Annotated in this window: 101 protein-coding genes, 2 tRNA genes and 3 pseudogenes (1 of these 106 cut by a window edge); 55 read left to right on the top strand and 51 right to left on the bottom strand. The window is 64.1% G+C overall.

Translation table 11 applies throughout. From position 1 onward, the window contains the following. Positions 1–282: pseudogene (locus IVB01_RS19515) on the top strand (transposase); the annotation flags it as partial. Between the two features lie 163 nt (positions 283–445). Here the strand turns inward: IVB01_RS19515 and IVB01_RS19520 are convergent. Then, positions 446–862, bottom strand: coding sequence for a hypothetical protein (locus IVB01_RS19520; RefSeq protein ID WP_247415943.1), 417 nt, complete (start codon positions 860–862; stop codon positions 446–448). Positions 863–902: 40 nt separating this feature from the next. After that, entirely contained in the window at positions 903–1193 is a 291-nt protein-coding gene (locus IVB01_RS19525) for a hypothetical protein (RefSeq protein WP_247280769.1), read from the bottom strand. Between the two features lie 1019 nt (positions 1194–2212). Between IVB01_RS19525 and IVB01_RS19530 the strand changes: the two genes are divergently transcribed. The 3 genes from IVB01_RS19530 (at position 2213) to IVB01_RS19540 (ending at position 5332) form a co-directional block, all read left to right on the top strand. Further along, positions 2213–2395 (top strand): hypothetical protein, encoded by a 183-nt coding sequence (locus IVB01_RS19530; protein ID WP_247280862.1) that lies wholly within the window; start codon positions 2213–2215, stop codon positions 2393–2395. Between the two features lie 961 nt (positions 2396–3356). Continuing rightward, positions 3357–4895 (top strand): EAL domain-containing protein, encoded by a 1539-nt coding sequence (locus IVB01_RS19535; protein WP_247280770.1) that lies wholly within the window; start codon positions 3357–3359, stop codon positions 4893–4895. Positions 4896–4966: 71 nt separating this feature from the next. After that, positions 4967–5332 (top strand): VanZ family protein, encoded by a 366-nt coding sequence (locus IVB01_RS19540; RefSeq protein ID WP_247280771.1) that lies wholly within the window; start codon positions 4967–4969, stop codon positions 5330–5332. Between the two features lie 48 nt (positions 5333–5380). Here the strand turns inward: IVB01_RS19540 and IVB01_RS19545 are convergent, their stop codons facing one another. The 3 genes from IVB01_RS19545 to IVB01_RS19555 all read right to left on the bottom strand — a co-directional run bounded on the left by IVB01_RS19545 (position 5381) and on the right by IVB01_RS19555 (position 6854). Continuing rightward, positions 5381–5827 (bottom strand): CHRD domain-containing protein, encoded by a 447-nt coding sequence (locus tag IVB01_RS19545; RefSeq protein ID WP_247280772.1) that lies wholly within the window; start codon positions 5825–5827, stop codon positions 5381–5383. A gap of 135 nt (positions 5828–5962) precedes the next feature. Beyond that, positions 5963–6247 (bottom strand): hypothetical protein, encoded by a 285-nt coding sequence (locus IVB01_RS19550; RefSeq protein WP_247458298.1) that lies wholly within the window; start codon positions 6245–6247, stop codon positions 5963–5965. A 163-nt stretch (positions 6248–6410) separates the two neighbouring features. Next, on the bottom strand, positions 6411–6854 hold the full coding sequence (locus IVB01_RS19555; protein WP_247280774.1) for a hypothetical protein: 444 nt from the start codon (positions 6852–6854) through the stop codon (positions 6411–6413). 332 nt (positions 6855–7186) lie between these two features. Between IVB01_RS19555 and IVB01_RS19560 the strand changes: the two genes are divergently transcribed. The 5 genes from IVB01_RS19560 to IVB01_RS19580 all read left to right on the top strand — a co-directional run bounded on the left by IVB01_RS19560 (position 7187) and on the right by IVB01_RS19580 (position 14112). Then, positions 7187–7855 carry a hypothetical protein gene (locus IVB01_RS19560; protein WP_247280775.1) on the top strand — a complete coding sequence of 223 codons (669 nt, stop codon included), beginning with the start codon at positions 7187–7189 and terminating at the stop codon, positions 7853–7855. Between the two features lie 20 nt (positions 7856–7875). Further along, entirely contained in the window at positions 7876–10026 is a 2151-nt protein-coding gene (locus IVB01_RS19565; RefSeq protein ID WP_247280776.1) for an adenylate/guanylate cyclase domain-containing protein, read from the top strand. A gap of 344 nt (positions 10027–10370) precedes the next feature. Further along, a complete protein-coding gene (locus IVB01_RS19570; protein WP_247280857.1) occupies positions 10371–10976 on the top strand; it encodes an NYN domain-containing protein in 606 nt (201 codons plus the stop codon). Positions 10977–11254: 278 nt separating this feature from the next. Next, entirely contained in the window at positions 11255–12559 is a 1305-nt protein-coding gene (pncB, locus tag IVB01_RS19575) for a nicotinate phosphoribosyltransferase (RefSeq protein ID WP_247280777.1), read from the top strand. Positions 12560–12804: 245 nt separating this feature from the next. Then, positions 12805–14112 carry a GGDEF domain-containing protein gene (locus IVB01_RS19580; RefSeq protein WP_247280778.1) on the top strand — a complete coding sequence of 436 codons (1308 nt, stop codon included), beginning with the start codon at positions 12805–12807 and terminating at the stop codon, positions 14110–14112. 14 nt (positions 14113–14126) lie between these two features. Here IVB01_RS19580 and IVB01_RS19585 read toward each other — a convergent pair whose 3' ends face one another. Further along, positions 14127–14747 (bottom strand): TetR/AcrR family transcriptional regulator, encoded by a 621-nt coding sequence (locus tag IVB01_RS19585; protein WP_247280858.1) that lies wholly within the window; start codon positions 14745–14747, stop codon positions 14127–14129. Positions 14748–14798: 51 nt separating this feature from the next. On the opposite strand from IVB01_RS19585, the gene IVB01_RS35725 reads away from it, so the two are divergent. Both IVB01_RS35725 and IVB01_RS19590 read left to right on the top strand, forming a co-directional pair. Further along, the gene (locus tag IVB01_RS35725) at positions 14799–15065 is read left to right on the top strand and encodes a hypothetical protein (protein ID WP_346015460.1); all 267 of its coding nucleotides are present in this window, start codon (positions 14799–14801) and stop codon (positions 15063–15065) included. 357 nt (positions 15066–15422) lie between these two features. Further along, positions 15423–18828, top strand: a pseudogene (locus IVB01_RS19590) (acyl-[ACP]--phospholipid O-acyltransferase). A gap of 21 nt (positions 18829–18849) precedes the next feature. On the opposite strand, the gene tcuB reads toward IVB01_RS19590, so the two are convergent. Further along, positions 18850–19956: a tricarballylate utilization 4Fe-4S protein TcuB gene (gene tcuB / locus IVB01_RS19595; protein ID WP_247280779.1), complete on the bottom strand. Its 1107-nt coding sequence runs from the start codon at positions 19954–19956 to the stop codon at positions 18850–18852. Continuing rightward, positions 19943–21334 carry an FAD-dependent tricarballylate dehydrogenase TcuA gene (tcuA, locus tag IVB01_RS19600; protein WP_247494764.1) on the bottom strand — a complete coding sequence of 464 codons (1392 nt, stop codon included), beginning with the start codon at positions 21332–21334 and terminating at the stop codon, positions 19943–19945. Before tcuA ends, tcuB begins: the two co-directional genes overlap by 14 nt. Before the next feature lie 151 nt (positions 21335–21485). Between tcuA and IVB01_RS19605 the strand changes: the two genes are divergently transcribed. Then, the gene (locus IVB01_RS19605) at positions 21486–22169 is read left to right on the top strand and encodes a GntR family transcriptional regulator (RefSeq protein WP_247280781.1); all 684 of its coding nucleotides are present in this window, start codon (positions 21486–21488) and stop codon (positions 22167–22169) included. 12 nt (positions 22170–22181) lie between these two features. Here IVB01_RS19605 and ybaK read toward each other — a convergent pair whose 3' ends face one another. The 7 genes from ybaK to mobB form a co-directional block, all read right to left on the bottom strand. Next, a complete protein-coding gene (gene ybaK, locus IVB01_RS19610; protein WP_247280782.1) occupies positions 22182–22655 on the bottom strand; it encodes a Cys-tRNA(Pro) deacylase in 474 nt (157 codons plus the stop codon). A gap of 234 nt (positions 22656–22889) precedes the next feature. Beyond that, on the bottom strand, positions 22890–25658 hold the full coding sequence (fdhF, locus tag IVB01_RS19615) for a formate dehydrogenase subunit alpha (protein WP_247494765.1): 2769 nt from the start codon (positions 25656–25658) through the stop codon (positions 22890–22892). Continuing rightward, entirely contained in the window at positions 25655–27358 is a 1704-nt protein-coding gene (locus tag IVB01_RS19620; RefSeq protein WP_247280784.1) for an NADH-ubiquinone oxidoreductase-F iron-sulfur binding region domain-containing protein, read from the bottom strand. Before IVB01_RS19620 ends, fdhF begins: the two co-directional genes overlap by 4 nt. 149 nt (positions 27359–27507) lie before the next feature. After that, positions 27508–29160: an OFA family MFS transporter gene (locus IVB01_RS19625; RefSeq protein ID WP_247280785.1), complete on the bottom strand. Its 1653-nt coding sequence runs from the start codon at positions 29158–29160 to the stop codon at positions 27508–27510. A gap of 315 nt (positions 29161–29475) precedes the next feature. Further along, positions 29476–29739 (bottom strand): sulfurtransferase TusA family protein, encoded by a 264-nt coding sequence (locus IVB01_RS19630; protein WP_247280786.1) that lies wholly within the window; start codon positions 29737–29739, stop codon positions 29476–29478. Positions 29740–29785: 46 nt separating this feature from the next. Continuing rightward, complete coding sequence (gene glp, locus IVB01_RS19635) at positions 29786–31042, bottom strand: gephyrin-like molybdotransferase Glp (protein ID WP_247494766.1); 1257 nt, start codon at positions 31040–31042, stop codon at positions 29786–29788. A gap of 9 nt (positions 31043–31051) precedes the next feature. Further along, positions 31052–31579, bottom strand: coding sequence for a molybdopterin-guanine dinucleotide biosynthesis protein B (mobB, locus tag IVB01_RS19640; protein WP_247280788.1), 528 nt, complete (start codon positions 31577–31579; stop codon positions 31052–31054). A 104-nt stretch (positions 31580–31683) separates the two neighbouring features. On the opposite strand from mobB, the gene fdhD reads away from it, so the two are divergent. Together fdhD and mobA are read left to right on the top strand one after the other, a co-directional pair. Then, positions 31684–32574: a formate dehydrogenase accessory sulfurtransferase FdhD gene (fdhD, locus tag IVB01_RS19645; RefSeq protein ID WP_247280789.1), complete on the top strand. Its 891-nt coding sequence runs from the start codon at positions 31684–31686 to the stop codon at positions 32572–32574. A gap of 1 nt (position 32575) precedes the next feature. Continuing rightward, positions 32576–33211 carry a molybdenum cofactor guanylyltransferase MobA gene (gene mobA / locus IVB01_RS19650; protein ID WP_346015461.1) on the top strand — a complete coding sequence of 212 codons (636 nt, stop codon included), beginning with the start codon at positions 32576–32578 and terminating at the stop codon, positions 33209–33211. 32 nt (positions 33212–33243) lie between these two features. Here mobA and IVB01_RS19655 read toward each other — a convergent pair whose 3' ends face one another. Genes IVB01_RS19655 through IVB01_RS19665 form a run of 3 tightly spaced genes read right to left on the bottom strand, consistent with a single transcriptional unit; the run spans position 33244 to position 37201 of the window. Then, a complete protein-coding gene (locus IVB01_RS19655; protein WP_247280790.1) occupies positions 33244–35193 on the bottom strand; it encodes a molybdopterin biosynthesis protein in 1950 nt (649 codons plus the stop codon). 13 nt (positions 35194–35206) lie between these two features. Then, entirely contained in the window at positions 35207–36313 is a 1107-nt protein-coding gene (locus IVB01_RS19660) for a molybdopterin-binding protein (RefSeq protein ID WP_247280791.1), read from the bottom strand. A gap of 54 nt (positions 36314–36367) precedes the next feature. Beyond that, positions 36368–37201, bottom strand: a complete 834-nt coding sequence (locus IVB01_RS19665; RefSeq protein WP_247280792.1) for a substrate-binding domain-containing protein — start codon at positions 37199–37201, stop codon at positions 36368–36370. 377 nt (positions 37202–37578) lie between these two features. Between IVB01_RS19665 and IVB01_RS19670 the strand changes: the two genes are divergently transcribed. Next, positions 37579–38808, top strand: a complete 1230-nt coding sequence (locus IVB01_RS19670; RefSeq protein ID WP_247280793.1) for an ABC transporter substrate-binding protein — start codon at positions 37579–37581, stop codon at positions 38806–38808. 19 nt (positions 38809–38827) lie between these two features. On the opposite strand, the gene IVB01_RS19675 is transcribed toward IVB01_RS19670, so the two are convergent. Continuing rightward, positions 38828–39793, bottom strand: a complete 966-nt coding sequence (locus IVB01_RS19675) for a TAXI family TRAP transporter solute-binding subunit (protein WP_247280794.1) — start codon at positions 39791–39793, stop codon at positions 38828–38830. A gap of 106 nt (positions 39794–39899) precedes the next feature. On the opposite strand from IVB01_RS19675, the gene IVB01_RS19680 reads away from it, so the two are divergent. Then, on the top strand, positions 39900–40874 hold the full coding sequence (locus IVB01_RS19680; protein ID WP_247280795.1) for a tripartite tricarboxylate transporter substrate binding protein: 975 nt from the start codon (positions 39900–39902) through the stop codon (positions 40872–40874). Between the two features lie 353 nt (positions 40875–41227). Continuing rightward, positions 41228–41303, top strand: a tRNA-Ile gene (locus tag IVB01_RS19685). Positions 41304–41421: 118 nt separating this feature from the next. Here the strand turns inward: IVB01_RS19685 and IVB01_RS19690 are convergent. Then, complete coding sequence (locus tag IVB01_RS19690; RefSeq protein ID WP_247280796.1) at positions 41422–41973, bottom strand: hypothetical protein; 552 nt, start codon at positions 41971–41973, stop codon at positions 41422–41424. Between the two features lie 614 nt (positions 41974–42587). Between IVB01_RS19690 and IVB01_RS19695 the strand changes: the two genes are divergently transcribed. From IVB01_RS19695 to IVB01_RS19710, 4 genes are all read left to right on the top strand, one after another. Continuing rightward, positions 42588–44024: a hypothetical protein gene (locus IVB01_RS19695; RefSeq protein WP_247280797.1), complete on the top strand. Its 1437-nt coding sequence runs from the start codon at positions 42588–42590 to the stop codon at positions 44022–44024. Positions 44025–44289: 265 nt separating this feature from the next. Next, the gene (locus tag IVB01_RS19700; RefSeq protein ID WP_247280798.1) at positions 44290–44748 is read left to right on the top strand and encodes a hypothetical protein; all 459 of its coding nucleotides are present in this window, start codon (positions 44290–44292) and stop codon (positions 44746–44748) included. Positions 44749–44889: 141 nt separating this feature from the next. Continuing rightward, a complete protein-coding gene (locus tag IVB01_RS19705; RefSeq protein WP_247280799.1) occupies positions 44890–46626 on the top strand; it encodes an ATP-binding cassette domain-containing protein in 1737 nt (578 codons plus the stop codon). Between the two features lie 50 nt (positions 46627–46676). Beyond that, positions 46677–48095 (top strand): HlyD family type I secretion periplasmic adaptor subunit, encoded by a 1419-nt coding sequence (locus IVB01_RS19710; RefSeq protein ID WP_247494767.1) that lies wholly within the window; start codon positions 46677–46679, stop codon positions 48093–48095. On the opposite strand, the gene IVB01_RS19715 is transcribed toward IVB01_RS19710, so the two are convergent. After that, complete coding sequence (locus tag IVB01_RS19715; protein WP_247280801.1) at positions 48092–48874, bottom strand: response regulator transcription factor; 783 nt, start codon at positions 48872–48874, stop codon at positions 48092–48094. The two genes, IVB01_RS19710 and IVB01_RS19715, sit on opposite strands and share 4 nt — an antisense overlap. 211 nt (positions 48875–49085) lie before the next feature. Further along, positions 49086–49670: a hypothetical protein gene (locus IVB01_RS19720; protein WP_247280802.1), complete on the bottom strand. Its 585-nt coding sequence runs from the start codon at positions 49668–49670 to the stop codon at positions 49086–49088. Positions 49671–50006: 336 nt separating this feature from the next. On the opposite strand from IVB01_RS19720, the gene IVB01_RS19725 reads away from it, so the two are divergent. Beyond that, positions 50007–50079 (top strand) — tRNA-Met (locus IVB01_RS19725). Between the two features lie 231 nt (positions 50080–50310). Here the strand turns inward: IVB01_RS19725 and IVB01_RS19730 are convergent. After that, positions 50311–50487, bottom strand: a complete 177-nt coding sequence (locus tag IVB01_RS19730) for a hypothetical protein (RefSeq protein WP_247280803.1) — start codon at positions 50485–50487, stop codon at positions 50311–50313. A gap of 453 nt (positions 50488–50940) precedes the next feature. Here IVB01_RS19730 and IVB01_RS19735 point away from each other — a divergent pair, with 453 nt between their 5' ends. After that, positions 50941–53061, top strand: a complete 2121-nt coding sequence (locus tag IVB01_RS19735; RefSeq protein WP_247280804.1) for an MASE1 domain-containing protein — start codon at positions 50941–50943, stop codon at positions 53059–53061. Here the strand turns inward: IVB01_RS19735 and IVB01_RS19740 are convergent. Continuing rightward, on the bottom strand, positions 53056–53718 hold the full coding sequence (locus tag IVB01_RS19740; protein ID WP_247280805.1) for a response regulator transcription factor: 663 nt from the start codon (positions 53716–53718) through the stop codon (positions 53056–53058). The two genes, IVB01_RS19735 and IVB01_RS19740, sit on opposite strands and share 6 nt — an antisense overlap. Before the next feature lie 339 nt (positions 53719–54057). Here IVB01_RS19740 and IVB01_RS19745 point away from each other — a divergent pair, with 339 nt between their 5' ends. Further along, positions 54058–55680 (top strand): OpgC domain-containing protein, encoded by a 1623-nt coding sequence (locus tag IVB01_RS19745; RefSeq protein WP_247449012.1) that lies wholly within the window; start codon positions 54058–54060, stop codon positions 55678–55680. 352 nt (positions 55681–56032) lie between these two features. Here the strand turns inward: IVB01_RS19745 and IVB01_RS19750 are convergent, their stop codons facing one another. After that, complete coding sequence (locus IVB01_RS19750) at positions 56033–56830, bottom strand: adenylate/guanylate cyclase domain-containing protein (protein ID WP_247280807.1); 798 nt, start codon at positions 56828–56830, stop codon at positions 56033–56035. Positions 56831–57022: 192 nt separating this feature from the next. Between IVB01_RS19750 and IVB01_RS19755 the strand changes: the two genes are divergently transcribed. The 4 genes from IVB01_RS19755 to IVB01_RS19770 all read left to right on the top strand — a co-directional run bounded on the left by IVB01_RS19755 (position 57023) and on the right by IVB01_RS19770 (position 58689). After that, entirely contained in the window at positions 57023–57391 is a 369-nt protein-coding gene (locus tag IVB01_RS19755) for a rhodanese-like domain-containing protein (protein ID WP_247280808.1), read from the top strand. Positions 57392–57764: 373 nt separating this feature from the next. After that, on the top strand, positions 57765–57971 hold the full coding sequence (locus IVB01_RS19760; protein WP_247280809.1) for a hypothetical protein: 207 nt from the start codon (positions 57765–57767) through the stop codon (positions 57969–57971). Positions 57972–58061: 90 nt separating this feature from the next. Beyond that, complete coding sequence (locus IVB01_RS19765; RefSeq protein ID WP_247280810.1) at positions 58062–58241, top strand: hypothetical protein; 180 nt, start codon at positions 58062–58064, stop codon at positions 58239–58241. A 160-nt stretch (positions 58242–58401) separates the two neighbouring features. Continuing rightward, the gene (locus tag IVB01_RS19770) at positions 58402–58689 is read left to right on the top strand and encodes a hypothetical protein (protein WP_247280811.1); all 288 of its coding nucleotides are present in this window, start codon (positions 58402–58404) and stop codon (positions 58687–58689) included. Positions 58690–58727: 38 nt separating this feature from the next. Here IVB01_RS19770 and IVB01_RS19775 read toward each other — a convergent pair whose 3' ends face one another. The 3 genes from IVB01_RS19775 to IVB01_RS19785 form a co-directional block, all read right to left on the bottom strand. Then, the gene (locus IVB01_RS19775) at positions 58728–59921 is read right to left on the bottom strand and encodes an adenylate/guanylate cyclase domain-containing protein (RefSeq protein WP_247280812.1); all 1194 of its coding nucleotides are present in this window, start codon (positions 59919–59921) and stop codon (positions 58728–58730) included. A 60-nt stretch (positions 59922–59981) separates the two neighbouring features. After that, a complete protein-coding gene (locus IVB01_RS19780; RefSeq protein ID WP_247494768.1) occupies positions 59982–60620 on the bottom strand; it encodes a HutD family protein in 639 nt (212 codons plus the stop codon). 67 nt (positions 60621–60687) lie between these two features. Continuing rightward, positions 60688–60870 carry a hypothetical protein gene (locus IVB01_RS19785; protein WP_247416072.1) on the bottom strand — a complete coding sequence of 61 codons (183 nt, stop codon included), beginning with the start codon at positions 60868–60870 and terminating at the stop codon, positions 60688–60690. Positions 60871–61178: 308 nt separating this feature from the next. Between IVB01_RS19785 and IVB01_RS19790 the strand changes: the two genes are divergently transcribed. The 5 genes from IVB01_RS19790 (at position 61179) to IVB01_RS19810 (ending at position 64760) form a co-directional block, all read left to right on the top strand. Continuing rightward, a complete protein-coding gene (locus IVB01_RS19790; RefSeq protein WP_247280814.1) occupies positions 61179–61484 on the top strand; it encodes a DUF2282 domain-containing protein in 306 nt (101 codons plus the stop codon). 45 nt (positions 61485–61529) lie between these two features. Continuing rightward, entirely contained in the window at positions 61530–62444 is a 915-nt protein-coding gene (locus IVB01_RS19795; protein ID WP_247280815.1) for a DUF692 domain-containing protein, read from the top strand. Next, positions 62434–63213, top strand: coding sequence for a DNA-binding domain-containing protein (locus IVB01_RS19800; protein WP_247280816.1), 780 nt, complete (start codon positions 62434–62436; stop codon positions 63211–63213). Before IVB01_RS19795 ends, IVB01_RS19800 begins: the two co-directional genes overlap by 11 nt. Further along, on the top strand, positions 63213–63722 hold the full coding sequence (locus IVB01_RS19805; protein WP_247280860.1) for a DoxX family protein: 510 nt from the start codon (positions 63213–63215) through the stop codon (positions 63720–63722). The genes IVB01_RS19800 and IVB01_RS19805 overlap by 1 nt, the downstream gene beginning before the upstream one ends. Before the next feature lie 225 nt (positions 63723–63947). Next, on the top strand, positions 63948–64760 hold the full coding sequence (locus IVB01_RS19810) for a class I SAM-dependent methyltransferase (protein WP_247280817.1): 813 nt from the start codon (positions 63948–63950) through the stop codon (positions 64758–64760). Positions 64761–64788: 28 nt separating this feature from the next. Here IVB01_RS19810 and IVB01_RS19815 read toward each other — a convergent pair whose 3' ends face one another. Beyond that, positions 64789–66342, bottom strand: a complete 1554-nt coding sequence (locus tag IVB01_RS19815) for a L,D-transpeptidase (protein ID WP_247280818.1) — start codon at positions 66340–66342, stop codon at positions 64789–64791. Between the two features lie 276 nt (positions 66343–66618). After that, complete coding sequence (locus IVB01_RS19820) at positions 66619–68055, bottom strand: oligosaccharide flippase family protein (RefSeq protein WP_247280819.1); 1437 nt, start codon at positions 68053–68055, stop codon at positions 66619–66621. Positions 68056–68317: 262 nt separating this feature from the next. Here IVB01_RS19820 and IVB01_RS19825 point away from each other — a divergent pair, with 262 nt between their 5' ends. Beyond that, entirely contained in the window at positions 68318–69406 is a 1089-nt protein-coding gene (locus IVB01_RS19825; RefSeq protein WP_247280820.1) for a glycosyltransferase family 1 protein, read from the top strand. Next, on the top strand, positions 69403–70470 hold the full coding sequence (locus tag IVB01_RS19830; RefSeq protein WP_247280821.1) for an endo-1,4-beta-xylanase: 1068 nt from the start codon (positions 69403–69405) through the stop codon (positions 70468–70470). Before IVB01_RS19825 ends, IVB01_RS19830 begins: the two co-directional genes overlap by 4 nt. Before the next feature lie 83 nt (positions 70471–70553). Here IVB01_RS19830 and IVB01_RS19835 read toward each other — a convergent pair whose 3' ends face one another. Both IVB01_RS19835 and IVB01_RS19840 read right to left on the bottom strand, forming a co-directional pair. Continuing rightward, complete coding sequence (locus tag IVB01_RS19835) at positions 70554–71504, bottom strand: DUF6492 family protein (protein ID WP_247280822.1); 951 nt, start codon at positions 71502–71504, stop codon at positions 70554–70556. 263 nt (positions 71505–71767) lie between these two features. Further along, positions 71768–75232, bottom strand: a complete 3465-nt coding sequence (locus IVB01_RS19840; protein WP_247494769.1) for an AAA family ATPase — start codon at positions 75230–75232, stop codon at positions 71768–71770. A 208-nt stretch (positions 75233–75440) separates the two neighbouring features. Here IVB01_RS19840 and IVB01_RS19845 point away from each other — a divergent pair. Continuing rightward, positions 75441–75557, top strand: a pseudogene (locus tag IVB01_RS19845) (LLM class flavin-dependent oxidoreductase); the annotation flags it as partial. Positions 75558–75587: 30 nt separating this feature from the next. Here IVB01_RS19845 and IVB01_RS19850 read toward each other — a convergent pair. After that, entirely contained in the window at positions 75588–76613 is a 1026-nt protein-coding gene (locus IVB01_RS19850; RefSeq protein ID WP_247280824.1) for a histone deacetylase family protein, read from the bottom strand. Between the two features lie 377 nt (positions 76614–76990). On the opposite strand from IVB01_RS19850, the gene IVB01_RS19855 reads away from it, so the two are divergent. From IVB01_RS19855 to IVB01_RS19870, 4 genes are all read left to right on the top strand, one after another. Further along, positions 76991–77224: a hypothetical protein gene (locus IVB01_RS19855; protein WP_091884042.1), complete on the top strand. Its 234-nt coding sequence runs from the start codon at positions 76991–76993 to the stop codon at positions 77222–77224. A gap of 10 nt (positions 77225–77234) precedes the next feature. Continuing rightward, positions 77235–77411 carry a hypothetical protein gene (locus IVB01_RS19860; protein ID WP_247280825.1) on the top strand — a complete coding sequence of 59 codons (177 nt, stop codon included), beginning with the start codon at positions 77235–77237 and terminating at the stop codon, positions 77409–77411. A 265-nt stretch (positions 77412–77676) separates the two neighbouring features. Beyond that, the gene (locus IVB01_RS19865; protein ID WP_247280826.1) at positions 77677–79266 is read left to right on the top strand and encodes a gamma-glutamyltransferase; all 1590 of its coding nucleotides are present in this window, start codon (positions 77677–77679) and stop codon (positions 79264–79266) included. Between the two features lie 148 nt (positions 79267–79414). After that, a complete protein-coding gene (locus IVB01_RS19870; RefSeq protein ID WP_247280827.1) occupies positions 79415–79654 on the top strand; it encodes a hypothetical protein in 240 nt (79 codons plus the stop codon). 57 nt (positions 79655–79711) lie between these two features. Here IVB01_RS19870 and IVB01_RS19875 read toward each other — a convergent pair whose 3' ends face one another. The 4 genes from IVB01_RS19875 to IVB01_RS19890 are packed head-to-tail and all read right to left on the bottom strand — an operon-like array spanning position 79712 to position 83168. Further along, positions 79712–80998, bottom strand: coding sequence for an FAD-binding oxidoreductase (locus IVB01_RS19875; RefSeq protein ID WP_247416105.1), 1287 nt, complete (start codon positions 80996–80998; stop codon positions 79712–79714). Positions 80999–81010: 12 nt separating this feature from the next. Further along, on the bottom strand, positions 81011–81742 hold the full coding sequence (locus IVB01_RS19880; RefSeq protein WP_247280829.1) for an amino acid ABC transporter ATP-binding protein: 732 nt from the start codon (positions 81740–81742) through the stop codon (positions 81011–81013). Further along, complete coding sequence (locus IVB01_RS19885; protein ID WP_247280830.1) at positions 81739–82392, bottom strand: amino acid ABC transporter permease; 654 nt, start codon at positions 82390–82392, stop codon at positions 81739–81741. The genes IVB01_RS19880 and IVB01_RS19885 overlap by 4 nt, the downstream gene beginning before the upstream one ends. Before the next feature lie 17 nt (positions 82393–82409). Further along, positions 82410–83168, bottom strand: a complete 759-nt coding sequence (locus IVB01_RS19890) for an ABC transporter substrate-binding protein (protein ID WP_247280831.1) — start codon at positions 83166–83168, stop codon at positions 82410–82412. A gap of 191 nt (positions 83169–83359) precedes the next feature. Here IVB01_RS19890 and IVB01_RS19895 point away from each other — a divergent pair, with 191 nt between their 5' ends. Beyond that, positions 83360–84013, top strand: a complete 654-nt coding sequence (locus IVB01_RS19895) for a cupin domain-containing protein (protein WP_247449016.1) — start codon at positions 83360–83362, stop codon at positions 84011–84013. Positions 84014–84178: 165 nt separating this feature from the next. On the opposite strand, the gene IVB01_RS19900 is transcribed toward IVB01_RS19895, so the two are convergent. Both IVB01_RS19900 and IVB01_RS19905 read right to left on the bottom strand, forming a co-directional pair. Then, positions 84179–85444, bottom strand: a complete 1266-nt coding sequence (locus IVB01_RS19900; protein WP_247280833.1) for a D-amino acid dehydrogenase — start codon at positions 85442–85444, stop codon at positions 84179–84181. Between the two features lie 71 nt (positions 85445–85515). Further along, positions 85516–86844, bottom strand: a complete 1329-nt coding sequence (locus IVB01_RS19905; protein ID WP_247280834.1) for an aspartate aminotransferase family protein — start codon at positions 86842–86844, stop codon at positions 85516–85518. Positions 86845–87003: 159 nt separating this feature from the next. On the opposite strand from IVB01_RS19905, the gene IVB01_RS19910 reads away from it, so the two are divergent. Further along, on the top strand, positions 87004–87552 hold the full coding sequence (locus IVB01_RS19910; protein WP_247280835.1) for a cupin domain-containing protein: 549 nt from the start codon (positions 87004–87006) through the stop codon (positions 87550–87552). A 144-nt stretch (positions 87553–87696) separates the two neighbouring features. On the opposite strand, the gene IVB01_RS19915 is transcribed toward IVB01_RS19910, so the two are convergent. Genes IVB01_RS19915 through IVB01_RS19925 form a run of 3 tightly spaced genes read right to left on the bottom strand, consistent with a single transcriptional unit; the run spans position 87697 to position 91500 of the window. Further along, on the bottom strand, positions 87697–89958 hold the full coding sequence (locus IVB01_RS19915; protein WP_247280836.1) for a xanthine dehydrogenase family protein molybdopterin-binding subunit: 2262 nt from the start codon (positions 89956–89958) through the stop codon (positions 87697–87699). Continuing rightward, complete coding sequence (locus tag IVB01_RS19920) at positions 89951–91006, bottom strand: xanthine dehydrogenase family protein subunit M (protein ID WP_247494770.1); 1056 nt, start codon at positions 91004–91006, stop codon at positions 89951–89953. Before IVB01_RS19920 ends, IVB01_RS19915 begins: the two co-directional genes overlap by 8 nt. Next, positions 91003–91500: a 2Fe-2S iron-sulfur cluster-binding protein gene (locus tag IVB01_RS19925; RefSeq protein ID WP_247280838.1), complete on the bottom strand. Its 498-nt coding sequence runs from the start codon at positions 91498–91500 to the stop codon at positions 91003–91005. The genes IVB01_RS19920 and IVB01_RS19925 overlap by 4 nt, the downstream gene beginning before the upstream one ends. Positions 91501–91738: 238 nt before the next feature. Here IVB01_RS19925 and IVB01_RS19930 point away from each other — a divergent pair, with 238 nt between their 5' ends. Further along, on the top strand, positions 91739–92380 hold the full coding sequence (locus IVB01_RS19930; protein WP_247280861.1) for a TetR/AcrR family transcriptional regulator: 642 nt from the start codon (positions 91739–91741) through the stop codon (positions 92378–92380). Positions 92381–92435: 55 nt separating this feature from the next. On the opposite strand, the gene IVB01_RS19935 is transcribed toward IVB01_RS19930, so the two are convergent. Next, complete coding sequence (locus IVB01_RS19935) at positions 92436–93701, bottom strand: MFS transporter (RefSeq protein WP_247280839.1); 1266 nt, start codon at positions 93699–93701, stop codon at positions 92436–92438. A gap of 176 nt (positions 93702–93877) precedes the next feature. On the opposite strand from IVB01_RS19935, the gene IVB01_RS19940 reads away from it, so the two are divergent. The 8 genes from IVB01_RS19940 to IVB01_RS19975 all read left to right on the top strand — a co-directional run bounded on the left by IVB01_RS19940 (position 93878) and on the right by IVB01_RS19975 (position 101226). Next, complete coding sequence (locus tag IVB01_RS19940; RefSeq protein ID WP_247280840.1) at positions 93878–94297, top strand: hypothetical protein; 420 nt, start codon at positions 93878–93880, stop codon at positions 94295–94297. A gap of 73 nt (positions 94298–94370) precedes the next feature. After that, positions 94371–94667, top strand: a complete 297-nt coding sequence (locus tag IVB01_RS19945; protein ID WP_247280841.1) for a hypothetical protein — start codon at positions 94371–94373, stop codon at positions 94665–94667. A 9-nt stretch (positions 94668–94676) separates the two neighbouring features. Continuing rightward, entirely contained in the window at positions 94677–96116 is a 1440-nt protein-coding gene (locus IVB01_RS19950) for a TolC family protein (RefSeq protein ID WP_247494771.1), read from the top strand. 13 nt (positions 96117–96129) lie between these two features. After that, entirely contained in the window at positions 96130–97464 is a 1335-nt protein-coding gene (locus IVB01_RS19955) for a copper oxidase (protein WP_247280843.1), read from the top strand. 31 nt (positions 97465–97495) lie between these two features. Next, complete coding sequence (locus IVB01_RS19960) at positions 97496–97951, top strand: cupredoxin family protein (RefSeq protein WP_247280844.1); 456 nt, start codon at positions 97496–97498, stop codon at positions 97949–97951. 17 nt (positions 97952–97968) lie between these two features. Beyond that, positions 97969–98268: a copper-binding protein gene (locus tag IVB01_RS19965; protein WP_247280845.1), complete on the top strand. Its 300-nt coding sequence runs from the start codon at positions 97969–97971 to the stop codon at positions 98266–98268. A 322-nt stretch (positions 98269–98590) separates the two neighbouring features. Next, positions 98591–100732, top strand: coding sequence for a flagellar biosynthesis protein FlhA (gene flhA, locus IVB01_RS19970; RefSeq protein ID WP_247280846.1), 2142 nt, complete (start codon positions 98591–98593; stop codon positions 100730–100732). Between the two features lie 293 nt (positions 100733–101025). Continuing rightward, positions 101026–101226 carry a hypothetical protein gene (locus tag IVB01_RS19975; RefSeq protein ID WP_247280847.1) on the top strand — a complete coding sequence of 67 codons (201 nt, stop codon included), beginning with the start codon at positions 101026–101028 and terminating at the stop codon, positions 101224–101226. Between the two features lie 307 nt (positions 101227–101533). On the opposite strand, the gene IVB01_RS19980 is transcribed toward IVB01_RS19975, so the two are convergent. From IVB01_RS19980 to fliI, 6 genes are all read right to left on the bottom strand, one after another. Beyond that, positions 101534–102751, bottom strand: coding sequence for an NAD(P)/FAD-dependent oxidoreductase (locus IVB01_RS19980; protein WP_247280848.1), 1218 nt, complete (start codon positions 102749–102751; stop codon positions 101534–101536). Positions 102752–102895: 144 nt separating this feature from the next. Further along, positions 102896–103855: an AraC family transcriptional regulator gene (locus tag IVB01_RS19985; RefSeq protein ID WP_247494772.1), complete on the bottom strand. Its 960-nt coding sequence runs from the start codon at positions 103853–103855 to the stop codon at positions 102896–102898. Positions 103856–104110: 255 nt separating this feature from the next. Beyond that, on the bottom strand, positions 104111–105151 hold the full coding sequence (locus IVB01_RS19990) for an anti-sigma factor (protein WP_247280850.1): 1041 nt from the start codon (positions 105149–105151) through the stop codon (positions 104111–104113). 77 nt (positions 105152–105228) lie between these two features. Further along, positions 105229–105774 carry a sigma-70 family RNA polymerase sigma factor gene (locus IVB01_RS19995; protein WP_247280851.1) on the bottom strand — a complete coding sequence of 182 codons (546 nt, stop codon included), beginning with the start codon at positions 105772–105774 and terminating at the stop codon, positions 105229–105231. Positions 105775–105949: 175 nt separating this feature from the next. Then, positions 105950–106369 carry a flagellar export protein FliJ gene (gene fliJ, locus IVB01_RS20000; protein WP_247494773.1) on the bottom strand — a complete coding sequence of 140 codons (420 nt, stop codon included), beginning with the start codon at positions 106367–106369 and terminating at the stop codon, positions 105950–105952. A gap of 121 nt (positions 106370–106490) precedes the next feature. Then, positions 106491–107816, bottom strand: a complete 1326-nt coding sequence (fliI, locus tag IVB01_RS20005; protein WP_247280852.1) for a flagellar protein export ATPase FliI — start codon at positions 107814–107816, stop codon at positions 106491–106493. A 415-nt stretch (positions 107817–108231) separates the two neighbouring features. Here fliI and IVB01_RS20010 point away from each other — a divergent pair, with 415 nt between their 5' ends. From IVB01_RS20010 to IVB01_RS20025, 4 genes are all read left to right on the top strand, one after another. Beyond that, positions 108232–108933: a response regulator transcription factor gene (locus IVB01_RS20010; protein ID WP_016848562.1), complete on the top strand. Its 702-nt coding sequence runs from the start codon at positions 108232–108234 to the stop codon at positions 108931–108933. A gap of 166 nt (positions 108934–109099) precedes the next feature. Beyond that, positions 109100–109504 (top strand): DUF350 domain-containing protein, encoded by a 405-nt coding sequence (locus IVB01_RS20015; protein WP_100181150.1) that lies wholly within the window; start codon positions 109100–109102, stop codon positions 109502–109504. 1 nt (position 109505) lies between these two features. Beyond that, on the top strand, positions 109506–109898 hold the full coding sequence (locus IVB01_RS20020) for a hypothetical protein (RefSeq protein WP_247280853.1): 393 nt from the start codon (positions 109506–109508) through the stop codon (positions 109896–109898). 3 nt (positions 109899–109901) lie between these two features. Beyond that, on the top strand, positions 109902–111062 hold the full coding sequence (locus IVB01_RS20025; RefSeq protein WP_247280854.1) for a glutathionylspermidine synthase family protein: 1161 nt from the start codon (positions 109902–109904) through the stop codon (positions 111060–111062). Between the two features lie 18 nt (positions 111063–111080). On the opposite strand, the gene IVB01_RS20030 is transcribed toward IVB01_RS20025, so the two are convergent. Together IVB01_RS20030 and IVB01_RS20035 are read right to left on the bottom strand one after the other, a co-directional pair. Beyond that, positions 111081–111953, bottom strand: a complete 873-nt coding sequence (locus IVB01_RS20030; RefSeq protein ID WP_247280855.1) for a protein-glutamate O-methyltransferase CheR — start codon at positions 111951–111953, stop codon at positions 111081–111083. After that, positions 111950–113029 carry the 3' portion of a chemotaxis response regulator protein-glutamate methylesterase gene (locus tag IVB01_RS20035; protein ID WP_247449017.1) on the bottom strand. Its footprint extends 108 nt past the window's final position, so only the last 1080 of its 1188 coding nucleotides appear in the window; its start codon lies off the right edge, out of view — the gene reads right to left on this strand; it ends in the stop codon at positions 111950–111952. Before IVB01_RS20035 ends, IVB01_RS20030 begins: the two co-directional genes overlap by 4 nt.

Consider the following 113029-nt stretch of genomic DNA (forward strand, 5'->3'; position numbering starts at 1 on the left):
CGCTTTCCGAGGCTTCAGCATGTCTTTGCCGACCGAATCTATCGCGGCAAACAGCTCGTCAACGCACTCTCAGACTGCGGGCCCTGGACAATCGAGATCGTCGAGCGACCGCACGGCGCCAAAGGCTTCCAGCTCCTGCCCAGGCGCTGGGTCGTCGAGCGCACCTTTGCATGGTTCGGAAGATGCCGGCGCCTCTCCAAAGACTTCGAACGCTCTGCCGCTACCGAGCTCGCTTGGCTGCTCGCCGCCCATCTAAGGCTCCTAATTCGCCGTCTAGCCAGAACCTTGATAGCGTCCACGCGCTTTTTGAGTCAGGCTCTCAGGATGAGGACGAAGCGCGCGCAAGCAGTTTCAACGGGCACCGGCGCCGATTATCTGGTTCACCTTTGCCTAGGAGGAGGTGCCCTCCTCGGCTCGCACCGATTCAACCAAAGCTCATCTCGCTTTAGCTGTTGAGCTGCGGCGGCTTGAAATCCGGAAAGCGCGTGAGCATTGCGGTCTTGACGAACTTCAAGTGAGCAATGCTGCTTGCCAATTCCTTGAGCCGTCGCTGGCCATTCGAGATGTCGGCCGCGAAGAGATCCTGATGATAATTGTCGAGCGGCTCTCGCTCGAGATATTCATCGGTGCCATTTCCGAAGGTGACGGACGCACGCGCGAGGGCATCATCAACACGCCGGTTGAGGCCGGCCTGCTCCCTCTCCGCCTCCTGCAATGCTGTTTCAATCGCCGCCAGGACGGCACCGATCCGCACGCGGTCGGTCTCCGCATCACGCTCGACAGAGCGCGCCTTAAAACCCTTGGTCTCGCGGCGGGAGCCGAGAAGATTGTGTGCGCGCGCTCTCAGGAACAGCTGAAACATTTGGGCCATCCCACATTCGAGATCAGGCGGCTACCATCGGTCAGACATAGTTAACAAAGCCTAAATCTTGCGCCCGCTCCGCCTGGCTTTGTTCGATCCATGCCCGCCAGGCTCGTTCGTGCCTGGAATAGAGCTCAAGCCAGCGAAACTCGGTCGCGGCGGCGGCTGCTTCGCTCACGCAAATCTCCGACGCGAATTGCACCTTATTGTTCGGTGAAAGATCCAGCGCTTCGAACTCCGCAGTTTCCTGCAGCGAAAGGCCGATCAGGACACGACGCCCTTGGGCGTCGACGAAATACCTACGGGGCGCATTGCGCCTTTGATCAATCATCTCGAATGGCCCTCATCCATGATCCAAGGCCCTGGAAGATCTTTCAGCCGACGATCAAAGCTACGAACAAACGCGACCAAAATGAGGACGCAAGTCGCGCCCAGCAACACAATCAAATACGCCATCTACGCCTACCCTGCGAGCCGCGAAAAATCGAGATGACTAAACTCTCGCCATGAACTGATCCGTCTTAAGTTGCCTTTCCGAAGCGCTCAAGGACCGCGCCACGTTAACCTAACTGCACATGGTTATTCGACGTTGCCACAACATCAACTCCAACCGAAACGTCGCGCCCCTGGTGTTGCCATCACGATGGACGCTCGCTTTGCCTGACTCTCATCGAGGCCGGCGTGTAGGGCGCATAGAGACGATATCGCGCTGATCGCTTGCGCGAGCGCCACGCCCGCACACCATAGCCGCAGCAAAAGCCAGCTGCAAAAATCGACATCAAAACCAGAATTGCAAGCATGTGGAATGTTCCCAGTTTTCGGAACGCTCCTCCCGGTCCATTTCAACGTGATGTCGTGACGACTTCAAGATCATCGGCGCTGAAACTTTTGTCAGACGAACATGAAGTTTGTGCAACGTGGTGCTCGGAGTTTGGTCGTCGCGGGAAAAGCTAGGCCGGGCGGATGACGAAATCTCTCATTGTTCAAGAGCGACATCCTGCTGGCGATGCTAACCCCTGTTCACCTCGGCAAGCAGCCTGAGCCACGCGCACCGGTGATCGAGCGTGTCTGTACTCTGCGTGATGACGTCGCTTCCGACACATTTTTCGCACGCCGCTGCTGGCGATTGCAGACACCGACGAAACATCCGTGGTTATACGGAGCGTCATGCACCAACTTCATCCCGGTAAGGTTGAGCAGTTAGCTTAATCCGCGTTGGTTGTTGCGAAGTCTCGCATTTCGCTTATCCATCTTCGCACCGGGCTCCCCCAAGCCCGGCCCCACCCAAGCAAAGCCGTCGAGCGAACATGGGTCGCTTGGCGGCTTTGTCCTTATGTCGACGAGAGGATCATGTCGGTTATGGCGCGGAAGCCCTGGTCGTTCAAGGAAGACCGCCGGCTCATGGAGCTGGCCAAGTCTTCGGCTTCGCTGGAAGAGGCCGCGAAAGTTCTCCGACGCTCGCCTGATGCGATCAAGCGCATGGCGTTGCGACTCGGTCTTTCGTTGAAGTCGAAGTCGGACAAGAAGTCCTAGCGCGGAAGCGCGGCAGCGCTCACCTTGCGCCTCGCAGCCGACCTCCCGCGCTGCGGTGCACGCGAACGACGTCACCGACGAGCCCAGCAGGTCATCCCATCCTCTACAGCGCCGCAACACGCCTTCGACGCAGCCACAGCTTCATCCCGGCGGGCGGAACCGAACCAACGCTCGGGTGTTGATGCCCGACTTCACAGCGAGGCCTGGCAGTGCTCAACTTGGCCATTTCCGCGATGTTGATTTGGCTGGCGATCAATATCGCCTTCGTGGTGCTTCGGCTCCGGACCCCCCGCCATCCGGCCACGTCCCACACCCACAGGCCCAGCTCACCTTGTCCCGACGTGATTCCTCTGCGCCATCGCCTCAGGCGGTGAGCGGCGATAGACGCCCGAGGGTCCGTTCGGCTCGTTCAACCTAAAGCGCGATGAGATCAGGATGAATCGTCATCGCGCTTAGGTTTTTGTTTGAGCATGATCTTTTCGGAAACCGCTTCGCACTTTTCCGGATCACGCCTTAGTTGTTGGTCTTCTTCTGGGAGCCCATTCCAGGGCTGGTCCCGTAATTGGGCGTCCCCGTTCCTTTGAACGCGCCACCCATGCTGTCCGAACCGGAATTCGTCCCAGTGCCGCTGCGGGTCGCCGAAGTGGGCTGCGTGCCCGATGGCCTGTCTTTGGTTCCCTGTGCCGAGGCCGCAGAGCTCCCGGCAATTAGCGCCAGGAGAAGGATGCTTAACGTCCTGATCATACTGCTCAACTTTCCATGCTCGTTCTAATGCTTGCGCCGCGAGATCATCGGCCAGCCATCACTCCGGTCGGCCCGACCGCGCCGGTCCGCCCGTTAAACCCTATCTTAGCCCCCGCTGGCTAGGATCAATTCTCCAAGCCTTGCCTCATTTCGCCTGACCCGGATGAAACGACTGCGACCGACCCTCCCGTTTGCGGCGCTCGTGCTTGCGAGCACGATGGCGTTCGCCTTGTCCGGGCATTTCGCTGCGGACGCCGTCATTCGCCACCAGCAGGCGCATCAGCTGAACGAGTTGACCGAGGTCGTTCTGCGCCGCTCCGAATTGGCGGTCGATTTTGCCGCGGCCAGCCTGGACGAGCTCCCAAAACGCAATCTCGCCAGCTGCGAGCCCGCGGCGTTGCAAGCCATCCGCCTCCACGTCTACCAGCGCTCGGCGATCAAGGACGTCCGGCTCGTCAAGCCGGATGGCTCGGTGATCTGCTCGGCCTATTCCGAGACGCTCGAGTTCGACAAGGGATGGGCGGATCGCCATGACATGCTGCCCTCGCGCGACAAGGCGCTGTCGCTGTTCCGCGTGGAGCAGTTCGGCGGGGACGCCCTAGGCGTGCTCAGGGACATCAATGACAGCTCCGCCCTTATCGCCATTGTCGGCATCAATGCCAGCCTGTTCGACATCATGCCCGCCGAGCTGCGCGCGCACAGCGAGGTGATCCTCACCTTGAGCAATGGCGAGAAGCTCGGCGAATTCCTGCTCGATGCCGACAGGCCCCTGGTGAGACCAATCAGCTTCGAGAGGCATTCCACGCGCTTGCCGCTTCATGCCACGATCCGGCTCGAGCACGCGGTGCTCTCGAGCTGGAACAGCGAGGCCTATTGGCCGGCGCTCGCAGTCGCCCTTGGCCTTGGCACACTCTTCGGCATCCTGCTGGCACGCAGCCGCCGGATGGAAGGGCCGGTCGCCGATCTCGATCGCGGACTGGCAGCTGGCGAATTCAAGCCGTACTACCAGCCCATCTTCGACCTCAGGGCGGGCCGGATCACAGGCTGCGAGGTTTTGGCGCGCTGGGTGCGCCGAGACGGCTCGGTCGTCCCGCCGATGAACTTCATTCCGCTCGCCGAATCCAGTGGACGCATCCAGGCGATGACCTGGCAGATCCTGAGATCGGCGCTGTCCGACCTGCAGCCAATGCTGAGGGCGGACAAGACCTTCAAGCTGTCCCTGAATGTCGTGCCCAAGCAGCTGCTGAGTGCCGGCTTCGTCGAAACGCTGCGTCGCACGGTCCTGACGGCCAGGGTCTCTGCGCGCCAAATCGTGGTCGAAGTCACCGAGCGCGACGAGCTCGACGATCTTGCGCGCGCCGCGGCGGTTGTCGCCGAGCTGCGAGACCATGGCTTCCGCGTCGCCATCGACGACGTCGGCGTCGGCCATAGCGGACTGTCCCGATTGAAAGGCCTCGGCGCCGACACGATCAAGATCGACAAGTTCTTCGTGGACACGATCACCGTGGACGCGTCGACGACGATGATCGTGGAGATGCTGGTGGCGCTCGCGAGGGACCTCCATATGAGCGTGGTCGCGGAAGGCATTGAGACGGAGGAGCAGCTCCGCGCGCTGGTCGCATCCGGCGTGGAAGAGGGTCAGGGTTATCTCGTGGCGCCTCCGCTTCCGTTCGCCAAGTTTGGTGAGCTCGTCGAGTGCCGGCGCGCGGCGCAATCAGGCACGGCGGTGTCAGAGGACACGGCTTTGGTGGCGTAACGGCGGCGCGAGCTTTAACGATATTTTCTGCTTTCGAGGCAGACCGGCAACCGACCGGCTATGCTGGCGCCATGCGCAGAACCCATCTCATTGCAGCCGCGAGCATCTGCCTTGCCCTCATCGTCTACGCCACGCTGGCGAAGCTGGCAGGAAGACCCGCGCTCTTGGGCCATCACGAGGCGTACTGGGTCGTCGTGATCGAGCGCTTCAGTGCCTATGGGCTGCTCGGCTTCCTTCTTTCCTTCTTGCTGCCAGGACGGCTCGGTCTGGCTTGCTCGCTCGTGATCGCGGTCGCGATGGGGCTGGAGCTGATGCAAGCGTTCATACCCGATCGGGATCCGGGCTTTCTCGACGTGCTCCAGAAGGCGGCAGGAGGCACCGTCGGCGTCATGCTCGCCCAGATGATCCTGGCGTTCTTGCCCAGACCGCCGTCCTGAAGCCACCGGTATCGCAGCAAGATGACCGTTCGGACGTACAACCGGTCCTTACTTCATCATCTGGCCGCGCAATTCACCGCCCGGGTTCGCGGCCGTATGGATGTTTGCGTACCATTTTCCGGCCAGTAGATCTGCCGCCTGCGCGTCGGTGAGCGTGGCACTGCCTTGGATTGGGCTTTGCACTGTCTTGAACGGCAAGACGATGCCGGCGTTCTTGCCGGCTTCGCCTGGGCCATGGAAATGCGCGCCCATTGCGGGTCCCGTAAGCCCGGCATAGGTGACGCTGTAAGTCAGAACTTTCGTTTCAGTGTCGTAGCTTGCCTCGGCCTTGCCTGACCCGGTTGAGCTGTTCGGGGGCACTTCATTGCTTCCCTTGAGCTCGGCTTGCAGCATCACGACTTCCGCGTTTGCCGTGCCGCTCATCGCAATGACGCTTCCTATGAGCGCGAGCGTCCCCAACAGTGCCACCGACGGCCGACACCCGGCTTTGCTCATGCATCCCTCCTGCGGACTTCGCGACCCATCGGCTGTGAACACCGACGACAGCCGGAAATTCCGCCATAGAGCTTATGCTGATTCGGGACGAACGCGGGAATTGGCCCTTCGGCCTGGGCCGGAACACGCGGAGGCTCAGGCCGCTCCACGCCTGTTGTGGAGCTGGGTGGGAGCCAGCAGTTCGGCCATCTGCCGGTGGGTGTTGTGCAGCGCCTCAACGGCGCAATCCAGATCGAAATCCGCCTCACGAACGGCTGCAAAGAACTTGGCCGTCAGCGCCAGATCGAGTTTGACGCGCGTCGTCCCGTCGCGACTCTTGCGGCGATCGAGCGACAAATGGATGGCACGCTCCCTGGCCTCCATTGCGCCGCAGCCGCAAAGCGCACCGAGCTCGTCGTATGTCATCCAGATTTGAGGCATGTTCTTCCACCACACTTGATCGGCCGCGAGACTAGTTCTCGCGTCTAAAGGCAGGGTTGCTGCAGCGCGGCCGCGGTGTGATTTCGAAGCAATAGTGTCAATGCAATGCTAATCATCGCGGCGGGCACCCGCGGAGCTGCGCGGATGATCGTCGATTTGGCTTTCACCTGGGCGGGCCCGCCGTGAACGGATGCCGCGGCCGGGAACGGCTGTCGGGCCCCTTGGGCAGCTTGTCGGCATTGAGCTTCACGACCGCGCTCCTGATATCGGCAGCCGGGGCATCTTCCTGACTGTAGATCAGCGTCGCCTCGAATTTCACGTCAGGCGCTTGCTTCGCCGTTCCGGAGCAGATCGCCATAGCGCCGCTGAAGACGCCGGAGAGATAGACTTCGACCTCGTCACGCCCGAACACGGTCGGCGGCCCGTCGGCATGCCGGCGCGTGGTCAGAACGGCCGTGAAACGCTGGTCGTCATCGAATTGATAGGTGCCGCCATAGGTGAAGAAGCTGTCACTGCCCGAAATCCGGCCCTGGGCCAGATGCACGATACCGGTGCCTTGCGCTTGTGCGGTTCTGAACCACGCCGCGTATTTGCCTTCTTTCAGCATGGGAACATCCGTCGTGATTTTCACCCGTATTTGCAACGAACCTGTGGGGCGCGACAATGGCTGCCGCAGCGAGCATTCCGCCACGGTTAACACCCTGCCAAGTCAATCGATCAAATTCCTGCGGGCCGGGAGGCGAAGCCGGCAGCGACGTCAAAACAGTTCTAAGCCATCGTGCCCATGGCTTGATACCCGGTCGCCGATTTGAACCTGTTCCTGATAAAGTGCACCAATATCAAAGAGTGATTCTGGTCACACTTGCCTGGGCGCCCCGCTGCTAAGCATCGGACCGGACGGGGACCGGTAGAGCATCGTCGAATTGGATGAGAATTCCCATGAAAAGCCTGATCGGCGCCCTTGTCGGCGCGTTCTGTATTGCGGCCCCCGCTCTGGCGGAGACCCCGGCCGCGATTGTCGAGGATGTGCAAGGCAAGGTCGACGGCGTCGAGTTCATGGATTATGTGGCGCCGGGCAAGATCATCAAGCTCGGGCCCAAGTCCAGCGTTACCCTCAGCTATCTCAAATCCTGCTTGCGCGAAACAATCAGCGAAGGCGTCATCCTGGTCGGCACCGAGCAGAGCACCGTACAGCTTGGCGACGTTCAGCGCGCCAAGGTGCCCTGCGATACCAAGGCGGCGCAGCTCTCCGAACGCGAGGCCAACCAGAGTGCCGCGACCACCTTCCGGACCGTGCGGTCCGATGCCAAGAACGCTCCATCCAAATTGCCAACGCTCTACGGCATCGCGCCGCTGGTCCAGGCCAAGAGCGGCAGCACGCTCGTGATCGAGCGCACCGACGGCAAGGAGCCCACGATCAGCGTGCCGCTCAAGAACGACGTCATGATCCGCGGCAAATTCTATGACTTTGCCAAGGCCGGAAAGTCACTGACCCCGGGCGGCAGCTATCTCGCCATTCTCGGCGCCAAGCGTTACGCCTTCCAAGTCGACGCCGGCGCCACGGCATCGCCTACCCCGGTTATCGGCCGCCTGCTGCGGCTCGAATAGACGGACCTAGCGAGGCCGCGATGCGGCGGATCGGCAGGCGGGACATCGTTGCGGCGATCCTGATTGCGCTCCTCGCGGGCGCGATCGTCATGTCTCCGCCGCTTCAGACGCTGCAGGGCCTGTCGCTCGACATCCTCACCGCGCTGCGCGGCAAGCTGGCCGGTGAGCGCCGCGATCCTGCAATGTCGCCAGTCGTTGTAGTCGCGATCGATGCGGAAACCTACGACACGCCGCCCTTCAAGGGATCGCCGACGCAAACCTGGACGCGTGAGATTGGACGGATGCTCGGCAGCATCACCGAGGGCGGCGCCAAGGTCATCGGCTTCGACGTAATCTTTCCGAGCTCGATCGAGCAGTCCGAGATTCTCTTCGGCGACGCGCCGCTCGGCACCCGCATGAAGGGTTTTGATCGGGATTATCTGATCGCCCTGCGGCAAATCTCCGACGGCGGCAAACTGGTGCTCGGCGAAATCCTGAACAACGACCACCCGGAAGTGCCCTATCGCGCACAGCAAGTGGCCGTGCGCAACACCATCCGCGCGCTCAACGTACACACTGATCCCGACGACGTGATCCGGCGCATGCCATTGAGCTTTGCCATCGAGGGCAAGCCTGTCCCCGCGATGGCGGTCGAGCTGGCTGCGCGTGCGCTTGGCGCAAAGCCTGAGATTGCGCCGTCCGGCGCGACCGAGTTGTCCGGCTATGCGATCCCGAGCGCGATGCCGAATACAATCACACTCAACTTTCGCGGGCTGGGACGCGACGTTCCGACCTTCTCCTTCGCCGACCTGCGCGCCTGTGTCGAGAAGGGCGATCGCGATTTCTTTCGCCGCGCCTTCGACGGCAAGGTCGTGCTGCTCGGCACGGTCCTGAATTTCGAGGACCGTAAGCTCACCTCGATGCGCTTGTCTGGCGGATATGACGGCACGCCGGCGGCGCGATGCGCCCTGCCCGCGCCGGAGCGTGGCGCGCAACGCCCCCGCAGCGATGTCGCCGGCGTCTTCGTGCACGCCACCGTCGTTCGCAACTTGATCGAACGCGACGCCGTGACCGAGCTCGGCTTTCCCGCGCGGAGCATCCTCACAATCCTGTTCGCGCTCGTCATCGCTTGCGCCGCCTGCGTGCTTGCACCGAGCGGCGCCCTGATCGCCTGGCTCGGCCTCACCGCCGTTTACGCCGCCATGGCTGTCGGTGCGTTCGTTCGCGCACTGGCACTGCCGCTGACCGAGCCTGCGCTCGCAAGTCTTGCCGCGCTCGCGATGATGATCGGCTACCGCTTCGTGCTGGCTGATCGCGACGAGCGCTTCCTGCGCAAGAGCTTTGCGTTCTATCTCGCGCCTGAAGTGATCGACACCATGGTTGCATCCGGCAAGATGCCGGCGCTCGGCGGCGAGATGCGCAACGTCACCATGTTCTTCTCCGACCTCAGCGGCTTCTCAGCGATCGCGGAGACGATGACACCTGGCGAGCTTGTGACCCTGATGAACGAATATCTGTCCGCCATGACCGACATCATCGAGGGCCATGGCGGCTACGTCGACAAATATATCGGCGATTCCATCGTCGCCATGTTCGGCGCCCCGGCCGACGACGTCGCACATGCGCGCAATGCGGTGCGTGCCGCGCTGAAATGCCACGAGAAGCTCGCAGAGCTCAACGCCAACAATGCCGCCTTTGCGGGCCACGGCCTGTCGCATCGCATCGGCCTCAACAGCGGCGAAGCCGTGGTCGGCAACATCGGCTCGCGCCGCCGCTTCAACTACACCGTGATGAGCGACACCGTGAACGTTGCCTCGCGGCTCGAGGGCGCCAACAAATATTACGGCACCGCGATCATGGCCTCCGAAACCACGATGGCGCAGACCGGTGACACCTTCGCCTGGCGCGAGCTCGATGCGATCAGGGTGTTGGGACGCGGCGAGGCGGTCAGGGTGTTCGAGCCGCTGGCGGAGAGAGGCGCGGCGAGCGCCGAGCAGGCGAAGGTGGCCGCGGTGTATGCGGAGGGGTTGGCCTGCTGGCGGGCCAGGGATTTTGTGAAGGCGGCCGAAGCGTTCGAGAGCGCGGCGAAGATCGATCCGTCGTCGGCGCTATTCGCCAAACGCGCCAGAATGCTAATCGCGAATCCGCCCGCGTCGGATTGGAGACCGGTCAATATGCTGGAGGGGAAGTAGCAGTTGATCGCCTCCCTCCAGGGCAGGGTAAACGCGTGCCACCCTAAACCGGCAGCTCCGGGAGGCGCGGATGGGGAGGAAGTCTGACGACCTCGGCCTTTGTTGGCCGGCACGGCCACTTACCTTCGTATATGGTGTCCTATCCTTTGGATAGAGGCCGTTTACCTCAGTACAATTGAGTACGGAATGCTCGCGCCTTAGCGTGACTGCATTCGGCGCCCTGGCGCTGGTGGCATGAAACCTCCCTGACCTTGGCGCAAGACGGCCACCCCTGTCCGGTCGTCTGCGCCGCTTTTTTCAGCAAGCCATCGCCAGCTTTTTGCGAAACTGGAGATTTGTGCACAATGTCTTCTCTTGAGAAGATCGCACTCTTTATCGATGGCTCCAATCTGTATGCCACCTCCAAAGCGCTCGGCTTCGACATCGATTTCAGGCGGTTGCTCAGCGAATTTCAAAGCCGAGGTGCACTGTTGCGCGCCTTTTACTACACGACCGTCATCGAGGATCAGGAGTTTTCGTCAATCCGCCCGTTGATCGATTGGCTCGATTATAATGGGTACACCGTCATCACCAAGCTCGCCAAGGAGTTCGTCGACGCCACCACCGGCCGCCGCAAGGTGAAGGGCTGCATGGATGTCGAGCTCGCCGTGAGTGCGATGGAGCTCGCCGAACACGTCGATCAGATCGTATTGTTCTCGGGCGATGGGGACTTTCGTTCCCTCGTGGAAGCCCTGCAACGCGGCGGTGTCCGCGTGACGGTCGTCTCCACGCTCTCCACTCAGCCGCCCATGGTCGCCGACGACCTGCGCCGACAGGCGGACGTATTCCTCGATTTGGCAGACCTGAAACCAAAAGTGGGGCGCGATCCCGCCGACCGGCCCCGCGAGCTTCGGCAGCCACCGCAATTCCTCGCGCGCGGATCGATCGATCGGGGCGACCGGGTGGAATGATCCTGGGACGGCCGCCGGCACCGTCGAGCACCCTGCCTTCCAGCGTGATGCGTTCGCCCTTGGTGCTCGGCGTCACCAGGACGTCCAAAAGTTCTTCTTGAAGACGTCGAAGCCGGCCATCGCCCGCACGCGAAGGTTGGCCGGCTGCCGATGTTCATGGCGAGCCAGCTCCAGACTGTCGCGGCGATGGCTGCCGCTTGAGCCGGCCCCACCCCACGAAAACCTGATTCCCGCCAAACCCACTGGTTGCGCACGGGGAGCCACGCTAAAATCGCGCCATGACAGTGACCGACATTGCGAGCCGAACCTACAATCACAGCTGGCGGCTGGATCCCATCATCCGCAGCCTGCTCGATACCGATTTCTACAAGCTGTTGATGTTACAGATGATTCGGGAGGATTACCCGAATCAGCAGGTGACGTTTTCGGTCATCAACCGCTCGCGCCATGTGCGTCTCGCCGAGATCATCGACGTGGGCGAGCTGCGCGCCCAGCTCGACCATGCCCGCACCATCCGCTTCACCAAGAAGGAGCTGATCTGGCTTGCCGGTAACACCTTCTACGGCAAGACCCACATGTTCTCGGCGGACTTCATCCGCTGGCTGGCCGAATTCCGCCTGCCCGAATACGAGCTGCGCAAGGTCGACGGCCAGTACGAGCTGCATTTCCACGGCCCCTGGACCCACACCACGATGTGGGAGATTCCGGCACTCGCGATCCTCAACGAGCTGCGCTCGCGCGCAGCGATGAAGGGCCGCGGCCGCTTCGAGCTCGACGTGCTCTACGCCCGCGCCAAGGCCAAGCTGTGGACCAAGGTGGAGCGGCTGCGCAAGCTGGAGAACCTCCGGTTGTCCGATTTCGGCACCCGCCGCCGTCACGGCTTCCTCTGGCAGCGCTGGTGTGTGGAGGCGGTGAAGGAAGGCCTCGGCTCGTCCTTCATCGGCACCTCCAACGTGCTGCTCGCGATGGACAACGATCTCGAAGCCATCGGCACCAACGCGCATGAGCTGCCGATGGTCGCGGCCGCGCTCGCCAGGGACGACGAGGAATTGCGCTGGGCGCCCTATCGCATCCTCGACCAGTGGCGCCAGACCTATGGCGGCAACCTCCTGATTGCGCTGCCCGACGCCTTTGGCACGAAAGCTTTCCTGCGCGATGCGCCGGAATGGGTCGCCGACTGGACCGGCTTCCGCCCCGATAGCGCGCCACCGATCCAGGCCGGCGAAGAGATCATCGCGTGGTGGAAGAAGATGGGCCGCAATCCCAAGGACAAGCTGCTCGTCTTCTCCGACGCGATGGACGTCGGCTCGATCGAGGAGACCTATCACCACTTCGCTGGCCGTGTGCGGCTCTCGTTCGGCTGGGGCACTAACCTCACCAACGACTTCGTCGGCTGCACGCCGGACGGCTCGTTCAATCTCGATCCGATCTCGCTGGTCTGCAAGGTTTCGTCCGTCGACGGACATCCGGCCGTCAAGCTCTCCGACAATCCGGAGAAAGCGACCGGCCTGCCCTCGGAGATCGAGCGTTACCTGCGCGTGTTCGGCGATGCCGGACGCGTGCGCAAGCCGGTGCTGGTCTAGCAGCGGACCAGGCTTCTTTCGATCCGGTAAACCGCGCACGATGAATATGAGGCTTTGGTTCGCCGATGCCGCGCCAGTTCCGATTGACCAGTATTTGACGCGATCTGCGCGCATCCACTTCACAGCGCCTTCACCCTGGGTGCAGTCGCTCGCGTTTTCAGGTCGAGTTAAGCAACATTCTGCTCTACTTCGCGTTGCAGGCCCAACGCTCCGCTGGGATCGTTGATCGATTTGGGGAACGCAGGGTGTTTCGTAGAACAGCGACGTCGACGAAGGGACACAGTCTCCTTCACGTCATCAAGCTTGTCTCGCCTTTCGTCATGGTCGTCGTGCTCCAGGCGGCAATCGCAGGATTCAGCCTCGAGGTGATGTCCTCGGTCCGCGCCTATGTCGCCGGCGAAGCGTTGTGGTCGCGCTCGCAGAAGAATGCTGTTTACTTCCTCAATCGCTATCTGCATTCGGGCGAGGCCAGCCAGTTCGCGCAATATCGGGCCGCGCTCGCCGTTCCCATTGGCGACCAATTCGCGCGCTGGGCGCTCGAACGCGATCCGGTCGACGTCGAGGTCGCCCGCATCGGCTTTCTGCAGGGCGGCAACCATCCCGATGACGTTCCGGGACTGATCTGGCTGTATCGCTACTTCAACCGTGTCAGTTTCCTCCATGAAGCGATCCGGGAGTGGGCTGCCACCGATCCCATGCTGCTGGAGCTCAGCGTGTTCGGCGAGGTCATCCGGTCCGAGTTGGAGAACGGCCCCATTCAAAACGACGGTCGCCTGCAATTCCTGTCGTCGCGGCTCTCGGAGCTCAATACCCAATTCACGGTGCATGCCAAGCGGTTCTCCACTGTCCTCGGTGAAGGCTCTCGTGCCATCAAGGTGACGCTGACGTGCATCAACATCGTCACCGCCGCGACGCTGATCCTGCTCCTGATCTGGCATACGCGGCGGCTGGTGCTGCAACGACAGGCATTCGAGGAGGCCTTGCACGCCGAGAAAGAGCGCCTGGCCTGGCAGGCGTCGCACGACTGGCTGACCGGCCTGTCCAACCGCCGCGCCTTCGAGGCGAGCCTGCAGAGCGAGTTGGACAATGCCGCCGCGGGTCCGCTGGGACTGATCCTGCTCGACCTCGACCAGTTCAAGAGTGTCAACGATACCTGCGGTCACCTTGCCGGCGATCGCCTGCTCTGCCAGGTCTCGCGCCTCCTGCAACAGGACCGGCATGCCCATGATCTGGTGGCCCGGCTCGGAGGTGACGAATTCGGCCTGATCCTGCCGCGGTGCCCGCCCTCGAATGCCGTCGATATCGCCGAACGGCTGCGCCGATCGTTCGAGCTGTTCAATTTCGCCTGGGACGACCGTTGCTTTGCGGTGACCGCCAGCATCGGCGTCGCCTGCATCACCGACCGCAACACCACGCTCGAGGATGCGATGCGGCGCGCGGATGCCGCCTGCTACCGTGCCAAAGAGAAGGGACGCAACCGGGTTCAGGTCGACGGCGTAAGGCCGGATGTCGTCGTCGCGGCAGCCCGGCCGCGCGAAGCGGCGCGCGCTTGACGCTGCCCGCGCCGTCACCGTCGAGGCAAAATTCCAAGGCCGGCGAGATGGGCGTCGAGAAACTGCTCGATCTGCTGACGCAGCATCTGCGGCGGCACGGCCACCATGCGCTCCTCGAGGCCGAGCGAGATGATTCCATGCACGGCCGAAAACAGCGTACGCGACAAAAGCGCGATCTCCACGTCATTCGCATCCGGCAATAGCCGCACCAGCGGTGGATGCATCAGCGCGAAGGCGTCCATGACCATCTGAAGGATGTCGTCCGGATAAGGGCGATCGTCCTCCATCCGATGCTCGAACAACGAGCGCAGCAAATTGGCGTGCTCAGCAAAGAAGTCGAGATAGGTCGCGGCAAGGCCATAGAGCTGACGGACGGGATCCTTGGCAGGAACTCCGCGGAGCCGCGCTGTGAGCGCCTGAACCGTCTCCCGATTGACGGTCAGGATCACCCCATCGAAGTCGCCGAACTCGTTATAGACGCTGCCGACCGAGCAACCGGCGGCTTCCGCGACATCACGGACCTTCAATGATTTCAGCCCCTTAGCTGAAATGATGCCCCGGGCGATCTCCACGATCTGGAGCCGTCGCCCACTTTTTTTCTGCCCGCGCAGTGATTTTTCTTGAACATTGTTCATTTTCAGGCTACCCATGTGAACATTGTTCAACTTAGCCCGGAGACCTGCAAAATGCAAACTCTCGCTGTTGATATCGCCGCCACCTTCGTCGATGACGCCGCAGCTCTCGTGACCGGCTTTGGCCGCGCCCTGCTGCGGTTCGCCATGACTCCAATCGATCGCGTCGCAAATGCCTGCGACATCGCCGGCGTGCTTACTGAGCGGCGCGCGACCTTCCGGATGTGGCGGGCCAACCGTGCCCGTGGGCGTCTCGAGGGCCGCCGGTTCAGCCTGCTCGGCCGCCTCTCGCCCTTTCGCCACCTCTCCCATCTCACCTGAGACAGGCACAGCCGGCACGTTCCGATCGGCTCGAATGCAAGATCGGGTTGCAACGAAGGACTCACCATCTCCGGACATTGGCGGTCGATCTGGCGGACTTCGGCGATGCGGTTCAGCTTTTCCTCAGAACCGGCGCGATATCCGGCAAGCGCGGCCATCTCGCCCGAACTGCGGTCGCGCTCAGATATTTGCGAACCTAACGAGACCACTTGGAGACCAACAGGATCGGAAGAATCGAGGCGACGAAGCAGGCCGGCAACCGTCGTCGCCCTGCAATCACTCATCCCATACCCTTCCGGTCGTGACGCTTCACCGACAACGTAAATCTCAGGCTGCCTTTCCAAAACAGGACTAGTCATGATCAGGGAATTGATGTCGTCACGCCGCTTCGCGCCGCTGTTCTGGGCGCAATTTTTCTCGGCGCTCAATGACAACGTGCTCAAGAACGCACTCGTCATCATCCTGCTTTACAGTGCCGCGACCGGCCACGGCGATGCCCTGGTGACGATCGCAGGCGCCGTCTTCATCTTCCCCTATTTCATCCTGTCCGGGCTCGGTGGCCAGCTCGCCGACAAATACGTCAAATCCGTCGTCGCAAGGCGGCTCAAATTCGCCGAGATCTTCGCCGCTTGCTTTGCGGCCGCCGGCTTCTTCCTGCACTCAGTGCCGCTGCTGTTCGCAGCGCTCGCGCTGTTCGGCATCATCGCCGCCATGTTCGGCCCGGTGAAATACGCCATGTTGCCGGACCAGCTCGAGCTCGGCGAGCTCGCGACCGGCAACGCACTGGTCGAAGGCGCAACCTTCATGGCCATCCTGCTCGGCACCGTCGCCGGCGGCCAGTTCGTGGCCGGCTCCGCGCATATGGGCTGGGTCGCATCGGCCGTGGTCGTGCTGGCCCTGTTGTCCTGGGCCTTCGCCTCCCGCATTCCGGCGACCACGCCGTCTGCGCCCGATCTGCCCGTCAGCGCCAATCCCTGGACCTCGACGCTCAGCCTGCTGAGGACCTTGCACGCCGACCATCGGCTGTGGGACCGCACCGTGATCGTCTCCTGGTTCTGGCTCGTCGGCGCCATCGTGCTGTCGCTGCTGCCGGCGCTGGTCAAGGACGTCGTGGGCGGCACCGAGGGCGTGGTGACGCTGTGTCTTGCGATCTTCGCGATCGGCATCGCCGTCGGCTCGCTGTTCGCCGCCAGCCTCAGCCACGTTCGCCCGAACCTCGCTCTCGTGCCGATCGGCGCCATCATCATGGGATGTTCTGGCCTCGATCTCGCCTGGGCCATCGGCGTGACCACCAGGGGTCAGGACATCACCGCGGCCGGTTTCGCAACCTCGTTCGCGGGCTTGCGCATGATGATCGACTTCGTCGCCTTTGCATTCGGCGGTGGCTTGTTTGTCGTTCCCTCATTTGCGGCTGTTCAGGCCTGGTCGGCGCCGTCCGAGCGCGCCCGCATCATCGCCGCCGGCAACGTGCTGCAGGCGGCCTTCATGGTGGTCGGCTCGCTGTTCGTCGCGCTGTTGCAGGCGGCCGGCCTCCATGTCGGCTGGATCTTCTTCGGCCTCGGAGTCGCGAGCTTCGGCGCGGTGTGGTTCGTGCTGACCAAGTGGGGCAAGGAGGGCGTGCGCGACTTCGGCGGACTGCTGTTCCGCGCGCTGTTCCGCACCGAAATTCGCGGGCTCGAAAACCTGCCGCCGTCAGGCACGCGCATGCTGATCGCGCCCAACCATGTCAGTCTGATCGACGGTCCGCTGCTGCACGCGGTGCTGCCGATCGACGCCAGTTTCGCGGTGGATACCGGCATCTCGAAGGCCTGGTGGGCCAAGCCGTTCCTGCGCGTGGTCAAGCACTACACCATGGATCCAACCAAGCCACTGGCTGCGCGCGACCTGATCAAGCTCGTCGCCGCCGGTGAGCCGGTCGTGATCTTTCCCGGAAGGACGCATCACCGTCTCGGGCTCGCTGATGAAGGTCTATGACGGCACCGCGATGATCGCTGACAAGGCCGACGCGGTGGTCGTGCCCGTCCGCATCGAGGGCGCGCAGCGCTCGCATCTCAGCTATCTCAATAGCAGCCAGATCAAGCGCTCCTGGTTTCCGCGGGTGACGGTCACCATCCTGCCGCCGGTCAAGCTTCCGGTCGACCCGTCGCTGAAGGGCAAGGCGCGCCGCAACGCCGCCGGCGGCGCGCTTCAGGACGTGATGATCGATGCTCTCGTGAAGAACGCGATGCTCGATCAGACGCTGTTCGAGGCGCTCGGCCACGCCTATCGCGACCGCGACACCGGCAAGGTCATCGTCGAAGACGCGCTCGGCACCAAGCTGACCTATCGCAAGCTGATTCTCGGCGCGCAGGTCTTGAGCCGCAAGCTCGAGGCAGGCACCGCCGCCGGCGAGAATGTCGGCGTGCTGCTGCCGAACTCGGCAGGCGTCGCCGTTGTCTTCATGGCGTTGCAAAGCATCGGCCGGGTGCCTGCGATGCTCAACTTCTCCGCCGGCCCGGTCAATGTGCTCGCCGCCATGAAGGCGGCGCAGGTCAAGACCGTGCTGACGTCGAAAGCCTTCATCGACAAGGGCAAGCTCGACAAACTGATGGCGGCGGTCTCCGCAGAGGCGCGAATCATCTATCTCGAGGATGTCCGCGCCTCGATTGGCGTGGCCGACAAGATCAAGGGCCTGCTCGCAAGCACCGCGCCGCGCGTCACCCGCCAGGCCAACGATCCGGCCGTCGTGCTGTTCACGTCGGGCTCGGAAGGAACGCCCAAGGGCGTGGTGCTGTCCCATCGCAACATCCTCGCCAACGCGGCGCAGGCGCTGGCGCGGGTCGACGCCAACGCCAACGACAAGGTGTTCAACGTGCTGCCGGTGTTCCACTCCTTCGGGTTGACTGGCGGAATGATGATGCCGTTGCTGGCGGGCATTCCGATCTACATGTACCCCTCGCCGCTGCATTACCGGATCGTGCCCGAGCTGATCTACCAGACCGGCGCCACCATCCTGTTCGGCACCGACACGTTCCTCACCGGCTATGCACGCTCGGCGCACGCCTACGACTTCCGCACCCTGCGCCTCGTGATCGCCGGCGCCGAAGCGGTCAAGGACCGGACGCGTCAGGTGTTCATGGAGCGCTACGGCATCCGCATCCTCGAAGGCTATGGCGTCACCGAGACTGCGCCGGTGCTGGCGATGAACACGCCGATGGCCAACCGTCCGGGCACCGTCGGCCGCCTGTCGCCGCTAATGGAAAGCCGGCTGGATCCGGTCCCCGGCATCGAGGACGGCGGTCGCCTCTCGGTGCGCGGACCGAACGTGATGCTCGGATATCTGCGGGCTGAAAATCCCGGCGTGCTCGAGCCGCTGGCAGAAGGCTGGCACGACACCGGCGACATCGTTTCGATCGACGCGGCCGGCTTCATCACCATCAAAGGCCGCGCCAAGCGCTTTGCCAAGATCGCGGGCGAAATGGTCTCGCTGTCGGCGGTCGAGAGCATCGCGACGACGCTGTGGCCGCAGGCCGCATCGGTCGCCGTCTCGATCCCGGACCAGCGCAAAGGCGAGCGCATCGTGCTGCTGACGACGGAGAAGAACGCCGAGCGCAGCGCGATGCAGGCCCAGGCCAAGGCGCTCGGAGCGTCCGAGCTGACCGTTCCCGCGGCGATCATGGTGGTCGACAAGGTGCCGCTGCTCGGCACCGGCAAGACCGACTATGTCACGGCAACAACAATGGCCCGCGAGCAAGCGTCGGCACCGGAGCGCGAGGTGGCGTGACGACCGATCGGGGCAAGCCTCTCAAGCGCTGGCTTCGCTACGCCGCTCCTGTGCGTAACGCACCAGCGCCGCGAAGCGATAGATGCCGTGCACGAACTTGCCATAGGGCATGGTGATGAACAGCGCGAACACCGCGCCGAGATGCAGCGCCAGCAGCGGCCCCATCGCAGAGGTCTCGCGCAGGAGCAGGAGGGCCATGCCCGTAAGACCCGTCAGGAACAGCATGGCGATGAAGCCCACGTCCATGCCGTAGCGGCTCTCGTCGAGCAACGCTGGATCGCGGCGCATCTTGGCGGCGAAGAGCCCGATCGGCCCAATGATCAGGCCGATGCCGCCGAGCGTGCCGAGCACGACAGGCAGGTCCCACCACGGATAAGGCGCCTCCCGGCCGAGCACATAATGATACAGCGTGGCGACGGACGTCGCCGCAAAGCACAGCAGGAAGCCGTAGAAGGTCAGGTGGTGATAGAGCTTGCGCCGATCGGTCGGCTTGTCGTCTTCGTTGTAGCAGCCGACGCCGCCGCCATGGAGGTAACGCAGCTCGCCGGCATCGCGGATCGCTTGAAAAATCGAACCGCCGTCGGCGCGGCCGCCAATCGGCGGACCGATGTCACGCCAGAAGGCGCGCACGCTCAATACGAGCGCGAGGATCGCATAAAGCAAGGCAGCGCTGAACAGCGCGGCCATCGCGTTATGGGGCATCAGCCTGTAGAACGCGCCGGGTCCGGTGTGCACGCCGAACAGCACGCTGCGGTCGTTCCAAATGGCGAAGCCGAGGATGAAGACGGCCATGCTGAGCGCGGCGATGATGCTGATGACCAGCCCGTTGCGGGCAAATGTGCCTGATAGCGCCTGCGGCCAGGCATAGGCTGCGTAGGACTCGGCGCGCACAATTGCCAGCGTCTTCGGAACGTTGACGTTGAATTCGTGCGGCGGCGAGAACTGGCAGTCGACATAGCAGGCGCCGCAGCCATGGCAGAGATTGGCGAGATAATTGAGATCGCCGTCGGAGAAGGCGCGGCGCATCTCCATGGCCGGAAACACCGCGCACAGACCCTCGCAATAGCGGCAGGAATTGCAGACCGTCATCAGACGGTCGGCTTCGTCCAAAATCCTAGTTGCGTGCATGCTTTGCCGCTTCCCGTCCTGCGATCCGCCCGAACACGCTGCCGATGGTCATGCCCATGCCGGCGGCATAACCCTTGCCGAGCACGTTGCCGGCCATGATCTCGCCGGCCGCGAACATGTTGGCCGACGGCCTGCCGTCAGCCATCAGCATCCGCGCCTCCTTGTTCACGCGCGTGCCGAGATAGGTGAAGGTGATGCCGGGCCGCACCGGATAGGCCAGATAAGGCGGCGTCGCGATCCGGCGCGCCCAATGGGTTTTCTGCGGCGTGATGCCTTCGGTGCGGCAGTCATCGAGGATGGTGTGATCGAAGGTGCCGGGCCGCACCGCAGCGTTGAATTCGGTGATCGTCTTCTCCAGCGCGGCCGGATCGAGATCTAACTTGGCGGCGAGCTCGGTCACCGTCTGCCCGGCGATCGGCGGAAACAGCGTGGGCATGAAGCTCGTGACCACTGTCGAGTCGAAGATGATGTAGGCGATTTGGTCGGGCTGCGCCGCGACCAGCCGGCCCCAGATCGCGTAGCGCTTCGGCCAGATGTCCTCGCCTTCATCGTAAAAGCGTTGCGCATGCTTGTTGACGACGATACCGAACACGACGGAGTCATGGCGGGTGATGATGCCGCCGTCGAATTTCGGCGCACGGGCGTCGATCGCGACCGCATGGCACTGTGTGGGATCGCCGACTTCCTGCACACCCTTATCGAGCAGCATCTTCAGGATCCAGCCGCGGTTATAGGGCGTGCCCCGGATCAGGAAATTGTCGGCGGCCTCGCCCCAATATTGCTTCAGCCATTCGATGTTGGCCTCGAACCCGCCGGCCGCCGCCACCAGCGAGGTCGCGCGGATCTCGATCTCGCCGTTGACCGGCCGCTTAAGGCGGGCGGCGAGGAACATGCCATGCTCGATAACTAGGTCGATGACTTCGGCATCGTACTCGACCTCGACGCCGAGCTGCTCGGCGGTGAGATAGAGCGCATTCAGCATCGCTCGCCCGCCGCCGAGGAAGAACGAGTTGGTGCGGCCGAGGCTCAGCGTGCCGCCGAGGGAGGGCTGCCAGCGCACGCCCTGCTCGACGATCCAGTTGAGAATGTCCTTGGACTCCCGGATCATATGACGGGCCAGCACCTCGTCGGTTTGCCCGCCGGTGACGCGCAGCAGGTCCTCCCAGAACTCCTCCTCGGTGTAGGGGCCGGTCAGGATTTCGGTCGCGGCATCATGGGCGCAGCGCATGTTGCGGGTGTGACGGGTGTTGCCGCCGCGATAGAATTTTGGCGCCCCCTCGAGCACCAGCACCGACGCCCCACCCCGGCGCGCGGCGATCGCTGCGCACAGAGCGGCATTGCCGCCGCCGATCACCAGCACATCATATTTGCTGCCCATACCGTCTGCCCGATGGCACGCCAGATTAGAGACAATTGCCGTCAGCGGCCATGTCCAAGCACGACCGCTGTTGCGTACCTTTGTATACAAAGATATACATAGGCGGCGCAAGCGGCGCGTCGTGCATGGGCAGGATGCGCATCGAGGGACAATGGCCAGACGCCCGGCAAGGACAGGCGGAACGATCGCGCGCGGCGGTGGTGTCGCGCTGGGCGAAGCGGTGTTCCGTTCGCTCTGCGAGGCGCTTCAGGCCGGCACCTACCGTGCCGGCGACCGCCTGCGCGAGGAAGAGGTCGCGCAGCGGCTGAAGGTCAGCCGCACCCCGGTTCGCGAAGCCCTGGGACGCCTCGCGGCACGCGGCTTCGTCGAGCCAGCCGGCGGCCGCGGGCTGATCGTGCGCAACCTCGACATTTCTGAGGTGCTCGAGCTCTACGCCATGCGCGAGATCATGGAAGGCGCCGCTGCGCGCCTAGCCACCGAACACGCCTCCACCACGGAGATCGACGCGCTCCGCGATATCGAGCAAGCCTTTGTCGAGACCTCCGCCAGCCACGCTGCCGAACTGGCGCGGCTCAACCGCGCCTTCCACGAGGCGATCTGCCGCGCCGCGCGCAACCGCTATCTCGACAATGCGTCGCGCGAATTGCAGGACTGGATCGCCCTGCTCGGACTGACCACCTTCACCATGACAGGCCGCCCCAAGACAAGCCACGGCGAGCACCAGGCCATCATCGGCGCTATCGCTGCCCGCGACGGCGACAAGGCCGAGCAGCTCGCGCGCGCCCATATCCGCGAGGCGCTGCGCTGCCGGCTCAAGCTGCTGCAGAAGCAATAGGCGCGAGGCGCCTCAGGCAATCACGTCCGCGACGACTGCCGTCAGAACGTCGCGCACATCAGCCGGCCTCACCCGCACCTGCAAGCCGCGCTGGCCGCCGTTGAGATAAACCTGGTCATGCGCGAGCGCGCTCCGCTCGAGCACAGTGCGCACCGCCTTCCGCTGCCCGAACGGACTGATACCACCAACCTTGAAGCCAGTCAGGCGCTCGGCCTCTGGCGGCTTCATCATCTGCGCCGACTTGCCGCCCGCAGCGATGGCGAGCTTCTTCATGGAGACTTCCTGGTTGGACGGGACGATCACGCAGACCGGCTTGCCGTCAACCACCGCCATCAGCGTCTTCAACATGCGCGCCGGGTCTTCACCGAGCGCGGAGGCGGCCTGGAGCCCGATGCTCTCGGCGTCGGGATCGTAGTCGTAAGTGTGGAGGGTGAAGGCAACTCCGGCGGATTCAAGCGCCCGCGTGGCTGGGGTGGCTTTGGACATCAGTCACATTTACCACCGTCATTGCGAGGAGCGAAGCGTTGTGGGGGAGCCGTCAGCACGCCGGCCGAGCACCACTGGGGGCCCGGCGTAGCTTCGCGGAGACGGGACCGGGTGATCCAGTACTCCGAGACGACTGTGATCAAACCGATGGGCCGCGGCGTACTGGATGCCCCGCCTTCGCGGAGCATGACACTGATTTGGGAGCAGCCCGAGCGATCGTATCGCGGCTCTCCCCTACTCCGCAGCGTCCCGCATTTCCACGCGTTCGGCCCTGGCCGCGCAGAACTTGAATTCCGGGATCTTGCCGAAGGGATCGAGCGCCGGGTTGGTCAACAGGTTCGCCGCCGCCTCTGCGTAGCAGAACGGCATGAACACCATGTTCTCCGGCACGTCGCGGTCGGAGCGCACTTTGACCTCGACGGCGCCGCGGCGGGTCTCCAGGCGAATGAAGTCGCCCGGCGCGAGCCTCTTCTTGCGCATGTCCTTCGGCGACATGAACGCGACCGCCTCGGGCTCGATCTGGTCGAGCACCTGCGCGCGGCGCGTCATCGAGCCGGTGTGCCAGTGCTCGAGCACGCGGCCCGTCGACAGCACCATCGGATATTCGGCGTCGGGCAGCTCGTCCGGCGGAATGACCTTGGCCGGCACGATCTTGCCGCGGCCGCTCGCCGTCGGGAAGCCCGTGGTGAAGATGATCTCGTTGCCGGGCTTGTCGGGAGCGTCGGCCGGATAGGTGACTGCGCCTTCGCGCACCAGCCGTTCCCAGGTGATGTTCTTCAGCGACGGCATCAACTCCGCCATTTCGGTGTAGACGTCGCCGGGGCCGGAGTAATTCCACGGCAGCCCCATGCGCTTGCCGATCTCTTGGATGATCCAGAGATCCTGCCGCGCATCGCCGGGCGGCTTGATCACCTGGCGCGCGAGCTGCACGCGGCGGTCGGTGTTGGTGAAGGAGCCGTCCTTCTCGGCGAAGGCCGAGGCCGGCAGGATCACGTCGGCGTGGAACGCGGTCTCGGTAACGAAGAGATCCTGCACCACGAGATGATCGAGCATGGCCAGCGCGTGGCGTGCGTGCTGGAGGTCGGGATCGGACATCGCGGGGTTCTCGCCCTCGATGTACATGCCCGTGATCTCGCCGGCGTGGATGGCGTTCATGATCTCGACCACGGTCAGGCCGCGGACGGGGTCGAGATCCTGTTGCCACAGCTTCTCGAAAGCGCCGCGCATGTCGTCGCGTCCGACCGGCTGGTAATCCGGCAGGAACATCGGGATCAGGCCGGCATCGGAGGCGCCCTGCACGTTGTTCTGGCCGCGCAGCGGATGCAGGCCGGTCCCGGGACGGCCGACCTGCCCGGTGATCAGCGCCAGCGCAATCAGGCAGCGCGCATTGTCGGTGCCATGGACGTGCTGGCTGATACCCATGCCCCAGAAGATGATCGACGATTTTGCGCGCGCATAGGTCCGCGCGACCTCGCGCAAGGTCTGCGCCGGGACGCCGCAGATCGGCTCCATCTTCTCCGGCGTGAACTCCTTGATCTTCTCCTTGAGCTCGTCAAAGCCTTCGGTATAGCCGGCGATGTATTGGTCGTCGGTCAAGCCTTCGGTGATGATCGTGTTGATCATCGCATTCAGCATGGCGACGTCGGAGCCCGGCTTGAACTGCAAATGCTTGGTCGCATGACGCGACAGCGACTGCCGGCGCGGATCCATCACGAACAGTTTTGCACCGTTCTGCTTGACCGCGTTCTTGATGAAGGTCGCCGCGACCGGATGGTTCACGGTGGGATTTGCGCCGATCACGACGATGACCTCGGCATCCATGGCTGCGGAGAACGGCGCCGACACCGCGCCCGAGCTCAGGCCTTCGAACAGCGCTGCCACGGACGAGGCATGACACAGACGGGTGCAGTGATCGACGTTGTTCGAACCGAAGCCGGTACGCACCAGCTTCTGGAACAGATAGGCCTCTTCGTTCGAACCCTTGGCCGAGCCGAAGCCCGCCAGCGCCTTCGCGCCCTTCTCATCGCGGATCTTGACCAGACCCTTGGCCGCGATGTCGAGCGCTTCTTGCCAGCTCGCTTCGCGGAAATGAGTGAAGGGATTGGCCGGGTCGACCTGGTCGTTGGCATCCTTCTTCGCATTCGGCAGCCGCACCAGCGGCTTGGTCAGGCGGTGCGGATGGTGGATGTAGTCGAAGCCGAAGCGGCCCTTGACGCAGAGGCGGTTGTGATTGGCGGGGCCGTCGCGGCCCTCCGCGTAGATCACCTTCTCGTCCTTGACCTCGTAGGTCACTTGGCAGCCGACGCCGCAGAACGGGCAGAGGGAATCCACCTTCCTGTCGGGATAGGTGACGCGCGTTTGCTTGTCGTCGAGCATCACGGCCGGCATCAACGCGCCGGTCGGGCAGGCCTGCACGCATTCACCGCAGGCGACGCAGGTTGATTCCCCCATGGGATCGTCGAAGTCGAACACGATCTTGGCGCCGGCATTGCGGTACGCCATGCCGATGACGTCGTTGACCTGGACCTCGCGGCAGGCACGCACGCACAGGCCGCACTGGATGCAGGCGTCGAGATTGACGCGCATCGCCGGATGGCTCGCGTCGGTCGCCCAGCGCTCGGCAGCGGGGAAGCGGCTCTCGGTGACACCCGTCGTCTCGGCCCAATGCCAGAACTTGGAATCCGGATCGTGCGAGGTCTCACGCGCCGGCTGGTCGGCGACGAGCAGCTCCATCACCATTTTTTGCGCAGCGACGGCGCGCGCGCTTTCGGTCTTCACCTTCATGCCGACCGACGGCGTGCGCTTGCAGGACGCCGCGAGCACGCGCTCGCCCTCGATCTCGACCATGCAGGCACGGCAATTGCCGTCGGGGCGATAGTCGGGAGCCGGCGAATAACAGAGGTGCGGGATCTCGCGGCCCTGGCGCTGGGCCACCTGCCAGATCGTCTCGCCGGGTTTCGCTTCGACCTGCTTGCCGTCGAGCTCGAACGTAATCTTGGTCATTCGGCCGCTTCCTTGAACTCGTCAGGGAAATATTTGATTACCGAGGACAGCGGATTCGATGCCGCCTGTCCGAGCCCGCAGATCGAGGCGTCGCGCATCGCCTGGCTCAATTCTTCCAGCAAGGCCCGGTTCCAGACCGGCTTCTGCATCAGCAGCGCGGCCTTCTGGGTTCCGACGCGGCACGGCGTGCACTGACCGCAGCTCTCGTCCTCGAAGAACTTCATCAGGTTTAGTGCCGCTGCGCGCACGCTGTCCTTGTGCGACAGGATCACGATCGCGGCGGAGCCGATGAAGCAGCCGTATTTCTCCAGCGTGCCGAAATCGAGCGGGATGTCGTCCATCGACGCCGGCAGGATGCCGCCCGACGCGCCGCCCGGGAGGTACGCGTAGAATTGATGGCCGTCGGCCATGCCGCCGCAATATTCATCGATCAGCTCGCGCACGGTGATGCCCGCAGGCGCGAGCTTCATGCCGGGATTCTTGACGCGGCCCGAGACCGAGAAGCTGCGCAGGCCATGCCGCTCATGGCGGCCATTGCCCTTCCACCAGTCGGCTCCCTTCTCGACGATGTCGCGCACCCACCACAACGTCTCGATGTTGTTGATCAGCGTCGGCAGGCCGAACAGGCCGACTTGGAAGGGATAAGGCGGCTTGTGCCTGGGCAGGCCGCGCTTGCCTTCGATGCTCTCCAGCAGTGAGGATTCCTCGCCGCAGATATAGGCACCGGCGCCGCGGCGCATATGCAGCGTCGGACCGCCCGGCGGGAGCTTGGCGATCTCGCGCTCAAGGATCTCGCGTGAGGCCGGATATTCGTCGCGCAGATAGATGTAGACGTCGGAGGCTTGCACCACATGCGCGCCGATCAGCATGCCCTCGATGAAGCGATGCGGATCGGTTTCGAGATAATAGCGGTCCTTGAACGTGCCGGGCTCGCCTTCGTCGCCGTTGATCGCCATCAAGCGCGGGCCGGGTTCGCCCAGCACCGCACGCCATTTGCGCCCCGTCGGGAAGCCGGCGCCACCGAGACCGCGGAGCGAAGCGTCATCGAGCGCCTTCAGCAGGTCGTCCTTCGGTAATTCGCCGGAGCGGAGGCGATTGAGCAGCTTGTAGCCGCCGCCGGCAACATAGGCGTCGTAATCGACATATTTCGGCAGATGCGCGTGAGTGTCGCCGGCCTTCGCGGCCGCCATGACATTGGCGACGGTCGCGTGGTCGACGAAGTTGTGGCCGACCTCAGCGGCAGGCGCCGTATCGCAACGGCCGACGCAGGGCGCGCGTACCACGCGAATGCCGGGACCCGATGCGCTCTGCAAATCTTGCAGCAGCTTCTCGCCGCCGAGCATCGCGCAGGTCAGCGAATCGCAGACGCGGATCGTCAGCGGGGCGATGTCAGGCTCACCTTCTTTCACCACGTCGAAATGCGCGTAAAAGGTCGCGGTCTCGAACACCTCGGCAAAGGCGAGCTTCATCTCGTCGGCGAGCGCGGCGAGATGCGCGGCCGAAATCTGGTGGTACTTGTCCTGGATCAGGTGCAGATGTTCGATCAGCAGGTCGCGCCGCCGCGGCCTGTCGCCGAGCAGCTGCTCGATTTCGTGCGCGGCCGTGGGGTCGACCTGTCGTCCCTTGGAGGTCGCCTTGGCTCGCTTCCGGCCACCGCCGGGATGTTCGAACGAGCGGACCTGTTGCACGTCGTGGCTCATCGCTGCGTCTCGTAGCCCTTCTTGGAACATATCTAATCCTAGGCCCTGGCATACCAGATGCCAAGAGAATTCTCGCGCTCAAATAGGCATTTAAGGGCATGCGGCCAATAAGGCCGCATGCCCTGTACGCCACGAAGAGGTTTGCGCGATCAGAGGATCTTAACCGCGCTCTCGAGCGTCTTGTAGACACCCCACGCCAGCGGAACGCAGACGAAGAGCCAGAACAGTGCTGCCTTGACATCGAGGCCGCCGGTGCCGATTCCGAACGAGCCGGTCTGCACGGTGGCGGCGCCCGCATTCGCCGCCTGCAACTTGGCGACGTCGGCCTCGCTCATGTACCATTTCGGATCGACCGGCTTGACCAGGTAGTTGCAGATGATGCCAGCGATCAGCATCGCACAAAGAATGTACATCGTGGTGTTGTAGAGCTGGTCGCGCGGAACGCCCGCCGCGAGTTGGAACTCGCGAATGTAGTTCACCACGACCGGGCCGATGATGCCTGCGGTGGACCACGCCGTCAGGAGCCGGCCGTGAATGGCGCCGACGAACTGGGTGCCGAACATGTCGGCGAGATAGGCCGGCACGGTCGCGAATCCACCGCCATACATCGACAGGATGATGCCGAAGCCGAGCACGAAGAGCAGCTTCGAGCCCATGGCCGCAAAGGTCGGCGCCAGCGCGTAGAGAACGATGCCGAGAATAAAGAACGTGTAGTAGGTGTTCTTGCGGCCGATCGTGTCCGACAGCGTTGCCCAGAAGAAGCGGCCGCCGATGTTGAACAGCGATAGCAGGCCGGCGAAGCCCGCCGCAATTCCAGCGATGACCGTCTTCTGCTCGACCGAGAGCTGACCAAAGGTAAGCTCCGGATGTCCGATCAGCTTGCCAGCAAAGATTTCCTGGAGCATCGGAGAAGCCATTCCGATCACGCCGATGCCCGCCGACACGTTCAGACACAGCACCCACCAGATCAGCCAGAACTGCGGCGTCTTGTGCGCGTTGTTGAGATGGACGTGATGCTCGGAGATCATCGTCTTCTTCTCGCTCGGCGGCGTCCACCCCTCAGGCTTCCAGCCAGCCGGCGTCACGCGATAAGCGAAAGCGCCAATGGTCATGAAGACGAAATAGACGACGGCCATGACGACGAAGGCCTGCCATACACCGACATCGGTCGAGGTCTTGAAGTAGTTGATCAGGAGGTTGGCAAATGGCGCGCCGATCATCGCGCCGCCACCGAAACCCATGATTGCCATGCCGGTCGCCATGCCGCGGCGGTCGGGAAACCATTTGATTAGCGTCGACACTGGCGAGATGTAACCGAGACCAAGACCTATGCCGCCGATCACGCCGGAGCCCAGCCACATGATCCAGAGCTGATGGGTATAGATGCCGATCGCGCCAAGCAGCAGGCCACCGCACCAGCATAGCGCAGCAACGAAGCCTGCTTTGCGCGGACCGACCCGCTCGAGCCAGCCGCCCCAAACAGCGGCGGCAACGCCGAGCACGACGAAGAACAGGGTGAACATCCATCCCAGACTCGCAACCTTCCAGTCGCAGGTGGTGGTGAAGAGCTCTTGCCACAGCGACATATCCGGACAGGCTTTCGGCGCCGTGATGCCGATGGCTCGGGAAAGCGGCAGCCAGAACACTGAGAAGCCATAGGCCATGCCGATGCAGAGATGAATGCACAGCGCCGCCGGCGGCACCAGCCAGCGGTTGAATCCGGCGGTCGCGATGGTCCGCTCGCGATCAAGAACCCCCGCGCCACGGCCCGAAATGGTCCCGGCGCTCTCAACACTAGCCATGCATTCCTCCCCTGAGGCCGCCCTTCTGAGCAGCCTGCCCTAAGATCCTGATCTCCAGTCCAGCGACGCAGCCAAATGTCCCTGCTGCTCCGCTCAATGATTCGACGCGCGTCAGGATCGTCACGCGCATCCGAAATGCTAACCCCTCGGGCGGGATGCTATGCCCTATACGACATACAGGCATTGTGAGCGCGGCCCGTCGATCAGCGTGTCGCAGACAAGACTCAACCTCCGCGCCTGAACGGAGAAAGCCAATTTGCAGAAGCCATGAACGATGTCGATAGACAAATGGTCGGTATCAGCGCGGTAACGTTCTCAAGAACGCGACGCACCATTAGCGCTCTCTATCGAACGATTTGATTTTTCTATCAAGAACACGATACGCGCGTCGTTGCGCTCTGTGATCTCCACCGTGTCGCCGGTCTCGCGGATCAGGTTCGGAATGTCAATCACCGACAAGGGATCGGTGCAGTGAACCTCGAGCTGATCGCCGGGCTGCAACGGCTTCAGTGCTTTTCGGGTCTTCAGGGCGGGCAACGGACATTTTAACCCGGTGAGGTCGAGCGTCGTTCTGGTCATGGGCGCACCATGGCGGGGCCGATCGATGGCGTCAACGCAAGGACCGCTAGAGCAGATCGGCATAGAACAAGAAGCCTACGTCCTGTCCAGGTTCGACCTGCGTGATGTCTTCGCCAAGCTCAACGAGGCCACTGGTCTCCACCAGTGAGGACAATAGCCCGGCTCCCTCGCGCGGGAACTTGATGACCTCCAGCGTGCCATCCTTTCCGCGCCGCAAGGAGGCGCGAACATATTCGCGCCTGCCTTCCTTCTTCCTGTAGGTGAACGCAGCACGCACAGGGATCGGCAAGTGCGGCTCCGGCAGAGAACCGGCCAGCGCCAGCACCGTCGGCCGCACCACATGCACGAAGGTGACAAAGCTCGCAACGGGATTGCCGGGCAATCCGATCAGCGGCGTGCCGTCGATGACGCCCATCGCCACCGGTCGGCCGGGTTTGATCGCCATCCGCCACAGCACCAGCGAGCCGACGCTCTCAACCGCCGCCTTGACGTGATCCTCCTCGCCGGTCGAGACGCCGCCAGTGGTGAGGATCAGGTCGTGATCGCCTGCAACCTGCTTCAGGCCATGTGCAAGCGAGGTACGCTCGTCCCGCAAGATGCCGAGATCGCTGACCTCGCAGCCGAGCCGGCGCAGCATCGCCATCAGCATGAAGCGGTTGGAATCGAACAGTTGCGAGGCCGCGCGCGGCTCGCCGGGCGAGGCCAGCTCGTCACCGGTCGAGAAAACTGCGACGCGGATGCGCCTGACGACGTCGAGGCTGGTCAGGCCGAATGCTGCCGCAAGAGCGACATGCTGCGGCCGCAAGCGCTGCCCGGCGCGCAGCGCGACGTACCCTTCGGGAATGTCTTCGCCCGCAGGGCGGACATTGGCACCCGGCTTCAATCCCGGCGGCAGCACCACCTTGCCGGACTTATCGACGCGGACATCTTCCTGCATGAAGACGGTTTCGGCGCCCAGTGGCATCGGCGCGCCCGTGAAGATGCGCGCGGTGTGGCCGGGCTTGATCGGTGCCTGTGCAAGGCCGCCGGCCTGGATACGGCCGTCGAGCGGCAACGCTTGCTCGGTGCTTTGCGGAAGATCCGCGTTGCGCACGGCGTAACCATCGACGGCGGAGTTGGTGAAGGGCGGCAGCGGCAAATGCGCTGCGATGTCGTGCGCCAGTACGCGTCCGTCCGCGTCGACGAGCGCAACCGTTTCGAGATCGGCGATCGCATTGACGCGCGTGGTGATCAGGCCAACGGCCTCATCCACCGACATCATCGGGCCGCCGAAGGCAAAGCAATCGTCCGATAGTTGCGCCATGGTGCCTCGTCAGCGCATCGCGGCGCTTTTTGCCACCGCTTCGTCGACCGGCATCGCTGCGCGCAGCAACAAAGCCGCGGCGGCCGGAATATCGTCGAGATGGACAGTCGGCAGGCGGGTGTCAACCGCGACGTCGGCGACAATCCCGGCAATGCCGGGATCGTCTGGAAACAGCAGTGGCTTGCCATTGGCGCCGCGATGCACCTCGATCTTGCGATGTGGCTCGCGCTTAAAACCTTCGACCACGACCAGATCGACCGCGGATAGCTTGCTCAACAGTTCCGGCAGCCGCGGCTCCTTGGCGCCGCGCAGCTCGTGCATCAGGGCCCAACGGTTCGCCGAAGCAACCAGCACCTCGGCCGCGCCGGCCTCGCGATGGCGCCAGGAATCCTTGCCGGGCACGTCGACGTCGAACTGGTGATGCGCATGCTTGATCACGGAAACACGCAGGCCCTGCGCGTTGAAATGCGGGATCAGCCGCGTCAACAGCGTGGTCTTGCCCGCCCCACTCCAGCCTGCAAGCCCGATGACTTTCATAACCGCCCGATCTCCGCCAACGGCTCACGAGCCGATGGAACCTCCGGCCTTTCCCCGCCATGCTTATATCGGCTTGATCCGAATGTCATGCTAACCTCGCAACCATGATGAAGATCGACAAGACCCCGGTGCCCCTGATCGTCCCTGACACGGACGACCCGCGCCTGACCCAGAGCGTGACCGGGACTGACCAGACTGGCGCCAGGGTCGAGATCAAGGTGCCGATGGAGCGGCCACTGACGCTCTACCTGAATTCGCAGGAGATCGTCACCATGATGACGATCGGCGACTATCCGGAATATCTGGCGCTCGGCTACCTGCTGAACCAGAACATGCTGAAATACAATGACGAGGTCACTGAGGTCGAATACGACGACGACCTGCAGGTAGTCGTGGTGCGCACCTCACATCACACCAATTTCGAGGCCAAGCTGAAGAAGCGCACGCAGACCTCGGGCTGCGCGCAGGGCACAGCTTTCGGCGACCTGCTGGAAGCGGTCGAGAGCGTCGCACTGCCGAAGGCAGAGCTGCGCACCTCGTGGCTGTACCAGATGACCCAGACCATCAACACCATGCCCTCGCTCTATCTGGAGGCCGGCGCAATCCATGGCTGCGTGCTGTGCAAGGAGGGCACCCCGCTCTGCTACACCGAGGACGTCGGCCGCCACAATGCGGTCGACAAGATCGCGGGCTGGATGTACCGCCACGGCGTCGATGCCTCCGACAAGATCCTCTACACCACGGGACGCCTCACCTCGGAGATGGTGATCAAGACCGTGCGGATGGGGATTCCGATCCTGGTGTCGCGCTCCGGCTTCACCGCCTGGGGCGTCGATCTCGCAAGACAGGTCGGGCTGACGCTGGTCGGGCGCACGCGCGGAAAACGCTTTATCGCACTCGCGGGCGAGGACCGCATCGTCTACGACCAGAATCTCGCTTACGTCGAGGAGGAATCGGCCAAGCACAAGCGCAAGGGTGAAGGTGGTGACGACTAGGATTCCGGCGACGAGTGTTCCGCCGACTGTTGGCGTGCTGCTCGCCGGCGGTCTCGCCCGGCGCATGGGCGGGGGTGACAAGCCAATGCGCAGCATCGGCGGCTGCACCATCCTGGAGCGTGTGATCGCGCGCCTTGCACCCCAATGCAACGGGATGATCCTCAATGCCAACGGCGATCCCGCGCGCTTCGCCGCGTTCGGCTTGCAGGTGGTCGCCGACGACGTGCCCGGCTTTCCCGGCCCGCTGGCCGGCATCCTCGCGGCGCTCGACTGGACCGCGGCGAACCGGCCGAACATCGAGTGGGTGCTCAGCGCCGCGGGCGACTGCCCGTTCCTGCCGCGCGATCTGGTCACCCGCCTGCATGAGGCGCGCGCGCGCGAGCACGCGCAGCTCGCGGTCGCGGCATCAGGCGATCAGTCGCATCCGGTGATCGGTCTGTGGCGCGTGGACATGCGTGAGGAGCTACGCCACGCGCTCGTGGTCGAGGACCTCCGCAAGATCGACCGCTGGACCGCGCGCTATCCGCTGGCGACGGTGAGATGGCCGACCGAGCCGCTCGACCCGTTCTTCAATGCCAATACTGTCGAGGACATCGCCGAGGCCGAGCGGCTGGCGGCGCTGGATGAGGCGTCCTAGCGCGCTTACGACGTGGCCGCATGCGGGGCCGTTCACGCAGGCCGAAATCCGGCGCGCTCCAGCGCCGCGCGCGCCTCATGCGAGCCGAGCGCATCGAGAAAGGCCTGCACTGCCGGCCGGTCTTTGCGCGCCGTCACCAGCGCGAAATCATAATGCTCCTCCGCGAGCGGAATGAAATCGAGGCCGCCCGCATGGGCGACCGGCGCAATGGTCATGCCCCAGTCGGCGCGGTGCTGGGCGACGGCGGCGGCCACTGCATTATGCGAGCGCGGCTGGTTCCAATAGCCCTCCGGGCGGGCGCCGCCGAGCAGCCGATCGATCAGGATGCGCGTGCCGGCGCCCTGATTGCGGTTGACCATGATGCAGGCGGGATCAGAGATCGCAGCCGCGACCGCCTCCTTCGCACTGAGGTCTTCGAAACGCTTGTCGCCTTTGCGGAAGACGATGCCCTGCATCCGCCGCCAGCCCGGAACGAGCTCAAGCCCTTCGACGAGATAGGGCGAGTTGTAGGTCTCGCTTCTGTCGTCGAACAGATGGATCGGCGCGAGATCGCATTCCCCGCGCCGCGCCGCCGCGAGCCCGCCGAGACTGCCGACGGCGATCGAGCGGACGGAAAGACCGGCATGCGCGAGCTGTGCCGTGACGAGATCGAGGCCGGTGCAATGGCTGCCGACGATGACGAGATCCGGCACGCGCACATGCGGCGTGAACAGGGTTACCTCGGCTTCGGTCCCGGCCGGCATCTGGTCGGCGAGCGCGTGGATGCGCAAAAAGCCGTCGGCCTGCGCGAATGACGTGATCGCACCAGACCCCTTGCCGGAGGGATAGGCGATCAGGCCGCCGCGCCCCTCGACCAGCGAGACCATGACGAATTCGGTGCGGCCGAGCTCCGAGGCGATGCGGACCGGCACGGTCGCGCTGACCTTGGCATCGGAGCGCGGCGGCAGCCCGGCCATCCTGCGCAGCACCGGCACGATCATGTCGTGGAAGGTGAACATCGCCGAGGTCGGAAAGCCCGGCAGGATCACCACCGGCTTGCCGTCGCACACCGCAAGGCACAGCGGCTTGCCGGGCTTGAGCGCCACGCCATGCGCGATGATTCCGGGCTGGCCGAGCCGGCCGATGATGCGATGGGACAGGTCGCCCGCGCCTTTCGACGTGCCGCCCGACAGCACCAGCATGTCGGCATCCGCCAGCGCGCGGCGCATGGCGGCTTCGAGCTTGGCTTCATCGTCGGGAATGGCGCCGAGGAAGACCGCTTGGCCGCCATTCTCGTCGATCGCAGCAGTGACGATCGCACCATTGGTGTCGTAGATCTCGGCGGGCGCGAGCAGCTCTCCTGGCTGCACCAATTCGTCGCCGGTGGAGATGACGGCCACAAGCGGCTTGCGCGCGACATTCACCTCGGCGACGCCGCAAGCGGCCAGCATGCCGATCTCGCGCGAACCGATGATCGTCCCCGCACGCAGCAGCGCTTCGCCGCGCGCGATGTCGGATCCGGCATAGGCGACGAATTGCCCGGGAGACGTGGCGCGACGGACCTCGATCGCGTCCGATCCTGCCGGCTGGGTGTGCTCGACCATGACGACAGCGTCGGCGCCGCGGGGCAGCGGACCGCCGGTGGCGATCGCCGTTGCGGACCCAGCCGCCACTTGCAGCGTCGGGGCCGTGCCGCAGTGGATGGCTTCATCATTGAGCCAGAGACGAACGGGTGCACCTTCCCCTGCCGCAACGACATCGGCGGAGCGGACGGCAAAACCGTCGACATTGGAGCGGTCGAACGGCGGAACGTCGATCGGTGCCGTGACGTCTTCGGCGAGCGCCGCACCGAGTGCATCGGCGAGCCTGCACGGTGCACTCGGAATCGACCGCGGGAACAGCGCCGCCTCGAAACGTCCCAGCGCTTCCTCGCGCGACAGGATCTTGAGGAATTGCTCCTGTTCGAGCGCGCTGCGCTCTTGCGATCGCGGAATCATCGTCATGCCGGAACCCATATCATTCCCGCATCAGATAGGCACCGACCGGCGTGCCCGCCGCAAATCCCTCGTGGCTGGCGGGGACGAGCAGCCATGCATCGGCGCGCACGATGGCCTGGAGCGGCCATTCGCCCACGGCAAGCGGCATCCACGCATGATGTTCCTCGACCAGCAGGGCCATTTCTGCGATGCCCACACCGGATGCAATCTTGCGTGCGAGCGGCAAGGTCAGCTGTCGGCGTGGCCGGCGCGCCGACAAGTGATCGATGAGCGGCAGCACGAGCGCGAGCCAGGCCGCGAGCGCATGATCGGGCGAGCCGGGCAAGGCGACAATCGGAACCTTTTCGAGCCGGCCGACCGCAGCGGTGCGTCCAGGCTGGAGCGCAAGGCCATGGGCAAGCACCTCGCCACGCTGGGCCAGCGCCGCGACAGCTGCATCCCCACGGCCGACGCCACTGCCGCCGACTGTCAGCAGCAGATCGCAGGAGGAAGCGTCGAGCGTCTCGGCAATCGATGCTCCGTCGCGCGCGCCGGCCTCACACGTCTTCACCTCCAGCCCCGACGCGCGCGCGATCCCGGCGATCATCTGCGCCGTTGCCGTTGCGCCGGGCACGTTGACGATGCGCAGCCGCGGCCGCCGCACGCTGAACTTTTCCAGATGCGTGACGCGCGCGATCAGCAGATCGGCCGCGCCGATCGGATAGCCCTCGGCGCCGGCGGGCGTGTGCGCTGCGACGTCGCTTCCCGCCCGCCTGACGCCCTGCCCCGGCACGGCCTCGGCCAACACCTGCGCGAGCGGACCTGACAGCTCGACCGCACCGGCGTCGAGCACGCAGTCGCATCCCTCCGGCATCGCCTCACCGGCATCGACCCATGCAGGAGCCATCGCCAGTGGCAGCGGCGAATACGCGGACGCACCGACGAGATCATTGGCGGAGAGCGCCCAACCGTCTGCGGCGGCAATGTCGCGCGGGGGATAGGCGGCAAGCAGCGGAGCGCCCACCGCGACGCAGCCGCTCGCTTCCGCCAGCGGCAACTCCATCGGCGCGACAGGATCGACGCCTCGCAGCAACGCGGCGAGCGCAGCGTCGAGCGGCGTGAGCGAGGACGGCAGGCGCTGAATCATGCGCCATGATGGACCATGCATCGCCCGGTTTGGCAACCGCCAGTGCTACGGACATTACCCGCCGGACCTGTCCGAATTGGGGAAGAACAGCTGCTGCCCGTCGATCTTGTAGCCGGCGATCGCGGTCTGCCCCTCCGGCGAGGTCAGCCAGTCGATGAAGGTCTGCGCGAGGTCCTTCTTCACGTTCGGAAACTTGTCGGGGTTCACCAGCATCACGCCGTACTGATTGAGCAGTCGCCTGTCGCCTTCGACGACGATACCGAGATCGCCGCGATCCCTGAACGAGATCCAGCTGCCGCGGTCCGACAGCGCATAGGCGTTCGCGGCGCGCGCGGCCTCGAGGGCTGCCTTCATGCCGGGCCCGGCCTCGCGATACCAGGCGCCCTTGGCGCTCGCGATGTCGATGCCGGCGACGATCCAGAGCGCGAGCTCCGCGGCATGGGTGCCCGAGCGGTCACCGCGCGTCATGAACGGCGTCCCCTTGGCTTCGATCGCCTTCAGCGCGGTCGCGATGTCTTTGCCCTTCACGCCCGCGGGATCGCTCTTCGGCCCGATCAGCACATAATCGCTGTACATCACGTCGAGGCGCTTCACGCCAAAACCGTCGGCGACGAATTTCTCCTCCTGCGGTCGCGCATGCATCAGCACGACGTCGACTTCGCCCCTTCGCGCCCCCTCGAGTACTTCATCGGCGCGCCGCACGATCACCGTCACGTCGATGCCGGTCTTCGCGCGGAAGATCGGCAGCAGATAATCGAGCAGGCCGGACTCCTGCGTCGCCGTCGTCGACGCGAGGACGATGCCGCGCTCCTCAGCGGATGACGCCGCAACGCCCGCGGCAAGGCCGCAGAGAAGTGCGAATGCAACGGACAGGCGGCGGACGGCCATGATCGGGTTCCCATTGGCTTGACGGGATCATGATGATGATCGATTGCGCCGCACTCGTGACGCATCGGGGCTCCTTGCGCTCTGCGCCGGCCAGACCGATTGCGGCATCGCCCGCGCGCGGCGGCGGCGCGCTCGACCTCGCGATGCGGCAGCGTAGCTATTTCCGCCCCGCCATGCAGGCCCTGCCCGGCTGCTCGGCGAAGGGCGGCCGCGCCAGCGTGCCAAGGAGCCCACCGGCTACGACCCTTCGCCGGCCCGACGGAGCCGCTTCGCCGCCTGACATTGACGCCCGCCCCCAAATAGTTGCAAAAGAAACCAATTCAGCCGGGCATACCCGGGCAACACCGGCCAACGAGCCGGATCAGGGGAGGAGAACCATGAATCCAATCAGGTTTGGACTGCCGGTCGCGGCCGCCTTCGCCGCGACGTTCTCGGCGGCGGCGCTGCTGCCGGATGCCGCAATGGCGCAGGTGTCCGACGACGTCGTCAAGATCGGCGTGCTCACCGACATGAACGGGCCGGCCTCGGCACCGACCGGCCAGGGCTCGGTGACGGCGGCGCAGATGGCGATCGACGATTTCGGCGGCACCGTGCTCGGCAAGCCGATCAGCGTCGTGATCGGCGACCACCAGCTCAAGGCCGACATCGGCGGCACGATCGCGCGGCGCTGGTACGACGTCGACCAGGTCGATCTGATCGTCGACGTGCCGGTCTCCGCGGTCGGGCTCGCGGTGCAGAACGTCGCCAACGAGAAGAAGCGGCTGTTCATCACCCACTCCACGGGCACCGCGGATTTCCACGGCAAGTTCTGCTCTCCTTATGCGATCCAATGGGTGTTCGACACCCGCGCCCTCGCGGTCGGCACAGCGGATGCGGTGGTCAAGCGCGGCGGCGACAGCTGGTTCTTCATTACCGACGACTACGCCTTCGGCCATTCGCTGGAGCGCGACGCTTCCGCCGTCGTCACCGCCAATGGCGGCAAGGTGCTGGGCTCGGTCCGGCCCCCGCTGGCGACGCCCGACCTCTCCTCCTTCGTGCTGCAGGCGCAGGCCTCCAAGGCCAAGATCATCGGCATTGCCGCCGGCCCCCCCAACAACATGAACGAGATCAAGACCGGCTCGGAGTTCGGCGTGTTCAAGGGCGGCCAGCAGATGGCGGCGCTGCTGGCGCTGATCACCGACATCCACGGCCTCGGCCTGCAGGCTGCGCAGGGCCTGCTCCTGACGACGTCGTTCTATTGGGACATGGACGACAAAACCCGCGAATGGTCGAAGCGGTATTTCGCCAAGATGAACAAGATGCCGTCGATGTGGCAGGCCGGGGTCTATTCCAGCGTGATGCACTATCTCAACGCGATCAAGGAAACCGGCACAGACGATCCGCTCAAGGTCGCCGCAAAAATGCGCGAGAAGCCGATCGAAGATTTCTTCGCCCGCAACGGCCGCTTGCGCGAGGACAATCTGATGGTGCACGACCTCTGGCTGGTGCAGGTGAAGACGCCGGAGGAGAGCAAATATCCCTGGGACTATTACAAGATCCTCACGACCATTTCCGGCGACAAGGCGTTCGGGCCGCCGGACCCGGCGTGTCCGCTGGTGAAGAAGTGACGATCGCCTAAAGCGATCGTCACTTCGCCACGCCGATCTCGCGAAAATACGTCATCACGCCCGGATGGATCAGCTCCGGCTTCGGCGCTGCCGCGACTGTGTTCGCGGCCGTCGTCTCGCAGGCCTGCGCGAGCTTCTTGCAGAACGTCGCCTCGACGCCGTGCAGCGTCTTGGCGAGGCGATAGGCGACATCGTCAGGCAGATCCTCGCGCGTCAGCACAAAACTCCACGAGCCGAGCGAGGCGATCGGCTCCGTCTGCTTCGGATAAGTATTGGCCGGCACGGTGAGCGGCTTGAGGAACGCATGCTTGGCGCGGATGCGCGCGATCTCGTCCAGCTCAGGCGCAATGAAGCGCGCGCCTGATGCGCTTGATGCCACCGCGGCAAAGCCGGGCCAGCCGATGCCGGCGCCCCACAGCGCGGCGACGCGGCCGTCTTCGACCATCGCCGGGCCGTCGCCGGCGCGGTCGAGATAGACCGCCTTGAAATCCTCGTCCTGCTTCAGGCCGAGTCCGTCAAGCACATAGCGCGCCAGGATCGGCAGGCCCGAGCCTTTGGCGCCGAAGGCCACGGGCTGTCCGACCAGATCGTGAATCGTCTTGTAGGGACTGTCCGCCCGCACCACGAACATGCCAGGGTTGGAATAGATCGCGGTGAGAATCTTCAGCGCCACCTTCGCACGGCCAATGCCGGCGAAGGCCTCGTAGGCCGGCTCGCCTGCGACCAGCGCGAGATCAAGCTCGCCCTTCTCCAAAAGCGGAATGTTCTCGCTGCTGCCCTTGGTGTTGCGCGGGACGACGGAAATTTGGGGGTCGGCTGCGTTCATCACCTCGGCGAACGCGTTGCCATAGAGTGGAAAGCCGCCGCCGGGCGTTGCGGTGCCCAAACTGATCGTCGTGATCGAAATGGCCGTGCCTCCGGTCTGGGCAGCAGCGGGGCCAAAGAGCAGCGCCGCACTGACGAGGATGAACGTTGCGAATCTCATGGTCGCTCCCGCGGACCTGCGTCAACACCGACTTGCGACGATGTAGGCAGCAGCCGGATTTTGTGAAAGCATGTCGCCCAAAGACAATAAAGCAATGGGAGGCGTGATGTTGCGAATTTTGCGTAATGGTGTTTTCGGGCTCGTCGTTCTTGCCACGCTTTTCGGCGCCACGCCGCGCGCCTCCGCTGCGTATCCCGACCGCCCCGTGCACTGGCTGATCGGCTTTTCCGCCGGCGGCCCGGTCGACATCGTGGCGCGGATCATGGCGCAGTGGCTGTCGGACCGCCTCGGTCAGCAATTCATCGTCGAGAACCGCACCGGCTCCGGTGGCAACATCGCGGCCGCCGCCGCGATCAATTCGCCGCCGGACGGCTACACGCTGCTGTTCGTCGCACCCAACAATGCGATCTCGACCTCGCTCTACAAGAAGCTGCCGTTCGACTTCCTGCGCGACACCGTGCCGGTCGCCAGCATCATGCAGCTCACCAACATGCTGGTCGTCTCCAATGCGTTTCCGGCGAAGACGGTTCAGGAGTTCATCGACTATTGCAAGGCCAATCCCGGCAAGGTCTCCTTTGCCTCGTCCGGCAACGGCACCTCGGTGCATATGTCGGCGGAGCTGTTCAAGGTGATGACCAAATGCGACATGGTGCACGTGCCCTATCGCGGCTCGGCCATCGCCTTCCCCGACATCATCTCCAACAAGGTGCAGCTGATCTTCGACAACCTGCCGTCCGCGCTGGAGCAGGCCAAGGGCGGCAATGTCCGCGCGCTAGGGGTGACCTCCCCGCAGCGCTGGCCGAGCGTTCCCGACGTGCCCGCGATCGCCGAGACCGTGCCGGGCTTCGAAGCGGTCGGCTTCTACGGCATCTCCGCGCCGAAGGGCACCCCAAGCGAGGTCATCGAGATCCTCAACAAGGCGGTGGGCGAAGCGCTGAAGGACCCGAAGCTGGTGGCACGCCTGGCGGAGACCGGCGGCATCCCCAAGCCGATGACGCCGGCCGAGTTCGGCAAGCTGGTCGCGGACGAGACCGAGAAGTGGCGGAAGGTGGTCGAGTTCGCCGGCGTGTCGGTGGATTAGGGCCCCGCGGCGGGTGCGGTTGCTCGCCGGCAAACGTTCGGGGGACCGGCGGGCCCCTCACCACAAAAGTGCGAAAACAACCCCATGCACAGTAGAAGACGTGAGCAATTTCAGCGGGTTACGGAAACGGAAGGACAGCCGCCGGCACATGATCGCAGAGCCGTTTGACTCGTCGGGCAAAACAATGGCAAAATGCGACTATTCCGAATCCCGCAATCAACCAAAGAGCCGCGCTTGCCACGCGGCGCCCGGCGTTCCGTTTGAGCAGAGCCAGCATTGCACCCCCGCCCCAGGCCCTGTAAACGAACCGCGCACCGTTGCCGGCCGCTTGCAAAAATGGCCGCCTCGCGGCGGGGCCTGTAGCTCAATGGTTAGAGCCGGCCGCTCATAACGGTCTGGTTGCAGGTTCGAGTCCTGCCGGGCCCACCAGTAAATCGATCATCACCACTTGGCAGGCTTTCGTTTTTCCCTTGCTGCAACAGAAACGCCGCGCGCTGCCGCTCATTGATCGCTTCAATGGTTATCAAACTCCCGCTCAACGTTCGATCTAGCGAGCCTCCCCGCGAGGTCGCGTCTTGACCAGCATCAGCCTCTGGCAAGCGAAATAAAGGTGGGGCAGCGGCACGGCCCAGCGAGTGGTTCGGCTCGCGGTCAAGACGGAGACGAGCCCCAAGGCCATCAGCAGCATGCCAAGCCAGGTCCAGCCCTGCCCGCCATCACCCGCCTCGGCGGCGGAAAAAGCGAGCGGCGTCGCCGAAGGCGCCGAGGCGGCAACCACGTCACTGGCGGCGGGCGCGGCTGCCAAACGTGCATCCACGTCGACTTGGCGCGGCGCGATTTCGTCCGGCGTGAGCCGGTCGGCGCGTTTGGAGAAGGGGGCCGGCGACACGCGGGTCGCAATCCCGGTAGCAAGGATGGGACCGGCATCAACCACCTGCACGGGCGCGGACGGGCTCGGCCGAGACGTGTCCACCGCTGCGGAGCGCTGCAGCTCCGCGCGCGCATCTACCATCGCCTTCCGCTTGCGCGCCGCGGTCTTGTTCTCTTCGGCCATGGCAACACGATATCTGGCGGCGCTATACCGCACCGGCATCTTCACCGACTCTGTCCCTTCGGCGACCTGGAACCAGCATCTGCGCCGGCCTTCCACCCGATAGACCCAGCGCTGGCCGTCGGCGGTCGACCTGCCGGGCCGCGATAAGCACTTCACTTCCGCGACTTCCGCGGAAGTGGGCGCAGAGGCTGTCGCGGGACCGGCATTGAAGAATCCGGAAAATGGGTTCGAAGACGCTGATGACGTCGGGAGACCTGCAACAAGTACAAAAGCGGCGAAACAAAATCGCAAATGACCGGACATGGAAACCCCGGTGTTGCGCCCCTGCCCGAACACGAGCTTTGGCCGTGACCTAGGTCGCAATGCGACTTAAATCGGGCATTGCGGTGGATTCGTTTTGGCCACAGACCCTACGACGACCTCTCCACCAGCCCGATCGTCCATTTTCGCCATCCCCTCAAGGTCGCACTTCCAAGCTCGGCCCGCGCAAGCTTGCAAGGCTGTAGCCCACCCGAACGGATGTAGCCGTTGTTACGGGTGCCCGACGAAGCGCCATATCCGAACTGACGACTGGGCATTCGACCTTCCCGGGATGACATTGTGTCCGGAGCGCAGAACCCGTCCGATCGCGCGGAGCGATCGCGATGAGGGAGGCTACGATGGATTTTTCGCGGATGTCGGATGGAATCCGACTGCATCACGCCTCGCATCACCACGATGGCTACGATGGCGAGCGCGGACCGGGCCCTGGGCCGAGTGCTTCGTTAGTAGCTCAGGTCGGCGGTGGCGCTCTGCTCCATGGTCCAGGCCCTCTTGCGGGTCAATTTGCTGGTCCTGGAGCCCACCACGCGAGCGCGAACATCCAGCATCACGAGGCCGACCCGGTTCAATCCAAACATCCCACGTCGGGGGTCGACACGGGCGGCCACGCCGGCAACCACGCTGCGGCGGGCCTGGACGTTTCGTCCACGAAGCCTGCAGCCGGCGCATCACATCCAGGGACGGGCATTGCTTCGGTCGAGAGTGGGGCGAACACGGCGGGAAACGGCGGGGATGGCTACTTTTATGGAGGGATCATTCGCGCGTCCCTGCTGATCTACGAACCGATCAACATCTCGGTGAGTATGGGATACGGCTCGGTCGCCCTGGCCAACCAGCCCAACAATTTGAATGTCGATCAATCCGCTCTTCAGGTGGCCGGCGTCGGCGGCCATGGCGGCAATGACAACATTGTATCGGGAGGGAGCGTCAGTACGTCCTTGAGCGCCGGCGTGATCGCGAGCGGCGACAACAGCGCCGGAAACGGCGGCAGCGGCTATTTCTCGGGTGCGATCGTGGACGCTCCCGTGGTGATCTATCATCCGATCAACATTGCCGTGGCGGGTTCGGGCGGCACCGCGCTTGCAAGTCAATCGAACACGGTCGACATCGATCAATCGGCCGCTCAGCTCGCGGGCGTCGGCGGAAGCGGCGGAAATGCAAACGTGGCCGCCGGCGGCAGCGTCATCACGCTCGACCCCAGTTGGGGATCAAGCAACGGAGGGGGCTTCTTCGACGTTCAAACGGGCGGAAGCCAGGCTGGCAATGGCGGCGATGGCGCGTTCTACGGCGGGCTCGTCCATACTTCCTTCGTACTGTACGACCCGATCAACATCGCAGTCGCGGGCTATGGTTCCAACGTTTACGCGGTTCAGACAAATGACGCCTACGTGGATCAATCCATCATTCAGATCGCCGGCATTGGCGGGTACGGCGGCAACAGCAACGCCGCGGCGGGCGGCCATGCAAGCCTTCTCTCCCACGGCTTGTGGGGCGGCTCCGACACGATCGCGACCGGTTCGAACGGCGCAGGCAATGGCGGCAAGGGCTATTTTGCCGGCAGCCTGATCGATGTCAGCGTCGCGATCTATGCACCCATCAACATCGCAATCGCGGGTCCCCATTCGACGGCCGTAGCCGATCAGGTCAACAACGTGCACATCGACCAGAGTGCGATCCAGATCGCCGGACTTGGCGGGGACGGCGGCCACGGCAATCTCGCGCTGGGTGGCGATCTTTCCGCCCACCTTCTGTCGGATCTTCACCTGCTGGGATAGCGAAATATCGCGCCGCTCGCACAAGCCCGATCGCGAGCCGCGTCGACACTCTGCGCATGCAAGCTCGCCCTGCGGGCTCTCCCGGATGTTTCGAGTTCCGATGTTGCGCGACGAATGTCGTACTTTCGTACGTAGGTCGACCAAACCGGATCGTGTCCGATTTGACATCTATCGCCATCGCGCCTGGGCGGATCAGACTTTGCCGCGCGCGTCCGTCCGATCGGGTGGATGATGCGCGAAAGCCAGCAGAAAGAGGGAGGCTCAAATGTTGCCCAAAGCGATCAGCATCTCGGACTCGATCGAATTCAAATCGATCAGCACCGGTGGTCAAAGTGTCGGAAATGGAGGCGACGGCACCTTCAAGGGAGCCATCATCAGCAAGCCGACGCTCAACTTCGATCCAACCAACAAGGCGGAAGGTGCCGACGTGCACGTGAGCACCGGCGATCACGTCAAGCAGACGGCAGATTGGGATGCCGGCGGGGCCAACGCGAAGGCCTCGTGGTTTTCGAAGGCCCATGGCGGAGACGCCGAGTCGAACGGAAGCCAGAAATCCTACAGCGGTCACGATACCTCCAAGGTATACGCCAATACGGATGCGACCCAGATCAACAAGGTCTGGGTGGATCAGCACCAGGAGGTCGTGGCCGGCATCGGCGGCAATGGCGGAGACGGCAACGCGGCGGTGGGCGGAGAGGTGAGCTTCCATCTCGATACGTTCTGACCATCGGCTCGTCCGACTGGCAGGACCGGTGGCTTCCGCCACCGGTCCTGACGCTCGAGCCAATACCCCGCCGATACCGTTGGCAGATGACGTTAGCCATCGGTCAAGTGCGCCGGACCTCGATTTCAGGCGGTAACGATCATGCTGATGCCGCCCCTTCAGTGGCCTATCCTGCCGCAGATCCGGACGCCACTGCACGCGGCCCTCCGGTCCTGCGCGGGACCGCTCGGTCTCGTATTCGCCTATAGCTGCAGCTACAACCTGCTTCTGTTTGCGCCCTCCATCTATCTTCTTCAGATCTACGACCGGGTGTTGTCGAGCCGGAGCGGCGACACGTTGCTTCTGCTCACGCTTATTGTCGCGATCACAGTGGTCGTGGGCGGCGTGTTCGATGCATTGCGGCGCGCCGTCCTGGGACGCCTTGGCGCCTGGCTCGACGATCGCCTTCGTCCTTGCGTGCTTTCGGCCGGCCTCGAATCGGCGTTTTGCAGCGACTCGACGCAAGCGTCGGGCGCATATCGGGATCTCACCGTGCTGCGCCAGTTCGTCGAGTCCGGCGCATGCACGCTGCTGTTCGACGCGCTCTGGGCGCCCTTGTTCCTCCTTGTCCTCTTTCTGATCCATCCCCTGCTTGGCGTGGTGGGCGCCTGCTGCGTAGCCTTCCTGTTCGCGCTCACGGTTGCCGGAGAGCTGGTCACGGAAGACGTTCTGCAAAGATCCGGCGCCGCACTGTCCAGAAGCTGCGGCCGCCTCCAGACGGCCGCGGGCAACATCCACATGATCCGCGCCATGGGAATGTTCGACAGCGCAGCGCGCATGATTCACCGTGACGCGCAGCACGCGCGCAGGGAGCACGATGTGGCACTCCGGCGAGGCGAGATCGTCATGCTGGCCACCAAGCCGGTTCGCGCGCTGTCGCAGGTCTTGATCATGGGGGCTGCCGCGTGGCTCGTCCTCGATCACGGGAAGAGCCCGGCAATCATATTTGCTTCCACGCTGATGTTCAGCCGGGCGCTCGCGCCGGTCGAAAGTGCGCTCGCTGGCTGGAAATCACTCGTAACGGCCCTGAGCGCCTGTCAGCGGCTCGGCGCACTTCTCGCCGCATTCCCCATCGCGCTGCAGCAGAGCGCGGAGGTTCCTCCGCCGCAGGCGCGAAGCGGCCTCGTCGTCGACAATGTTAGCGTGCGGCTTGCGGGGACCGACCATTTTCTGCTGAACGGCGTCTCGTTCAGCCTCATGCCCGGACAATGTCTTGGCATTATCGGTCCGTCCGGGTCAGGCAAATCCTTGCTCGGCCAGGTGATCGCCGGGCTATCGATGCCAACGGATGGCCGTGTCCTCCTCGACAATACCGGCGTCCCGCTGCTTCGCGAGGGCCGAAACGGCGACCGCCTCGGATATCTCCCCCAGGATATCAACCTGCTCGGCGACACGATCAACGACATCATCGCACGCCTTGAAGATGCCGACCGGCGGGAGGTCGTCGAAGCGGCCAAGCTCGTCGGAATCCATGGGGCGATCATGCGCCTGCCGCAGGGTTACGACACGATGGTTCACAGCGAAACAAACTTCTCGCGCGGATATCGGCAGCGCCTCGGACTTGCCCGCGCCTTTTTCGGCAGTCCACGCCTCATCGTTCTCGACGAACCCAACGCCAGCCTCGACTACGGGGGCGAGCGAATGCTCCTGGATGCCATCGAGCGCATGAAGCTCGCAGGTGTCATCCTTGTCGTCGTCACTCACAGGATGGGTCTCCTCGCAGCCACGGACAAAATTGCCATCATGGAAGACGGTGCGATCGCCGCATTCGGCGACAGCGAGGACATCTTTGAACGGCACCTGAGCCGCCCCCAAGTTACTTCGCAGATTGCGCCATGATCTGGAATTCTCTCATCATCCGGAAGTTTCCCGCCGTCTCGAGACTTCCCATGATCTGGGAGCAGCTCATGCGAGCTCCGGCGCGCCCCGCGCCCGCCCGGCGATTTGGCGTCGTGGTGACCGCAATCGACGATTTCGAGCCGCTGGAATTTCCATGGTGCTCGACGCCCACGCCGACCTCTCCGCGCGGAAGGCTTCGCGGTCTCACAGTCGCGGGCAATCTGCTGGTGCTCTGCTTCATGCTGGGGCTTGGTACATGGGCGAGCCTCGCGCCTCTCGAGAGCGCCGCGATCGCGTCTGGCGTCGTGGAATCGGAGTCGAGCCGCAAGACGATTCAGCATCTGGAAGGCGGTATCGTCAGGAGGATCCTTGTTTCGGATGGCGATATCGTGCGAAGCGGCCAAACGCTGATCGCGCTGGACGACACCCGGGCCGCCTCGGAGATGCAAAGCTTTCAAGGCCAATTGTGGGATGCAGTTGCTCGTGCCGCACGGCTTCAAGCCGAGCAGCAGAGATTTGAAAGGATCGCAATTCCGGACGCGCTGGAACAGGACAGCAAGCAGAACGGGGTGGCCGCCGCTGCGGTGTCGGCGCAGCAGTTCATTTTTCAGGCGCGCCTGCAGGTTCACGAGTCGCAGCTTACGGTCATTCGCGAACGAAGGCGTCAAGTCGAGAAGGAGATCGAAGGTCTCAAGGCTCAGGAGAGCGCCACCGGGCAGCGGGTCGACATCGTCCGGGAGGAACTGGATATGGTCGCGACCCTCGTCAACAAGGGGCTCGAGCGGCGACCGCGGCTTCTGAACCTGCAGCGGGAGCTGGCCGACGTTGAGGGCCGCCGCGGCGAGATCGCCGCGCAGATTTCTCGCGCCGCGCAGGTCATCAGCGAACAGCAGGCCACATTGTTCAAGCTCGAGAGCGAGAGGCAGAACGAGATCGCACAGTCGCTTCGTGAAGCGCAGAACCAGATATTCCATCTCCGCGAGCGATTGCTTGCGGCCAAGGATGAGCTATCGCGAACGGAGATCAAGGCGCCCGAAGACGGCGTGATAACCGATTTGCGGATTCATACGGCCGGCGGCGTCATCGGAGCTGGTGCTCCGCTCATGGACCTGGTACCCCGGCAAGATCGCCTCATCGTGAAGGCGCGCCTGAGGCCCGAGGACATCGACGTGGTTCATCCCGGCCTCAATGCCGAGGTTCACCTCCTACCGTACAATCAGCGTCGCGTGCCTCGCCTGAAGGGAACCGTCGTGCACGTATCCGCGGACCGGCTCCTCGACAAGCGTACCGACCAGCCATACTACGCGACCAAAATCCGGATCGACGACGCGCAGATCGCGGCAAACGACATCCAGATCGTCCCCGGTATGCCGGTTCAAGTGTTCATCACGACAGGGCGCGGTACTGTGGCTCTCTACGCGCTCAGGCCCCTGCTCGACAGCTTCCGTGGTGCATTCAGAGAGGACTAGTTTTCCAGCATTGGAGCTGCGCCGGGATCGTCATCGCGACTCTGCGCGGGCAACCGACCGCGCCAGCGGAGGACAGCTTCCGTGCGATTGTGCGCAGCACATTTCCTCATGATATGCTGGATGTGCATTTTGACTGTGCTTTCCGAGAGGTTCAATTTGGCGGCGATCAGCTTGTTAGGCAGGCCGAGCTCCAATTCCGCCAGAACCTGTTGCTCACGAGGCGTGAGATCGGTCACGCTCCTGTCGATAGCAACTCCGACTCCCTCGTTCATCAGATATGCGGGCGCAAGCCCGCGCGTATCCGACGGCTCCAGATCCCCTATCCTGCTCGTCCCGGCCACGGGCAACGGCCGGTAGACGCCACCAACAAGAACAAGCCGCAGGCCAGCCATGGCGATCTCGATCGATAGCGAGGTGGAAAGAAAGCCGCGCACGCCCCGCTGCATCGCAGCTTGCACGGTCGGCTCGTCATCATGGTTTGACAGGACTGCAACGGCGGCGTTGGGACAACACTCCGCAACGAAGGCGAGATCGTCCTCAACCGAGGGATCGCCGATGGGCCTATCGGCGATACTCAGCACCACCAGACGAACATCGCGGGCTGACGTAGAGTCCAGGCTTTGGACCGTTGCCATGTCAAGGATCTCAAGGTGGTCCAGCTCACGCCTGAGGACGTTCAGCATGCATGTGCGAGGCAACAGGAGCGGCTCGATGATTACCAGAACCGGCAAGTGAAGCGATTCATTGAGCCGTTTTGAGGTGTTCGTTATGTCGTGCATGATTTCCTCGAGATGAAAAGAACTTCCGCGATATTCCCATTCCGTATTGCGTCTTCCCCTGCTGCTGCATTCATTCTGAATGCATCACCACGAGGCGCAGTGCCGCCGTTAGTGCCGTATCCACTGCGGGATCACTTTGCGGCTGGGTGGAAATTCTTTCCGCTCAAATCACTTGGGTGCGTACCGCGCGGTGGCGCAGTCGACGCCTCCCCTAATTGCAGATATTTCGATACGCCGTTGACGCCGCCGACCCTGACTTGCCGTCGGCGACATATGCTTCATCCTCCTTCACGAGGTAAAGAAACGGCCTCTCCGCGGTCTCGCCGCCTGACGCGCTTCTTCCTTTCACACGCCCGCAAATCGTATCCACAGGGCGTCCAAGCGTGTTCTTTCGCATCGTGCGCTTCATATCGGTGAATTCGGCCGATTCTGGGTCCTCCATCTTCGCCGAGATCGTGACCTTCGCCTTGTCCAGGACAGGATCTGAAGTTTCCGCGGAGTGTTCGGATGCCGAGACGCCGATCCTCGTCCGAGGCGACGCCACCTTGGCAAGGTCGGCCGCTCCACGCTTCTTCGGGGAAGATTTGTTGGCGGACCTTGCCGGAGTAGCAGAATTCGATTTGACGGCCGCAGGATCTGGCGCCAAAGCCATCTGCATTGGCAGCGCGGGTCGGGCGACTGCGCCCCCGTTGAAACAGGGGCGTGACGCGCAATCAAGGAAATACCCTCGGGAAGGCGCGAACCAGCCAAAGCCGATCAGGACTCCCGCCAGCACTCCAACAAAAAGCAGTCCCATCCGATTCCCCTCCGCGGGAGGTCGGTTCGCACTCGTAACTAAGGACTAATTGCGCGCTGGTGATCTATCTGTTGCGCAAAAGCGTTAAACGCTCATTAAGCGCGCGCGGTTGTCCGGCACGTGCCCGGATGAGCGGATCAGATCCGTGCCGAACTACCGTAAAGCGCCAATCGTGAAAGCAATTATGGCCGATTTGGTCCGCTCCTGGACCCTTCTGCCGATCGCCGGCTTGTGTGGCTCTCAGGCCAGTTTCGAAGCACCGCACCAGTTTCGCACCAGAAACGGCGTGAACGAAACGGAACGAAGGCCATCGGACTCGAACAAAAACGCAGGAAGGTCAACGAACCTGATCGAAATTCTGCCGCTCATAACGGTCTGGTTGCAGGTTCGAGTCCTGCCGGGCCCACCAGTGGATCAATGGTTAGCAGCTTTCCATTGTCTTTCGGTTGGAGGCGGCACCACAAATTGCCTGTGTAGCTACTCGTTGTTTTGCTTCAACGGCGACCAACTACCGCTCCAGATCCGGGTCCGGCGCCGGCTCTCCTTCTTGAGTGTAGATCCTGCGGCTCTATCGCACGAACCGGGGCAACATCGTTGAGAGCCTGTTCTATCGAATGGCCCACCAGGTCAATGTCGTCCCTTACGTACCGCTGTAAGAGCCGCCGGTGTAGTTCTTCGTCGCCAGGAAATACAAAGTCGGGGACACGATCGCCTCAAAGACGAGTTCGAATTGGCGATCGTTCGACCAAAGGAGAATTGCGCCGCTCATCGCAAAAGCCACCGCCGACCCAAACGGACTCAGCATCTCATCGGTCATGGGATGCTTCTATTCTCGAGTCAAGCTTGCGCTTCCGGTCCGCCACAGCACCTATCGTGCAAGTGGTTTGGTCCCGAGATTCCAACGAGAGATAGGCCCCCTGGTCGCACACAGCGGCTTGGTCCGGATCCAAATCCTGCCCTTTCGGAGAGCCTGTCTTCGTCGTACGATGCCTCCCCCGAAAGCTCGGGTGAACACGAGACGGCGCGAACTTCTCCGGGCGCAACGGCGGCTGTTCGTCTCCCATTGGTACTGAGGCGATCCGCACGGATTGACCGCAAGTCGGCCGGATGCTCCTCCATCGCACGCGCCGTCTCTTGGTCGCCATCAGACTGCGGTGATCATTTCGATCTGAGCGCATCTGCCGTATCGAGCTAGCGATCTTTGATTTTCGGCCAAGAGATCAACAGTCAGTCATGTGAACAATCCAATTGCCTAGTCCGGACGCCGACCATGTCCGATCAACGATCAGCAGCTTCCGACATGGATGCATACCGCGGCCTCAGCTACGTCGGGGGTCTGGTCGTGATCGGAGCGATCTATCTCGCCTCGGCAAAGGGCGGCCTTGCCCTCGCCTCTATCCATCCCAGCGCAACGCCAATTTGGCCGCCGACAGGTGTCGCGCTGGCGGCGGTGCTGTTGTGGGGATATCGAACTTGGCCCGCAATTTTTGCGGCGGCGATGATCGCCAATGCGACGACGGCCGGCTCCGTTGCCACCGCATTTGCGATTGCAACAGGCAACTCGCTCGAAGCGGTTGCCGGCGCGTATCTCATTAAGCGGTGGTCAGGCGGGTGTGAGACGTTTTCAACGCCAGATTCTGTTGCAAAGTTTACCCTGATCTGCGTCGTGATCGCGACACCGATCAGCGCCAGCATTGGACTGAGCAGCCTGGCACTCTTCGGGTACATCGAGCCGAAGAATTTCGCGGACGCGTGGATCACCTGGTGGCTGGGAGACGTGACCGGCGCACTGGTCATTACCCCCGTTATCGTGCTGTGGGCATCAAACCAACATCATGCCTTCAACCGGCACGATTTTTTGGAAACGGCCGGGGTCCTCGCGACAGCGGCGGCTGTTGGCCTCATTGCTTTCAGCCCCCTGATCGAGCAGACGCCCGGCCGAGATCCACTCGGCTTTCTGGCGATCCTGCCCATGCTATGGGCGGCCCTGCGTCGCGGTCCACGCGATACCGCAACGGTTGCCCTCGTGCTTGCGGGCCTTACGATTTGGGCAACGCACACGGGCGGCGGCCCCTTTGCGACGCCAGATCGCAATGCGTCATTCCTGCTGGTGTTGATGTTCTTGATCAGTATAACCGTTCCAAGCTTGCTGCTGAGCGCGGATGTCGAAGTCCGCAAGAACGCGGAAGGAAACCTGCGCCGCGCGCACGTCGAACTCGAGCAGAAGGTCGCAGAGCGCACGCAGGAACTGGAGCTCGCCAACACAGCGAAGTCGCGCTTTCTCGCCATGGCAAGCCATGATTTGCGGCAGCCTTTACATGCTTTGGGCTTGTTCGTCGCCCAGCTGCGCACGCCGCTCAAGCCGGAGGAAAGGACAAGAACGATCGAACGGGTCGACGCAACCCGCAAGGAAATGGATGAAATGTTCAATTCGCTCCTGGACATTTCCAGGCTCGATGCCGGGATGCTTACCCCCAAAATCACCGAGTTCCCGATCGCGCGCCTGTTGCAAAAACTCGAGACGGCGTTTGACCAGGCGACGCAAAAGAAAGGTCTGCGGCTACGCGTCAGGCCAAGTGACGCCTGGGTCCGAAGCGACGCGATGCTGCTCGAACGCATCATGCTGAATCTTGTATCAAATGCGGTGCGCTATACGTCGCAGGGCGGAATCCTGGTCGGATGTCGCCGGCGCGGTGATATGTTGCGTATCGAAGTATGCGATACCGGTCCCGGCATTCCCGAGGACCAAAAGCAGAATATCTTTAGCGAGTTCTTTCAAGTTCCGACCTCAGAACAGAACCGGTCCGGCGGACTCGGCCTCGGCCTCGCGATCGTCGACAAGCTTCGCCTGCTTCTCAACCATCAAATCGACCTGGCTTCGACGGTGGGCCGAGGTTCGCGATTTGCGATCCTAGTTCCGAGAGTCGATCAATGCGTCAGGTCGGCGGCGCCCGCCGACTTACCCTACCCCGGAGCCTTGGCCGCCGACGGCAAGGCAATTCTGGTTATTGCCGATACTCCGATCGTGCAGGAGGGAACGGGCGGATTGCTTAGCAAATGGGGATATTCGGTTCTTGCCGCTGGATCCGACGAAGCTGCACTGGTCCGGCTTGCCGAGCGCGCACAACGCCCCGATCTCATCATCTCGGACTATCATCTCGCAAGCGGGAAGACCGGAATCCGGGCTATTGAACAAATCAATGCAGCGTTTGGCTCGTCAATTCCCGCCATTCTCATCAGCGGCGATACCGCAGCTGAACCTCTGCGGGACGCTAGGGACAGAGGATACATTTTGCTGCACAAGCCCGTCGACCCGATGCGGCTCCGCGCTGTCATGCATGAGCTCCTTAGGAATCATGATGGTGAAAGAGGCACGGGGGCAGTTTCATGATTCGGATTTCGGCGGCCATTCCCAGCCCATTTTTCCGACTTTTATGACGGCCTCGGTGCGCGTCGCCACGCCGAGTGCCTTGAGAACGAACGTGATGTGGTTCTTCACCGTCGGCACTGCCATATTGAGCGTCCTGGCAATGACCTTGTTGCTTTTTCCTTTCATCAGGAGCGCCAGTACGTCGATCTGACGATCGGTCAACCCGAGTCCCTTGAGCGAGTCGCGAGCCAAAGGTTTATCTGCGAACCGCGGACCCGCTGTTTCCTCCAGAATCTTGGAGGGAATGTAAACTCCGCCGGAGAACACCAACTCAATGGCGTTGAGCATCACTTCACGTTCCGTGGTCTTCGGGATGAAACCCAGCGCGCCAAGTTTGAAAGCGCGCCTGACCGTATCCTGATCATCGGAGGACGAGAGAATGACGATAGCAATCGTCGCATAGCGCTGGCGCAGTTCGCAAAGGACAGAGAAGCCGTCGCGGTCAGGCAAATTGATATCGAGCAAAATGAGGCTGATATCGGGATGCTCCTCGACGATGTGCATGGCCTCTCGACTGCTCGATGCTTCCAATATCACGGCTTCTCGCTTCAACTCCTTCAGGACAGCGTGCAACGCCTCGCGAATCAATGTGTGATCGTCAACAATAAGTACCTTCATAAAAATGCTCTCCGTCTTCTGACGCCCGGAGATCAATGAAAAATCATACACCCAGCTTCGAAACCGTCCATCTTCTATCTCTGGTCCAGCGGTTCGCCGCCCGCACTCAAAGTAGGAGCCGCGGGCTGCTGTGTGCTATGGTTGCAATCGGCACACATCGTAAGCAGCGCGAACTACACGAAGCGCGAAGCTCACTGGTCCTTCGTCCATGCGAGCGATGGATTGCTCATCACGTGTCTCACCGGCGTCAAATAGATGCCGCGGCCCGGACGGTACCTTGGTCATAGGACCTAGGCACCTCTCTGTACCGACCTCCGACCGGTTTACACACTGCGCCACTTGAACGATGATGTCGACAGTCAGCTTCTCCACCAGCTTTTTGCTCAGCGCGGCCATTGTCTCAATTGCTGTCGTGGCCCGGTCGGTGTGAAGCAACGCTGGACTGCTGCGCTGTCACGAACCCGCCGCCGCAGGCCGCTTTTTTGTCAGATTCGATTCCTGTCGATCGTTCCTCTTGAAGCGTGCGCGCACGCTGGACGAGGCAAGCCAATGCATGACCGAACCGCCACCCCGAAGCCATCGGCGGCCGCGCTGCCGGAGCTGAAAGCCAACGGCCGCGACCTGCGCATTGACGCCTGCCGCGGCATCGCGCTCTGGTGCATCTTTCTTGATCATGTCCCCCATAACATTGGAAGCTGGCTGACGCTGCGGAACTACGGCTTCAGCGATGCCGCGGAAGTGTTCATGTTCGTTTCGGGCGTCACCTGCGCACTGGCCTACGGCAAGGTATGGAGCTGCGAGGGATGGACCAGCGTGATCCGCCGCACGCTGCGGCGAAGCTGGGACATCTATATCGCATTTCTTCTGCTCACGCTCGCCTGCGCCATCCTAGTCCACATCGCTGGCGTGGAACGCCTTGCTGACGAGAGCAATACGCGCATTCTGCTGGACCAGCCTGGCGCGACGCTCGCGCACGCGGCAATTCTGCAATACCGCCCGGTCAATACCGACGTGTTGCCGATCTTCGTGCTTCTCCACCTCTTGTTCGCGCCGTTGCTGTGGTTGCTGCTCCGACTGCCGAACCTGACGCTGGGCGCCTCGCTGGCGCTTTATGCGCTGGTGCATATGTTCGGCTGGTCCTTGCCGGCGTGGCCGAACGGCCACTGGGCTTTCAATCCACTGGCCTGGCAGCTGCTGGTGGTGCTTGGCGCGTGGGTGATAATCGAGGGCGAAAGAGTGCGCCCCTGGCTAACGTCACGCATGGCGCTTGCGCCTGCCATTCTCTATCTGGTCGTCAGCCTCGTCATCGCATTGAGCTGGAGAATCAAGCCGTTGGAAGCGTTGATCCCGCAGGGGCTGACGAAGTTGGCTTATCCGGTAGACAAATCGAATCTCGATCCGTTGCGTCTATTGCATTTCTTGGCTCTTGCGGTTGTAGCGGTATGGCTCGTGCCACCCAATCGACAAGCATTGACGACTGCGGTGATGCGCGGCGCCATCCTCTGTGGCAAGAACTCGTTGCCAATCTTCTGCCTCGGCGTTCTGCTTACGCTGGTCAGTCTCCTGGCGTTGCTCGACATATCGGAGGGGCTTGCGATGCAGATCACGCTCAGCGTCGGTGGCGTCCTAACGATGATCGTGGCGGCGACGCTGCTGAACTTGATCAAGATCAAACCCAGGTCGCAGCCGATCATTGCACTGCCGATGAGTGTGCGCGCCCCTCAGGACGCGTGGGGCACAGTTGGCGGGCGCACCCTGGAGGCGTTTCGCCGAGGACTGCGCGAGTTCGGATGGGCCCGCGGCCGGAATCGCCTCGGCGATTGCCAGGTCGCGAAGCGGCAATCCGGCCACGGGCCGTGTCTCGCAGGCGAATTGGTACGGCTCAAGGCGGATGCCATCGCGGCGGCGGCGAGACCTGCAGCCATGGCGGCCAAGAATGCAACCGCGACGGTTCCAGTCTGAGCGATCATTCCTCATGTCCGACGGTCGTTAGCCGGGCGCCCCCTCGCGGCGCTCGGCCTTTGCGCGCTCCCGCGCCTGGCCGCTCTTAACGGTCTGGTTGCCGGTTCGGGTCCCGCCGCGCCCATCACCCAAATTATGAGCTTGTCGGTGCTCGCCAAGCCACTGCACCAGAAGCGCACGCTTGGTCGCCCGTTGCCGCATTTCGGTGTGCGCACCAAGTCAGTGCTCTTCCGTGTCCGTCTGACCTGATTTCTATCGCTCAAGCGGCGATTACGGTGACAGTGCACCAAATTTCAATTTATTGGCAGGTTCGAAAACCGGAGGCGAACTGCCTCCCCGCCCAGACGTCCCTTCACCCCTCCACCCGCCACAGCCTCCACCTTTCCGGCACACCCTTCAGCCGGTGCACGCCGTGATCCTTCAAGCTGATCGCAGATTGCGTCTTCATCAGCTCCTTCACCGCGCTCGAGACCAAAACCTCCCCGGCGCGCGCCTTAGCGGCGACGCGGGTGCCGATGTGGAAGGCGAGGCCGACCATCTCGCCGCCGCTGATGGTGTATTCGCCGGCGTGCAAGCCGACCCTGATCTCGAGGCCCAGCGTGCGCACGGCTTTCTGGATCGCGGTCGCGCAATTGACGCCGGCGGCGGGCTTCTTGAACGTCGCCAGCACGCCGTCGCCGGTGGTCACGACTTCCTTGCCGCGCGAGCTCTTCAATTCCTTGCGGACGGCCGCGTAATAATGGCCCATCACCTTGGTCCAACGCGCATCGCCGAGCTTCGCAGCCTTCGCGGTCGAGCCGACGATATCGACGATCAGGATGGTGGCGAGCGCCTGCTTGAGCTCGGCGCCACCGTTCGCGGACCGGCGCCGCAGCGCGATCGGTCCGGTCAGCGGCTCATAGCGATGGCTGCGGCGCCGAGCGATCGCTGCTTTGGCGTAGTCCTGCGCGCGCTGCGCCGTGCCGCAACGGATCGTCTTCTCCTGCGGCGATCGCGACCAGGAGACCTTGCGCCCATCGCCGGCGCCACTGACCTCCACGGCGCCCCATTTCAGAAAGACCGCCGAGCCGACCCGCCGAATGCACCAGGCCTTGGAGGTGTATCCGGATACGTTCGACTGAAGGACTCCGATGCGAAGGAATTTGGGCATGAATGTGCGGCCGATCGAGGACCGTTGAGCGCTTTCGGGACGGAGCCTATTCGTACAATCCTGCATCGGCAATAGAGCTTTGCCATCGTTCGGCGCGGTGGAATCCATGGGGCCGACGTCCACCGACAGGAGCAGGCGAAGCACAGATCGATGTGCTATCCTCATGCCAGGACAGCAAGGGAGAGAGAAAAGATGTCAACAAGCGTCAAGCAAATGCTGGAAGCCGCGAACGCGGCAGTCCCCAAGATCACCTCGGACCAAGCGGCCGAGATGATCAAGAACGGCGACACGCTTGTGGTGGACGTTCGCGATGCCCCGGAAGTTGCCGCCAGCGGCAAGATCGCGGGCGCCGTGAATGTCTCGCGCGGGATGCTGGAGTTTCGCGCCGATCCGGAGTCGCCGTATCACGACAAGGCGTTCGACAAGAGCAAGACCGTCATTCTCTACTGCGCGTCTGGCGGCAGATCGGCCCTGGCCGGGAAGCTGTTGAAGGATATGGGGTACGAGAAGGTCTACAACGTCGGCGGCTTCAAGGACTGGTCGGGGGCTGTCGAGAAGTAGCAATCACCGGCCGGCGCGCCGCGTGAGCGATCGGCCGTACAGACAATCAATGTCCGAATAGACTAACGCTGCCGCCCTGCGGGGCTCGCCGTTCACAGGTTCGGCGGGCTCCGAAATCGACGTCGTCCCGGCGGCAGGCGCTCAGGATGAGGTCTCGGTTGCGGCCAAATCTTGGGACCCGCATGGCAAGGAGCCGGCCCTCAGCGGGCGTCGCCAACCATGCAGGCCGAGCACGTTCCGTGCCTCGCAGCTGTCATATGCGATCGCGCTGTTCCCGGTGGGGAGAGATATTCCGAGGTCCCGGCTCGCATGGTTTCAGCCAATTGGCACTTCCTGCGGCAAGGCGCGTTGCAGTCCTTTCGAGGAGGTGCAGATGACCAAGGCGAAGGCTTTCGACGTGCAAAGCGCAAAGACGGAGACGCAGCCAACGCTCAATCCCGGTGACGAAGCCCCGCGGGGAACGACCGGGACCGGCGAAGATGTTTGTCCGGATTGTCACGGCAAGGGGCGCATTGACGGCGCTTCCTGCGCCACCTGCGGCGGGAGCGGGACCGTCATCCGGGCAGTTGGCGGCGCCTGACTTTGCTCCGTCAAAAGAGCCTTCTCTTCTTCATAGCAACGATCAGCCTTCACGCGTGTTTTCCGGACTCTGGACACAGCGAGGCGCGCCATGAGCAAGGAAGCCGGACTGACCCCTGACGACTTCCCGATCGAAGCCGACAAGGACAAATTGAAGACACACAAGGGCGACCCCGTCGCCTCGGCCGAGTCGGAGCAGATTGCGGACCAAATCGCCGACCGCCTGAACGAGCATGCTCACCAGGAAGAGCAGGATCGCTGGTCGGCCTAGCGGCATTGCTTCGCAGCCGACCGGGAATAGGAACGCCCGGCGTTCCCACGCATTGGCCTGCCGCCGGGGTTCCACAATTCCGGCAAATGGCGGCCTCGGCTCGACCCCCGCCCCCGGACCGCCGGGCCGGGGCTGCCTGGCTTTGCGCAAAGGAGCGGACATGAAAGCACTCGTCATCGCAGGGCTCATTGCGGCGCTCGCGTCTCAATCCATCGCGCTTGCGCAAGGCGGCGCGGGTGCGTCCAGGACCGGGTCGAGCATCGATTCGACCGGCACAGGCGGCACGACCGGAGCAGGCGCCTCGGGCCTCAATACGTCATCGGATAACAACAGCGGCGGCGCGAGCGCGCCGGCCAAGTCGTCAACGACCCGGCCAGGGGACAACGACCCCAGGCAAACCCAGGGCGGTCAGCAGGCCATGCCGAACTCCGGCTCGAACCGCAAATAGGCGCCGCTGGGTCGAATTCAGCCGGCGCCGTGCGCCGCTCACCCCTGATACGCAAACAGCTCGATCGGGTCGCTGAAGCCGCGCACCTCGTGCTGGCCGACATGCTCCAGCGCGAACTCCTTCTCCACCAGTTCGGCGAAGGCGCGCGACAGCAGCACCGTTCGTCCGAGCTGCTTCGTGAGCGCCTCCAAGCGCGAGGCCATGTTGACGGCGGGGCCGATCACGGTGAAATCGAGCCGGCTGGTTGAACCGATATTGCCGTACATGACGTCCCCGACATGGACGCCGATACCGTAATTGAGCGGCGCGCGGCTGGTCGCACTGTTCCGCTCGTTCAAGGCGGCCATGGCCTTGCGGGCTTCGGTCACGACATGGAGCAGGTTGGCGCAAGCGTCGGGCTGGCTGAGCGGGAAGATGGCGAGCAAGCCGTCGCCGATGAATTTGAGGATTTCGCCGCCATACCGTGCGATGGGTTCGGACATCGCGTCGAAATAGTCGTTGAGGAGATCGATGACGTCATCGCGCGGCCAATTGTCCGAGATCTTTGTGAAATCTCTGAGGTCGCAGATCATGATCGCGGCGCGCACCGTCGTGCCGGTACCGCGCCTGGTGGCGCCGGCCAGGATCAACTCGCCGGCATGGTGGCCGACATAGGTCTCGAGGAGCGTGCGCGCCAGGCGGTTCTTGACGCGGATCTCGCTGACCAGCGCCAACACCGGCAGCAGCTTCTTCAGGCCGGCGATATGCGTATCGTCGAACCCCCCGGGACGATCGGTGGCGAAGGTGACGAGGTGGCGCTTGCCGAGCGTGTGGTAGAGCGGCCAGGCCACATAATCGGTCAGGCCTCGCGCCCGCATCTCGTCGTAGAGCGCGTGCTTGCGGCCGAGCGAACGATCCTGCTCCAGCCGCTCGCGCACCTCGGCGGCGCCGTCAAGGATCTCATTGGCGGCGCTGCCGATGTATTCGGAGCGCTCACGAACGTCGTAGTCGACAAGTGCAATCTCCGCCTCGCGCATCCCGTCGGACCACATCATCCGCGCTCCCAGCCATTGCGGGTGATGGATCAGGATGTGAAGCGTCGACCGCTTGAGCGGGATGCCGGCCTGCTGGAGGCGGACGCACATCTGCGCAAAGATGTTATCGACGAAGCGCTCGTCGCGCGTGCCGTTGGTCAGCCAGTCGACGACTTTGTCGGCTTGCGTGGCGGGGGCGTGAATGTCTGGCGCGTCCATATCCTGCCCCTTTGAGCGGCGGTCTGCATCGGGCAGATATCGTGCTGCGGCGCGACGGCGTCAACCTGGCCAGTTGCCCGGTTTGTGCGCAGCCGCCGTTTGGGGAGGCGCCATCTCACCGACGATCCGGATCGACCCCAACACCGCCAGACCCGATGCGAGCGCGAGGCTCGACGGCTCGGTGAGTTCGACCTTCAGCGTGCCGCCATCGGGAATCGCGAAGCCCTCCCCGCCAAGACGGACGCTGCAATCGCCCCGAACCGCGTAAACCAGATGCGTGCCGGCAAACAACGACCGATCGCCGGGCGGCCCGAGCGCTTCGAGCTCGATCTCGACCGCACCACGCCGCGCCATCAGGTTCACGACCTCGACCGGACCGGCCTCAAGCTTCGTCACGATCTCGAGCTCCCCGGCGAACCGCACGGTCGTGAAAGGTTCTCGTTCATCGAATTCCTGCGCAGGCGACTTCAGCACCAGCCCGCGCCCGCCCACAACCATCTGGAGGCGGTCGATGCCGGGCATGTAGGAGAACGGACCGGACGTAACGATTGGCGTACTGGCAAAGCGCCAGAGCAGGCTGTCCCAATCCTTCACCGGTGCATCACCGCGATGGGCATCCACGATGTCGGTGAAAACGCCGCCGCCGTTTTTCCACGGCGAGCGGGTGTAGTGTTCGGGCTTGAGCAGCGTGGTTTTCATATCCGCATCATGCCCGTGCTGGGCAGACTTTGCCAACCGGTTTGGCGGCGCGCGCTTCTGCGTCGTGCTATTTCGCGGTCAACGCTGCAACCGGACGGCATGAGACATCGGGCGCCGCGGCTGAATATTGCCGACAGCGGTCGCGCGCGGCTTCGCCGGTGAACTTGTTGGGACCAGGGCCGAGACGGCCAGGCGTGCTGACCGTTAGCCTGGCGATCGCCCGAAGCTGCCGTCCTGGATCGACGTTCATGGTGTTTCCCCTTCGGTCGGACACGGTTCCTGTCATTGCTCTTCGCTGGCTTCCGTCGTTCGTTACCTCTAGCCGGTCCAATCCGACGCGGCCAATGCTCTCCCGCTAATGTCTCAATAGCGCCAACGCATTGGATTTGAACGGCCGCCTGCCCGCTAATCCTGACCCAAGCGCGCCTTCGTGTGCCAGATCCAAGCGGTCTCACGGATTCGTGAGCAGCTTCTTAGTAACGCGGGCTGCGCGCGGAGCGAAGGAGATTATGCGCTTTCGCCTGCCAGGCGATGCCATTTCGAACAGGAGAAACTCCGATGTCTGCCAAGCACGTCGTCACGTCGATCGTTCTCGCCGGCGCGGCGTCAACCGCCCTCGCCACCCTCGCGGCCGCCGGTCCGCTGACCAAGGCGGAGGCCGATGCGGCCGTCGCCGCCAAAAAAGAAAAATGCTTCGGCGTCGCGCTCAAGGGCCAGAACGATTGCGCGGCGGGGCCGGGCACGACCTGCCAGGGCACATCCACCGTCGATTTCCAGGGCAACGCCTGGAAGTTCGTGCAGGGCGGCACCTGCACCAGCATCGAGCTGCCGAACGGCAAGAAGGGTTCGCTCAAGCCGGTCTAATGCACCGCGTCGCGCCCACGACAACAGTGAAGAGCGGAGGAGACCATGACGACGGCAATCGTGCCCGAGGCGTCTGCGGTGCCACTCCGCTACTCCGCTCCCATCGGCGGTGTTGCCGGGACGAGCTTCAAGCCCGAGCACCTCCAGGCCATCCTGAGCACGGGCCGGCAATGCGGCTTCTTCGAGGTGCATGCCGAAAACTATATGGGCGCGGGCGGCCCGCCGCATCGCGCGCTGGAGGCGATCCGCCGCGACCATCCGCTGTCGCTGCACGGCGTCTGCATGTCGATCGGCGGACCCCAGCCGCTCGATAAGGCGCATCTGGCCCGCTTCCGAGGTTTGGTAGCTCGCTACCAACCAGCGCTGGTCTCCGAACACCTTGCCTGGTCAACGCATGAGACCAGCTTCTTCAACGATCTTCTGCCGCTGCCCTACACCGAAGCGACGCTGGCTCGCGTCTGCGACCACATCGACCAGGTGCAGGACGCGATCCGCCGTCCGTTGCTATTGGAAAATCCGTCGACCTATGTCGCCTTTCGCGAATCGTCGATGAGCGAGACCGATTTCATCCGCGCCATTGCCGAACGCACCGGCTGCGGGCTGCTGCTCGACATCAACAACGTCTTCGTATCCGCGACCAATCACGGATTCTCCGCGCTTGAGTACCTCGCGGAATTTCCGCTGGCGCACGTCGGGGAGATCCACCTCGCCGGCCACGCAGAGCAGGCCGATGACGAAGGCGACCTGCTGCTGATCGACAGCCATGACGGCCCGGTCGCAGATGCCGTTTGGAAGCTATTCGAGATCGTCATCCGGCGCCGCGGTGGCGTGCCGACGCTGATCGAATGGGATAGCAAGATTCCGGACTGGCCGGTGCTGCAGGCGGAAGCCGCCGCCGCACAGGCAATCCTCGATCGCTGCAATCAGACTGCGACTGCGGGAGACCGTCATGCCACCTGAGCAGGACCTGTCCTTTGCCGCCGCCTTTACGCCGGGACTGCTGGACCCCACGCGGGCGGCGCCCGCGATCGTGGCGGGTCCGAACGGCAAGGCCGCCGGCAAGCGCTACGCCGTCTACCGCAACAATGTCACGGTGAGCCTGATCGATGCCCTCGCCGCGATCTATCCGGCGGTGCAGCGCATCACCGGTCCTGATTTCTTCCGTGCCATGGCGCGCTTCCACATCCGTAGCAGCCCGCCCACTTCCCCGCTGCTGTTCGAATATGGCCGCGAGTTTGCCGACTTCATCACACGTTATGAGTATGCGCAGACAATGCCCTGGCTTGCGGATGTTGCACGCATCGAGCGGGCGTGGCTCGATGCCTACCATGCGCAGGACGCCGCGCCGTTATCGGCCGCTGCGCTGGCGGCCTTCGCCTCGGAACGGTTGGCCGATCTCGTCTTCATCGCGCATCCGGCGCTGCGCATCGTGCGCTCGTCCTTCTCGGCAGTGACGATCTTTGCCGCCAACCGCGACGACGCACCGGTCGGGCGCATTGACGCGTCGACGCCGGAAGACGCGCTGATCACCCGGCCCGAATTCGACGTTATGGTGCGGCGCCTTCCGCCCGGCGGCGCAGTGTTTGCCGAACGTCTTGCGTCGGGCGAGCCACTTCGCGGGGCCGCCGCGTCGGCGCTGGATGCATGCCCCGATTTCGATCTCGCTTCCAACATCACCGGCCTGATCGAGGCTGGCGCATTCACTTCGCTTGCTCTCGGAGACGCATGATGATCACCGATCAACGCATGACTGCGGGAAGCGCCCTGCCATCACTTGGGTTGCTGCTCGACAAGGCCAACTCTCTGATACGGACGATTGCCGCGCCCTCGCTCGTTCAGCTCGTGCTGCGCGCGGCGCTCGCCGTTCCCTTCTGGCGCTCGGGCATTCTCAAGTGGGACGGCTTCCTCAGGCTCAACGACACCGCGGTGACGCTGTTCAGCGACGAGTTCATGCTGCACCTGCCCGGCGGGCCCTATCACTTTCCTGCGCCGGCGGTAATGGCCTTCCTGTCGGGATGTGGCGAGATCATGTTTCCAATCCTGCTGGTGCTGGGTCTCGGCACACGGTTCGCTGCGCTCGGATTATTGTGCATGACCGTCATCGTCGAGCTCACCGTGCCCGACGGCTGGCCGATTCACCTCACCTGGACGGCCATGGCACTCGCCCTCATGGCTTACGGGCCCGGTTACATCTCGCTCGATCATCTAATCTGTCGCGCGCGATCGTACGCACGATAGGACGCTGGGCGCCTTGCATCCCGCTCAACCCGCTATCGACCGCGGGCGTCTGCGCGGTGCGGCCCGCAGCGGCGGCGCGAAATCGTAGAACGGATGGCCGGCTTGGCCGACATCGCCTGGAGCGCGCCCGATGCGGAAACCGGCCTGGCTCGCATCTTTGCTGGCGCGGTGAGCTAGCGGTCCATGGTAGCTTGATCTCGCGTCTGAACCTTCAGCGAGGCAAGCATGACCGACACCGACAAGGTTTTCGCCGGCTCCGTCCCAAAACTCTACGACGAATATCTCGTCCCGATGATCTTCGCCGCCTATGCCGATGACATCGCAAGACGCGTCGCCGCGCTCTCGCCTTCCGTATTGCTCGAGATCGCGGCCGGTACCGGCGCGGTGACGCGCGCCGTGGCGGCGGCGCTGCCACGCAGCGTCCGCTATGTTGCGACCGATCTCAACGAGCCGATGCTCGCGGTTGCAGCGCAGCGTCAGGCAGACGATGCTCGCATTGTCTGGCGCCAGGCGGATGCGTTGGCTCTTGCGTTCGGCGACGCCGAATTCGACGTGGTCTGCTGCCAGTTCGGCGCCATGTTCTTTCCGGATCGCGTCAAGGGCTATTCCGAAGCAAAGCGCGTTTTGAAGCCGAGCGGCACGTTCCTCTTCAACGTCTGGGACCGCATCGAGGACAACGTGTTCGCCCACGATACAACGATCGCCTTGGCCAAGCTGTTTCCCGATGATCCGCCGCGTTTCATGGCCCGGACACCGCACGGCTATTTCGACCATGCGATCATCAGGGCCGATCTCGAACGGGCAGGTTTTGGCAGCGTCTCGATCGAAACGCGATCCGCAATCAGCCGCGCGCCAACGGCGGAATACGTGGCGATCGCCTACTGCCAGGGCACGCCGCTGCGCGGCGAGATCGAGGCAAGAAGCGGTGGCGACCTTCAAGCTGCGACTGACGCGGTCACTGAGGCGATCCGGATGCGCCATGGCTCCGGACCGGTCGAAGCCAAGATTCAGGCTCTGGTGATCACGGCGCGGCTGTAAGCCTGCGCCGCAGGCGATCTCGGCGTCCCTACCAAAAGCCTCGCTGCACCGGCTGCGTCGATTGGTAATACTGATACTGGCCTCTCCGGCGCGGATTGACCGGTTGCACGTACGGATCGCGCTGAAAGAAGAAGCCGAAGCCGTTGCCGCCATTGTCCCAGCCGTCATCGCTCGCGATCATGGCAGGCGCGGTCGGCTTGCGGGTGATGAAGCCGCCCTGCGGCTGATTGCTCAGCACCGCGACGAACTCGGTGCGATAGTTGGTCTCGCTGCTCAGCGGCTCGTCCGAGATGATGATCGAGGAGCGCGGCAACGCGGTCGGCGCGATACGATCGAGCACGTCCTGCGGGATGGTGATCCGGTCGAGCGCGGCCCTCGCCTCGTCGCCGTTTTCGATCGTGACCACGCTCCAGCGCAGGCCCGTATCGGTCCTCGCCATCGCCGTGAAGATATGCGTGCCGAGCGGCTGGTCTGGATTGCGGATCGTGACGGGGACCTCGATCCTGGTGTCGAATACCTCGCCGCCGCCATCGGGTGCCGGCTTGTGGGTGTTTCGCCGCACGTACAGCTTCTGCGTCGCACGACTGATGTAGACCGAGACCGGCTCGAGCGCGAGCTTTGCATCGGTCGCCGCCTTCACGGCGTCGGCTTTCCTGGCCGCCGCGACCTTGGCGGCCTCCTTGGTGGCGGCGACGGCCTCGCGCTTCGGCTGCGCCGCGGCCTTTGCGGCATCGAGCTGCGTCGCTGCATCCGCAGCCTTGGCGGCGGCCTTCTGCTTCAGCTCCTCGGCCTTGGTCCGGGCCTGATCGGTCTTTGCGTTCGCGAGCATCTTGTCGGCGAAAGCGAGCTCGGCGTCGGCGCGAGCCTTCTGCTGTTCCAGCTTGCGCAGCCCCGCCGGCAGCGAAGCGGCTTCTTTTGCGGCTGCCGATGCGGCCTTCTTGGCCTCGTCGGCGGCCCTGGTGGCCTCCTCCGCCTCGGCGGAGAGCTTGTCGGCACGGCTCGGCGCCGCCGCAATGGCCTCCCGCTTCGGCATGAAAAGCGAAGGGTGGGAGAACTGGGTCGGGACCGTATCGTCCGGCGAGATGATCACGCGCATCCCGATATACGTCTTGTCGAACAGATTCTCGGCAAAGCCGAACGGCATGCGCACGCAGCCATGTGAGGCGGCATAGCCGGGCAGCGGCCCGCCGTGCAGCGCGATGCCATTCCAGGTGATGCGCTGCATGTGCGGCATCCAGGCATCGTCATACATGGTCGAGCGGTGGTCCTTGTCCTTCTCGATGATGGCAAAGACGCCCGCCGGCGTCTCGCGTCCCGTGGTGCCGGTCGACACCGGCGCGCGCAGGATCCAGCCGTCGGAATCGTAGAAGGTGACCTGCTGGCTCTTGATCGACACGATCGCCATGATCGGCTCGCCGGCTACGCGCGGCGCCACCGCCTCGACCGGCTGACGGGCTTGCTTGGCAGCCGTCACCGGCGCCACCGCCGCAAACATGGCCAGCGTCGCAAGCGCAATGATCCCGGCAGGCCCCTGACGCCGCACCGCCCTGGTGGATTGCGCCGTCGTCGATCGGTTTTTCATGCCATCCTCGGTCGAACTGCCAGTCCGCTGGTGTCGGTCAAATGTCAAATTGCGATCTCTGGATTAAGAAATCGCATCCGCCTTACGTTCCGTCTGTGGCGAGATTCGGCACGTTCCCGCGACAAATCTCTCATATACGACGGTTCACATCGGCGGAAGGCGGCCTCCGGCCGAAGCTGGCCCGAAGCCGGCCCTCGATCGCTGCGGCAGAATGTCCGGCTAACATGGTTCAGCTGCACGGGACAATGCCGGGAGCGGTCAGGCTCGCCTTGGTCGCTAAACGCCCAGCGCCTTCCGGTTGAACGTTCGCAGGAGGCGCAGCGACAGCGTTCGCACGTTCGCGACGTTCATCAGCCACGCCGCGGCGGCGTAAGCGAAGCCACCGGCGAGGCTCACGACGATGAGCGACCCGAGACCAGTGCCGCCCGCTTGCGATCGCGCGATCAGGATCGCGGCCGCCATCGCCGCAGCGGAAGCTGCAACAGCGGCGAGGCGATTGAGGTCGAACGGGACCGGGTGGGCGCGATGCATCAAGAGGACAGCCACGAGGAAGCCGATCGCTTCGGTCGCGAAGGTCGCCAGCGCCGCACCGTAAAGGCCATAGCCGGCGACCAGCGCGAACATCAGGACCACACTGACGACCAGCGTGAGGAAGGACTGTGCCGCCAGCATGAAGGGGCGTTCGGCGAGTTGGAAGCTGATCTGGACATAGAACTGATTGGCGATCCCGAATAAGCGGGCGAGCACCAGGGTCGGCAGCAGCGCGGACACGCCCGCGCGGAAGTCGACGCCGACCAGCGTGCCGGCGACCTGGTCCGCCGCCAGCGCAAGCCAGACCGCGACGGGCGCAACGACGACGAGCAGCAGTTCGAGGCTTTCGGTCAGCCGCTCCCGCGTCGTGTCATTGTTTTTCTCCGACAACGACCGGAACACCAGCGGCACCGTCGCCGCGGCAACGCTGGAGGCGATCATGACCATGAACTGGCGCGGCAGGTCCGCAGCGACGCCAAAAATGCCGGCGGCATCCTTGCCGAGCAGATAGGCGACGATGAGCCGGTCGCAGGCCGAGTAGACCGCAACGGAAAGCCCGGCCAGCGTCAACGGAAGACCGTAGCGCGCCAGCTGCATGAACTGGCGGCGCTGGAAGCGTGCGATCTTGGTGCGGTCACCGACCAGATTCAGGATGATGCCGGCGAGCGAGCCGAGGCCGAATGCCGCGAGCAGCCCCAATCCACCCCAGCCGAGCCAGATCCCGGCGAGCCCAAAGCCGACGCTCGACACGCTGCGCACGATCGAGATCGCCGCGAAGCGGTAGGGCCGCAGCTTGGCGCGCTCGAACTCCTGGCCGACATCGACCGCATTGGCCATGATCGCGACGAACATGCTGGCGAGCAGCAGCTCGACGCTGACGTCGCTTCGGAACAGGAAGACCAGCGGAGTGGTCGCGCAGAGAACCGCCGCCGTGAGCGCAAAGGCGACCATCGCGGTGCCGCGAAAATCCACCTCCGCCGACATCGCCTGATAGCGGGATACCGACAGCTTGATCCAGGCGAAAAAGATCGCGCCCAGGATTCCCGCAAGGCTGATGCCGACCACATAGACGCCGTACTCCGCCGGCGTCAGCAGCCGTGTGTAGGCCGTAACCGCGAAGAACCCCACCGCCGCAGGCAGGATGTAGGCGACGAGATAAATGGAGAAATGGCGATTCAGCATGCGGACTTTGGACCGGTAGCGGCCGTGAGGATTAACGAAGCGTTAAAACGCTTGGACTTTGGTGGAGCAATCGGACGGCGCGCTGGCGCCGGCAGGATAGCCGCATAAGTCTGCAAATCGGACCGCGAATGGAGCAATCGCGCGGTTATCGCGCGTTAGCGTTAAATTTGCCCTGTCCTTGAAGGGGCCGGCGCGATCACAGAAAAGAAACAATGATATCGCAACGTCGCCCCGAATCCTCCGATGTGCTGATGTGACTGACATGGACGTTGCCGAACAAGCACGGGCGAAGCCGGCCTCTCGGCCGCATCGCGGCACCGACGCGCCGCTTGCGCCGGCAACCTCCGGCAATGCTGGCGGCGACAGGATGGTCCTCAACCTCTTCTTCGAAGAACGGGACGACCGCTGGTTTCCCGGTGACCGCCATCTCCGGCCGCTGCTGCGGCGCTTGCTGGTTGGCAAGTCCTATATCAGCGGCCAGCGGCGCGTGCTCCTCAATCTGTGCGCGGGCCTCGATCGGCTCGGCATCCGCTACCGCGTCAACGACTATCGCTACATCCAGAAGCACCCCGAGGAACTGGCCTGCATCATCGGCCGGCCGTTCGTGCTCGACTGGTTCAAGTGGAAAAACCCGCTACTGCTCGGCGTCGCCATGTACGACCACCCGATCGATGCGCCGGAGACTCTGAAGGATCTCGACGTGAAGCGCGTGCTGGTGCCATGCGCCTGGTACGCGGACATGTTCCGTCCGCACTGGCCCCATGTCGGCGCCTGGCCCGTCGGCATCGAGACCGATTTGTGGACACCAGCGCCAACCGAGCAGAAGAGCGTCGACGTGCTGCTCTACGACAAGATCCGCTGGGATTATGGGCGCTACGAGGCGGAGCTGATCGAGCCGATCCGCAGGCATCTCGAAGCAAGCGGCCGCACTGTCGAAGTGATCCGCTACGGCCATTACAAGGAACACGACTACAAGGCGGCGCTGGCGCGCTGCCGCAGCATGGTCTTCCTGTGCGAGCACGAGAGCCAGGGCATCGCCTGCCAGCAGGCGCTGTCGAGCGGCGTGCCCGTCTTTGCCTGGGATCGCGGCGGGCCGTGGCAGGATCCGAAGTATTTTCCGCACAAGGTGAGGTACGAGGGCGGCGTGTCCTCGGTCCCTTATTTCGACGCGCGCTGCGGCATGACCTTCACGGATGCGGATGGTTTCACATCCGGCTGGGCCGGCTTCTGGTCGCACGTCGCGGCGGGAGACTTCGCACCGCGCGACTATGTGTTGGACAATCTGACGCTCGAGAAAGGCGCGCTTCACTATTACGAGATCGCCGAAGCGGCGATGCAGCCTCACGCGTGACCAGGCTCGACCGACGCGAATTCTTGCTCGGCGGCGCCGCAACGCTCGCGGCGGCCGCATCGGCGTCCGCAGTGCCGGCGTCGAAACGTGCCCAGCGCCGTCGGGGCTTTGGCGCTGCGGCCACGCTCTGGGACCTGCAAGCTGATCCGCGGCTTGGCGACGCCATCAGCACCTATTGCACGCAGGTGGTGCCGGTGCTCGAGCTGAAATGGCCGATGCTGCGGCCGGATGCGCACACATTTGCTTTCGAGCGTGCCGACGCGATCCTGGATTTTGCGCAGGCGAACGATTTGACGATGCGCGGTCACGCGCTTGCCTGGTATCACGACATTCCCGACTGGACCAAGCAGATCAAGGACGGCAAGGGCGTCGAGCGCGCCTTCGTCGATCACATCGGCACCGTCGTGTCCTACTACAAGAACAAGCTGACGTCGTGGGACGTCGTCAACGAGCCGATCCCGGACAATCCGAAGAAGGTCACCGACCGGCGCGACACGTTCTGGACGCAGCATCTTGGTCACGGCTGGATTCCGCTGGCCTTCCGCACCGCCGCCGCGGCCGATCCCTTCGTCAAGCTCGCGATCAACGAATATGACATCGAATCGGCCAAGGACTCCTTCATCGCCAAGCGCGCGGCCTACCGCAACCTGATCATGGACCTGCTCGACCAGGGCGTTCCGCTTCACGCCGTCGGACTGCAATCGCATCTGCATGCCGAGCTCGAAATCGACACACACGGGCTCGCCGAGTTCGTCACCGAGCTGCGTTCCTGGGGGCTCGAGGTGCTCGTCACCGAGCTCGATGTCGACGATCAGAAGCTGGCGGGGAGCCCGGCGGAGCGCGACGCCATCGTCGCCAAGCGCGTCGACGATCTGCTGACGGCCATCTCAAGCAGCGGACCGGTGCGCTCGATCCTGACCTGGGGCATCTCGGATCGCTACAGCTGGATCAACGGCACCTTCGCCCGCAAGGACAAGCAGCCGAACCGTCCTCTGCCGCTCGACGGCGAGTTCAAGCCGAAGCCGTTCATGGACGTCATCAGCAAGTTCACGAAGGATGCTTGAGCGCGCTATCGTTTGAGCATGATCTTTGCGGAAAACCGCTGCACATTTTGCGCGAACGCCGCCCTTCGGGGTCGGATCATGTTCTAGCGCGTTTTCGGCACCTCGAATGCTGCAACCTCGCCCATAAGGTCGGGCGACAGGCTCGGCGCGCGCTGGTCGCGCGAATTCAACCGGAATACCTCGCGGATGTCGACGATCGAGGTCGACGAATAGGACTGGATGCAGAGCGCGACCTGTTCTGGCGAGGCCGCGCGCATCATCGCTTCGATGGCCGGACGGTCGAGACGCGTGTCGTCCCAGTGCGAGACCGCGATACTGTCTTCCGTGACCTGATGCGCAGCCAGGTGCGCGGGCGAGCTCGCGACGAAATGACCATAGAGCAGGTATTCGGAAAACTTCTTCTTGCGGCACAGCGCCAGGACCCAGTTCAGCCCTGTCGCAGCCTTGATGGCGCCGGTCATCGCCTGCGCGGTGTCCTTGTCCCAGACCAGCGCGTTGCCGACATAATCGTCTGCCGGAAACGAGCGCTTCTCGATACCCAGAAGCTGATCGACGGTACGGAGCCACAGGCCATGCAACGGGTGGTCGGCGCCGATCGCCTTTGGAGTAACGAAGAGCGGCGTCTTTTCGCCGCCGGCGTACTGGCCAACGTCGAACTCGCGGAAGAAGAGATTGTCCGAATCCAGGATGCAGACGCGCTGCTCCGGCGCGTTGAGAACGCCGGCGATCTTCAGGATCTGCTGGATGTGCCAGCCGTGCACCGGTGACGAGAGCAGCGAGAGCCAGACGCGCCGGCTGCTGATGAACTGGAGGGCCGGCGGGAGCGCGAGGAGCCATTTCGGCAAGTAACGCGAGGCCGGGACGATGACGCGCTTGTCGGAGGCAAACCGCTCGAACAGCGGCACGTCCTCATCGTTAACGAGAACATAATGCCGCGTGTATCCCGAGAGCCAGGTGTCGATGCTCTCGCTGAGCAGCGAAAAGCGCTCGATATCCTTGGCGTAGCTGGCGGTCAGCAGGGCAACGGAATGCATGGGCGCGCTCAAATGGGCCATCGGGCCGCAGTCATAGCCGCACTGGGAGACGCTGGAAACTCACAAACGGAATCAAGGTAAAATGAAACGAAGCATTCGCCATCCGCCTGGAACCCCGTTCAATGCCCCCGAAAGCGCAGCGGGTGCCAGTGCGGAAGCGCGCCCTGGCCCACCCCAACATTGCGATAGGCGCGAAGGTAACCCGCAGCGCGCTCGGCAAGCCGCTCCAATAGCGCGCACGCTCTGCGGCAAGATCGCTCAAGTCAGGGGGCGACCTGTTCACGAACGGGCGCGTCCGCACCGAGCTCGTTGATCAGCTGCATCGCCTGCTTCAGGTCCGGCGTGTAGATGCCCTCGCTGAACCTGCCGACGATGGGCACGAGCAGGAGACTTGCGTGCTCGCGCCTGCCGGCCTCGTGCCACAGCCGCGCCAGGCTGACGGCGGTGCGAAGCTCCCAGGACAATGCGCCCTGCTTACGCGCGGTTTCCAGCGACAGGCCGAACATATCCTCGGCCTCCCGCACCGATGCCGGGTCGCCGTCCGACAGCGTGATCTCGCCTTGCAGGCGATAGACTTCGGCGAGATAGGAGTGATCGCCGGTCCGTCTTGCGGTCGCGAGCGCGCCGTCCAGTGCCCGCAAGGCGGCGTCGCGCATCCCGACCTTGGCATAGGACTCCGCGAGCAGGCAGCGAAACCAACAGCCGGCGAGCCAGGAATCCATCGCCTCATACTCGTCGAGGCCGACGCGCATCTGGCTCAGGCCTTCGTCGGCTTCGCCGAGCTGAGCCAGCGCCCAGCCGCGCAGGATCGCCGCCTGCTGCTTCCAGTGCAGGAAATTGTGCTCGGTGGCGATGATCATCGCGCGATTGGCGTGGTCACGCGTGCCCTCGACATCGCGCAAATGCTGGCGGAGATAGGCGCCGAACACGAGAGCGAAGGCGAGCGTGAAGGGATGGCGGATCTTCTCGGCGTTCGCGATCGCCTGCTCGCTGTGCTGGCGCGCCGCGTCCGGACGGCCGAGGAACCACAGGAGATACCCGAGATAGGACAGCGAGACGACGCCGGGATCGATGCCGTGGCGCTCCATCAGACCGGAATGCAGATCGGGGCTGTAGAGGCTGATGCAGCGATGCAGATGATGCTGCGCGGCGGCAAAGCGGCCGCGATAGAGCATGGTCATCGCGATCGAGCGGTGCGCCTCGATCAGATAACCGGTCTGCTGCGCCGGCTGCGCCCGCTGGTGCAGCCGCTCGCGCTTGGCGAATCTCAACAGCTCGACGCTGAGATCGTGCGCGCGCGTGAGATCGGCGCGGATGAAATGGCACACCCAGAGCCCGCGCGTAGCGGCGAAGGCCTTTTCGTCGTCGCCGAGCTGCTGGCCGAGCTCGAGCGCGCGGATGTAGTTCTGCTCGACCTCCTGCACGGCATAGCCTTTGGCGGCGATCAGGGCGGTGCCGAGTGCGATCCGCAGCTCGAGCTCCATCTCGTCGGCGCCCTGCACGCGCGCATTGGCCTGCACGACGCTCAAGCCGCGGCGCAGATGACCGATCGCTTCCAGATTGGCGCCGCTCTTGGCCGCCTGCTTGCCGGCCTTGAGCCAAAAGCTGGCGGCACCTTCGCTCTGGCCGGATTCGGTCAGGTGATAAGCGAGCAGCTCCGGTTCGCGCTCGGTCTTCTCCGGATACATCTCGGCGAGCACCTGGGCGATCCGGGAGTGCAGCTTGCGGCGCTCGCTGTGCAAGAGGCTCGCATGCGCGGCGTTCTGGATCATCACGTGCTTGAAGGAGTAGAGCGCGTCCGGCGGATGGCCGCGGCGCATGATCAGGCCCGCCTGCTCCAGGTGATTGAGCGCGGCTTCGATCTGCTCGGCTGGCGTGTTGGCGACTGCGTGCAGCGTCTCATAGGAAAACTCGCGCCCGATCGTGGCGCCGATCTGGGCGACCCGCTTGAACGGTCCCATGCGGTCCAGTCGCGCCATCAGCGAGTCCGTCAGGGTCGCCGGGATCGCGAGCTGCCGCCACGGGCCCGACAGCACGTAGCGCCCGTGCCGCTCGGTCAGGAGGTTGGATTCCAGAACCGTCTTGGTCAGCTCTTCCAGGAACAGCGGCACGCCGTCGGTCTTGACGATGATCTCCTCGACGACCTCCTTGGGCAGCTCCCTGCCGGCAACGCGCTCGACCAGCGTCGTGCGCAGCGGCCGGCTCAGGCGGTTCAGCACCAGGGTCGTGATGTGCGAATGCGCGTTCCAACTCGGCTGGAATTCGGATCGCGCGGTGATGATGACCAGGATCGGCCGGTTCTGCACCCGGTCGACCAGCAGGTCGATCACCTCGCGTGAGGTCGGGTCGATCCAATGCAAATCCTCGAACGCGATCACCAACGGCATCTCGCGCGCAAGGCCCAGGAAGTGATTGACCAGCGCCGTGACGGTGGCATCCTTCTGCTGCTGCGGCGAAAGGTCGAGCCGCGGATAGCGGTCGCCGGTGGGTATCGACAGCAGCGCGGCAAACAGCGGCGCGACCTGCTCGATGTCGCCATGCGCCGTGGCGATCGCGGTCTCCAGGCTCGCCAGCGACAGCGCGGACGCATCCTCCCGATCGAGGCCGAGGGAGAATTTGAGCTGCTCGACGAACGGATGGAACGCCGTGGAGGTGTAGTAAGGCGAGCACTGGAGCGAGACCTGTCCATGGCGATCGCCGGATATCCGCTCGAAGATTTCCTGGATGATGCGCGACTTGCCGATACCGGGCTCGCCGAACTTGACGACGACCTGGCCGTCGCCGTCATTGGCCTGCTGCCAGCGTCCCATGAGCAGCGCGATCTCCTCCTCGCGGTTGACGAGCGGCGTCAGCCGCGTGCCCATGGCGGCGGCGAAGCGGGTCTCCATCCGCGAGGCGCGCACCACGTGCCAGGCCTGCGCTTTCTCGGAGATGCCCTTCAAGTCATGGACGCCGAGATTGCGGTAGTCGAACTTCCCCTTCAGCAGCGCTTGGGTCGATGCGGAGATCACGACTCCGTTGGGCGGCGCCAGGCCTTGCAGCCGCGCGGCGAGATTGACGGTTTCTCCGACCGCAGAATCGCGCTCTTCGGTGCCCTGCCCGACGAGATCGCCGACCACGACGAGGCCGGTCGCGATCCCGATGCGGACGGCGGGCGAGTGGCTGAGCGCACCGCGCGGCTCGATCGCGTGCGCGCTCGACAGCACCCGCACGATCTCGAGCCCGGCGCGCACCGCGCGCTCGGCATCGTCCTCATGAGCGGTCGGATAGCCGAAATAGATCAGGATACCGTCGCCGACGAAACGGGCGGCAAAGCCCTCGTAATGCTTGACCACGCGGACGCAGGTTTCGCGGAAGCTCGCAATCATGTCGCGCACGTCTTCCGGATCGAACTGAACCGATAGCGAGGTGGAATCCACCATGTCGCAGAACATGGTGGTGAGCTGACGCCGTTCCGCGCCGACCTCCGAGCGCGTTTGCGGCGGCGCCACTGCCGCCGACGGCTCCGCCGTTTCGGCCAGGAACAGCGCCGACATGGCTCGCTGAAGCCGCTTGCGATCACCGAGCGGCAATCCGAGCTCGACCAGATCGGATTCGGTCAGGTCCGCCACGACGTCGAGATCGAGACGGTGCTGCGCAAAGAGATCGGTGTAGTGGCCGAGACCGATGCCCTCGAGCCAGCGCTTCAGCCCGCCCTCCGTTCCCGTGCCCGGCTCGTTCTCCAGCATGGTGATTTCTGCCCGACCTATCGTTACGTCGAAGGGGCTTTGGGGTCCCCTCAATCACAGATTTGGGGCCCGACTTCACCTCAGACTGGACGCGTTCCCTAATCCTTGGGAAGAATAGCTCAATCAGATCAGAAGGGAATGGCGTTGTCGGATGTTATCCCGATCTGACCGCGGACGAACTGCAGCGCTATTGAAGCTGCGGCGCTCTCTCGTCGGCAGCTATGAGGAGCTCGGCGCAAGATCGAAGGATTGTACGGCGACGGGATTGACCACGATCATGCTCGACATGGTCGCGGACGAAGCCGAGATGCAGCACGTCTGCTAGGTGCTCGCGGCGAGCGAGATGCTTTCAAGCTCACCGCGCCTCTTCGAATCCTGCCAGCACTGAGGTGAGGTTCGCGCCCAAAATATCCGAGAGATAGCCACCCTCCTGCACGAACACGGTCGGCAGGCCCATCTTCGCGATGGCCTGGCCGATGCGGCGGAAGCCTGGTGTGGTGACGGCCAATCCCTTCAGCGGGTCGTGTTCGGAGGCATCGAGACCAAGCGCGACGACGAGCGCGCTCGGCGCAAACGATTCGATCGCCTTGCGCGCAACGTCCAGCGCCTGCATGTAGCCGTCATCGCCGGTGCCGATGGCGAGGGGAATGTTGAGGTTGGTGCCGAGACCCGGACCCTCGCCGTGCTCATGGGCATAGCCCCACACGAACGGATAATACGCAACCGGATCGGCATGGATCGAGATCGTGTAGACGTCAGGCCGCGCGTAGAAGATGCCCTGCGTGCCGTTGCCATGATGGACGTCGACGTCGAGGATGACGACACGCTCGTGCTTCTGCCGCAGATGCGCCGCCGCGATCGCACTGTTGTTGAGGAAGCAGAAACCGCCCGCCATGTCGCGATAGGCGTGATGGCCCGGTGGGCGGCAGAGCGCATAGGTCGCATCCTCGCCGTCCATCACCATCTGCGCCGCGGTGACCGCGACGTCGGTCGCGGCACAGGCGGCCGCCCACGTGCCCGGCCCGATTGGCGCCGCCGTGTCGGCGGTGTGCCAGCCGAGCTTGCCGACGATATGGGTGGGATAAGTCGCCGCGTGGCGCACCGGATGGATATTGCCGATCATCTCCGGGCCGGAATCGCCGAGCGCCGTCCAGGCCTCCCAGGCTTCGCTCAGGAACGACAGATATTCCGGACTGTGGATGCGCGCGCGGGGCCCTTGCCCGAATTTCGTCGGCTCGACCAGCTGATGCTTGCCGTCCCTCAATCCCTTGAGCAGGCGATCGACGCGCTCGGGCTGCTCGGTGGTGCGCTTGACGAGCCCGCGAACCAGGAAGAATTGCGGATCATGGCTGCGGTGCAGCTCAGTATGGACGGCTTTCACTCGAACACTCCGTGGGGCGCATGCTCTTTGATGTGCCGCAGAGTCTTGGTCCCCGCGGCGGCCAGATGCAAGCCTCCAGGCCGGGACGACGCTATGCTTCTTGTAATCGGCAATGAACATGGTGCCGTTCCGAAGCGGATGGCATTACCGACGCTGCCTTCGGAAGGACCCATGTCGCCCCTCGACTTTCGTCGGAGGTTGTTCCATGCCGCCCAAGCGCGGTCCAGCTGATCATCACCCGCCTGTGATTAAACCTGTAACGACCTTGCAGGCGACCAATCTCCGTAAATTCCCTTACCGGGTTCGACCCGAATGTTTCGCGAATGCCTCGGGTGGTATCAATTTGCCATCCCAATCGCTCCCTACAGGAGGCGTAGATGGTCCAGGTCTACTTTCACTGCTCCAATACCGAGGGCACCCTGATCGATCGCTACGGCGCCGCCGTCTCCAATCTCACCGAGGCCCGCGACCGCGCCGCCCAGATCATGCGATCGATGATTCTGACGCCGAGCAACGAGGACTGGCGCGACTGGGTGATCCACGTCAGCGATGACGACGGCGAGGAGATTTTCGATCTTCCCTTCACCGCCATGCTCGGCAAGCCGCATTGAGGTGATGCCGATGTTGCTCCCTTCACTGAGCCTCCTTCGCCAGCCCCTGAACTTCGTCGCCATGAAATGGCAGACCCTGATCCGGGTCGCCGGCGACCCGTACCGCCCCGAGCTTCACTACATGCGCGGGCCGGGCCCGAAATGGCGTGCCAAGTATCAGGCCAGCCGGTTGAACCGCTCGCTCTGAGCGGTCGCCGCGTCGTCCTTATTCGCTGTGTCTTTCATGGCCGGGCTCGTCCCGGCCATCGACGTTCTTGGGCCGCTTGCGGGAGACCTGGATGCCCGGGCCAAGCCCGGGCATGAGGGCTTGGTAGGCGGTCGCCACCCCGCACCATCCCGCGTCTGCCTCACACCAGCCATGTCGCTCCTCGCTTTGGATGTTCTCGTTGGCGGCAGTGTGCCATTGTCCGCGCGCCTAGCCAGCCAAGACAACCGAAGACAAAGACGACATCATGCCTCACCAGTTCAGCCGCGCCCAGCACATCCGCAAACCCGCAGTCAGAGCCAAGGGCGGCATCGTCGCCGCGCAATCGCGGCGGGCGGCCGAGGTCGGCGCAGAGGTGCTAGCGGCAGGCGGCGACTGTGTCGACGCCGTCGTCGCTACCACCTTCGCGCTGAACGTGCTGGAGCCCTGGATGAGCGGCATGGGCGGCGGCGGCGCGATGGTGCTCTACCGCGCCAAGGACAATCGCTACGAAGTGATCGACTACGGCATGTGCGCACCGCAGAGCCTGCGCGTCGCCGACTATCCGATTACGGGCGAAGGCGCGGCCTCCGACCTGTTCCCCTGGCCGCGGGTAGAGGACGATCGCAACATTCACGGGCCTGGCTCGATCGCGGTGCCCGGCGTCGTCGCCGGCATGGAGGAAGCGCATCGCCGCCACGCCAGGATGCCGTGGAAGGATCTGGTCGCGCCCGCTGCGACGATCGCCGGCGAAGGTCTGCTGGTCGACTGGTGGACGACGCTCATGATCGCGAGCTCCGCCGCTGAGCTCCGGCGCTATCCCGCCAGCGCGGACATCTTCCTGAGGGACGGCCTGCCGCCGAATGCGCCCTGGGGCATCAAGGCCGAGACGCGGCTGCCGCAGGACAAGCTGAAGGCGACGCTGGCCCATCTCGCAGCCGCTGGCCCCCGCGATTTTTACGAGGGTGACCTCGCAAGAAGCATTGCATCCGACATCAAGGCCGACGGCGGCTCGCTATCGACGGAGGATCTCGCCGCGTTCCGCAGCCACCTGCGCGAGCCGCTGGCGATCCCCTATCGCGGCGGCAAGGTGTTTGCGACGCCGGAGCTCACTGCCGGACCGACGATGGCGCATGCGCTACGCCTGTTGCAGCAGAATCTGAAGCCGGGCGGCACACCGGACGCGGCCGCCTACGCCGAATATGCGCTGGCGCTGCAATCGGCCTATCGCCAGCGGCTGGGCGACATGGGCGATGCCGATGGCAAGCGCTCGCTCGGCGCGGAATACCTGGCGCCGGCCTGCACCACCCACTTCTCCGTGGTCGACCGCCACGGCAACATGGCCGCGGTGACGCAGACGCTGCTGTCCACCTTCGGCTCGAAATATGTCACGCCGCACACCGGCATCCCCATGAACAACGGCATCATGTGGTTCGATCCGACACCTGGCACCACCAACTCGCTCGCACCTGGCAAGCGTTGTCTCACCAACTACACGCCCGTCATCGCCGAGACCCCGGATGGCAAGCGCCTCGCGGTCGGCGCCTCCGGCGGCCGCCGCATCCTGCCGGCGGTGATGCAACTCGTCTCCTTTGCGATGGATTTTGGTATGGACCTCGATGCCGCCATCCACCAGCCGCGCATCGACGCCAGCGAAGGCCCGGTCGTTATCGGTGATGCCCGCCTGCCGGCGGACGCGCGCAAGACGCTGGCGGCGCGATTCGACTATCAGGAGACCCAGGTGCAGGCGCTACCGATGAAGTTCGCCTGCCCGAGCGTGGTGATGCGCGAGGGCGAGACCAATTCGGGCGCGGTCGAGATTTTCCAACCGTGGGCCGAAGCGGTGGTGGAAGGCTGAGCGCACGGATGCAATGTGCTAACGCGGATCGAACTGGTGCGCGATTGCGCATCTGCGCGAGCGTCACGACTTCTCCACATTGGCAGGGAACTTACCTGCCCACCGTTCGTTCATTGAACGGACAAATGCGCTCGCCCCAGTGGAGGACATGATGAAGAAACTTGCGCTCGCCGCGTCGCTGATCGTTGCAGCCGGCCTCACATTTGCCGGCCCTGCCCTGGCCAAGGGCGGTCATGGACATGGTCATGGACACGGGCACGGTCATGGCCATGGTCACGCGATGGGCCATCATCACCATGGCACGCCGCCGGGATGGTACCACGGGCGCAAGGTCGGCTGGCGCGGCATGGGCTGCCCGCCCGGCCTGTGGAAACAGGGCCGCTGCTGAACATCGGATCGAGCAAGGCGCTGCCTCGGCGGCGCCTTCTCCAAATCCCTAACCGATCTATATGCCTAACCGATCTCTCATGCGGCCCGCGATGACGGCGCTCGTCACGCCGAGCGGCCAGAACGCGTGCATCGGGATCGGCTTGATGCCCGTGATGGGCATGTCGATCTCCACCTTTGGCCCGCCGATCAGCCTGCGCGCGAGCTGTGCGCCCATCGCGGTGGAGAGCGCAACGCCGCGGCCGTTGCAGCCGAGCGAGATCAGGATGTTCTCCGCGGGCTCATGCACATGCGGATAATGATCGCCGGTGATCGCGAGCCGGCTGTTCCAGCCATGCGTCCAGGCGACGCCCTTGAGCTGCGGCCATAGCCGCTCGGCGTAGCGCATGAGGTAGGCGACGTCGTTCGGCGACTTTATCCAACGCATCGGGCCGCGGCCGCCCATCAACAGGCGGTTCTGCTGATCGATGCGGTAATAGACCGTGATATAGCCGCTCTCGTAGAGCACGGGACGTGTCGGCATGATCGAGCGCGCGACAGCGTCCGAGAGCGGCGCAGTAGCGGCGATCGAGGAAAACACCGGCACGATGGTGCGTCGAAGTGCCGGCCAGAGATCGTCGGTGAAGCCGTTGGTGGCGAGCAGGACTTTTTCGGCATGCACGATCGCGCGCGGCGTCGCGATGCGCCAGCGCGTGCCGTCGCGGCGCAGCGACAGCGCCGGCGTCTCACCAAAAACCCTCGCGCCGGCCGAGATCGCCGCGCGCGCGAGGCCGCGAGCATAGCTGAGAGGATGCAGATCGCCGCCACGCGTGTCCAGCATCGCCCCGATATAGCGATCGGTGCCGGTCATCACGCGCAACTGCTCGCGATTCAGGAATGACACCGGCATGCCGCGGCGGATGCATTGCTGCGCGGTGTTCTCGATCGCGGCGGCGCTGGCCTCGTTATAGGCGGCGCGCAGCGTGCCGTTCTGCCGCGCCTCGCAGGGAATCTGGTAACGGCGGATCAATTCGTGGGTGAAGTTCGTGGTGCCGTAGGAGAAGTCGATCATGCGGCGGCCGAGATCTGCGCCGAAATCGGCCTCGATCTGATCGGGATCGTGCTTCAATCCGGGATTGGTGTGGCCGCCATTGTTGCCGGACGCGCCCCAGCCGGGCTCCTGCGCCTCCAGCACCAATGCCTCGACACCCTGCTCGGCCAGATGCAACGCCGTGGACAGGCCGGTATAGCCGCCGCCGACGATCGCGACGGAGGCGGTGTTGTCGACATCGAGCGGCGGCGTGGCGACGGGCGCGATGGCGGTGTCGGCATAGACAGAGGGCGGCAGAGGCAGGCGCGCGTTCATGGCGAACACCGATCAGAGCGGATGCAGCACACGGCGCAAAAAATCCTGCGTGCGCGGATGCTGGGGTTGGTTGAGCAGCGCCTTGGCCGGCCCCTGCTCGACGATGACGCCGCCGTCGATGAACAGCACGCGGTCGGCGACGTCGCGGGCAAAGCCCATCTCGTGGGTGACGACGACCATGGTCATGCCGTCGTCGGCGAGCTTGCGCATCACGCCGAGGACGTCGCCGACCAGTTCAGGGTCGAGGGCCGAGGTCGGCTCGTCGAACAGGATCGCCTTGGGCTGCATCGCCAGCGCCCGCGCGATCGCGACGCGCTGCTGCTGGCCGCCCGAGAGTTGCGGCGGATGCGCATCGGCCTTCTCGGCGAGCCCGACCTGGGCGAGCAGCGCGCGGCCGCGTTCCAACGCTTGCGCACGCGGCTCCTTCTTCACATACAGCGGCCCCTCGATCACGTTCTCCAGCGCCGTGCGGTGTGGAAACAGGTTGAAGCGCTGAAACACCATCGAGACCCGGGTACGGATGTTCACGATCGACGGCGCGTCGCGGTCGACCTTCAATCCCTCGACGCTGATCTCGCCGCGGTCGTAGCTTTCGAGGCCGTTGATACAGCGCAAAATGGTCGACTTGCCGGAGCCTGATGGCCCGATGATGCAGACCACCTCGCCCTTCTGAACGGAGGCCGTGATGCCCTTGAGCACCTCGACTTTGCCAAAGCTCTTGTGGACGTCATTCAGTTCGATCATCGCTTGCCGGCCCGCTTCTCGAAGTGACGGACCAGCAGGATCAAGGGAATGCTCATGGTGAGATACATCAGCGCAACAAGGGTGAACACGCTGGTGTTCTTGAACGTCGACGAGGCGATCAGCTTGCCTTGCAGGGCAAGCTCGGCGACGGTGATGGTGGAGGCCTGCGAGGAATCCTTCAGCATCATGATCATGACGTTGCCGTAGGGAGGCAGCACGATGCGGACCGCCTGCGGCAGCACAACGCGGCGCATCGTCAGCCACCAGCCCATGCCGATCGACTGCGCCGCTTCGATCTGCCCCTTGTCAATCGCCTCGATGCCGGCGCGGAAATTCTCGGCCTGATAGGCCGAATAGGCGATGCCGAGCCCGAGGATTGCGGCCTGCAAGGCCGACAACGTGACGCCGAGATCCGGCATCACGAAGTAAAGATAGAACAACAGCACGATGATCGGGATGCCGCGGATCACATTGATCAGGCTGGCGCTGAGCATCGACAGCACCTTGATACCCGAGACCCGCATCATCGCCCAGACGAGGCCGAGCACCGTCGAGAGCAGCAGGGAGCCGACCGTGACGATGATCGTCAGCGCGACGCCGTTCAACAGGATCGGGAAGAACTCGACGGCGTCGCGCCAGAAGCCTTTCATCGGCCAGCCTTCATCGATCAACCTTGCGCCTTCAGACCCCATTTATCCAGGATCTTGGCAATGGTTCCGTTGGCCTTGAGCTTCGCGAGCGAGGCGTTGATCTTGCCGAGCAGCGCGGTCTCGCCCTTGCGCACGCCAATGCCGACCGAGCCGACCGTGACGGGCTTGTAGCCGTCGACCAGGCGCACCTCGGGGAAGCCGCCCTGTTTCAGATTGTAGGCGAGGATCGGATAGTCGGCATAGCCGGCCTTGAGGCGGCCCGTGTTCACGTCGCGCAGGATGTCGGGAATGGTGTCGTAGGCTTTGACCTCGGCGAACAGGCCGGACTTCTTCAGCGCGTCAACGAAGGCGGTGCCGACCTGGGCGCCCACGGTCTCACCCTTCAGATCTTCCTGAGACGCATAGGCCTTGGTGTCGCTCTTCGGCACGACGAGGCCCTCGCCGTAAGTGTAGATCGGGTCGGAGAAGTCGACGACCTCCTTGCGCGGGGGCGTGATGAACATCGCAGCGGCGATAATGTCGATCTTGCTCGAGGTCAGCGACGGAATCAGCGCCGAGAACTGCATCGGCTCGATCTGCACGTTGAAACCGGCATCCTTGCCGATCTCGGTGACGAGATCGACCATGATGCCTTGAATGGTATTGGTCTTGGTGTCGAGGAAGGTGAAGGGAATGCCTGTCGGCGTCGAGCCGACTTTCAGCACCTGCTGGGCCGAGGCCGGAGCTGCGGCTGCAATTGCCAATGCCGCGATCGCGGCCAGACCAAAACGCTTCATCGCATCCCCCTTTGGGCCTAGCCGATGGCGGCGCTCGCGAATGTCGCCATCACACGTTGCAGGAGACGTTGCGGGCTACGCCGTTTCGGCCTATTTTCACCGATATGAAAATTTGGTCACACTTTCGCGGCTCGCGCAAGCGGTTTTCATGCACATGAAGGAAGCGGTCTGACGTGAGCGGTGGCAAAAGAATGCGCAAACCGGCCGCGAGGGCGGCGAAGAAGCTAACGGCCAAAGCCAGCACCAAGGCTGCCATGAAACCGGCCGAGCCCGCGATGGACGTCGCGGTTGGCCGCCGCATCAGGGATCTCCGGCACGTCAGGCAGTTTTCGTTGGAAACGGTCGCGGCGCGCACCTCACTTTCGATCGGCTTCCTCAGCCAGATCGAGCGCGGCATGTCGTCACCCTCGCTGCGCGTGCTGGCGACGCTCGCAGACGTGTTCGGCGTCGGCATCGCCGCACTGTTCGGCGCGAGCCCGAGCGCCGACGGCGGATCGGACCAGGTGGTGACGCGCGGGCTTCAGCGGCCCGAGCTGAAGCTCTGGCGCAGCGGCGTCTCAAAGCAATTGCTGAGTCCGGCGAGTGCCGACAACAAGCTCAATCTGTTCCTGGTGCATCTGGAGCCCGGCGGCTCGACGGGCGACGAACTCTACACCCATGATGGCGAGGAGGCCGGGCTCGTGCTCGAAGGTGAGATGATGCTGACGGTAGACAGCGAGACGTGGTCGCTGAAGACCGGCGACAGCTTTCGCTTCGCGAGCCGCCGGCCGCACCGGTTTTCCAATCCTGCGCAGGATGCCAAGGCCGTGGTGCTGTGGGTGAATTGCGTGACGGGGGCGGGGTAAGCCCCGTGTTTCGCCTCTCTCGCCGCACTCGGCGTTGAGAGAAATGAGCCGCGCCGCCTCCACATCGTCATTGCGAGGAGCCCTTGCGACGAAGCAATCCAGAGTGTCGCCACGGAAAGATACTGGATTGCTTCGCTGCGCTCGCAATGACGAGCGGATGGAGCTTCACCCAAACCGATGCGCGTACCGGTCCACCGTCAGCGCGCTGACGTCGATGTCCGGCTTCCGGCCCGACAGCATGTCGGCGAGCACGCGCCCCGAGCCGCAGGCCATGGTCCAGCCGAGCGTGCCGTGGCCGGTGTTGAGGTGGAGGTTGGCGTATTGCGTTGGGCCGATCACGGGCGGGCCGTCCGGCGTCATCGGGCGCAGGCCGCTCCAGAAGGTCGCCTTGGCGAGATCGCCGCCGCGTGGAAACAGGTCGGTCAGCGAATGATCGAGCGTGGCGCGGCGTGCATCGTAGAGCTTGCTCGAATAGCCGGAGATTTCCGCGGTGCCGCCGACGCGGATGCGATTGCCGAGGCGGGTGATCGCGACCTTGTAGCTCTCGTCCATCACGGTGGATTCCGGCGCGCCGGAGGCGTCCTTGATCGGCACCGTGATCGAATAGCCCTTCACCGGATAGACCGGGAGCGAAATGCCGAGCGGAGCCAGGAGCCGCGACGACCAGCTTCCGAGCGCGAGGACGTAAGCGTCTGCCTGCAACAGGCCGGCACTGGTCGCGACACTGCTGACCCGCGCGCCGTCGGTGACGATGCGATCGATGCTCGTGTTGAACATGAAGCGAACGCCGAGCGCCTCGGCATGCTTGGCCAGCGCCTGCGTGAACATGTGGCAGTCGCCGGTCTCATCCTGGGGCAAGCGAAGCCCGCCGACGAACTTCTCCTTCACGCCGCCGAGCGCCGGCTCGACCGCGATGCAGCCCTCGCGGCTCAGCAACTCGAAAGGCACGCCGTACTGCTTGAGCACGGCGATGTCCTCAGCCGTGCCATCGAGCTGCGCCTGATAGCGGAACAGCTGCAGCGTTCCCTGCGAGCGTTCGTCATACTGAATACCGATGTCGCGGCGCAGATCGCGCAAGGAATCGCGGCTGTATTCCGCGATCGGGATCATCCGGCTCTTGTTGACCGCATAGCGCGCGCTGGTGCAGTTGCGCAGCAGCTTGAGCAGCCAGACCCACATGACAGGATCAAGCTTCGGCCGGATCACCAGCGGGCCGTGCTTCATCAACAACCACTTGACGGCCTTCACCGGCACGCCTGGGCCGGCCCAGGGCGAGGAATAGCCGGGCGACACCTCGCCGGCATTGGCGAAAGAGGTCTCCAGCGCCGGCTCCGGCTGGCGGTCGACGACCGTCACCTCATGACCAGCACGCGCAAGATAATAGGCAGAGGTGACACCGATGACACCGCTGCCGAGGATCAAGACTTTCACGCTTCGTCAAACTCCCGCGGCATCACGCGCGCCGCTGCAAGAAGAAACTCCGTGAACCGCGGGAGCAATTATCAGGCCACCTTCTTGATGGCATCGCCGAGGATCGAGACCATCTGGTCGATGTGGCTCTTCTCGACGATGAGCGGCGGCGACATCGCGAAGCTGTCGCCGCTCATGCGCAGGTAAAGCCCGGTGTTGAAGCAGTCGACCATCACGTCATAGCCGCGCGCGCCGATGACGCCGTCGCGCGGCGCGAGCTCGACCGCGCCCATCAGGCCGCAATTGCGGATGTCGACGACGTTCGGCAGCCCCTTCAGCGAATGCAGCGCATCGCGCCAATATTCGGCGATCGACGCGCCGCGCGTGAGCAGGCCTTCATCCTTGTAGATGTCGAGCGTCGCGATGCCGGCGGCGCAGGCGGTCGGATGCGCGGAATAAGTGTAGCCGTGGAACAGCTCCATCTGGTTCTCGGGGCCGACCATCAGGCCGTCATGTACCTTGCGGCTCGCGAACACCGCGCCGCAGGGAATGGTGCCGTTGGTGATGCCCTTGGCCGTCGTCATCAGGTCCGGCGTGACGCCGAAGAAGTTGGCGGCAAACGGCGTGCCCAGCCGGCCGAAGCCGGTGATGACCTCGTCGAAGATCAGGAGAATGCCGTGCTTGTCGCAAATCTCGCGCAGGCGCTGGAGATAGCCCTTCGGCGGCGGCAGCACCGCAGTCGAACCCGGCACCGGCTCGACGATGACGGCGGCGATCGTCTCGCCACCGTGCAGGCCGACAAGGCGCTCGAGATCGTCGGCAAGCTCGGCGCCGTGCTCAGGCTGATCCTTGGCGAAGGCGTTGCGGGTGAGATCGTGGGTGTGACGGATATGGTCGACGCCCGGCAGCAGGGTGGCGAAGGCGCGGCGATTGGCGACCATGCCGCCAACCGAGGTGCCGCCGAAGCCGACGCCGTGATAGCCGCGCTCGCGGCCGATCAGGCGGGTGCGGCTCGCCTGACCGTTGGCGCGGTGATAGGCCAGCGCGATCTTCAGCGCGGTGTCGACCGACTCGGAGCCGGAGTTGGTGAAGAAGACCCGATCGAGGCCCTTCGGCGCGATCTCGGCGAGACGCTCGGCGAAATCGAACGCCAGCGGATGGCCCATCTGGAACGACGGCGCGAAGTCCAGCGTCATGAGCTGGCGCTCGACCGCAGCCGCAATCTGCTTGCGGCCATGGCCAGCATTGACGCACCACAGGCCGGCGGAGCCATCGATCACCTTGCGGCCATCGACGGTGGTGTAGTGCATGCCCTCGGCCGAGGAGAACAGGCGGGGCGCCTTCTTGAACTGACGGTTGGCCGTGAACGGCATCCAGAACGAGTCGGTCTTGATAGTGTTCGGAATCTGATGAAGGGTCACGGCCGCGCTCCTTTGCTGACCTGCCAGCAGAGCCACGGCTTGCAAAGCGCAACAAGTCCTTTTCTGATCAGCTGCAAGCCATTGATTTAATTGGAGCTGCCGGTCCATATTTGCGCGATCCGCAACACTTGCAACACGGACCAAGGCAAGGACCAAGGCATGAGCGTCGACATCGGTGGACGGCTGCGATTCATCCGGGCGCGCAACAAGCTGTCGCAGCGTGAGCTGGCAAAACGTGCCGGCGTCACCAATTCGACGATCTCGCTGATCGAATCCAACCAGATGAACCCCTCGGTCGGCGCGCTCAAGCGCATCCTTGACGGCATCCCGATGGGGCTCGCCGAGTTCTTCGCGCTGGAGCCGGAGTCGAGGCGCAAGATCTTCTACCGCGCGGAGGAACTGACCGAGGTCGGCAAGAAGCCGATCTCCTACCGGCAAGTCGGCGACAATCTGTTCGGCCGCAGCCTCCAGATCCTGAAGGAGCGCTACGAGCCCGGCAGCGACACCGGGCGCGTCCACCTCGTCCATGACGGCGAGGAAGGCGGCATCGTGATCTCCGGAAAGCTCGAAGTCACCGTGGAGGACGAGCGGCGCATCCTCAACCCGGGCGATGCCTATTATTTCGAGAGCCGCCGCCCGCATCGCTTCCGCTGCGTCGGCGGCAAGCCGTGCGAAGTGATCTCGGCCTGCACGCCACCGACGTTCTGATACGGGCGGTTCGCCCCCTCTCCCGTTTGCGGGAGAGGGTTGGTGAGAGGGTGTCTCCGCCGAAAGATTCTCTCTGCGGAGAAAGCCCTCACCCGGCGCTTCGCGCCGACCTCTCCCGCAAGCGGGAGAGGTCAAGAAGAAGCCTCAACGCTGCGTCAGCAACTCCTCGATCCGGATCGGGAAGCGGCGGACACGCACGCCGGTCGCATGCCAGACCGCGTTGGCGACCGCGCCGGCGCTGCCGGTGATGCCGATCTCGCCGACACCCTTGATGCCCAGCGCATTGACGTGGGGGTCATGCTCCTCGACCGTGATCACGTCGAGCGGCGGCACGTCGGCATTCACGGGGATGTGGTACTCGCCGAGATTGGCGTTCATGATGCGGCCGGTACGGCGGTCGGTGATGGCCTCCTCGTGCAGCGCGAAGGACAGACCCCAGATCATGCCGCCGAACAGCTGGCTCTGCACCATCCGCGGATTGACGATGCGTCCCGCCGCGAAGGCGCCAACCATGCGGGTGACCCGGACCTGACCCAGCTCGGGATCGACCTTCACCTCAGCGAACACCGCGCCGTGGGCATGCATGGCGAATTCCTCCAGCGCCGCAGGGTTCGGCGCGCCGGTGCCGCGCGCCTCGACCTCGGAGATGCCAGCGCGGGCCAGGATCTCGGCATAGCTCTCGCCACGGCTTTCGTCGTCGCGTCGAAACAGCTTTCCGTCGCGCGCAACTACGCCGGCATTGCCGGCGCCGAACAGCGGCGAGCGCTCGTCATTGGTGGCGAGATCGGCGAGCTTTGCAATCACGGCCGCCCCGGCGCTATGGATCGCCGCACCCGCGGTCGCCGTGTGCGCCGAGCCACCAGCGATGCCCGCGTCGGGCAGGTCCGAGCTACCGGCCTTGAATTCCACGCGGTCGATGTCGAGCCCGAGTTCGTCGGCCGCGATCTGGGCCAGCGCGGTCCAGGCGCCCTGCCCCATGTCATGCGCGCCGATCTCCATGGCGCCGGAGCCATCACGGCGGATCACCGCGCGCGCTTCGGCCTGGAACATCAGCGCCGGGAAGGTCGCGGTGCCCATGCCCCAGCCGACCAGCAGGCCGGCACCGTCGCGCATCTGCCGTGGCGGCAGCGGACGCTTCGCCCAGCCAAACCGCGCCGCGCCCTGCTCGTAGCAGGCGCGCAGCGCCTTGGACGAGAACGGTTTTCCGGTGATCGGCTCGACCTCGGCATAGTTCCTCAGGCGGAAAGCGAGCGGATCCATGCTGCAGGCCCAGGCCATCTCGTCGATCGCACTTTCGAGCGCGATCGATCCCGTCGCCTCGCCAGGCGCGCGCATGAACAACGGCGTGCCGGTGTTGACGCGGACCGCGTCATGTGTGGTGCGGATTGCAGGCGCCGCATAGAGCGTGTGCGAGGCATCGGCCGCGGGCTCGTAAAAATCATCGAACGTGCTCGATACGGTTCTGGCGTGATGATCGAGCGCGGTCAGGCGCCCCTCGCCGTTCGCGCCGATGCGCAGCCGCTGGCGCGTCGGCGCACGGTGACCGACCGGGCCATACATTTGCTCACGGCGCAGCACGAGCTTGACCGGCCTGCCGACCAGCTTCGCCGCCATCAAGCCGAGGATCTGCGGACCGGTCAAGAATCCCTTCGACCCGAAGCCGCCACCGAGAAAGGGGCTGCGGATGTGAATCTTCTCGGGCGCGAGGCCGAACAGCTCGGCGACGCGCGCGCGGGCCATCACCATGGCCTGGCTCGGCGTGTCAATGGAGAGTGTATCGCCGTCCCAATGCGCCACGATCGCGTGCGGCTCCATCGCGTTGTGATATTGCGGCCTCGTCTCGTAAACCGCGTCGATCTGCTTCTCGGCAGAGGCAAGGCCCGCCTCGACATCGCCGTGGTGATGCGCCGCGGGGTTGCCGACGCCGACCACCGGCGGCACGAAGCTTTCGCCGGCGTCGAGGCCGACAAGCGGGGGCAGCGTCTCGTATCGCGGCGCCAGCAGCGCCGCGCCTTCCGTTGCGGCCTCCAGCGTCTCCGCGATCACGACGGCGATCGGCTGGTTGGCGTAGCGGACCTCATTGCTCTGCAACACCTCCATCCGAAACACGAACGGGTTGGTCTTGATGTCCGGGTCGATCGCGAGCGCTGGCTTGTGGTCGGGGGTCATGACGTCCACGACGCCGGGATGGCGCTTGGCGGCGGCGACGTCGAGCGAGATCACGTGACCCCGCGCGATACTGGCCACGGCCATCACCGCAAACAGCATACCGGGCGGATGATTGTCGGCGGCATAGGTCGCTCGCCCCGTGACCTTGAGGACGCCGTCACGGCGCGTCAGCGGTTGGCCGATATTCGAGCCGTGGCGCAGATGGGCGGGCGCACTCGTGAGATTGAGCTCAGGCATGGACGGCTCCGGAAGTCGAAGCAAAGGGAGAGGCCGGCAGCGCCGGCAGGCGCGCGGGCGTGCCCGCCGCGGCCAGGGTCAACGCGCGCACGAGAATACGGCGCGCGAGCTCGATCTTGTAAGCATTGTCACCGGACGGCTTTGCATCAGCGAGCGCGCGCCAGGCGGCGTCCCGGAAGGCGTCGGCCGTGGGCGCGACACTCCTGAGAACGTCCTCCGCGGCGCGGGCACGCCAGGGCTTTGCCGCGACGCCGCCAAGCGCAAGCCGCGCCTCGGCGATCTTGCCGTTCTCGATCCGCAACGCGGCCGCAGCCGATACCACGGCAAAGGCATAAGACGTACGCTCACGAACCTTGAGATAGCGCGCATGCGCGGCAAAGCTGCGCGCCGCAGGCGGCAGGCGCAGCGCAATGATGAGGTCGTCGGGTTCGAGCGCCGTATCGCGCTCCGGGGTGTTGCCGGGCAGGCGGTGCAGTTCGTCGAGCGCGATCTCGCGCCGGCCGGTCCTGCCCTCGATCTCGACAACGGCGTCGAGTGCGACCAGCGGGACGCAGAAATCGGACGGATGCGTGGCAATGCAGCTCTCGCTCCAGCCGAGCACGGCGTGACTGCGGTTCTCGCCGTCGCGGGCGTTGCAGCCGCGGCCGGCCTCGCGCTTGTTGCAACGGCTCGCCGTGTCATAGAAATACGTGCAGCGCGTCCGTTGCAAGAGATTGCCGCCGACCGTGGCTGCGTTGCGCAACTGCGCGGATGCACCGGAGAGGAGCGCTTCGGCGACCGCGGGATACGATCTCGCGAATTCGGAATCATGCGCGAGATCGGCGTTGCTGACGAGCGCGCCGACGCGCAACGACCCGTCGGCGAGACGTTCGATCCGATCGAGTCCATCAAGATGCGTGACGTCGACGAGACGATTCGGACGGCTGACGCCGCCCTTCATCAGATCGAGCAGATTGGTGCCGGCGGCGAGATAGACGGCGCCCGGCTGGGCCGCGGCGGCAATGGCCTCGGCAACCGTGCCGGGCCTGACATAATCGAACGGCTTCATGCGGAGCGCCTCTGATTGGATTCGTCCATGCGTGCTTGTGCGTCAAGCACGGCATCGACGATGCCGGCATAGGCGCCGCAGCGGCACAGATTGCCGCTCATGCATTCGCGGATGCGCTCGGGATCGTTGCCGGCCTGCGCTTCACTCATCATGCCGATGGCGCTCATGATCTGGCCGGGCGTGCAGAAGCCGCACTGGAAGCCGTCGTGGGCGATGAAGGCGGCCTGCACGGGATGAAGCTGGTCGCCGCGCGCAACGCCTTCAATGGTGAGAATGTCGGCGCCATCATGACTGATGGCGAGCGCGAGGCAGGAATTGATGCGCTTGCCGTCGACGAGAATGGTGCAGGCGCCGCACTGGCCGCGGTCGCATCCCTTCTTGGTTCCGGTCAGATGGAGGCGCTCACGCAGAAGATCGAGCAGCGTGACGCGCGGGTCGTCGAGGTCGAAGTCGCGCCGCACACCGTTCACGGTGAGGCTGATGGAGTGGTTCATACAAGGCTCCGATCAGATTTGGTCATGAGTCATCGCGCAGCGTGCCACCGCCGTGGCCGCGGCCGATACACATCGGCCAGGCGGGAGCCGGGCCAACACTCGAGGGAAGATACGGAGGCACCCTCCGCTTAACAAGGGCCGTCGCGAAAATATTGGAATTCGTCAAAGCCCGTGCGCAAACAAGGCGATGCAGCTAGCCAGGGTTCAATCTAACCAATTCGTGATCTACACTGCCGGCATGGACGACCAGACCGACCAGACCCGGAAGCCCCGCGCCGATGCCGTGCGCAATCGCGAGCGCGTGCTCGAAGCCGCGAAAGCCGTGTTCAGCGCGGGCGGCCCGGAGGCGAGCCTCGAAGCTGTGGCAAAGCGTGCCGGCGTCGGCATCGGCACGCTCTACCGGCATTTCCCGACACGCGAGGATTTGTTCGAGGCGGTCTACCGCCGCGAGGTCGAGCAGCTCAGCGAGCTCGCCGAGCATCTGCGAAGCGCCAACGATCCGGTCGACGCGCTGCGACGGTGGCTGCGCTCAGCCGTCGAATTCGTTGCCACGAAGAAAGGCATGTCGGCCGCGCTAGCGCTGACCTATCAGAGCTCGTCGGAGCTCGCCGCCTTCTCGATGGAGCGGCTGACCAAGGCGATCGGCTCATTGCTCGACCGCGCCGTCGCAGCCGGTCAGATGCGCGGCGATGTCAGCCCGGAGGACCTGCTCAGGGCCCTGATCGGCATGTGCTACATGCACGACCAGCCCGGCTGGCAGTCCTCGGTGCTGCGCATGCTCGATGTGTTCGTGGACGGGCTGCGGGTGCAGCCCCGCACCAAGGCCAGGACGCGCGCCGCCGCCAAACCCGCGAAGCCGGGCGCAAAGCGCAAGCGATAGCCGACAGCGGCTACAAGATCACCGGAGGCTCGCTGCTGAAAGCTGGACAGGAGGCCTAAGTCGCAAAGCCCGGGCCAGCCTTTGTCGCGTTCATCCGCGAGCGGATCAGCAGCAACACGACGATGCCGATGTTCAGCGCGTTCCACGCCACGCCGTTCGCAAACGCCGCGGCATACGAGCCGGTGGCATCGAAGATGACGCCGGACACCCAGCCGCCGAAGGACATGCCAAACACGGACGCAAAGATCACGATGCCGACGCGCGTCGCGGCTTCGCTCGCCGGCATCGCCTCGCGCACGATGATGGCATAGCTCGGCACGATACCACCCTGGAACAGGCCGAACATCGCGGAGATGAGATAAAGCGAGGTGAGGCTGTCGAAAAACAAATAGAACACCAGCGCAAAGCCTTGCGCCAGCGATCCCACCAGCAGCGTGCGGATACCGCCGATCTTGTCGGCGAGATAGCCCGAGCCGATCCGGCTGACGATGCCGCAGCCCATCATCAGCGACAGCATCTCGGCGCCGCGCGCGACGCCATAGCCGAGATCGCCGCAATAGGCGACGATATGCACCTGCGGCATCGCCATGGCGACGCAGCAGGAGATGCTGGCAATCGAGAGCAGCACCGTCAGTGTGTTGGTCGACAGCTTCAGATCGACTTGGGGCGGCGGTGCATTGGCGTGATCGCGGATATGATCGTCGCCCATCTGCGCGCGGAGGACGAGGACGAGAAGTGCCATCGTGCTCGCGCAGACGATGCCGATGCCGATATGGGTATAGCGCCAGCCGGCGGTCTGTGTGCCCCAGCTCACGATCGGCGGCCACATCGTGCCGGCGACATAATTGCCACTGGCGACGATGGTCACGGCTAGCCCCCGATAGCGCTCGAACCAATGCGAGGCTTCCGCCATCAGCGGCGCGAAGGTCGCGGAGGTGCCAAGGCCGATCAGGAAATACGCCGCCACGAACTGCCAGAGCTGAGTTGATAAGCCCGCGAGCACATTGGCGACGCCGAGGAAGGCGATGCTGATTGCCATCGCGGGCACGATGCCGAACCGGTCGGTGATCTTGCCGGCGATCACGCCGCCCAGCCCGAAACCGAACATCATGAGCGTGAAGGCCAGCGACACCGCGCCGCGTGTGGCACCGAATTCCGCCTGCACCACGGGAATCACGACCACGACCGCCCACATGCCGACGGCGCCGATCGAGCCCATCACAAGCGCAATCGCGAGCCGCACCCAGGCCTGACGGGAATCAGGCGTGAAGGAGGCCGGTCTCTGTCCTGGGTGATTTGGCGCAAGCACGGTCGGGACCATGTTCGCTGGACGCTTTATGGTCAAGCATCGTGGCGCGATATTGGGCATGCGCGGTGCACTGCGGTAAGAAGGAGCTTGGCGAAGGCGCGTTTTGTCATTAATTTGCAATCAGCGTGTGCAACACCGCCGCGCGGGGAACTTAACGACGCAATATGTTGCTGCGATTGACACGATCGATGCGGATCAAGCTGGGGCGCTTCGTTGCCTTGGCCTATCTGTTCTGCGTGGTCGCGCCGGCAGCAGGCCTCGCCTGGAGCAATGGCCCGGCGCCCTGCCTGGATGAGGCCGTGCTGGCTGACCTCGTGCCGGCGCATCATCAGATGGCGGCCAGCCACGCCCATGACGGCACCTCGCATCACCACGCCGGATCACATACGCATCACCAGACCGCCGAACAGGACGCGCCAGCCTCGCATCATCATGGCGGCAAGGGAACAGTCGGCCCCTGCTGCGCGATGATGTGCGTGAGCGCGCTGCCGGCCGATCTGCCCAGCGTGGCCAAGCCGCTTCTGCCTGTCTCCGCCTGTGCACCCGAGATCGTGGCGATCCTGCACAGCGCAGCGCCGCCCCTGCACTACCGTCCTCCCATCGCCTGATCTGACGCGACGGCATCAGGTCGAGCGCATCCGCGCGCGCGCCTGTGGTCTTACGACAGATCAGGGATGAATCATGCTTACGCTTTCCGGGGCGAAGTCCGCGGCAGCACTCGCTGCGCGTGGACGACACTTTCGACACGATTGGCCGCTGCTGGCCTTGGCGCTGGTCTTGGCCGCATTGGCGTTGTCCGGCTGCATGCCGGCAACGATACCCGTCGCCAGTGCGGACCCTGCCGATCCCGCGGCCAAGGTCGCGTCTGTCGGCTATCGGTCGACGATTGCGCCCTACACGAGCCTGCGGCCTGCGGCGCCGGCCCCATGGCGCGGCCGCAACGACGCGGTCACACCGCAGCCAAAACAAGAACAGTAGGAGCGCGCCATGATACATCATCTCGCGCGCCCCCTGCTCGCTCTCGCCGCGCTCGGCCTTTGCGCGGCCGGTCTTGCCGGCTGTGCTGCGTTCTCGCCCGACAGCGGCATGACGACAGTCTCGGAGCTGACGAATCAGAGCATCAACAAGGACGTCGCCTTCGTGCGAACAACCGAGGGCGCCGGCGCGGTTGACGGGCGCGTGCGCCAATTGCTGTCGCGGACATTGACCGCAGATGCTGCCGTGCAGATTGCGCTGCTCAACAACAAGGGATTGCAAGCGGCCTATAACGAGCTGGCGCTCGCCGAGACCGATCTGGTCGAGCAGAGCCTGCCGCCCAATCCCGTGTTTTCGATCTCGCGGATCTCAGGCAATGGCGCCAGCGAGATCGAGCGCCAGGTAGTCGGCGATATCCTTGCGCTCGCCACCCTGCCGTTCCGCTCCGACATCGCGCGCGACCGCTTTCGCCAGGCCCAGTTGCGCGCCGCACTGGCAACGCTGCGGCTCGCCGCCGACGTCCGCAGCGCTTATTGGCGCGCCGTTGCCGGCAACGAGATGGTGGTGCTGCTGACCGACGCGAAAGCGACGGCGGAATCGACCGCACAGCTCGCGGTCAAGCTCGGTGAGACCGGCTCACTCAACAAGCTCGACCAAGCACGCGAGCAGGTGTTTTACGCCGAGACCACCGCCGACCTCGCCACTGCACGGCAAACGACGGCAAGCGCCCGCGAAAGGCTCGCGCGCCTGATGGGGCTGTGGGACGGCGGCCTCGACTTCCGCCTGCCCAACCAATTACCGCCGCTGCCGCGACGCCCGCACGCGTTGCCCACGATCGAAGCCGACGCGGTCGCACATCGCATCGACTTACAGATCGCGCGGCTGGAGCTGACAGCGCTGGCGAAGTCGCTGAACCTCACCGAGGCGACGCGCTTCGTCACCCTGCTCGATCTCGCCGGCATCTCCCGCCGCACCCGGGATCCGGAAGGCCCCCCGTTTCGCGAGCGCGGCTTCGACGTGCAGTTCCAGATTCCGCTCTTCGACGGCGCCGAGGTGCGCGTGCGGCAGGCGGCGGAGATCTACAACTTCGCCTTCAACCGCCTCACCGAGCGCGCCGTCAATGTGCGTTCGGAAGCACGCGACGCTTATCGCATCTATCGTTCCAGCTACGACATCGCCAGCCACTACCAGCGCGAGATCGTCCCTTTGCGAAAAATCATCACCGAGGAGATGCAGCTGCGCTTCTCCAGTATGCAGGTCGACATATTTGCGCTGCTCACCGAGGCACGGCAGCGCCTCGCGTCGCTGCGCGGCGCCATCGACGCCAAGCAACGATTCTTCCTCGCGCAGTCCGGCTTGCAGACCGCCGTCAATGGCGGCGGCTCCCCTGCAGCCGGCAGCGACAATCCAACCACCATCGCCGCGGCAGCGCCTGCCGATGGCGGCCACTGAGATGGAGGCCAGCATGTTTTCCCGCCGAGGATTTTTGGGCACTGCCGCGCTCGTCAGCGCCTCCGCGATTCAGGGCCGCGTCCAGGCCGCTTCGATTCCGGAGGCTGCGCATATGGACAAGGTGGTGATGCAGCCGCCGCTGCATCCGATCAGCGGCCCGGACTATCGTCCCGTGGTCACGCTGAACGGCTGGTCGCTGCCGTTCCGCATGAACGGCGATTGGAAGGAATTCCATCTCGTCGCCGAGCCCGTGGTGCGCGAATTCGCCGAAGGCATGAAGGTGAATTTGTGGGGCTATAACGGCCAGTCGCCGGGCCCGACCATCGAGGCCGTCGAGGGCGACAAGCTCCGCATCTTCGTCACCAACAAGCTGCCCGAATACACCACGGTGCACTGGCACGGCATGATCATTCCCAGCGGCATGGATGGTGTCGGCGGGCTGAACCAGCCGCATATCCAGCCGGGAAAAACCTTCGTCTATGAGTTCGAGATGAAGAAGAGCGGAACCTTCATGTATCACCCGCATTCCGACGAAATGGTGCAGATGGCGATGGGCATGATGGGCATGGTCGTCGTGCATCCGCGCGATTCGAGCTTCCGGCCCGTGGACCGCGATTTCGTCTTCGTGATGAGCACCTATCGCGTCGATCCCGGCACCTACCTGCCGCAGGTCAACGAGATGACCGACTTCAACATGTGGACCTGGAACGCGCGGGTGTTTCCCGGCATTGATCCGCTGCCGGTCAGGCTCGGCGACAAGGTGCGCGTGCGCATCGGCAATCTCAGCATGACCAATCATCCGATCCATCTGCACGGCCACAGCTTTGCCGTGACCTGCACCGACGGCGGCTGGATTCCCGAGAGCGCGCAATATCCGGAGACGACGACGGACGTACCGGTCGGCGCGGTGCGCGTGTTCGACGTGCTCGCGGACAATCCCGGCGATTGGGCGTTCCATTGCCACAAGTCGCACCACACCATGAATGCGATGGGCCATGACGTGCGCAACCTGATCGGCGTATCGCGCAAGGATCTCGCCAAGGCCGTCGGCAAGCTCGCGCCCGACAGCATGGCGATGGGCTCGACCGGCATGGCGATGGGCAACATGGAGATGCCCGCGCCCGACAACACGCTGCCGATGATGACCGGTACCGGCCAGTTCGGGCCGATTGAGATGGGCGGAATGTTCACGGTGATGAAGATTCGCGAGGAGCTCGCACGCGACGACTATCGCGATCCCGGCCCCTACCAATTCCCGAAAGGTACCGTCGCCTATGAGGTCACGCCGCCGGCCGCAGAGCCGGCACGACAAAAATCAGGCAGTCCGCCAATGAAGCACAAGATGTGAGCGTTCGATGAATCACCAACTGGAGACGACGATGAAGAAAACGATCAGGCTCGCCCTGGCGCTGACCGCGCTCTCGGCCGCGCCGGCTCTTGCCCACGACAAGCACGGGCACGGGGCCTTTTCGGCCGGCGAGCCCGGCAATCCCAACAAGCCCGCGCGCACCATCGAGATTCTGATGAACGAGATGGACTACACACCCGCCAGGATCGAGGTCAAACGGGGCGAGCAGATTCGCTTCGTCCTGCGCAACGTCGGCAAGGAGGACCATGAATTCCTGCTCGCGACCACCAAGGAGAATCTCGCCCATGCGGTGGAGATGAAGAAGCATCCGCACATGCAGCACGACGATCCGAACGGGGTGCGTCTCGCCCCGAACAAGACGGCCGAGATCCTCTGGAAGTTCAGCAAGGCCGGCACGTTCGAATTTTCCTGTCTGATTCCCGACCACCGCGACTACGGCATGGTCGGCCACGTCACCGTGAAGTAACGAAAAGGGAGACTGCCATGAACCGCATCATCCGTATCACTGCTGCGCTGGCGCTGACGTTAGGCGGTGCCACTGGAGCCCTGGCGGCCGGCGCTTCGATCAGCGGCGAGGTCAAGAAGATCGACGAGGGCGCCGGCAAGATCACGCTCAAGCACGGCCCCGCGAAAAGCCTCGGCATGGAGGAACCCATGACCATGGTCTACCGCGTCAAAGATCCCGCGATGCTGAAGCAGGTGAAGGTCGGCGACAAGGTGACCTTCGAGGCCGAGGAGGCCGCCTCGGGTTACTCGGTGACCAAGATGGAGAAGTGGAAGTAGGGGCGGCTTTCTCTCTGCGTCATTCCGGGAGCGGCTCGAAGAGCCGAACCCGGAATCCCGAGAATTCCGGGTTCGATGCTCCGCATCGCCCCGCAAATGACTCCCAAAAACCCCTCGCCTCGCTCTTCCGCACCCTCCGTTAACACTTTGCTAACCATACACCGGGCAAAAATTGCCGGGTGAAGTCGAGTGTCGTCAGCCGCGTAGAACGGGAGCCCCCGTGGACGCCAGTGCGGTGCCTCACTTTCGGAACGGCGGCCCCTCGGCCGCTGCGCAGACGTTTGGGGCGCGCGGACGGCAGTCGCGCGGGGAGGCAGCTACCATGGTCGATGTCACCGCGGGACAAGGCGTAGGCGGGGCAAGGCCCGGGATCCCCTCCGTCTCCGAAATCGTCAACGTCCTCAAGCGCGGCGATATCGCGCTGGCGCTCGGCATCCTCACCATCCTGGTGGTGCTGATCCTCCCCCTGCCCGCGATCGTGCTGGACCTGTTCCTGGCGATCTCGATCACGCTCTCGATCCTGATCCTGATGACGTCGCTGTTCATCCAGGCGCCGCTGGAATTCTCCGCCTTCCCGACCATCCTGCTGATCTCGACCATGCTGCGCCTGTCGCTCAACATGGCCTCGACCCGGCTGATCCTGTCGCACGGGCACGAGGGCACGGCTGCCGCCGGTCACGTCATCGAGGCCTTCGGCAGCTTCGTGATGGGCGGCAATTTCGTCATCGGCATCATCGTCTTCGCCATCCTGATCATCGTCAACTTCGTCGTCATCACCAAGGGTTCGGGCCGCATCGCGGAGGTCGCCGCCCGCTTCCACCTCGACGCCATGCCCGGCAAGCAGATGGCGATCGACGCCGACCTCTCCGCCGGCCTGATCGACGAGAAGGTCGCCAAGGAGCGACGCAAGGAACTGGAGGATGAGAGCGGCTTCTTCGGTGCCATGGACGGCGCCTCCAAGTTCGTGCGCGGCGATGCCATCGCCGGCCTGCTGATCGTCTTCATCAACGTGGTCGGCGGCATGATCATCGGCGTGGCGCAGCAGGGCATGTCATTCGCCGACGCCGGCCGCAGCTACACGCTCCTGACCGTTGGTGACGGCCTCGTCACCCAGGTGCCGGCGCTGATCGTCTCGACCGCGGCCGGCCTGCTTGTCTCCAAGGCCGGCGTCTCCGGCGCCGCCGACAAGGCGTTGATGAAGCAGTTCTCCGGCTATCCGCAGGCGCTGGCCATGTCCTCGGCGGTGATGCTGGTGCTAGCCGCGCTGCCGGGCATTCCGACCCTCCCCTTCCTCGCGCTCGGCGCCGGCGCCGGCGCGCTCGCCTGGCAGGCGCGCACCAACAAGAGGATCAGCATCAAGGCCGAGGAAGCCGCCAAGGCCGCGCCTGCTCCGGGCACGCCGGGTGCGCCGGGCGCGGCTGCGGCCGAAGAGCCGATCTCGGCTGCGCTCAAGATCGACGACCTCAAGATCGAGCTCGGCTATGCCCTGCTGCCGCTGGTCAACGGCCCCGATGGCACCGACCGCCTCACCGAGCAGATTAAGGCGCTGCGCCGCTCGCTCGCGGTCGAGATGGGTTTCGTGATGCCGGCGGTGCGCATCCTCGACAACGTCCAGCTCGAGGCCAACACTTACATCATCAAGATCAAGGAGGTCGACGCCGGCACCGGCAAGATCTGGCCGAACCAGTTCATGGTCATGGACCCCGGCGGCAGCCAGGTGCAGGTGCCCGGCATTCACACCACCGAGCCGACCTTCGGCCTGCCTGCGACCTGGGTGGACGCCAGCTTCAAGGAAGAGGCCTCGCTGAAGGGCTATACCGTGGTCGACGCCGCAACCGTGCTCTCGACCCACCTCACCGAGCTGCTCAAGGCCAACATGTCGGACCTGCTCTCTTATGGCGAGGTGCAGAAGCTGCTCAAGGAGCTGCCGAAGGAGCAGAGCGAGCTGGTCAAGGACATCGTGCCGGGACAGGTCACGGTCTCTGGCATCCAGCGCGTGCTGCAACTCCTGCTGGCCGAGCGCATCTCGATCCGCGATCTCTCGACCATCCTCGAAGGCATCGCCGACTCGCTCGCCTTCTCACGCAATCCCGCGACCATGGTCGAGCATGTCCGCGCCCGGCTGGCGCGGCAGATCTGCGCGCAGAACACCTCCTACAACGGCTATTTGCCGCTGATCGCGCTGTCGGCACGCTGGGAACAGGCATTTGCCGAGTCGATCATCGGCCAGGGCGAAGAGCGCAGCCTTGCGATGCAGCCCTCGAAACTGTCGGAGTTCATGACCGCCGTGCGCGAGGCGTTCGAGCGCGCCGCCCGCGAAGGCGAGGCGCCGGTGCTGGTCACCTCTGCCGCAATTCGTCCCTTCGTCCGCTCCCTGGTGGAACGGTTCCGGGCACAGACGACCGTGCTGTCGCAGGCCGAAATCCACCCTAGAGCGAGGTTGAAAACAGTCGGAAGCATCTGATTTGGCTCAAGAAGCCGCGTGTTTTTTGGCCACATGCAAATGGTTTTTGAGTTCTTGGCTGCTTGTGGCCCAAAAGCCGAAAAGGCGCCTCACAGGTAATTACATCGTTGAAATAATTATATAATCGCATGACGAACGATCGCTTTTGATCGCGACCTTTCACGTCCTGTCACGCTCTTGTGATGGCCTCTTGGGAACGAATCCTCCCAATACTAGGTTGTTGGGCACCGGAAGCATGAACCTGCCTGAATGGGCTGGCGACTACTTCGGGTAGATGGCGGCAGGAGGCTTCCATGAACCACTCGATCTACAGCGCAGACCGCGCGACCCATCTGAAGATTGTGGTCGTGGCCCTCGTCGCAGGGATCGTGGTGGCCGGCCTCGGCATCACGGCACGCACGGGTTCGGATGAAGGCCTGACCCAGAGCGCCCGCGTCATCAAGGCCGGCCAGCCGGTCGTGATTACCAGTTCGAACGCGTCCCTCGTTCGCTAAGGAGACCTGACGAGTTTTGTGAATTCACGCGGCTCTTTACCAGCCCCCCAAAGTCGCCACGTGGATATGTAGACGACCCCAACCCCAAGTCGACTACAGAAAGCGCCCGCCCCCCACGGGCGCTTTCTCATGTCTGAGGTATGTTGCGGAAAATGAATTCGGCGCGGATGTAGCCAGCGATACCACGACGGTCACAATTGCGATTCCCCGCAAAGGCGGACAATCCAGTGCGCCGCGGACGGCTCGTTTTCCATTCCTTTTGGAATACTGGATCACCCCTTCGCGGACGATGACAGTGCGCTTGCGGCTACCGCGCCCGGTACGTCGGCGGCGGCGTCTGCACCGTCGGCGCCGCGGCAGCGAAGAGCTCGTCCCTGCTGCCCGTGAGCGGCGGATAGATGCGCCTGCGGTTGATCGTCTCCTTGGTCACTTTCGCGGCCGCGCCGGTGGCGCGCACCTCACGATTCCAGCCTTCCGTGTAGAGCGCGCCCCAGGTGCCGAGATCGAGCACGGTCACGTACCAGTCGATCCGCAACGGCAGCATCGGCAGACCGGCGAGATCAGCCACCACGTTGTGACCGGCGAAGCGGCCCATGGGGCGCGCGAACTGGCAGGACATCACGGTCGGATGCAGCCCGTCGATCACGCTCGAGGCAACGTCGCCGGCCGCGAACACACCGCCGACATCCGCAACCCGCATGAAAGGATCGACCAGGATGCGCCCGAGGCGATCGCGCGCGTCCGGAAAGCTCGCCGCCAAGGGGCTTGCACGGAGCCCGGCACACCAGATCACCGTCTGCGCCGAAATGAACTCGCCCGAACTCAGGCGCATGCCGGCAGCCTCGACCGAGACGACGCGCACACCAAGCCGCATCTCGACATCGAGCGAGGCCAAGGCCGTCTCGATCACGGGACGCGCCTGCGCGCCGATGGTGGCGCCGACCGCTGGATTGGGATCGACGAGGACGATGCGGCGGCTGCCGCTGATGCCCGCACGCGTCAGCCTCGCGGGCATCTCGGCCGCGACCTCGATGCCGGTGAAGCCGGCGCCGACCACTACCACCGTCGAACGCCCCGGCGCCGGCACGCTGCGTCCAAGCGAGACGAGATGATCCTCGAGGCGGAGCGCCGCGGCATAGGTATCGACGTCGAAAGGGTGCTCGGCAAGGCCTGGAATGTCGGGACGCATCACCTCGCTGCCGAGCGCCAGCACGAGGCGGTCATAGTCCAACCTCTCCTCACCGCCGCTCGTGACCAGCGAGATTTCACGTCGTGTCGGATCGATGGCTTCAACTTCGCCGATGCCGTGGCTGACGCCGATCGGATCGAGCAGTTGCGGCAGCGGTAGCGCGACCTCGCCGAGGTCGGCCTCGTAATTGCGGACGCGGATGTTGTGATAGGGATTGCGGTCGACGAGACGGATATCGATGTCGCTGTTCGCGCCGATCTCGTCGCGCTTGCGCGCAGCGCCGATGGCCGCCCACAGGCCTGCAAACCCGGCGCCGAGCACGACGATACGCGCCATGTCCGCCTACTGCGCTTTCCCAACGGCCGATACGAGCGACCGACATGCGGATCGAGCGATCCGCCGCAGCCAGATATAGCGCATTCGGCCGCCTTGACCAACTGCGGCAGCATTGACGCGCCGGACAAGATTAGACCGGCCGGATCACGCCTCGCGCAGTTCCGACGGCGTCGCGCCGAAGCGCTTGCGGAAGGCGCGATTGAAATAGGACAGATCGGAAAAGCCTGAGGAATGCGCGATGTCGCTGATCTTGCGCGTCCTGGCGCGGGGATCGCAGAGCAGTTTGCGCGCCTGGAGCAGGCGCTGCTCCAGCACGAATTCGGTGAAGGTCGTGCCGGCCTGCTCGAACAGGCGCTGCGCCTGGCGCGGGCTGAGGCCCGAGCGCGTCGCGATCTCGGACAGGCAGAGATCGTTGCGGCCGAGCGCCGCCATCACGTCGGCGCGCATGAGATCGAGACGGGCCGCCGCATGCCCGCGTCCGCGCGCAAGGCTGGCATGCTCGGCGTCGGTCCCGAGCAGAAGACCGACGAGATCAATCATGTGCTGCGCGGTCAGACGCTGCCCGACCGCATCGAGATGCGGCGCCTGATTGGCGGCGAGCGCATGGTAGCGGAAGATGGTCTCGGCGACCGCGCCGTCGGAGAGCACCTGCGACAGCTTCTCCTCTGCGCGCGGATTGATGTCGAGCAGCGCGCGGCGCGGCATGCGGATGGTAGTGAAGCGCTCCTCGTCGGTGTGGCCGACAGTGCCGGTGATGCTCATGTCGGCGAGCACCATCTGCGCCGGCGCGAGTTCGACGGTGTGACCGTTCTGCCCGACGCGGACGCGGCCCGCATGTCCGGCAATCAGGACGACATCGTCGCGGCCGTCGGCAAGGTGGCTCTGCGTGCGTGAATATTGTGCGGAAGCGCCTTCGGGAATGGCGAGCGCGATGTTGTCGACGACGCTGACCTGGAGCCGGCAGTCGATGCTGTCGCCCCGGCTCGGCGCGATATCGAGGCCGCAGGACCCGAAGACCCGCTCGCGCCAGTGCTCGAACTCCGGACTGTGCGGCAGCCCCGCATATTGGTGAATGAAGATGCCGGGAGCCTTCACTGCATCCATCTGATTTTCTCACCCTCTCCGGCATCGCGCTCAGCGGCGCCGCCTTCAAATTCTGGGCATTTGACGCCGCCAAGTGCAGCCAGGTTCAAATCGGGCGCGGGAATCGGCGGGACTTGTCGGATTACGACGACAGGATGGACCGTGGCGACAGTTTCTGCTGGTAGCTCGGAGCAGAGCGGAATGCCGGACAGTGGTCGTCCGGATTGCGCTCCATCCGGGCCACGACGCTCTTCGCCAGGACGATGAAATGTTGGGCTACTTCGCCGGCTGCGCCGGCGGCACGGTTTCGATCAGCTTGCCGGAAAACACCGGCGCCGAGGTCGGCTGGCCATTGGGCGAACCGCCGGCCTGCTCGACCGTGACGGCGTAAGTCGCGCCGTTGACGACGTCGAAATCGTAGGAAGCCAGCAGCGGACGCGCGGTGAAATCGCTAGCACCGATCACGCCGAGCGAACGCGGGCGCGGCAGCTTGTCGGAGATCAGCCAGAGCTCGAAGCTCTTGCCGGGCTCCGGGGTCGCGCCGACCTTGCGGACCGTGAAATTCCGCGTCGCGCCGTCGATGGTGAGAATGAAGGCGGGGCCGCCGCCCTGGCCCTGCAGCAGCGCGACATATTGCGCGGAGGGGGCGAGCGGCGCGGCCGGTGTCTTCACTTCCACAGTCTGGATGCGCGGCGCGGGACGCAAGGCACCCGGCAACGCATCAGGGAGGAATATCTGAAGCGACAGCGCCACGAGCAGCGCGGCCGCAAGCGCGCCGACGGCGGATGCGATGTTGCGCCAGCGCTTCACGCGCCCCTCGATACGGATCACATTGCCGTCCTCGACGGCCGGCGCCTGCGGCGCGCGGCCGACGTTGAGATCCGGAGCATGGACCTGCGGCATGAACTGCGGCGCGATGTCCGGAATAGCGTCGGGCTCGGCACGCGATGTCTGCGGCTGCTCCGCTTCGGGATGCTGCGGCTCCGGGGACTGCACGCCGGCCGTCGACGATTCCGAAGAGGCAATGTCCAGCGAAGGCAATTCCGGTATGGGTGGCGGTGCAGCCTCGACATGCGGCTCCTGCGCAAGGGTCGTGCGCGCGATCTCGGACCTGATGTTCTCCCACACGATCGGGCGCGGCTCGACCAAGCCGACCATCTGGTTGAGCGCGCCGAGCCGGAAGGCCCAGGCCTGCACGATATCGGCGAACGCCTTGTCCACCGCCATCATGGTCTCGACCTGCACGCGCTCGTCGGCGTCGAGCGTACCGAGCGCATATTCCGCGGCGAGCGCGATATGGTCCTCCGTGTAGGCCATCACTGTCCTTCATCTCTCCCCATTGGGGAGAGGTGGACAGTCGTTGCCGCGCTGGTACCTGCCACTCTCATCATCCACTAAAGCCCGAGGCACTCCCGGATATCCAGCATGCTGCGCCGCAGCCACGTCTTCACCGTGTTGACAGGCGCAACGAATTTCTCCGCCAATTGCTCACGGCTCCAACCGTTGTAATAGGCGAGAAGCACGAGCCGCTGGCGGTCCGGCTCGAGCCGGCCGATACATTCCAGGAGCCGTTTCAACTCCTCGGTCATCTCCCTCCGCGCCAGCGGATCAGGACTATCGGCCGCCACCTCCATCGCCTGAGGCTCTTCCTCGATGGAGACTTCCGACTTCTTGCGCACAACGTCGATCGCGCGGTTGCGGGCGATCGACGCCATCCACGTGATCGGCGAGGACATGGCCGGATTGAACTGGCCGGCGCTGTTCCAGATCTTGACGTAGGTCTCCTGAATGACCTCCTCTGCGAGATCCTGCCGGCGCAAGATACGGAGCACGACGCCGTAAAGTTTCGCGCGCGTGGCGACGTAGAGCCGCTCGAATGCGGCCTGATCGCCCTTCGCCACCGCCTCAATCAGCCCGACCAGCTCTGCTGGCGTCAGCATTCAGCCCCCCACCGCCCGTCGCTTTCCGCGCAAGCCCAGGCACGTCGCTACCATAGCGCGCGACAAACCTGACCACCAAGAGGCGCCGCGCCTCCACTGTGGACAGCAAATATGAAAACCCGGACCTTGCGGTCCGGGTTTGGCAGATTTCTCGGCGGTCGGGCTGCTGGCGCCGTTAGGCGACGGCGCCGATGCGGGCGCGCATCAGGCCGATGCTGTCGAGGTCGGCCTGCTCGCGGGCGTTCTCTTCGGCGCGCTCGCGGGCCTGGTCACGCTCGTCGAGGAGCTCGACCTTCTTCAACTCCTCGAAGGCTTCGGCCAATGCGGCCTTGGCTTCGTCGAGTTGGCCCTTGAGCTCGTCGGCCGAGCGGGTCAGGTTCTCGCGGCGCTGGATCGCAGCCTTGGCATAGGTCGGGTAGGCGAAGTGCGAGGGATCGTTGATCCCGGCGCGCTCCTGCTCGGTTTGGATCTCGCGCTCGAGATCAACCGACATCCGCTGGAAGTCGGCGATCATGGTGTCGATCTGGGTGACCCGGCGGCGCTTCTCGTCGACCTGAAATTTCTTCAGGCGAATGAGGGTATCACGTGACTTCATCGACTCGTACTCCCCAGAAGTCCCCTCGCTGCACGTGGGACGGCACCGGTCTCCCCACAGGCCCGATTGCGGCCAAGACCGGCTCTGCTACTCTGTGGGATCGGATGATGACCTGACAAAGTTAGCGTTCCGTTTCCAAATCACCCAGGATTTGCGCCAACTGGCGATAGCCGTCCGCGAGTGATGCATTTTCGTCCTTGCGCTGGCGGAGGAAGGCCTCGAGCGGCTCGTGCAGGCGGATCGCTTCGTCGACCTCGGGGCTGGAGCCGGCCCGGTAGGCGCCAAGCCGGATCAATTCCTCCATGTCGGCATAGGTCGCCATCACCTGTCGTGCCCGCTGGATGGTTGGCCAGAATTGCGGATCGGCCGATTTCGGCATGGTGCGGGAGACGGATTTGAGGATGTTGATGGCGGGGTAGCGACCGCGCTCGGCGATCGAGCGCTGCATCACGATATGGCCGTCGAGGATACCGCGGACGGCGTCCGCAATTGGCTCATTATGATCGTCGCCGTCGACCAGCACCGTGAAGATCGCGGTGATGGCGCCCTCTCCCAGTCCGGGTCCGGCGCGCTCCAGGAGTTTGGGCAATTCGGTGAACACGGTCGGCGTGTAGCCCTTGGCAGTCGGCGGCTCGCCGGCGGATAGACCAATCTCGCGCTGGGCCATGGCAAAGCGCGTCACCGAGTCCATCAGGCAGAGCACGTCCTTGTCCTCGTCGCGAAAATACTCAGCGACCGCGAGCGTCAGATACGCCGCCTGGCGGCGCATAAGCGCCGGCTCGTCCGAGGTCGCCACCACCACGACGGAGCGCGCAAGGCCCTCCTCGCCGAGATCGTCCTGCAAGAATTCCTGCACCTCGCGGCCGCGTTCGCCGATCAGCCCGATGACGCTGACCGCCGCATCGACGTTGCGCGCCAGCATCGACAGCAGCACCGACTTGCCGACTCCGGAGCCCGCGAAGATTCCCATGCGCTGGCCCCGGCAGCAGGTGAGAAAGGTGTTCATCGCGCGCACGCCGAGGTCGAGCGGGGCGCCGACGCGCTTGCGCGAATGCGCGGGCGGCGGCGTATTGCGGAACGGCATCGGCGAGGAACCTTGCGGCAGGGGCCCCTTGCCGTCGATCGGCTCGCCCAGCGCATTGACGACGCGGCCGAGCCAGGCCGCTGACGGCCGCACTTGATTGGCGGCATTGGCGATGACCGCCTTGCAGCCGCGGCGCACGCCGTCGAGGCCGGCGAACGGCATCACCACGGCATTGTTGCCGGAGAAGCCGATCACCTCGCAGGGGATCGAGCGGTTGGCACCGGTCTCGATCACCAGCCGCGCACCCACCGACATTGCGTGAATGGGACCAGCCACCTCGACCATGAGGCCGCGCACGCCGACTACACGGCCGTAGATGTTGACGCCGTCGATGTCGCCGATCTGTTCGGCCAAAGCCTTCATAGGTGGGCCTTCATGAGGTGCGCGCCTTCGTCGTCCGGGGCTTCAAGGTGAAAACCTTAAGTTTCGCCATATTTCTGAACGGCGCTTAACTTCGTGTTTACCCGCATCATTAATCATTGCGTCACTGTCTTTGAGACTGAGCGTGACTTCCCTTCAGAAGAAGGCTGAGTCGCGGGAGTCGGTTAGGCCCGTCTCTTAAAGTGGAGCTTGAACGGAATCGGGTGACGAAAGCTGCTTCGCACGCAAGACCTTAGGGCGATTCGACAAAAATTGCACCGGGGGGACTTGCGTTCCAGAATCAGAGTTTGTTAACCATCTGTTGTCAGGATCCGAATCAGTTGTTCAAAGGCGTTTTGTTGAGTGCCGCGAATGCGGCCGACCTGACGCCCAGGAGCGGCGACTATGGGGAACTGGCATGCGCGTTTTGCTGATTGAAGATGACAGCGCCGTCGCGCAGTCGATCGAGCTGATGTTGAAGTCGGAGAGCTTCAACGTCTACACGACCGATTTGGGGGAAGAAGGCGTCGATCTCGGTAAACTATACGATTACGACATTATTCTCCTCGACCTCAATCTGCCCGACATGTCCGGCTACGACGTGCTCAAGCAGCTCCGGGTCTCCAAGATCAAGACACCCATTCTGATCCTCTCCGGCCTCGCCGGCATTGAGGACAAGGTCAAGGGTCTCGGCGTCGGCGCCGACGACTACATGACCAAGCCCTTCCACAAGGACGAGCTGGTGGCCCGCATCCACGCGATCGTGCGCCGCTCCAAGGGCCATGCCCAGTCGGTCATCCAGACCGGCGACCTCGTCGTCAACCTCGACACCAAGACGGTGGAAGTCGGCGGCCAACGCGTGCATCTGACCGGCAAGGAATATCAGATGCTGGAGCTCCTCAGCTTGCGCAAGGGCACGACCCTCACCAAGGAAATGTTCCTCAACCATCTCTATGGCGGCATGGACGAGCCGGAGCTGAAGATCATCGACGTCTTCATCTGCAAGCTCCGCAAGAAGCTCGCCAACGCCTCCGAGGGACGCAACTTCATCGAGACCGTGTGGGGCCGCGGCTACGTGCTGCGCGAGCCGCACGAGGCCGACGAGCGCATCCCGGCCTGATCCTGGTTTACGTCGCGAACCCTCGGGCTCGCTCCTCCCAGCCTGAACCCCGCCGCAAATGGCGGGGTTTTGTTTTTTGGGGACGCCAAGGCGCCTCATCGTCCTCCCGACATTGAACCGCTATCCTTTCTCCGCCGACGAATGGTCGCTGCACGATGGGGGAACGATGATCCTGCAATCACTCGCCGGCCTGCCCGCCTTCCTGGTCTATTTCTGCACTGGGCTGATCGCCATCGTGGCCTATCTGTTCGTCTACACGCGCATCACTGCGCATAACGAATTCCAGCTCATCCGCGACAACGAGCCGGCCGCGGCGATTGCGCTCGGCCTCAGCCTGCTCGGCTTCGTGGCACCGCTGGTCAGCGCCATCGCCCATTCGGCCAATGTGCTCGATTGCCTGATCTGGGCGACGATCGCACTGGTCGTGCAGGTCATCGTGTTCTTCCTCGTGAAGGTCCCGGTGCCGAACCTGTCGGCGCGGATCTCTGCCGGCGAGCTTGCCCCGGCGATCTGGCTTGGCCTGTCCTCGCTCGCCGCGGGCCTGCTGAACGCCGCCTGCATGATCTACTGACATGGCCGACAAACCCTCCAAAAAGGAGTTCGGCAAGCGCCGGCAAGTGGCCGAGCTACCGCCTCGGAGGCCGCCGGTGAAGCGCTCCGGCCATGTTGCACTGCTGGTGATGGGCACGATCGCGGTCGGCACCACCGCCTACACGATGATGCCGCAGACCTGCGAGCCGCCTCCGCCCGGAACGGAAGCGCCAGCTCAGGCGAGCACCCCGTGCAGCAGCCGAAGCAGTTCCTCGAGCGGTGGCAGCAGCTCGCGTTGGTCGTCGCGATCGAGCTTCTTCAGCAGCGATTCCTCGAGCCATTCCTCGTCGGGAACGTCGTCCGAGTCGGGCTCCGGCAGCGTGAGCCGCGGCGGCTTCGGCTCGTTTGGCCATGGCTTTTCAAGCGGCGGCTGATCCATGCAACGCATCGTCTGTCTCGAGCGCAACGACTGGCGAGAAACCGCAGCGCAATGCGGTTTCGTCTTCCACACCATCGACGGCGAACGCTATTGGGACGAGCGCGCTTATTACAGCTTCACCCTCGACGAGATCGAGCGCGACATCGAGACGCCGACCGGCGAGATCGAGGCGATGTGTCTGGAGCTTGCCGGCCGCGTCATCGGCGACGAGCGCTACCTGCGCAGCCTGAAGATTCCGCGAGCATTTTGGACCTTGATTGCCGAGAGCTGGGAGCGCGACGACCGCAGCCTCTATGGCCGGCTCGATCTCAAGTTCGACGGCGAAGGTCCGGCAAAGCTGCTCGAATACAATGCGGATACGCCGACTTCGATCTTCGAAGCCGCGGTATTTCAATGGACATGGCTCGAGCAGGCGATCGAACGGCGCATCATTCCGTCGCGTGCCGACCAGTTCAACTCCATCCACGAGCGGCTGATCGCCGCGTGGAAGGAGATCGCCGCCGGCCGCCACGTCCATCTCACCGGCATTACCGGCAATGAGGAAGACGCCGGCACGCTGGCTTATCTCGAAGACACCGCGCGCCAGGCGGGGCTCTCGACCAGGCTGCTCGACATCGAGGCGGTCGGCTGGCGCGATGATGGTGGCGGCTTCGTCGATCTCGACGATTGCGATATCGGGCTGGCCTTCAAGCTCTATCCCTGGGAGTGGATGTTCCACGACGCCTTCGGCGCCAAGCTCAAGGACGCACCGACGCGCTGGATCGAACCGCCGTGGAAGGCCGTGCTCTCCAACAAGGGAATCCTGCCGCTGCTGTGGGAGATGTTTCCGAACCATCCCAATTTGCTGCCGGCCTTCTTCGAGGATGATCCTCGCGCTGCTGAACTCGGAACGTCCTATGTGCGCAAGCCGCTGCTGTCGCGTGAAGGCGCCAATGTCACGCTTGTATCTGGCGGCATGCCGCTCGACGCGCAGGCGGGCCCTTACGGCGCCGAAGGTTTCGTGCGGCAGGCGCTATCACCGCTGCCGAACTTTTCAGGCTTCTATCCTGTGATTGGAAGCTGGCTGGTGAACCACGAGCCGTGTGGCCTCTCGATCCGCGAAGACGAGAGCCCGATCACGGGCAACCGCTCGCGGTTTCTGCCACATGCGATATTGTGAGGCGTATGACAGATGAGATCACCGCGCCGCAGCCACCTTCAACGACGGCGGCATCAAACCGCCCATAGGGCGGCCGGAGCGCAAGGGGTTGAGCTGGTAGAGACCGCGGCGATCGGCGATGGGGCGGAACGCATCGGAGATGCCGATGACGGATTCGGCGGCGCCAAGCAGCAGCGTGCCGTCGGCCGCCATGCCCTTCGCCATCCGCTCGAAGATCACCGCCTTGGTGTCCTGGTCGAAATAGATCAGCACGTTACGGCAGAAGATCACGTCGAACGTGCCGAGATGGGAGAAGTCCTGCAACAGATTGAGCTGGCGGAACTGCACCATCGATCGAATGTCGGGATTGAGCTGCCAGACGTCCCCGACTTGCGTGAAGTGTTTCACGAGGAGCTGAATCGGCAGGCCGCGCTGCACCTCGAACTGGCTGTAGATGCCGGCTTTGGATTTCTCCAGCACCTCCTGCGACAGATCGGTGGCGACGATCTCGATACGCCAGCCGGCGAGCGCAGCACCCATCTCCTTCAGGCACATCGCGATCGAATAGGGCTCCTGCCCCGTCGACGATGCCGCTGACCAGATCCGGAGTGACCTGCGCGCCGCGCGCGCCTGGACCAGACCTGGAATGATCGTCTCGCGCAAATGGTCGAACGGGATCTTGTCGCGGAAGAAGAAGGTCTCGTTGGTGGTCATGGCTTCGACCACGTCGGTCGCGAGCCGGCCGTCACCATTCCTGATCTTCAACACGAGATCGGGAATGCCCGATAGGCTCGCCTTGCGGGCCAGCGGCAGCAGCCGGCTCTCGACCAGATATTGCTTGTCGGCCGACAGGTCGAGACCGGAGCGCTCCTTCAGGAACTTGCGCAAATATTCGTAGTCAACCGGCGTCACGAGCGGTCCCCCGCGAACAGACGATTGACCTTGGCGCCGATCTGGTTGAGCGGCAGGATCGCCGCGCAGATGCCGGCATTGGCGGCCGCGCCCGGCATGCCCCAGACGACGCTGGAAGCCTCATCCTGCGCGATGACACTGCCGCCGGCAGCGACGATGTCCTTGCCGCCGCGCATGCCGTCGGAGCCCATACCCGTCAGGATCACGGAGAGGATGCCGCCGTGCCAGATGTCGATGGCGGAGGTGAAGAGCGGGTCGACCGCAGGCTTGCAGAAATTGACGGCGGGGCCGTCGTCGAGCGCGATCACAGTGTCGGTGCCGCTGCGCACGACGCGCATGTGCTTGCCGCCGGGCGCCAGGTAAATCCGTCCCCGCTTCACCGGCTCGCCGTCGATCGCCTCGGCCGCCGGCTTGCGGCTCGAACGCGCCAGATGCTCGGCAAGAATGGTGGTGAAGGTCGGCGGCATGTGCTGGGTGATCAGCACCGGGACGCGATCGATCACCGGGCCGAGTTCGGTGACGAGCGCCATCAGCGCCTGCGGACCGCCGGTTGAGGAGCCGATCAGCAGCACCTTTGGCGCCTGGGTCGAGAACGGGCGCGTGGCCGGCGCTGCCGCCGACGGCGCGGCCGAAGCCGGCGCGGCGGACCGCGCGACGGCCGGTGCACGTACAACCGGCGCGGGGCTCGCGGGCGCCAGCGGCGGACTCGCAACCGTGGACCTCCTGCGCAGGCGCGCGCCGAGGTGGCGGATCTTCTGGACCAAATCGTGGTGGAAGATGTCCGCGGCCGACGCCTCGCGCGTCGATTCCGGCTTCGGAATGTAGTCGGCCGCGCCGAGCGACAACGCCTTGAAGCTGATCTCCGCGTTACGGCGGGTCAGCGTCGAGGCCATGATGATGACCAGATCGCGCTTCTTCGCCAGCAGTTGCGGCAGCGCCGAGAGGCCGTCGAGCTCGGGCATTTCGATGTCGAGCACGGCGACATCGGGGTTGATGCGTTCGATCTGGTTGACCGCCTCGAGCCCGGTGCGCAGCGAGGCCGCAACCTCCATGTCGTGCTCGGCACCGACCCAGCG

The sequence above is a fragment of the Bradyrhizobium sp. 164 genome (assembly GCF_023073715.1).
Classification (GTDB): domain Bacteria; phylum Pseudomonadota; class Alphaproteobacteria; order Rhizobiales; family Xanthobacteraceae; genus Bradyrhizobium.

What these genes read in the sequence shown, in the direction of transcription:
- IVB01_RS19585 (WP_247280858.1), bottom strand. Translation starts at nt 14,747, where the DNA reads ATGAACAATGTTCAAGAAAAATCACTGCGCGGGCAGAAAAAAAGTGGG.
- IVB01_RS19825 (WP_247280820.1), top strand. Translation starts at nt 68,318, where the DNA reads ATGGACGTTGCCGAACAAGCACGGGCGAAGCCGGCCTCTCGGCCGCAT.
- IVB01_RS19885 (WP_247280830.1), bottom strand. Translation starts at nt 82,392, where the DNA reads ATGAAAGGCTTCTGGCGCGACGCCGTCGAGTTCTTCCCGATCCTGTTG.
- fliJ (WP_247494773.1), bottom strand. Translation starts at nt 106,369, where the DNA reads ATGAAGTCACGTGATACCCTCATTCGCCTGAAGAAATTTCAGGTCGAC.
- IVB01_RS19720 (WP_247280802.1), bottom strand. Translation starts at nt 49,670, where the DNA reads ATGGGACTGCTTTTTGTTGGAGTGCTGGCGGGAGTCCTGATCGGCTTT.
- IVB01_RS19530 (WP_247280862.1), top strand. Translation starts at nt 2,213, where the DNA reads ATGTCGGTTATGGCGCGGAAGCCCTGGTCGTTCAAGGAAGACCGCCGG.
- IVB01_RS19875 (WP_247416105.1), bottom strand. Translation starts at nt 80,998, where the DNA reads ATGAACGCGCGCCTGCCTCTGCCGCCCTCTGTCTATGCCGACACCGCC.
- IVB01_RS20020 (WP_247280853.1), top strand. Translation starts at nt 109,506, where the DNA reads ATGGCCGACAAACCCTCCAAAAAGGAGTTCGGCAAGCGCCGGCAAGTG.
- IVB01_RS19560 (WP_247280775.1), top strand. Translation starts at nt 7,187, where the DNA reads ATGAAAAGCCTGATCGGCGCCCTTGTCGGCGCGTTCTGTATTGCGGCC.
- ybaK (WP_247280782.1), bottom strand. Translation starts at nt 22,655, where the DNA reads ATGTCCAAAGCCACCCCAGCCACGCGGGCGCTTGAATCCGCCGGAGTT.
- IVB01_RS19565 (WP_247280776.1), top strand. Translation starts at nt 7,876, where the DNA reads ATGCGGCGGATCGGCAGGCGGGACATCGTTGCGGCGATCCTGATTGCG.
- IVB01_RS20010 (WP_016848562.1), top strand. Translation starts at nt 108,232, where the DNA reads ATGCGCGTTTTGCTGATTGAAGATGACAGCGCCGTCGCGCAGTCGATC.
- IVB01_RS19545 (WP_247280772.1), bottom strand. Translation starts at nt 5,827, where the DNA reads ATGAGCAAAGCCGGGTGTCGGCCGTCGGTGGCACTGTTGGGGACGCTC.
- IVB01_RS19750 (WP_247280807.1), bottom strand. Translation starts at nt 56,830, where the DNA reads ATGCCCAAATTCCTTCGCATCGGAGTCCTTCAGTCGAACGTATCCGGA.
- IVB01_RS19780 (WP_247494768.1), bottom strand. Translation starts at nt 60,620, where the DNA reads ATGAAAACCACGCTGCTCAAGCCCGAACACTACACCCGCTCGCCGTGG.
- glp (WP_247494766.1), bottom strand. Translation starts at nt 31,042, where the DNA reads ATGGCGCAACTATCGGACGATTGCTTTGCCTTCGGCGGCCCGATGATG.
- IVB01_RS19735 (WP_247280804.1), top strand. Translation starts at nt 50,941, where the DNA reads ATGTCCGATCAACGATCAGCAGCTTCCGACATGGATGCATACCGCGGC.
- pncB (WP_247280777.1), top strand. Translation starts at nt 11,255, where the DNA reads ATGACAGTGACCGACATTGCGAGCCGAACCTACAATCACAGCTGGCGG.
- IVB01_RS19525 (WP_247280769.1), bottom strand. Translation starts at nt 1,193, where the DNA reads ATGATTGATCAAAGGCGCAATGCGCCCCGTAGGTATTTCGTCGACGCC.
- IVB01_RS19605 (WP_247280781.1), top strand. Translation starts at nt 21,486, where the DNA reads ATGGCCAGACGCCCGGCAAGGACAGGCGGAACGATCGCGCGCGGCGGT.
- IVB01_RS19765 (WP_247280810.1), top strand. Translation starts at nt 58,062, where the DNA reads ATGAGCAAGGAAGCCGGACTGACCCCTGACGACTTCCCGATCGAAGCC.
- IVB01_RS19855 (WP_091884042.1), top strand. Translation starts at nt 76,991, where the DNA reads ATGGTCCAGGTCTACTTTCACTGCTCCAATACCGAGGGCACCCTGATC.
- IVB01_RS19795 (WP_247280815.1), top strand. Translation starts at nt 61,530, where the DNA reads ATGACGACGGCAATCGTGCCCGAGGCGTCTGCGGTGCCACTCCGCTAC.
- IVB01_RS19570 (WP_247280857.1), top strand. Translation starts at nt 10,371, where the DNA reads ATGTCTTCTCTTGAGAAGATCGCACTCTTTATCGATGGCTCCAATCTG.
- IVB01_RS19630 (WP_247280786.1), bottom strand. Translation starts at nt 29,739, where the DNA reads ATGACCAGAACGACGCTCGACCTCACCGGGTTAAAATGTCCGTTGCCC.
- IVB01_RS19705 (WP_247280799.1), top strand. Translation starts at nt 44,890, where the DNA reads ATGCTGATGCCGCCCCTTCAGTGGCCTATCCTGCCGCAGATCCGGACG.
- flhA (WP_247280846.1), top strand. Translation starts at nt 98,591, where the DNA reads ATGGTCGATGTCACCGCGGGACAAGGCGTAGGCGGGGCAAGGCCCGGG.
- IVB01_RS19620 (WP_247280784.1), bottom strand. Translation starts at nt 27,358, where the DNA reads ATGAGCCACGACGTGCAACAGGTCCGCTCGTTCGAACATCCCGGCGGT.
- IVB01_RS19815 (WP_247280818.1), bottom strand. Translation starts at nt 66,342, where the DNA reads ATGAAAAACCGATCGACGACGGCGCAATCCACCAGGGCGGTGCGGCGT.
- IVB01_RS19520 (WP_247415943.1), bottom strand. Translation starts at nt 862, where the DNA reads ATGTTTCAGCTGTTCCTGAGAGCGCGCGCACACAATCTTCTCGGCTCC.
- IVB01_RS19760 (WP_247280809.1), top strand. Translation starts at nt 57,765, where the DNA reads ATGACCAAGGCGAAGGCTTTCGACGTGCAAAGCGCAAAGACGGAGACG.
- IVB01_RS19740 (WP_247280805.1), bottom strand. Translation starts at nt 53,718, where the DNA reads ATGAAGGTACTTATTGTTGACGATCACACATTGATTCGCGAGGCGTTG.
- IVB01_RS19990 (WP_247280850.1), bottom strand. Translation starts at nt 105,151, where the DNA reads ATGGCCTACACGGAGGACCATATCGCGCTCGCCGCGGAATATGCGCTC.
- IVB01_RS19680 (WP_247280795.1), top strand. Translation starts at nt 39,900, where the DNA reads ATGTTGCGAATTTTGCGTAATGGTGTTTTCGGGCTCGTCGTTCTTGCC.
- IVB01_RS19945 (WP_247280841.1), top strand. Translation starts at nt 94,371, where the DNA reads ATGCTTACGCTTTCCGGGGCGAAGTCCGCGGCAGCACTCGCTGCGCGT.
- IVB01_RS19860 (WP_247280825.1), top strand. Translation starts at nt 77,235, where the DNA reads ATGTTGCTCCCTTCACTGAGCCTCCTTCGCCAGCCCCTGAACTTCGTC.
- IVB01_RS19870 (WP_247280827.1), top strand. Translation starts at nt 79,415, where the DNA reads ATGATGAAGAAACTTGCGCTCGCCGCGTCGCTGATCGTTGCAGCCGGC.
- IVB01_RS19930 (WP_247280861.1), top strand. Translation starts at nt 91,739, where the DNA reads ATGGACGACCAGACCGACCAGACCCGGAAGCCCCGCGCCGATGCCGTG.
- IVB01_RS19660 (WP_247280791.1), bottom strand. Translation starts at nt 36,313, where the DNA reads ATGATTCAGCGCCTGCCGTCCTCGCTCACGCCGCTCGACGCTGCGCTC.
- IVB01_RS19955 (WP_247280843.1), top strand. Translation starts at nt 96,130, where the DNA reads ATGTTTTCCCGCCGAGGATTTTTGGGCACTGCCGCGCTCGTCAGCGCC.
- IVB01_RS19655 (WP_247280790.1), bottom strand. Translation starts at nt 35,193, where the DNA reads ATGACGATGATTCCGCGATCGCAAGAGCGCAGCGCGCTCGAACAGGAG.
- IVB01_RS19710 (WP_247494767.1), top strand. Translation starts at nt 46,677, where the DNA reads ATGATCTGGGAGCAGCTCATGCGAGCTCCGGCGCGCCCCGCGCCCGCC.
- mobB (WP_247280788.1), bottom strand. Translation starts at nt 31,579, where the DNA reads ATGAAAGTCATCGGGCTTGCAGGCTGGAGTGGGGCGGGCAAGACCACG.
- IVB01_RS19810 (WP_247280817.1), top strand. Translation starts at nt 63,948, where the DNA reads ATGACCGACACCGACAAGGTTTTCGCCGGCTCCGTCCCAAAACTCTAC.
- IVB01_RS19820 (WP_247280819.1), bottom strand. Translation starts at nt 68,055, where the DNA reads ATGCTGAATCGCCATTTCTCCATTTATCTCGTCGCCTACATCCTGCCT.
- IVB01_RS19960 (WP_247280844.1), top strand. Translation starts at nt 97,496, where the DNA reads ATGAAGAAAACGATCAGGCTCGCCCTGGCGCTGACCGCGCTCTCGGCC.
- IVB01_RS19995 (WP_247280851.1), bottom strand. Translation starts at nt 105,774, where the DNA reads ATGCTGACGCCAGCAGAGCTGGTCGGGCTGATTGAGGCGGTGGCGAAG.
- IVB01_RS19835 (WP_247280822.1), bottom strand. Translation starts at nt 71,504, where the DNA reads ATGCATTCCGTTGCCCTGCTGACCGCCAGCTACGCCAAGGATATCGAG.
- IVB01_RS19785 (WP_247416072.1), bottom strand. Translation starts at nt 60,870, where the DNA reads ATGAACGTCGATCCAGGACGGCAGCTTCGGGCGATCGCCAGGCTAACG.
- IVB01_RS19670 (WP_247280793.1), top strand. Translation starts at nt 37,579, where the DNA reads ATGAATCCAATCAGGTTTGGACTGCCGGTCGCGGCCGCCTTCGCCGCG.
- IVB01_RS19950 (WP_247494771.1), top strand. Translation starts at nt 94,677, where the DNA reads ATGATACATCATCTCGCGCGCCCCCTGCTCGCTCTCGCCGCGCTCGGC.
- IVB01_RS19775 (WP_247280812.1), bottom strand. Translation starts at nt 59,921, where the DNA reads ATGGACGCGCCAGACATTCACGCCCCCGCCACGCAAGCCGACAAAGTC.
- IVB01_RS19940 (WP_247280840.1), top strand. Translation starts at nt 93,878, where the DNA reads ATGCGGATCAAGCTGGGGCGCTTCGTTGCCTTGGCCTATCTGTTCTGC.
- IVB01_RS19910 (WP_247280835.1), top strand. Translation starts at nt 87,004, where the DNA reads ATGAGCGTCGACATCGGTGGACGGCTGCGATTCATCCGGGCGCGCAAC.
- IVB01_RS19790 (WP_247280814.1), top strand. Translation starts at nt 61,179, where the DNA reads ATGTCTGCCAAGCACGTCGTCACGTCGATCGTTCTCGCCGGCGCGGCG.
- IVB01_RS19965 (WP_247280845.1), top strand. Translation starts at nt 97,969, where the DNA reads ATGAACCGCATCATCCGTATCACTGCTGCGCTGGCGCTGACGTTAGGC.
- IVB01_RS19980 (WP_247280848.1), bottom strand. Translation starts at nt 102,751, where the DNA reads ATGGCGCGTATCGTCGTGCTCGGCGCCGGGTTTGCAGGCCTGTGGGCG.
- IVB01_RS19555 (WP_247280774.1), bottom strand. Translation starts at nt 6,854, where the DNA reads ATGCTGAAAGAAGGCAAATACGCGGCGTGGTTCAGAACCGCACAAGCG.
- IVB01_RS19915 (WP_247280836.1), bottom strand. Translation starts at nt 89,958, where the DNA reads ATGCCTGAGCTCAATCTCACGAGTGCGCCCGCCCATCTGCGCCACGGC.
- IVB01_RS19700 (WP_247280798.1), top strand. Translation starts at nt 44,290, where the DNA reads ATGTTGCCCAAAGCGATCAGCATCTCGGACTCGATCGAATTCAAATCG.
- IVB01_RS19925 (WP_247280838.1), bottom strand. Translation starts at nt 91,500, where the DNA reads ATGAACCACTCCATCAGCCTCACCGTGAACGGTGTGCGGCGCGACTTC.
- IVB01_RS19880 (WP_247280829.1), bottom strand. Translation starts at nt 81,742, where the DNA reads ATGATCGAACTGAATGACGTCCACAAGAGCTTTGGCAAAGTCGAGGTG.
- IVB01_RS19540 (WP_247280771.1), top strand. Translation starts at nt 4,967, where the DNA reads ATGCGCAGAACCCATCTCATTGCAGCCGCGAGCATCTGCCTTGCCCTC.
- tcuB (WP_247280779.1), bottom strand. Translation starts at nt 19,956, where the DNA reads ATGCACGCAACTAGGATTTTGGACGAAGCCGACCGTCTGATGACGGTC.
- IVB01_RS19895 (WP_247449016.1), top strand. Translation starts at nt 83,360, where the DNA reads ATGCGCAAACCGGCCGCGAGGGCGGCGAAGAAGCTAACGGCCAAAGCC.
- IVB01_RS19675 (WP_247280794.1), bottom strand. Translation starts at nt 39,793, where the DNA reads ATGAGATTCGCAACGTTCATCCTCGTCAGTGCGGCGCTGCTCTTTGGC.
- IVB01_RS19800 (WP_247280816.1), top strand. Translation starts at nt 62,434, where the DNA reads ATGCCACCTGAGCAGGACCTGTCCTTTGCCGCCGCCTTTACGCCGGGA.
- IVB01_RS35725 (WP_346015460.1), top strand. Translation starts at nt 14,799, where the DNA reads ATGCAAACTCTCGCTGTTGATATCGCCGCCACCTTCGTCGATGACGCC.
- IVB01_RS19715 (WP_247280801.1), bottom strand. Translation starts at nt 48,874, where the DNA reads ATGCACGACATAACGAACACCTCAAAACGGCTCAATGAATCGCTTCAC.
- IVB01_RS19840 (WP_247494769.1), bottom strand. Translation starts at nt 75,232, where the DNA reads ATGCTGGAGAACGAGCCGGGCACGGGAACGGAGGGCGGGCTGAAGCGC.
- tcuA (WP_247494764.1), bottom strand. Translation starts at nt 21,334, where the DNA reads ATGGGCAGCAAATATGATGTGCTGGTGATCGGCGGCGGCAATGCCGCT.
- IVB01_RS19985 (WP_247494772.1), bottom strand. Translation starts at nt 103,855, where the DNA reads ATGGATGCAGTGAAGGCTCCCGGCATCTTCATTCACCAATATGCGGGG.
- IVB01_RS19770 (WP_247280811.1), top strand. Translation starts at nt 58,402, where the DNA reads ATGAAAGCACTCGTCATCGCAGGGCTCATTGCGGCGCTCGCGTCTCAA.
- IVB01_RS19805 (WP_247280860.1), top strand. Translation starts at nt 63,213, where the DNA reads ATGATCACCGATCAACGCATGACTGCGGGAAGCGCCCTGCCATCACTT.
- fdhF (WP_247494765.1), bottom strand. Translation starts at nt 25,658, where the DNA reads ATGACCAAGATTACGTTCGAGCTCGACGGCAAGCAGGTCGAAGCGAAA.
- IVB01_RS19665 (WP_247280792.1), bottom strand. Translation starts at nt 37,201, where the DNA reads ATGGCCGTCCGCCGCCTGTCCGTTGCATTCGCACTTCTCTGCGGCCTT.
- IVB01_RS19550 (WP_247458298.1), bottom strand. Translation starts at nt 6,247, where the DNA reads ATGCCTCAAATCTGGATGACATACGACGAGCTCGGTGCGCTTTGCGGC.
- IVB01_RS19865 (WP_247280826.1), top strand. Translation starts at nt 77,677, where the DNA reads ATGCCTCACCAGTTCAGCCGCGCCCAGCACATCCGCAAACCCGCAGTC.
- fliI (WP_247280852.1), bottom strand. Translation starts at nt 107,816, where the DNA reads ATGAAGGCTTTGGCCGAACAGATCGGCGACATCGACGGCGTCAACATC.
- IVB01_RS20015 (WP_100181150.1), top strand. Translation starts at nt 109,100, where the DNA reads ATGATCCTGCAATCACTCGCCGGCCTGCCCGCCTTCCTGGTCTATTTC.
- IVB01_RS19890 (WP_247280831.1), bottom strand. Translation starts at nt 83,168, where the DNA reads ATGAAGCGTTTTGGTCTGGCCGCGATCGCGGCATTGGCAATTGCAGCC.
- IVB01_RS19730 (WP_247280803.1), bottom strand. Translation starts at nt 50,487, where the DNA reads ATGACCGATGAGATGCTGAGTCCGTTTGGGTCGGCGGTGGCTTTTGCG.
- IVB01_RS19935 (WP_247280839.1), bottom strand. Translation starts at nt 93,701, where the DNA reads ATGGTCCCGACCGTGCTTGCGCCAAATCACCCAGGACAGAGACCGGCC.
- IVB01_RS19975 (WP_247280847.1), top strand. Translation starts at nt 101,026, where the DNA reads ATGAACCACTCGATCTACAGCGCAGACCGCGCGACCCATCTGAAGATT.
- fdhD (WP_247280789.1), top strand. Translation starts at nt 31,684, where the DNA reads ATGATGAAGATCGACAAGACCCCGGTGCCCCTGATCGTCCCTGACACG.
- IVB01_RS19535 (WP_247280770.1), top strand. Translation starts at nt 3,357, where the DNA reads ATGGCGTTCGCCTTGTCCGGGCATTTCGCTGCGGACGCCGTCATTCGC.
- IVB01_RS20025 (WP_247280854.1), top strand. Translation starts at nt 109,902, where the DNA reads ATGCAACGCATCGTCTGTCTCGAGCGCAACGACTGGCGAGAAACCGCA.
- IVB01_RS19920 (WP_247494770.1), bottom strand. Translation starts at nt 91,006, where the DNA reads ATGAAGCCGTTCGATTATGTCAGGCCCGGCACGGTTGCCGAGGCCATT.
- IVB01_RS19625 (WP_247280785.1), bottom strand. Translation starts at nt 29,160, where the DNA reads ATGGCTAGTGTTGAGAGCGCCGGGACCATTTCGGGCCGTGGCGCGGGG.
- IVB01_RS19755 (WP_247280808.1), top strand. Translation starts at nt 57,023, where the DNA reads ATGTCAACAAGCGTCAAGCAAATGCTGGAAGCCGCGAACGCGGCAGTC.
- IVB01_RS19695 (WP_247280797.1), top strand. Translation starts at nt 42,588, where the DNA reads ATGGATTTTTCGCGGATGTCGGATGGAATCCGACTGCATCACGCCTCG.